The organism is Engelhardtia mirabilis (assembly GCF_007748095.1).
Lineage (GTDB): Bacteria > Planctomycetota > UBA1135 > UBA1135.
Genome location: NZ_CP036287.1, coordinates 3,113,592 through 3,228,264 on the forward strand (window position 1 = coordinate 3,113,592; position 114,673 = coordinate 3,228,264).

The 114,673-nt window shown below is 70.2% G+C and carries 93 protein-coding genes and 4 tRNA genes (1 of these 97 running past the window's edge); 40 read left to right on the top strand and 57 right to left on the bottom strand.

Features of this window, described 5'->3' with window-relative positions:
- The 5 genes from Pla133_RS11355 to Pla133_RS11375 all read right to left on the bottom strand — a co-directional run.
- Positions 1–67 carry the 5' end (the start) of an FG-GAP repeat domain-containing protein gene (locus Pla133_RS11355; RefSeq protein ID WP_145065251.1) on the bottom strand. 1,889 nt of this gene lie to the left of the window's left edge, so 67 of the gene's 1,956 nt are visible here — the first part of the coding sequence; its start codon is at positions 65–67; its stop codon lies beyond the left edge, outside the window.
- Between the two features lie 128 nt (positions 68–195).
- Complete coding sequence (locus tag Pla133_RS11360) at positions 196–1,065, bottom strand: ABC transporter ATP-binding protein (protein ID WP_145065253.1); 870 nt, start codon at positions 1,063–1,065, stop codon at positions 196–198.
- A gap of 8 nt (positions 1,066–1,073) precedes the next feature.
- Positions 1,074–2,540, bottom strand: a complete 1,467-nt coding sequence (locus Pla133_RS11365; RefSeq protein WP_145065255.1) for an ABC transporter permease — start codon at positions 2,538–2,540, stop codon at positions 1,074–1,076.
- Positions 2,541–2,593: 53 nt separating this feature from the next.
- A complete protein-coding gene (gene lysS, locus Pla133_RS11370; protein WP_145065257.1) occupies positions 2,594–4,138 on the bottom strand; it encodes a lysine--tRNA ligase in 1,545 nt (514 codons plus the stop codon).
- A 248-nt stretch (positions 4,139–4,386) separates the two neighbouring features.
- Positions 4,387–4,462: transfer RNA gene (locus Pla133_RS11375), tRNA-Ala, on the bottom strand.
- A gap of 399 nt (positions 4,463–4,861) precedes the next feature.
- On the opposite strand from Pla133_RS11375, the gene leuS reads away from it, so the two are divergent.
- The 3 genes from leuS to fabG all read left to right on the top strand — a co-directional run bounded on the left by leuS (position 4,862) and on the right by fabG (position 9,065).
- Positions 4,862–7,444, top strand: coding sequence for a leucine--tRNA ligase (gene leuS, locus Pla133_RS11380; protein WP_145065259.1), 2,583 nt, complete (start codon positions 4,862–4,864; stop codon positions 7,442–7,444).
- A 170-nt stretch (positions 7,445–7,614) separates the two neighbouring features.
- Positions 7,615–8,199 carry a superoxide dismutase gene (locus Pla133_RS11385; protein WP_145065261.1) on the top strand — a complete coding sequence of 195 codons (585 nt, stop codon included), beginning with the start codon at positions 7,615–7,617 and terminating at the stop codon, positions 8,197–8,199.
- Between the two features lie 131 nt (positions 8,200–8,330).
- Positions 8,331–9,065, top strand: a complete 735-nt coding sequence (gene fabG / locus Pla133_RS11390) for a 3-oxoacyl-ACP reductase FabG (protein WP_145065263.1) — start codon at positions 8,331–8,333, stop codon at positions 9,063–9,065.
- A gap of 45 nt (positions 9,066–9,110) precedes the next feature.
- On the opposite strand, the gene Pla133_RS11395 is transcribed toward fabG, so the two are convergent.
- Positions 9,111–10,811, bottom strand: a complete 1,701-nt coding sequence (locus Pla133_RS11395; RefSeq protein ID WP_145065265.1) for an FG-GAP repeat domain-containing protein — start codon at positions 10,809–10,811, stop codon at positions 9,111–9,113.
- Positions 10,808–11,932, bottom strand: coding sequence for a tetratricopeptide repeat protein (locus tag Pla133_RS11400; protein ID WP_419192386.1), 1,125 nt, complete (start codon positions 11,930–11,932; stop codon positions 10,808–10,810). The genes Pla133_RS11395 and Pla133_RS11400 overlap by 4 nt, the downstream gene beginning before the upstream one ends.
- A gap of 103 nt (positions 11,933–12,035) precedes the next feature.
- Here Pla133_RS11400 and Pla133_RS11405 point away from each other — a divergent pair, with 103 nt between their 5' ends.
- Positions 12,036–15,488: an ATP-binding protein gene (locus tag Pla133_RS11405; RefSeq protein WP_419192387.1), complete on the top strand. Its 3,453-nt coding sequence runs from the start codon at positions 12,036–12,038 to the stop codon at positions 15,486–15,488.
- 27 nt (positions 15,489–15,515) lie between these two features.
- Here the strand turns inward: Pla133_RS11405 and Pla133_RS11410 are convergent, their stop codons facing one another.
- From Pla133_RS11410 to Pla133_RS11425, 4 genes are all read right to left on the bottom strand, one after another.
- Complete coding sequence (locus tag Pla133_RS11410; protein WP_145065271.1) at positions 15,516–17,558, bottom strand: hypothetical protein; 2,043 nt, start codon at positions 17,556–17,558, stop codon at positions 15,516–15,518.
- Between the two features lie 166 nt (positions 17,559–17,724).
- A complete protein-coding gene (locus tag Pla133_RS11415; RefSeq protein ID WP_145065273.1) occupies positions 17,725–18,504 on the bottom strand; it encodes a chalcone isomerase family protein in 780 nt (259 codons plus the stop codon).
- A 48-nt stretch (positions 18,505–18,552) separates the two neighbouring features.
- Complete coding sequence (locus Pla133_RS11420) at positions 18,553–19,260, bottom strand: diacylglycerol/lipid kinase family protein (protein WP_145065275.1); 708 nt, start codon at positions 19,258–19,260, stop codon at positions 18,553–18,555.
- A gap of 61 nt (positions 19,261–19,321) precedes the next feature.
- Complete coding sequence (locus tag Pla133_RS11425; RefSeq protein ID WP_419192388.1) at positions 19,322–19,798, bottom strand: YbaK/EbsC family protein; 477 nt, start codon at positions 19,796–19,798, stop codon at positions 19,322–19,324.
- A 751-nt stretch (positions 19,799–20,549) separates the two neighbouring features.
- On the opposite strand from Pla133_RS11425, the gene Pla133_RS11430 reads away from it, so the two are divergent.
- Positions 20,550–21,047: a hypothetical protein gene (locus Pla133_RS11430; protein WP_145065279.1), complete on the top strand. Its 498-nt coding sequence runs from the start codon at positions 20,550–20,552 to the stop codon at positions 21,045–21,047.
- A gap of 95 nt (positions 21,048–21,142) precedes the next feature.
- Positions 21,143–22,672, top strand: a complete 1,530-nt coding sequence (locus Pla133_RS11435; protein ID WP_145065281.1) for an FkbM family methyltransferase — start codon at positions 21,143–21,145, stop codon at positions 22,670–22,672.
- A gap of 9 nt (positions 22,673–22,681) precedes the next feature.
- On the opposite strand, the gene Pla133_RS11440 is transcribed toward Pla133_RS11435, so the two are convergent.
- Together Pla133_RS11440 and Pla133_RS11445 are read right to left on the bottom strand one after the other, a co-directional pair.
- Positions 22,682–24,475, bottom strand: a complete 1,794-nt coding sequence (locus tag Pla133_RS11440) for a glycosyltransferase family 10 domain-containing protein (protein ID WP_145065283.1) — start codon at positions 24,473–24,475, stop codon at positions 22,682–22,684.
- A complete protein-coding gene (locus tag Pla133_RS11445) occupies positions 24,472–25,533 on the bottom strand; it encodes an NAD-dependent epimerase/dehydratase family protein (protein ID WP_419192389.1) in 1,062 nt (353 codons plus the stop codon). Before Pla133_RS11445 ends, Pla133_RS11440 begins: the two co-directional genes overlap by 4 nt.
- Positions 25,534–25,761: 228 nt before the next feature.
- Here Pla133_RS11445 and Pla133_RS11450 point away from each other — a divergent pair, with 228 nt between their 5' ends.
- From Pla133_RS11450 to Pla133_RS11485, 8 genes are all read left to right on the top strand, one after another.
- The gene (locus Pla133_RS11450; protein WP_145065285.1) at positions 25,762–26,802 is read left to right on the top strand and encodes a threonine aldolase family protein; all 1,041 of its coding nucleotides are present in this window, start codon (positions 25,762–25,764) and stop codon (positions 26,800–26,802) included.
- Positions 26,803–26,854: 52 nt separating this feature from the next.
- On the top strand, positions 26,855–28,213 hold the full coding sequence (locus tag Pla133_RS11455; protein WP_145065287.1) for a phosphomannomutase/phosphoglucomutase: 1,359 nt from the start codon (positions 26,855–26,857) through the stop codon (positions 28,211–28,213).
- Positions 28,214–28,331: 118 nt separating this feature from the next.
- The gene (locus Pla133_RS26200; protein WP_419192390.1) at positions 28,332–30,578 is read left to right on the top strand and encodes a hypothetical protein; all 2,247 of its coding nucleotides are present in this window, start codon (positions 28,332–28,334) and stop codon (positions 30,576–30,578) included.
- Between the two features lie 87 nt (positions 30,579–30,665).
- Complete coding sequence (locus Pla133_RS11465) at positions 30,666–31,472, top strand: SAM hydrolase/SAM-dependent halogenase family protein (protein ID WP_145065289.1); 807 nt, start codon at positions 30,666–30,668, stop codon at positions 31,470–31,472.
- A gap of 61 nt (positions 31,473–31,533) precedes the next feature.
- The gene (gene rocF, locus Pla133_RS11470) at positions 31,534–32,451 is read left to right on the top strand and encodes an arginase (protein ID WP_419192391.1); all 918 of its coding nucleotides are present in this window, start codon (positions 31,534–31,536) and stop codon (positions 32,449–32,451) included.
- Positions 32,452–32,554: 103 nt separating this feature from the next.
- Complete coding sequence (locus Pla133_RS11475) at positions 32,555–33,418, top strand: ABC transporter permease (protein WP_145065291.1); 864 nt, start codon at positions 32,555–32,557, stop codon at positions 33,416–33,418.
- Positions 33,419–33,434: 16 nt separating this feature from the next.
- Entirely contained in the window at positions 33,435–34,766 is a 1,332-nt protein-coding gene (locus Pla133_RS11480) for an ABC transporter ATP-binding protein (protein ID WP_419192392.1), read from the top strand.
- A complete protein-coding gene (locus tag Pla133_RS11485) occupies positions 34,763–36,688 on the top strand; it encodes a class I SAM-dependent methyltransferase (RefSeq protein WP_145065295.1) in 1,926 nt (641 codons plus the stop codon). Before Pla133_RS11480 ends, Pla133_RS11485 begins: the two co-directional genes overlap by 4 nt.
- A gap of 25 nt (positions 36,689–36,713) precedes the next feature.
- Here Pla133_RS11485 and Pla133_RS11490 read toward each other — a convergent pair whose 3' ends face one another.
- Together Pla133_RS11490 and Pla133_RS11495 are read right to left on the bottom strand one after the other, a co-directional pair.
- Positions 36,714–38,207, bottom strand: coding sequence for a hypothetical protein (locus Pla133_RS11490; protein WP_145065297.1), 1,494 nt, complete (start codon positions 38,205–38,207; stop codon positions 36,714–36,716).
- Positions 38,207–40,039 (bottom strand): SLC13 family permease, encoded by a 1,833-nt coding sequence (locus Pla133_RS11495; protein WP_145065299.1) that lies wholly within the window; start codon positions 40,037–40,039, stop codon positions 38,207–38,209. The genes Pla133_RS11490 and Pla133_RS11495 overlap by 1 nt, the downstream gene beginning before the upstream one ends.
- A 216-nt stretch (positions 40,040–40,255) precedes the next feature.
- On the opposite strand from Pla133_RS11495, the gene Pla133_RS11500 reads away from it, so the two are divergent.
- The gene (locus Pla133_RS11500) at positions 40,256–41,401 is read left to right on the top strand and encodes an ATP--guanido phosphotransferase (RefSeq protein ID WP_419192393.1); all 1,146 of its coding nucleotides are present in this window, start codon (positions 40,256–40,258) and stop codon (positions 41,399–41,401) included.
- Positions 41,402–41,489: 88 nt separating this feature from the next.
- A complete protein-coding gene (moaA, locus tag Pla133_RS11505; protein WP_419192394.1) occupies positions 41,490–42,446 on the top strand; it encodes a GTP 3',8-cyclase MoaA in 957 nt (318 codons plus the stop codon).
- 80 nt (positions 42,447–42,526) lie between these two features.
- On the opposite strand, the gene Pla133_RS11510 is transcribed toward moaA, so the two are convergent.
- Together Pla133_RS11510 and Pla133_RS11515 are read right to left on the bottom strand one after the other, a co-directional pair.
- Positions 42,527–43,195 carry a hypothetical protein gene (locus Pla133_RS11510; RefSeq protein WP_145065305.1) on the bottom strand — a complete coding sequence of 223 codons (669 nt, stop codon included), beginning with the start codon at positions 43,193–43,195 and terminating at the stop codon, positions 42,527–42,529.
- Positions 43,196–43,283: 88 nt separating this feature from the next.
- Positions 43,284–43,904 carry an HAD hydrolase-like protein gene (locus tag Pla133_RS11515; RefSeq protein ID WP_145065308.1) on the bottom strand — a complete coding sequence of 207 codons (621 nt, stop codon included), beginning with the start codon at positions 43,902–43,904 and terminating at the stop codon, positions 43,284–43,286.
- Between the two features lie 218 nt (positions 43,905–44,122).
- Here Pla133_RS11515 and Pla133_RS11520 point away from each other — a divergent pair, with 218 nt between their 5' ends.
- Positions 44,123–45,289 (top strand): glycosyltransferase family 4 protein, encoded by a 1,167-nt coding sequence (locus Pla133_RS11520; protein WP_145065310.1) that lies wholly within the window; start codon positions 44,123–44,125, stop codon positions 45,287–45,289.
- Between the two features lie 344 nt (positions 45,290–45,633).
- On the opposite strand, the gene Pla133_RS11525 is transcribed toward Pla133_RS11520, so the two are convergent.
- Complete coding sequence (locus Pla133_RS11525; RefSeq protein ID WP_419192395.1) at positions 45,634–46,455, bottom strand: STAS domain-containing protein; 822 nt, start codon at positions 46,453–46,455, stop codon at positions 45,634–45,636.
- Between the two features lie 175 nt (positions 46,456–46,630).
- Here Pla133_RS11525 and Pla133_RS11530 point away from each other — a divergent pair, with 175 nt between their 5' ends.
- From Pla133_RS11530 to Pla133_RS11540, 3 genes are read left to right on the top strand one after another with little or no spacing between them, the layout of a single operon-like run.
- Complete coding sequence (locus Pla133_RS11530) at positions 46,631–48,031, top strand: PP2C family protein-serine/threonine phosphatase (RefSeq protein WP_145065314.1); 1,401 nt, start codon at positions 46,631–46,633, stop codon at positions 48,029–48,031.
- A complete protein-coding gene (locus tag Pla133_RS11535; protein WP_145065316.1) occupies positions 48,015–48,878 on the top strand; it encodes a DUF58 domain-containing protein in 864 nt (287 codons plus the stop codon). The genes Pla133_RS11530 and Pla133_RS11535 overlap by 17 nt, the downstream gene beginning before the upstream one ends.
- Positions 48,878–50,185, top strand: a complete 1,308-nt coding sequence (locus Pla133_RS11540; RefSeq protein WP_145065318.1) for a hypothetical protein — start codon at positions 48,878–48,880, stop codon at positions 50,183–50,185. The genes Pla133_RS11535 and Pla133_RS11540 overlap by 1 nt, the downstream gene beginning before the upstream one ends.
- On the opposite strand, the gene Pla133_RS11545 is transcribed toward Pla133_RS11540, so the two are convergent.
- Positions 50,131–51,168, bottom strand: coding sequence for a lysylphosphatidylglycerol synthase transmembrane domain-containing protein (locus Pla133_RS11545; protein ID WP_419192396.1), 1,038 nt, complete (start codon positions 51,166–51,168; stop codon positions 50,131–50,133). The two genes, Pla133_RS11540 and Pla133_RS11545, sit on opposite strands and share 55 nt — an antisense overlap.
- A gap of 13 nt (positions 51,169–51,181) precedes the next feature.
- Positions 51,182–53,329 (bottom strand): Na+/H+ antiporter NhaC family protein, encoded by a 2,148-nt coding sequence (locus Pla133_RS11550; RefSeq protein WP_145065322.1) that lies wholly within the window; start codon positions 53,327–53,329, stop codon positions 51,182–51,184.
- A 253-nt stretch (positions 53,330–53,582) separates the two neighbouring features.
- Here Pla133_RS11550 and Pla133_RS11555 point away from each other — a divergent pair, with 253 nt between their 5' ends.
- The 3 genes from Pla133_RS11555 to Pla133_RS11565 all read left to right on the top strand — a co-directional run bounded on the left by Pla133_RS11555 (position 53,583) and on the right by Pla133_RS11565 (position 58,679).
- The gene (locus Pla133_RS11555; RefSeq protein ID WP_145168368.1) at positions 53,583–54,239 is read left to right on the top strand and encodes a hypothetical protein; all 657 of its coding nucleotides are present in this window, start codon (positions 53,583–53,585) and stop codon (positions 54,237–54,239) included.
- A gap of 185 nt (positions 54,240–54,424) precedes the next feature.
- The gene (gene asnS, locus Pla133_RS11560) at positions 54,425–55,723 is read left to right on the top strand and encodes an asparagine--tRNA ligase (protein ID WP_145065326.1); all 1,299 of its coding nucleotides are present in this window, start codon (positions 54,425–54,427) and stop codon (positions 55,721–55,723) included.
- Positions 55,724–55,751: 28 nt separating this feature from the next.
- Entirely contained in the window at positions 55,752–58,679 is a 2,928-nt protein-coding gene (locus tag Pla133_RS11565; RefSeq protein WP_145065328.1) for a PQQ-binding-like beta-propeller repeat protein, read from the top strand.
- 50 nt (positions 58,680–58,729) lie between these two features.
- On the opposite strand, the gene Pla133_RS11570 is transcribed toward Pla133_RS11565, so the two are convergent.
- Entirely contained in the window at positions 58,730–59,500 is a 771-nt protein-coding gene (locus Pla133_RS11570; RefSeq protein WP_145065330.1) for a hypothetical protein, read from the bottom strand.
- Between the two features lie 335 nt (positions 59,501–59,835).
- On the opposite strand from Pla133_RS11570, the gene Pla133_RS11575 reads away from it, so the two are divergent.
- Positions 59,836–61,143 carry a hypothetical protein gene (locus Pla133_RS11575; protein WP_145065332.1) on the top strand — a complete coding sequence of 436 codons (1,308 nt, stop codon included), beginning with the start codon at positions 59,836–59,838 and terminating at the stop codon, positions 61,141–61,143.
- A 120-nt stretch (positions 61,144–61,263) separates the two neighbouring features.
- On the opposite strand, the gene Pla133_RS11580 is transcribed toward Pla133_RS11575, so the two are convergent.
- The 4 genes from Pla133_RS11580 to Pla133_RS11595 all read right to left on the bottom strand — a co-directional run bounded on the left by Pla133_RS11580 (position 61,264) and on the right by Pla133_RS11595 (position 67,733).
- The gene (locus Pla133_RS11580; protein WP_419192397.1) at positions 61,264–64,464 is read right to left on the bottom strand and encodes a DUF4388 domain-containing protein; all 3,201 of its coding nucleotides are present in this window, start codon (positions 64,462–64,464) and stop codon (positions 61,264–61,266) included.
- Positions 64,465–64,996: 532 nt separating this feature from the next.
- A complete protein-coding gene (locus tag Pla133_RS11585) occupies positions 64,997–65,605 on the bottom strand; it encodes a nucleotidyltransferase family protein (RefSeq protein WP_145065335.1) in 609 nt (202 codons plus the stop codon).
- Positions 65,605–66,654: a ThiF family adenylyltransferase gene (locus Pla133_RS11590; protein WP_145065337.1), complete on the bottom strand. Its 1,050-nt coding sequence runs from the start codon at positions 66,652–66,654 to the stop codon at positions 65,605–65,607. Before Pla133_RS11590 ends, Pla133_RS11585 begins: the two co-directional genes overlap by 1 nt.
- Before the next feature lie 266 nt (positions 66,655–66,920).
- Positions 66,921–67,733: a porin family protein gene (locus Pla133_RS11595; RefSeq protein ID WP_145065339.1), complete on the bottom strand. Its 813-nt coding sequence runs from the start codon at positions 67,731–67,733 to the stop codon at positions 66,921–66,923.
- A 499-nt stretch (positions 67,734–68,232) separates the two neighbouring features.
- Between Pla133_RS11595 and Pla133_RS11600 the strand changes: the two genes are divergently transcribed.
- From Pla133_RS11600 to Pla133_RS11610, 4 genes are all read left to right on the top strand, one after another.
- Positions 68,233–68,309, top strand: a tRNA-His gene (locus tag Pla133_RS11600).
- Between the two features lie 881 nt (positions 68,310–69,190).
- Positions 69,191–69,337, top strand: a complete 147-nt coding sequence (locus Pla133_RS26205; protein WP_419192398.1) for a hypothetical protein — start codon at positions 69,191–69,193, stop codon at positions 69,335–69,337.
- A gap of 2 nt (positions 69,338–69,339) precedes the next feature.
- The gene (locus Pla133_RS11605) at positions 69,340–70,173 is read left to right on the top strand and encodes a hypothetical protein (RefSeq protein ID WP_145065341.1); all 834 of its coding nucleotides are present in this window, start codon (positions 69,340–69,342) and stop codon (positions 70,171–70,173) included.
- 145 nt (positions 70,174–70,318) lie between these two features.
- On the top strand, positions 70,319–71,425 hold the full coding sequence (locus Pla133_RS11610) for an IS630 family transposase (protein ID WP_145070866.1): 1,107 nt from the start codon (positions 70,319–70,321) through the stop codon (positions 71,423–71,425).
- Between the two features lie 374 nt (positions 71,426–71,799).
- On the opposite strand, the gene Pla133_RS11615 is transcribed toward Pla133_RS11610, so the two are convergent.
- From Pla133_RS11615 to Pla133_RS11655, 9 genes are all read right to left on the bottom strand, one after another.
- Positions 71,800–73,209 (bottom strand): hypothetical protein, encoded by a 1,410-nt coding sequence (locus Pla133_RS11615; RefSeq protein WP_145065343.1) that lies wholly within the window; start codon positions 73,207–73,209, stop codon positions 71,800–71,802.
- A 16-nt stretch (positions 73,210–73,225) separates the two neighbouring features.
- Positions 73,226–74,479 carry a DUF7305 domain-containing protein gene (locus Pla133_RS11620; RefSeq protein WP_145065345.1) on the bottom strand — a complete coding sequence of 418 codons (1,254 nt, stop codon included), beginning with the start codon at positions 74,477–74,479 and terminating at the stop codon, positions 73,226–73,228.
- Between the two features lie 19 nt (positions 74,480–74,498).
- Positions 74,499–75,158, bottom strand: coding sequence for a prepilin-type N-terminal cleavage/methylation domain-containing protein (locus Pla133_RS11625; RefSeq protein ID WP_145065347.1), 660 nt, complete (start codon positions 75,156–75,158; stop codon positions 74,499–74,501).
- Positions 75,140–75,637, bottom strand: a complete 498-nt coding sequence (locus Pla133_RS11630; protein ID WP_419192399.1) for a hypothetical protein — start codon at positions 75,635–75,637, stop codon at positions 75,140–75,142. Before Pla133_RS11630 ends, Pla133_RS11625 begins: the two co-directional genes overlap by 19 nt.
- A gap of 459 nt (positions 75,638–76,096) precedes the next feature.
- Complete coding sequence (locus tag Pla133_RS11635) at positions 76,097–76,336, bottom strand: hypothetical protein (RefSeq protein WP_145065351.1); 240 nt, start codon at positions 76,334–76,336, stop codon at positions 76,097–76,099.
- Between the two features lie 66 nt (positions 76,337–76,402).
- On the bottom strand, positions 76,403–78,220 hold the full coding sequence (locus Pla133_RS11640) for a hypothetical protein (protein WP_145065353.1): 1,818 nt from the start codon (positions 78,218–78,220) through the stop codon (positions 76,403–76,405).
- 160 nt (positions 78,221–78,380) lie between these two features.
- Entirely contained in the window at positions 78,381–79,826 is a 1,446-nt protein-coding gene (locus tag Pla133_RS11645; protein ID WP_145065355.1) for a hypothetical protein, read from the bottom strand.
- Between the two features lie 462 nt (positions 79,827–80,288).
- On the bottom strand, positions 80,289–81,062 hold the full coding sequence (locus tag Pla133_RS11650; protein WP_145065357.1) for an HTH domain-containing protein: 774 nt from the start codon (positions 81,060–81,062) through the stop codon (positions 80,289–80,291).
- Positions 81,063–81,087: 25 nt separating this feature from the next.
- Positions 81,088–81,164, bottom strand: a tRNA-Arg gene (locus tag Pla133_RS11655).
- Between the two features lie 86 nt (positions 81,165–81,250).
- Here Pla133_RS11655 and Pla133_RS11660 point away from each other — a divergent pair.
- The gene (locus Pla133_RS11660) at positions 81,251–82,420 is read left to right on the top strand and encodes a phospholipase D family protein (RefSeq protein WP_145065359.1); all 1,170 of its coding nucleotides are present in this window, start codon (positions 81,251–81,253) and stop codon (positions 82,418–82,420) included.
- Here Pla133_RS11660 and Pla133_RS11665 read toward each other — a convergent pair.
- Positions 82,417–84,039 carry an Eco57I restriction-modification methylase domain-containing protein gene (locus Pla133_RS11665; protein WP_145065361.1) on the bottom strand — a complete coding sequence of 541 codons (1,623 nt, stop codon included), beginning with the start codon at positions 84,037–84,039 and terminating at the stop codon, positions 82,417–82,419. The genes Pla133_RS11660 and Pla133_RS11665 overlap by 4 nt on opposite strands.
- Positions 84,040–84,101: 62 nt before the next feature.
- Positions 84,102–84,308 carry a hypothetical protein gene (locus Pla133_RS11670; protein ID WP_145065363.1) on the bottom strand — a complete coding sequence of 69 codons (207 nt, stop codon included), beginning with the start codon at positions 84,306–84,308 and terminating at the stop codon, positions 84,102–84,104.
- Positions 84,309–84,706: 398 nt separating this feature from the next.
- On the opposite strand from Pla133_RS11670, the gene Pla133_RS26210 reads away from it, so the two are divergent.
- Together Pla133_RS26210 and Pla133_RS11675 are read left to right on the top strand one after the other, a co-directional pair.
- Positions 84,707–84,856, top strand: coding sequence for a hypothetical protein (locus tag Pla133_RS26210; protein WP_419192400.1), 150 nt, complete (start codon positions 84,707–84,709; stop codon positions 84,854–84,856).
- Positions 84,853–86,028 (top strand): DUF4062 domain-containing protein, encoded by a 1,176-nt coding sequence (locus Pla133_RS11675; protein ID WP_145065365.1) that lies wholly within the window; start codon positions 84,853–84,855, stop codon positions 86,026–86,028. Before Pla133_RS26210 ends, Pla133_RS11675 begins: the two co-directional genes overlap by 4 nt.
- Before the next feature lie 176 nt (positions 86,029–86,204).
- Here Pla133_RS11675 and Pla133_RS11680 read toward each other — a convergent pair whose 3' ends face one another.
- The 15 genes from Pla133_RS11680 to Pla133_RS11745 form a co-directional block, all read right to left on the bottom strand.
- Positions 86,205–86,534, bottom strand: a complete 330-nt coding sequence (locus Pla133_RS11680; RefSeq protein ID WP_145065367.1) for a hypothetical protein — start codon at positions 86,532–86,534, stop codon at positions 86,205–86,207.
- Positions 86,531–86,827 (bottom strand): response regulator, encoded by a 297-nt coding sequence (locus tag Pla133_RS11685; RefSeq protein ID WP_145065369.1) that lies wholly within the window; start codon positions 86,825–86,827, stop codon positions 86,531–86,533. The genes Pla133_RS11680 and Pla133_RS11685 overlap by 4 nt, the downstream gene beginning before the upstream one ends.
- Before the next feature lie 325 nt (positions 86,828–87,152).
- A complete protein-coding gene (locus Pla133_RS11690; RefSeq protein WP_145065371.1) occupies positions 87,153–87,842 on the bottom strand; it encodes a sigma-70 family RNA polymerase sigma factor in 690 nt (229 codons plus the stop codon).
- A 123-nt stretch (positions 87,843–87,965) separates the two neighbouring features.
- On the bottom strand, positions 87,966–88,214 hold the full coding sequence (locus Pla133_RS11695) for a hypothetical protein (RefSeq protein ID WP_145065373.1): 249 nt from the start codon (positions 88,212–88,214) through the stop codon (positions 87,966–87,968).
- On the bottom strand, positions 88,211–88,606 hold the full coding sequence (locus Pla133_RS11700; RefSeq protein ID WP_145065375.1) for a hypothetical protein: 396 nt from the start codon (positions 88,604–88,606) through the stop codon (positions 88,211–88,213). The genes Pla133_RS11695 and Pla133_RS11700 overlap by 4 nt, the downstream gene beginning before the upstream one ends.
- A complete protein-coding gene (locus Pla133_RS26215) occupies positions 88,603–88,776 on the bottom strand; it encodes a hypothetical protein (protein WP_419192401.1) in 174 nt (57 codons plus the stop codon). The genes Pla133_RS11700 and Pla133_RS26215 overlap by 4 nt, the downstream gene beginning before the upstream one ends.
- A gap of 28 nt (positions 88,777–88,804) precedes the next feature.
- Entirely contained in the window at positions 88,805–89,245 is a 441-nt protein-coding gene (locus Pla133_RS11705; protein ID WP_145065377.1) for a hypothetical protein, read from the bottom strand.
- Positions 89,242–89,799, bottom strand: a complete 558-nt coding sequence (locus tag Pla133_RS11710; RefSeq protein ID WP_145065379.1) for a hypothetical protein — start codon at positions 89,797–89,799, stop codon at positions 89,242–89,244. The genes Pla133_RS11705 and Pla133_RS11710 overlap by 4 nt, the downstream gene beginning before the upstream one ends.
- Before the next feature lie 13 nt (positions 89,800–89,812).
- On the bottom strand, positions 89,813–90,799 hold the full coding sequence (locus Pla133_RS11715; protein ID WP_145065381.1) for a GIY-YIG nuclease family protein: 987 nt from the start codon (positions 90,797–90,799) through the stop codon (positions 89,813–89,815).
- 277 nt (positions 90,800–91,076) lie between these two features.
- On the bottom strand, positions 91,077–91,667 hold the full coding sequence (locus Pla133_RS11720; protein WP_145065383.1) for a hypothetical protein: 591 nt from the start codon (positions 91,665–91,667) through the stop codon (positions 91,077–91,079).
- 488 nt (positions 91,668–92,155) lie between these two features.
- A complete protein-coding gene (locus Pla133_RS11725) occupies positions 92,156–94,696 on the bottom strand; it encodes a phage/plasmid primase, P4 family (RefSeq protein WP_145065385.1) in 2,541 nt (846 codons plus the stop codon).
- On the bottom strand, positions 94,696–95,037 hold the full coding sequence (locus Pla133_RS11730) for a helix-turn-helix transcriptional regulator (RefSeq protein ID WP_145065388.1): 342 nt from the start codon (positions 95,035–95,037) through the stop codon (positions 94,696–94,698). Before Pla133_RS11730 ends, Pla133_RS11725 begins: the two co-directional genes overlap by 1 nt.
- Complete coding sequence (locus Pla133_RS11735; protein ID WP_419192402.1) at positions 95,034–95,252, bottom strand: helix-turn-helix domain-containing protein; 219 nt, start codon at positions 95,250–95,252, stop codon at positions 95,034–95,036. Before Pla133_RS11735 ends, Pla133_RS11730 begins: the two co-directional genes overlap by 4 nt.
- A gap of 176 nt (positions 95,253–95,428) precedes the next feature.
- On the bottom strand, positions 95,429–96,787 hold the full coding sequence (locus Pla133_RS11740) for a tyrosine-type recombinase/integrase (protein ID WP_145065390.1): 1,359 nt from the start codon (positions 96,785–96,787) through the stop codon (positions 95,429–95,431).
- A gap of 391 nt (positions 96,788–97,178) precedes the next feature.
- Positions 97,179–97,254: transfer RNA gene (locus Pla133_RS11745), tRNA-Pro, on the bottom strand.
- A 195-nt stretch (positions 97,255–97,449) separates the two neighbouring features.
- Here Pla133_RS11745 and purD point away from each other — a divergent pair.
- Together purD and Pla133_RS11755 are read left to right on the top strand one after the other, a co-directional pair.
- Complete coding sequence (gene purD / locus Pla133_RS11750) at positions 97,450–98,715, top strand: phosphoribosylamine--glycine ligase (protein WP_145065392.1); 1,266 nt, start codon at positions 97,450–97,452, stop codon at positions 98,713–98,715.
- A gap of 126 nt (positions 98,716–98,841) precedes the next feature.
- The gene (locus Pla133_RS11755; RefSeq protein WP_145065394.1) at positions 98,842–99,357 is read left to right on the top strand and encodes a Fur family transcriptional regulator; all 516 of its coding nucleotides are present in this window, start codon (positions 98,842–98,844) and stop codon (positions 99,355–99,357) included.
- 105 nt (positions 99,358–99,462) lie between these two features.
- On the opposite strand, the gene Pla133_RS11760 is transcribed toward Pla133_RS11755, so the two are convergent.
- The 3 genes from Pla133_RS11760 to purL form a co-directional block, all read right to left on the bottom strand.
- On the bottom strand, positions 99,463–99,888 hold the full coding sequence (locus Pla133_RS11760; RefSeq protein WP_145065396.1) for a hypothetical protein: 426 nt from the start codon (positions 99,886–99,888) through the stop codon (positions 99,463–99,465).
- 10 nt (positions 99,889–99,898) lie between these two features.
- On the bottom strand, positions 99,899–100,678 hold the full coding sequence (purQ, locus tag Pla133_RS11765) for a phosphoribosylformylglycinamidine synthase I (protein WP_145065398.1): 780 nt from the start codon (positions 100,676–100,678) through the stop codon (positions 99,899–99,901).
- A 63-nt stretch (positions 100,679–100,741) separates the two neighbouring features.
- Complete coding sequence (purL, locus tag Pla133_RS11770; protein WP_145065400.1) at positions 100,742–103,675, bottom strand: phosphoribosylformylglycinamidine synthase subunit PurL; 2,934 nt, start codon at positions 103,673–103,675, stop codon at positions 100,742–100,744.
- Positions 103,676–103,966: 291 nt separating this feature from the next.
- Between purL and Pla133_RS11775 the strand changes: the two genes are divergently transcribed.
- The 4 genes from Pla133_RS11775 to Pla133_RS11790 all read left to right on the top strand — a co-directional run bounded on the left by Pla133_RS11775 (position 103,967) and on the right by Pla133_RS11790 (position 108,520).
- Entirely contained in the window at positions 103,967–104,926 is a 960-nt protein-coding gene (locus tag Pla133_RS11775; protein ID WP_145070870.1) for an acetyl-CoA carboxylase carboxyltransferase subunit alpha, read from the top strand.
- A gap of 388 nt (positions 104,927–105,314) precedes the next feature.
- Positions 105,315–106,070, top strand: a complete 756-nt coding sequence (locus Pla133_RS11780) for an RNA polymerase sigma factor (RefSeq protein WP_419192403.1) — start codon at positions 105,315–105,317, stop codon at positions 106,068–106,070.
- Between the two features lie 98 nt (positions 106,071–106,168).
- Positions 106,169–107,092 carry a zf-HC2 domain-containing protein gene (locus Pla133_RS11785; RefSeq protein ID WP_145065404.1) on the top strand — a complete coding sequence of 308 codons (924 nt, stop codon included), beginning with the start codon at positions 106,169–106,171 and terminating at the stop codon, positions 107,090–107,092.
- A 543-nt stretch (positions 107,093–107,635) separates the two neighbouring features.
- Positions 107,636–108,520: a PDZ domain-containing protein gene (locus Pla133_RS11790; protein ID WP_145065406.1), complete on the top strand. Its 885-nt coding sequence runs from the start codon at positions 107,636–107,638 to the stop codon at positions 108,518–108,520.
- A gap of 25 nt (positions 108,521–108,545) precedes the next feature.
- Here the strand turns inward: Pla133_RS11790 and Pla133_RS11795 are convergent, their stop codons facing one another.
- The 3 genes from Pla133_RS11795 to ndk all read right to left on the bottom strand — a co-directional run bounded on the left by Pla133_RS11795 (position 108,546) and on the right by ndk (position 111,796).
- Positions 108,546–109,658 carry a tetratricopeptide repeat protein gene (locus Pla133_RS11795; protein ID WP_145065408.1) on the bottom strand — a complete coding sequence of 371 codons (1,113 nt, stop codon included), beginning with the start codon at positions 109,656–109,658 and terminating at the stop codon, positions 108,546–108,548.
- A 64-nt stretch (positions 109,659–109,722) separates the two neighbouring features.
- Complete coding sequence (locus Pla133_RS11800; RefSeq protein ID WP_145065410.1) at positions 109,723–111,303, bottom strand: NFACT family protein; 1,581 nt, start codon at positions 111,301–111,303, stop codon at positions 109,723–109,725.
- A gap of 19 nt (positions 111,304–111,322) precedes the next feature.
- Complete coding sequence (gene ndk, locus Pla133_RS11805; protein WP_145065412.1) at positions 111,323–111,796, bottom strand: nucleoside-diphosphate kinase; 474 nt, start codon at positions 111,794–111,796, stop codon at positions 111,323–111,325.
- Between the two features lie 481 nt (positions 111,797–112,277).
- Here ndk and Pla133_RS11810 point away from each other — a divergent pair, with 481 nt between their 5' ends.
- The 3 genes from Pla133_RS11810 (at position 112,278) to atpB (ending at position 114,605) form a co-directional block, all read left to right on the top strand.
- The gene (locus tag Pla133_RS11810; protein ID WP_419192404.1) at positions 112,278–112,673 is read left to right on the top strand and encodes an AtpZ/AtpI family protein; all 396 of its coding nucleotides are present in this window, start codon (positions 112,278–112,280) and stop codon (positions 112,671–112,673) included.
- A gap of 267 nt (positions 112,674–112,940) precedes the next feature.
- Complete coding sequence (locus Pla133_RS11815; protein WP_145065414.1) at positions 112,941–113,429, top strand: hypothetical protein; 489 nt, start codon at positions 112,941–112,943, stop codon at positions 113,427–113,429.
- 96 nt (positions 113,430–113,525) lie between these two features.
- Positions 113,526–114,605: a F0F1 ATP synthase subunit A gene (gene atpB / locus Pla133_RS11820; RefSeq protein WP_145065416.1), complete on the top strand. Its 1,080-nt coding sequence runs from the start codon at positions 113,526–113,528 to the stop codon at positions 114,603–114,605.
- Positions 114,606–114,673 lie beyond the last annotated feature (68 nt).

Here is a 114,673-nt window from a genome sequence, read left to right on the forward strand (position 1 = left end):
GGGCGGCCGAGGCGGCGACGAGGACGAGCGGGCGGAGCTTGGGAGTGAACGGTCGGGCCGGGAGCATGGGGGGCCGGGGCTGGGGTCGAGGATCGGGGTGGGGCCTGCGCACACCGCGAGCTTAGCCCGACCTGGCGCGCCCGTGGGGGATCGCCCATGGGGGCCTGGCCCCGAACCGCGGGCTCCCCGACCCGCTCAGCGCCTGGTCAGCAGGCGGCCGTCGACCATCTCGAGAGCCCGGCTGCAGCGGCTGGCGACCCGTTCGTCGTGGGTCACCATCAGCAGGCTGAAGCCCAGGCGCCGGTGCTCCGCGAAGAGCAGCTCGAGCACGTCCTCGCCGGTCTGGGTGTCCAGGTTTCCCGTCGGTTCGTCGGCGATGATCAACGGGGGGTCGTTGAACAGGGCCCTGGCGATGGCAACCCTTTGGCGCTCACCGCCGGACAGTTGACCCGGGCGGTGTTTGAGGCGCTGACCCAGGCCGAAGGCCTCGAGCATCTCGGTGGCCCGTTGGCGCAGACCGGCCCGTCGGCGCCTGAACCCTGCCGTGCTGTTGGAGATCATGGCCGGCAGCAGCACGTTCTCGATCGCCGTCAGCTCCGGCAGCAGGTGGTAGAACTGGAACACGAAGCCGATCTGACCGTTGCGCAGGGCCGAGCGCTGGGTCGGCGACAACTTCCAGGTATCGACGCCGCCCAGCTCGACGGTGCCGGCGGAGGGGCGATCGAGCAGGCCGAGCACGTGCAGCAGGGTGGACTTGCCCGCGCCCGAAGCACCGACCAGGGCGACGCTCTCCCCGTGGGCCAGGTCCAGGTCGACGCCGTGCAGGATCTCGATCTTGCGCTCACCGATCGCGTAGGACTTCTGGATGCCGCGCGCCGAGAGCAAGGGCCCGGCTCCCCGGGGCTTCGCCGGCTTCGAACGCGGGTCCGTCTCCAAGGGCAGCGCGAATCCGGCGGAAACGGGGGCTGTGGAACCGAAGGCGCCCTGACCGTAGGGGTCGGACCCAGTGGGGTCCGGGCCCGTGGGGTCCGAACCGGCCGCGCCGTGAGCGGTGGGGTCTTGCATCGCGTCGCTCACTCGTAGCGCAGGGCCACGATGGGATCGAGGCGCGCGGCGCGCCAGGCCGGGATCGCGGCGAACAGGAGGGTCACGCTGAAGGCGCCGGCGACGATCGCGATGATCGCGACGGGGTCGAGCACCGCGGGGATCGTGTCGAAGATGTACACGTTGCGGTTGAAGATCTCGATCCCGAGCAGGCTGGAGAGCTCCGACTCGATCTCGTTGATGTAGGTCGCGCCCAGGATCCCGAACAGGGCCCCGAAGCCGGTGCCGAGCAGGGCGTTCCAGAAGCCGATGGTCAGGAACGTGAACAGCAGACCGCGGGGCGAGGCGCCGACCGCAGTCAGGATGCCGATGTCGCGGCGCTTCTCGGTGACCATCATGGTCAGGATCGCGAAGATCGTGAAGCTGGCCACCACCAGGATCAGGCTGAGCATGATCCCCAGAAGCACGCGCTCGTTCTCGATCGCGCTGAGCATGACCTGGCGGAAGTCCTCCCAGGTTCGCACTTGCGAGGCAGCCGTGTGGGGATCGTGGTCGACGGGCACGATCAATCCGCGTTCGCCGAGTTCGCGAACCAGGTCGTGCTGGACCGCGGAGCCGTCGCGGTCGAAGTCGTTCAAGCGGATGAGGATCTCGCTGTAGGTGTGCTGCCGACCGAGCAGGTCCCACAGCTCGAGTCGATCCATGTAGATGCGGCCGATGTCGACGTCGTTCTCACCGCTGCGGAAGGTCCCCGCCACGATGTAGTCACGGTCGTTGGTGACGAGCTCGCCACTGACCGGATCGGGGACCACCGTCAGCACCTTGAGCTCGCCGCCCTGCTTGAGACCCAGGGTGGTGAAGAGCTGCTCGCCCACGATCACGAAGCCGAGCTGCCGGCCGGCTCGCATGAAGCCCGGCGGCGCTTGGAAGGGCAGGTAGGGATTGGCGACCGGCGCGCCGCGCCGCCAGGGGTGCGGCTCGCGCTGGAGGTCCGCCAGCAGCTCGGTGGTCTCGAACTCGCCCTGCAGGCGCGGCGGAGTCCAGTCGAAGCCCATCAGGGTCAGGAAGTTTCGGACGCCGAATTGGGAAGCCCGCTCGCGGGTCCCGATGTCGACGCCGATCAACTGCACGGCGTTCAGGCCGTCGGCTTGGCTGTCGTTGAGAATGGCCGCCGAGCGGGCCGCGCTGGAGCCGGCGCCGGCCAGAAGGCCCCACCAGGTCAAGCGTGCCGTCGCCGCCTTGACCCTATCGTCGGACCGGATCACCTCGAGCGCCGGGTGGGGGGTGCGCGGCACCCCTTGCCCCGCGAACAGGGCTGGTGTGACGATCACGTCCGACAGGCCCCCGCGCAGCATCGCGCGTGCCTCCACGAGGAACCCGGTCATGATCGAGAGGATCATGATCAGAGCCCCCACGGCCACCGTGATGCCCGTGATGCCGATGAAGTTGGTGCGGCGCGTGACCAGGTAGCGCCAACTCAGGAACCAGCGATACAAGATGTCTTCCTGGGCGATCGGCTTGGTTGCTCGGAGAAGGGCTGGGGCACGGATCAGCTACCCGCGCTTACGTCGACCGCTGAACGGGAGGCGCCAGGCCCGTCAGCTCCCGCGTCGTCACCGCTCGGCTGTCCCTGTTGCGGGCGCATGGTCGGGAACAGCAGTACGTCCCGGATCGAGTCCTGGTTGGTGAGAATCATCACCAGCCGGTCGATACCGATCCCCAGGCCCGCGGTGGGGGGCATGCCGTACTCGAGTGCCTGGACGTAGTCGATGTCCACCTCGGCCGGCGACTCCGGATCCTTGGCGGCGACCTGTTCCTCGAAGCGCCGCTGCTGCTCGGCCGGGTCGTTCAACTCGCTGAAGCCGTTGCCCAGCTCCATGCCGCCCACGAACAGCTCGAGTCGCTCGGCGATCGTCGGGTCGTCGGCGCTGGCCTTGGCCAGGGGGCTGATCTCGATCGGGTAGTCGATGACGAAGACCGGGCCGTCGAGATGGGGGTCGACGAAGTGCTCGTAGACGTCGTTGGCGAGCTTGTAGTAGTCGGCCGCCGAATGCCCCGCGTCGGAGGTGTCGAGCTTGGCCTCGCGGGCCTTGGCGAGGACCGACTCGCGGTCGTGGAAGTCGCAGCCCACGTGCTCGGCGAAGAGGTCCATGTACTTCGCGCGGGGCAGGGGCGCCTTCAGGTCGTAGGTTCGCCCGCGGAACTCGACCTCGGTCGTGCCGTGCAGCGCCAGCGCGAGGCCCTCGAGCAGCTGCTCGAAGATCTCCATCATGCGCCGGTAGTCGGCCTGGGCCTCGTACAGCTCGAGCATCGTGAATTCCGGGTTGTGCCGGACCGAGATGCCCTCGTTGCGAAAATTGCGGCTCCACTCGAAGACCCGCTCCAGGCCGCCGACGATCAGCCGCTTGAGGTACAGCTCCGGCGCGATGCGGAGGTACAGCGTCATGTCGAGGGCGTTGTGGTGGGTGTCGAAGGGCCTGGCCGTGGCCCCGCCGGAGATCGGGTGCAGGGTCGGGGTCTCGACCTCCAGGTAGCCCTGGTCCTCCAGGTAGCGCCGGATGAACGAGGCGATGCGGGCTCGCTGCACGAAGACCTCGCGCACGCCGGCGGAGGCGAACAGGTCGACGTAGCGCCGGCGGTAGCGCTGTTCGACGTCCGCCAGCCCGTGCCACTTCTCGGGCGGGGGCGCGACGCTCTTGGTCAGGATGCGGACCTCGGTGGCCCAGATCGTCGGCTCGCCCTTCTGGGTCAGCCCCAGCTCGCCGGTGATGCCGACCTGGTCGCCGCCGTCGAGCAGTTTGCGGTGGGGCCACCAGTCGGCCAGACGCTGCTTCTGCAGGCCGACCTGGAGCCGACCCGTGCGGTCGTCGACCGGGGCGAAGATCAGCTTGCCGAAGTCCCGCAGGCCCATCAGGCGGCCGGCCACCGTGAAGGTCTGGCCGATGCCCGGTCCCGGCTCTTCGGGGGTCCCGGCCAGGGCGTGCAGTTGCTCGACCGGGGTCGCGACGACGCCGCGGGCCGGGTAGGGCTCGAGGCCCTCGGCGCGCATGCGCTCGAGCTTGGCAAGACGGTCGGGATGGGCGAGGTCGGTCATCGGGATGGGGCGAGTGGGTCCACCGGCTTCGGATGGGCTCGGGCCAGCCCAGCACGATAGCGTTCCACGCCGGGGGGAACGAGGCGGGCGGGGCCGGAGCAGGCTCCGGGGACCCGGTGGAGCGACCGACCGGCCAATCAACGACCGAGGCGACGATCGACGGATCGAACCCCAACCCGGCCGAACGCCCAGTTCCGCCGAACGCCAGACGGCCGCCACCCCGTGGGGGCAGCGGCCGTCCTGTACGGTGGTGGAGGATAGGGGAGTCGAACCCCTGACCTCTACAATGCCATTGTAGCGCTCTACCAACTGAGCTAATCCCCCGTGTTGTCCGCGGTCGCGAGCGTTCCGAGCGGGCTCGGAGCTGCTGCTGATGACCGGAAGAGCAGGCTTCCCGACGGGCGACGTCAGGTTGCGAGCGGTAGAGAATGGGGATCGACCTGGCCCCAGTCAAGGGGGCTGTGGGCCCTCCTTGAGGCTTCGGGCGCCGACGCTCGGATCCACGGCGGCGGCCTTCCTTCGGCCTCCCGAGCGTGCCACCGCGGGCGCTGCTCACTATCCTCGTCGGCTCGCTTCGCGCTCGGTCGGCTCCATACCCGTGCCGAGCTCGGACCAATCGACGGCTGAGGCCTGTCCGAGCGGCTCCGCCCGGTGCCCTGACACGGGGGCATCGCCCGGGCCCCAAGACACAGAGCGCAGCCAAGCGCCCCCGAACACAGACCCGTGACCAACGCCTACGAACCCCGCGCCATCGAGGCGAAGTGGCAGGACCGCTGGGAAGCGCAGGGCACCTTCCGTGCCGCCAACCCCGGTGACCCTGGCTTCGACCCGCAGGCCCCCAAGTACTACGTGCTCGACATGTTCCCGTACCCCTCCGGTGCGGGGCTACACGTCGGTCACCCCATGGGGTACATCGGCTCCGACGTGGTCACCCGGCGCAAGCGTGCGGAGGGCTTCAACGTCCTGCACCCGATGGGCTACGACGCCTTCGGTCTGCCCGCGGAGCAGTACGCGATCCAGACCGGTCAACACCCCGCGCAGACCACGGCCGCCAACATCGCGACCTACCGGCGGCAGTTGAAGCTGGTCGGCCTGTCGTACGACTGGGAGCGGGAGCTGACGACCAGCGACCCCGCCTACTACCGCTGGACCCAGTGGATCTTCGCGCGCCTCTACGACCGCGGCCTGGCCTACCAGGCCGAGGTGCCGGTTTGGTGGTGCGAGGCGCTGAAGACGGTGCTGTCGAACGAAGAGGTCATCAACGGCCGCTCCGAGCGCGGTGACCACCCCTGCGAGCGGCGCCCGCTCAAGCAGTGGATGTTGAAGATCACGGCCTACGCGGATCGCCTTCTGGACGACCTGGACCTGGTGGACTGGCCCGAGTCGGTCAAGACCATGCAGCGCGAATGGATCGGGCGCTCCGAGGGCGCCGAGATCGACTTCGAGGTCGACGGCCTCGAGGACCAGCGCCTGACGGTCTTCACCACGCGGCCCGACACGCTGTTCGGTGCCACCTTCATGGTCGTGGCGCCGGAGCATCCCCTGGTGCGCCAGCTCACGACGGATGCCCAGCGCGCCGCGGTCGAAGGCTACGTGGAAGCGGCCTCGTCGAAGTCCGACCTGGAGCGCACCGATCTCGCCAAGGAGAAGTCCGGTGTCTTTACCGGCAGCTTTGCGGTCAACCCCGCCTTCGAGGCGGGCGACGAGCGGGGCAAGATCCCGATCTGGGTCGCGGACTACGTGCTGATCAGCTACGGCAGTGGCGCGATCATGGCGGTGCCCGGCCAGGACCAGCGCGACTGGGACTTCGCCGAGCAGTACGGTCTGTCGATCGTTCGCACCGTCCAACCCACGCCGAACTTCGAGGGCAAGGCCTTCACCGGCAACGGACCCGCGATCAACTCGGGCTTCCTCGACGGAATGGGCGTTGCCGACGCCAAGGCGGCCATGATCGCCCATCTGGAGCGCTCGGGCCTGGGTCGTTCAAAGGTCAACTACCGCCTGCGCGATTGGCTCTTCAGTCGCCAGCGCTATTGGGGTGAGCCCTTCCCCGTCCTGCACCGCGCCGACGGGTCGCACCTGCGCGTGCCCGATGCGGAGCTGCCGGTCGAGTTGCCCGAGATGGTCGACTTCGCGCCGCCGGACGACGGGTCGCCGCCCCTGTCGAAGGCCGTGGATTGGGTCCGCGCCACGGACCCGGCCACCGGTCAGACGGTGACCCGCGACACTGACACGATGCCCGGCTGGGCGGGGTCGTGCTGGTACTACCTGCGCTTCATGGATCCGCACAACGCCTCGGCGCCCTTCTCGAAAGAGGCGGCGAACTACTGGGGCAACGTCGATCTGTATGTCGGCGGCACCGAGCACGCTGTGCTGCACCTGCTCTACGCGCGCTTCTGGCACAAGGTCCTCTTCGACGAGGGGCTCGTCCCGACCAAGGAGCCCTTCCAGCAACTGTTCAACCAGGGCATGTTGACCGCCTTCGCCTACAAGGACGGCACCGGGCGACTGGTCTCCGGGGACGAGGTCGAGTTCAAGGGTGACGTGGCGGTCCACCGCGAGACCGGCGAGGCCTTGGAACAGGTCGTGGCGAAGATGTCGAAGTCGCTCAAGAACGTCGTCAACCCCGACGACGTCTGCGAGCAGTACGGAGTCGACACCTTCCGGCTGTACGAGATGTTCATGGGGCCCCTGGCGGACTCCAAGCCCTGGAATCCCCGCGATGTCCCCGGTTGCCGGCGCTTCCTGGACAAGCTCTGGCGCCTGCTGATCGACGGGAACACGGACCAGCCTGTGCGTCCGCACCTGGCAGCGGCGGCCGTCGGCGAACCACAGGGCGCCGCCGCGGACCTGGAGCGTTCCCTGGCGCGCGCGCTCAAGCGCGTGGACGACTCCTTCAAGGCGTTCAACTTCAACACCGCGATCGCCGCGTTGATGACCTTCGTCAACGACGCCGGCAAGGCGTCCGACGCCCTGCGACGTGACCAGGCCGAGCGCTTGGTGCAGGCCCTGGCGCCCTTCGCGCCGCACCTGGCCGAGGAGCTGTGGGAGCGGCTGGGCCACACCGAGTCCCTGGCCCGCGCGCCGTGGCCGACCTACGATCCCAAGTGGCTGATCGAGTCCGAAGTGGAGTTCGCGGTGCAGGTGAACGGCAAGCTGCGAGGAACGGTGGTGGCCGCCAAGGACCTCGACCAGGCGGCCCTCGCCGAGCTCGCGGTCGCCGCGGCCGGCAAGCATCTCGAAGGCAAGAACATCGTCAAGACGATCGTCGTGCCCGGCCGCCTGGTGAACTTCGTGGCCAAGTAGGGCGCGCGTCGATCTATCGCACACGGCGGGGCTTGATCGCCCCGCCGGTTCCCTGCATAAGAACTGGACGCAATCGCCCAATCGTCGTCGCCTGAATCGGACCCACAGGTCCGGCGGCGACCCATCGTCCCGGATCCAGGCCCACGCGGCCGCACTGAGAATCGACCCCCATGGCTTTCGAACTTCCCGCCCTGCCCTTCGCTGGCGACGCCCTGTCGGACAAGGGCATGAGCGCCGAGACCTTCGAGTACCACCACGGCAAGCACCACAACGCCTACGTCACCAACCTCAACAAGCTGATCGAGGGCACCGCCCACGCCAAGTCGAGCTTGGACGAGATCATCAAGGCGTCCGACGGTGGCCTGTTCAACAACGCCGCCCAACACTGGAACCACTCGTTCTTCTGGAACTGCATCAGCCCCAACGGCGGTGGTGGTCCGAAGGGCGCCCTGGGCGAGGCGATCAGCGCCAAGTGGGGCGGCTTCGACGAGTTCAAGGCGGAGTTCTCGGCCAAGGCCGCGACGCTCTTCGGCAGCGGCTGGGCCTTCCTGGTCAAGAAGAGCGACGGCTCCCTCGCGATCACCCAGGAGCCCAACGCCGGTTGCCCGGTCAAGAGCGGCGACAAGGCCATCCTGACCCTCGACGTCTGGGAGCACGCCTACTACGTCGACTTCCGCAACGCGCGCCCGAAGTTCATCGAGAACTTCTGGAACATCGCCAACTGGGACTTTGCTTCGCGGAACTTCGGCTCCTGAGCTGAGCGGCCCGGCCTCGCGAGCCGGTTGGCCCACGCCAACCGGCTCGTTGCATTGGCGCCCGATCGCCGGCACCTGAGCCGCCGCGACGACCCCCGATCGATCCGAATCTCCGCCCGAGGTCCACTCCCATGTCCGAATCGAAACGACGCGTACTCGTCACCGGCGCCAGCCGCGGGATCGGCCGTGGGATCGCCGAGCAGCTCGCGGCCGACGGGTTCGATGTGACCGTGCATTTCGGTCGGCGCGCCGAGGCGGCGCAGGAGGTCTGCGCCGCGATCGAGGGTGCCGGTGGCAACGCCCGCGCGCTGGGCTTCGACGTGGGGGACCGCGATGCGACCCAATCCGCCCTGGCCGCCGATCTCGAGCAGCACGGCGCCTACTGGGGTGTCGTCTCCAACGCCGGCATCTCGGACGACGCGCCATTCGCTTCGATGGGGCCGGAGGCCTGGGATCGTGTGGTGCGGACCAACCTGGACGGCTTCTACAACGTCGTGCAACCCCTGGTCATGCCCATGGTGCGCTTGCGCGACGGTGGGCGGATCGTGGTGCTGTCCTCGGTCAGCGGCGTGGGCGGCAACGCTGGACAGGTGAACTACGCTGCGACCAAGGCCGGCTTGATCGGCGCTGCGAAGAGCCTGGCCCAGGAGCTCGCCAAGCGAAAGATCACCGTCAACGCGGTCGCGCCCGGGTTCATTGCCACGGAGATGATCGAGGGCCTGCCGACGGAGGACATCACGGCTCGGATCCCCCTGCGGCGAGTGGGGACCGTCGGCGAGGTGGCGAGTCTGGTGCGCTACTTGTTCTCCGACGGCGCCGCCTACATCACTGCCCAGACGATCTCCGTCAATGGCGGCATGGTCTGAGGACGGTCGGTCACCGCAGTGCGGCGACCTCCGCCGCGCCGACTCTCAGCGCCCGAGGACCCGATGCCCCGGGGCAACCTCGCGCGCAGCATCCAGGCGCAAGACCTCCACGCGCGGGCTCACCAGCTCGAGCTTGGTGATCTGACCCTCGCTCCCCAGTCCGATGAACGCCTCGGGCGCCGTGGCGCAGTAGTAGCTCGGCTGGGGCCCCGCCACCGCCAACCGCTGGCTGCCGTCGTCCAGGGTCGCGCGGAGCACCGCGTGGGGCGGCATTCCGCGCACCAATAGCCCCCGCGCCGAGTCCGCCGCACGGTTGGCGTAGACGTGGGTCGGCCCGCCGCACTCGACCAGCACCAGGTCCGGGTCCCCGTCCCCGTCGAGGTCGCCCTGCAGCAGCCCGCGCCCGACGAAGGGCCCTTGGGCCAGGTCGCCGAGCTCCTCGCTCGCGAGCCGAAAACGTCCGCGCCCGCGCCCCACGTACAGCTGCGCCGGTTGCCGCCAGGTCTTGCCGTCGTGGTAGAGGTCGATGTTGTGGATGATGTGCCCGTTGGCGACGCAGATGTCCGGGTTGCCGTCGGCGTCGAAGTCGCAGATGACCGTGCCGAAGCCCACCGGCAGCCGACTGGGGCCCTCGAGGCCGGCCACCACGGTGCCGTCCTCGAACCACTCGCCGTCGTTGCGATACAGCGTGTTCGACTCGTTGTCGAAGTTGGTGACGTAGAGGTCGAGGTCCAGATCGCCGTCCACATCGGCCACGGCCAGGCCCATCCCGGCCTCGGTCATGCCGTCGCCGTTGACACCCGCGCCGGACAGGGCGGTCTCGTCGTCGAAGTGGCCCTCGCCGCTGTTGCGCCAGAAGCGGTTCTCGACGCTGTCGTTGGCGACGTAGAGGTCCAGGTCGCCGTCCAGGTCGAAGTCTGCGGGGATCACCCCGAGTCCCTTGCCGCCGGTTCCGACCAGGCCTGCGTCGAGGGCGCCATCCACGAAGCGGCCGTCGCCCTCGTTGCGCCAGAAGCGGTCCTCCAAGCCCTCGTAGCGGTCCGGGTGGCAGTAAGAGCGCCAGCCGGGCTCGGTGCGTCCGCACCATTCGGGCTCGTCCACGTCGATCGCCACGTAGCCGGTCACGTACAGATCGAGGTCACCGTCCCGATCGGCGTCGAACAGGCTGGCTCCCGCGGTCCAACGCCCGTCGGCCAGGCCGGCGGCCGCGGTGCCGTCGACGAAGCCGTGCCCGCTTGACCCCAGCAGGAGCGCGTCCGGCCCGAAGTTGGTCACGTAGAGGTCCGTGCGACCGTCGCCATCGACGTCGCCGGCTGCGACACCCTGGCCGTACTCGCGGTTGGCCGCGTCGCCGCTGGCGTCCGTTCCATCGACGAAGCTACCGCGGCCGTCGCCGAGGAAGAGCCGATTGGGGGGCATGGAATCGTCGCGGACGACCGCTGCACCCACGGGCATCGGACCACCCTGGACCAGGTACAGGTCGAGGTCACCGTCCTCGTCCGCGTCGATCAGGGCCGCGCCACCACCCATCGTCTCGGGCAGGTGACGTTCGTCGGAGAAGCCGGCGTCGTGGACGAAGTCGACCCCGCAGCGGTCGCTGATCTCCTCGAACCAACCTGTTGCGGGAGCTGAAGTGGCCTGGGCGGCAACGTCGGCGCCCGGATCCGGGTGGGGCGGTTGCGCGGCTTGCTTGGAACAGCCGAAGAGTGTGAGGAAGGCCAGGACCGCCGTTGCGTGAACCTTCACGGTTGCTCCCGGTCACGGGCCGCGGCCAGGCGACTTTCGATCACGGCGTCGCCGGGTCGCAACTCCAGTCCGCGTTCGAACCACGTGCGAGCGAGGTCCGCGCGGCCGCAGCGCAGGGCGACGTCGCCCGCGCGAACCGCCAGACGGACGTCGCGCACGCGCTCGAAGGCGCGCTGGAGCGCGGCGATCGCATCGACGGGCCGCGTCCGCTGCTCTTCCAGGAAGCGGGCGAGGCGCAGGGCCACCGGCGACGCCTCGTCGTCCGTCGCCAGCTCGGTCGCGCGCAGGTAGCTGGCCTCGGCCGCATCCAGGAGTCCGACCGCCAACTGTGCGTCGCCCAGTGCAGCGTGGTTCGGGGCGTGGAAGGGGGCCAGGTCCAGGCTCTGCCCGGCGAACTCGAGGGCGTCGATCAGGGGCACGAAGAGGCGATGTTCTGCCAGGACCGCCATGCCCTCCTCGCGCTGGCCGAGTTGGAGCAGGGCCCGCCCCAGCCCGAAGCGGGCGCGCTGGTCGATCGGGTTGGAGGCGAGGGCCACTCGGAAGCGCTCTTCGGCCTCGGCGAAGCGTCCCTCGCGGGCCAATCGGCGACCCTCGAAACTGGCCAGGCGGGGGTCCTCGGCGCCGAGGACGGCGCCGGCCCGCTCCAACTCGGCCCCGGCTTCCTCCAGCCGCCCGAGGGCCTCGAAGGCGTCGACCCGCAGTAGGACGTGGTCAGGATCGGCGGGATCGAGATAGCGCAGGGCCTCGTCGTAGCGCGTCAGGGCGTAGAGCGCCTCACCGCGCAGCCGGTCCGCGGCTGCACCCAGGCTCTCGAGGGCCTCCAGGGCGCCGGAATAGCGATGGACCCGCATCAGCCAGGTGCCCAGGCGCTCGGTGGCGGCGGCGGGGTCGGCGACCGCCCCCTCGGACCTCGCGCTCGCCAGGGCCTCGATTGCCGCCAGGCGCTGGCCGGATTCCCACAGGTCGATGGCTGCCCGCTCGGCGGCGGGGAGGGGCCGCTCTTGGCCGGCGACCGCGGCCGGATCCTGGAGAAATCCAGCGTCGTGGGGGGCGCCGAGGGCGACTAGCAGGCCGATGGCGAGGCCGGGGGCGAGGCCGGGGGCGAGTGTGGAGGCTCCCATCAGAGACACGCAGTGTGGCGGGCCAGGTTCCGGTGAACCACCGTCCGCTGGGCTCAGTCTACCCTCGGGTAGCCGCCCGCTCCCCCGGGCGACCGCGCGCGCGATGACCTCTCCTCCCCAAGATCTGGACGCCCCGGCCGTCGGGGGCAGCGCGAGCCGAGAGTGGCTGGTGGCACGCACCATGAGCCAGTTGCCGGCGCTGCTCTGGATCCAACTGGACCAGGACGGGCGCATCCTGGCCTGGAACGCCGCCGCTGCGTCGCTGTTCGACCCGAAGGCCCAACTCGTCCTCGGCCGCGGTTCGGACGTGAGCCTGGAGCAGGTGCTCGAGGACGAGGCCAGCCGACTGAGCTTGGCCGGCGCGATCGCCAACCTGCGCCCCGGCGTTCCACAGCCGCTGGTGCTCGGCGTGGTCCGTCGAGGGACGACCCTGGAAGTCCAATTCGAGTTGGTCCGGACCCCTCGTGCCCTCGGCGGCAGGGGCCTGTCCCTGGTCGGCCGCCTGGGTCGCGACGGCGCGGACTCGCGACTGGGGATGGCCATCGCCGACCAGGCCCTCGACCGCCTGCACCACACGGCCTTGGGGGCGCGGGCGCTCTTGGGGCTGCCCCGCGCCGACCCAGATCGGCGGGTCCGCGACGCCGGACGGTTGCCGATCGACAGCCTGCGACCGGAGCAGCGCGCCCCTTTTGTCACCGATCTGGCCGCGGGGATCATGGCCAGCGTCGACGTCTTCATCGCACCCCTCGGAGACGAGGGCCGCACGCTGCGGATCGACGCGGCGCTGTTGCCAGGCGACGACAGCCATCCGACCGTCAACGTGATCACGATCCGCGACTCGTCGAGCCTGCGCCACGAGGTGCTCGACCTGGAGCTGCGCGAGCGGCGCCTGCGCCGCGTGGTCGAGGCGACCTCGGCGGTCACCGGACGCGGCTTCCTGCGCTCGCTCGTGCGCTCGTTGTCCTTCGCCCTCGGCGTGCGCGTGGCCTACGTCGCGGAGCGACTACCGCGTGAGCCCGATCGGATGCGGATGCTGTGTCTGTGGTCGGGCACCGAGTTCACCGCCGGCTACACCTACGCCGCCCGCGGCACACTCGACGAGCTCGTCATCGCCGATGGGCCCGTGCGCTACTCGGGCGGTCTGGCCGCGCGCGTTGCCGCGGACTCCTGGGTCAACACGGAGGGCCTCGAGAGCTACTTCGGTGTTCCCATCCCCGACTCGGCCGAACAGGTCGTGGGAGTGTTGGGGGTGATGGCCACGGGACCGCTCGACGAGTCCTTGCCGGTGGCCGACATTCTGGGAGTGTTCGCCGCGCGTGTGGGAGTCGAACTCGAGCGTCTGCGGGCCGAGGAGGCCCTGCGGGCGTCCGAGGAGCGCTGGAGATCCCTGCTCGAGAATGCCCCCGACGTGATCCTCTCCGTCGATCGCGAGGGGCAGGTGCGCTTCCACAACCTGGCTGCCTTCGACGCCGCGCCCGACCTGGGAGAGCAGCTCGAGTGGCGCGTCGACGAACGCGACCGTGAGCCGTTCAGTCAGACGCTGCGGCGTGTGTTGACCCGCCGCGAGCCCGAGTCGATCGAGGTGCGCGCGCGCTGGATCGGCGAACAGCACCGCTGGTTCTCGCTGCGCGTGGGGCCGCTGCATCGCGGCGACGGCGGGGCGATCATCGTGGCCACCGACATCGAGGACGCCAAGCGCGAGGAACTGGTGACTCGCCACCGCTCGGCCCTCGAGCACAAGTTGGCGACCCTCTCCACCCGCTTCCTGGCGCTCGATCTGGAGCACACCGAGGAGGAGGTGCAGCGGGCACTCGAGGAGCTGGCGCAGGTGATCGGCGCTGACCGCGCCGTGCTCTACCGCTTCGACGAGGAGCGGCGCGGGCTGCTCTCGACCCAGACCTGGGCGGCGGCCGGCGTGACCCCCTTGCCGCCGGTGATCGCCGACCCCCAGCCCCTGGGCTGGCTGGTGGAGTACGCAGACCAGGGTCGCGAAGCCGTCCTTGGCGTGGGCGGAATCTGCTCGATCAGCGCGCAAGAGCGCAGCGAGCTGGTCGGAATCGGAGCGGCCAGGTTCGCCTGTGTGCCCCTACGTTGTCGCGGCGTCGGGCAGGGCTTGGTCGGCTTCTGCGCTGGCGAAACGGCCGTGCCCTGGGACGGCGAGCTGCTCGCGCTGGTTCGGATCGCCGGCGACCTGCTCGCCAGCACCCTCGACCGTGCGCGGGAGATCGCGCGGCGTCGGGTCCTCGAGCGGGAGCTGCGACACAGCCAGAAGCTCGAAGCCATTGGCACCCTCGCCGGCGGCATCGCCCACGACTTCAACAACCTCCTGACCGGAGTCCTGGGTCACGCGACGTTGATCGGTCGCGCCGCTGGCACCGACGGGCGAATCCTGGCCTCGGCCCAGGCGATCGAGGCCGCCGCCCAGCGTGCCGCGGACTTGACGCGCAAGATTCAGCGCTTCGGGCGCAGGCGAGAGTCCGGCTTCACGGAGGTCGATCTCCACGCGACGGTGGTCGAGGTGACCGAGCTGCTGCACCGTTCGCTCCCCGAGAGCGTCGAGCTGCAGGTCGACCTGGTCGCTCCCAGTGCGACGATCAGCGGCGATGCGAGTTTGCTCAGTCAGGTGATCTTGAACCTGGCCGTCAATGCTCGCGACGCCATGCCGGCCGGCGGCAAGTTGCGGATCGCCACGCGCTCCACCCAGGTCGGGGCCGCCGAGGCCGCGTCGATGCCCGAGGTCTCGCCGGGGCGGTTCGTGGCGCTCGACGTTTCCGACGAGGGGCATGGCATGGCGCCGGAGCTGCTCGATCGAATCTTCGACCCCTTCTTCACGACCAAGGAGCGGGCCGAGGGGCGGGGCATGGGATTGGCGACGGCCTACGGCATCGTGCGCAAGCACGGCGGCGCGATCCGCGTCGAGAGCGAACAGGATGCCGGCTCGACCTTCACGCTGCTGCTGCCCCTGGCCGACGCCGGGCGGGCTGGCGATGGCGACGACGGATCGATCGATGCGCGTTGGATCGCGCTGGCGGGTGTGGACGACGACCTGCCGGGCGGGGAATCCGACGAGCAGCCGGCCGCGATTCCGCCGCTCGTTCCTGCCACGGCCGCCGACACGGCCAAGGCCGGGGACGACGTCCGCAAGACGATCCTGATCGTCGATGACGACGACATCGTACTGATCACGGCGGCGGCCCTGCTCGAGAGCGTCGGCTTCGCAACCTTGAGCGTGAGCTCGGGCGAAGCAGCTGTCGAGCTCTACGCAGAGCGCGGCACCGAGGTCGACCTGGTCCTGCTGGACATGATGATGCCGGGTATGGATGGGCGCGAATGCCTGGCCATGCTGCGCCAGATGGACCCGGGGGTGCGGGTCGTGCTCTCCAGCGGCTGGGGCTTCGAGGGCATCGTCGACGAGTTGCGGCGGGCCGGGATCATCGGCTTCGCCAACAAGCCCTACGGCCTCGGCGAGCTCGAGCAGATCGTCACGGACTGTCTCGAAGGATCGACCCCGCTCCTGGCCGAAGGCGTTCAGCCGTCGGCCGACGGGGTGCTCTGAGCGCGGCACGTCGGCCGCCACAGGTGCTCAGCGGCCCTCGCCGTCGAGCGGGCCCTTCCACGCCAAGCCCACGCGGTAAGGGGCCAGGGCCTTGGCCGGCAGGATCGACTCGAGCGTCAGGTGGACGTCGGGATCGAAGCTGGCCTCGACAAAGCGCGTCCGCACGCCCCAACCGAAGGCCACGAAGTAGCGCTCGTAGAGCTGGGGCGGCAGGCTGTCGCTGCACTCCAGGATCGTGAACAGCAGGCGCTCGTAGGGTGTCGCCCGGCGGCCCAGTTGGCAGCCCATGCCCTCCACGATCGACATCCGCATCGGCGCCGGCAGCTTGGTCACGAACTCGAATCCGGCGCGCGCTGCCAGGGCGGCGTCGAGGTCGGGACGACCGACCTCCAGTCGTTTGAGGTAGGCGCCCTGCTGCTGCGTCAACTGGCGGCCGGCGCCGCGCAGGAACCAGATCGCGTCACGGGGCTCCATCAGCTCGACGCTGCTGACGAGGAAGTCGGAGATGCGCTTGCCGACGTCCTTCATGGCAGCGCTCGGTCCGTTCTCGGCCGCGCCTTGCGTGCCGTAGAACCCGATCACGCACAGCTCGAACTCGGCGACCTCGGGGCTGTGGCGCGCGACGTGCGCCAGGAGCTTGGGCAGGCTCGCCGGCGTGACCCGTTCCGGCGGTGCGAACGTCTCGATATGCATCATCGGTCGCACCTCGGCCCAATCCGGGTCGACGCGATCGACGAGGGCCAGGCGGCGGTCCAGGTCGTCCGGCTCCGAGTAGGCCAGGTGGTCGAGGAAGAGCCCGAATTCGGTGGCCAGGATCGGCGGCTGGGAGCTGCCCACGCCCAGGTGGATCAAGGGCGCCACGCCGGCGATGCCACCGACGCTGAGCACACAGGTCGTGCCGATCGCGGCGGCGCGCGGCAGGGAGCGCACGAGGTTCGCCACCAGGAACAAGAGCGCCGGCAGGATCGGGAAGAAGTAGCGGCTCCCCATGCCGTCCAACCAGGCGTCGATGTTCACCCGGAAGTCGGTGATGGAGTAGGCCCCCAGAAGCGCCGCCACGTGCAGCAGCGAGTACAGGACCAGGGCCTGGTCCGTGCTCGGGTGGGGCCGGCGGGGGAGCAACTTCGACCAGGGGAAGCCGATCAGGGCGTAGAGCCCCGCGGCGGCGCAGGCCAGGGTCAGGAGCCAGCCGGCCCAGCTCGCGCCGAACTGGACGTAGAGCCACGAGCCCGGCAGGTCGACGGTCACAGCCTCGGCCAGCTTGCCTGCCATGGCCAGCGGGCCGCCGTCCTCGAAGCGCGAGGCCATGGGCTTGTTGACCACCGTCGCCGAGCGAGTCACCACGGGGATCAGGGCGATCAGCGGTGCGGCGGTCAGGGCGGCCAAGGCCAGGCGCCAGTTCAGAAGGAAGCGACGATCGCGGCACCACCAGGCGGCGGCCACGGCCGGCGCTGCGACCCAGACCTGCATCGAGAAGAACAGGCCGGCCCCGATGAGCAAACCCAGGGCCAGGTGGGCCTTGGTCGAAAGGGGCGTGCCCGGCCGACCGGCCAGGATCACCGCCAGGGGCGCGAGCACGAAGGGGATCGTGTCGGCGTGGCTGCCCAGGGCCAGCACGTCGACCATCTGGAAAGCCGGGGGGCCGAACGCCAAGAGCAGCGCGGCGGTGATCCCGGCCAAGAGCCCCAGGTGGCGTCCCGATAGATAGGCGACTAGCCCGGCAGAAAGCCCGGAGAAGCCCACCGCCAGGGTCTTGACCATGACCAGAGTCGGACCGCCAACGGCGAGCAGGGGCACCAGCAGGAGGCCGAAGACCACGCTGCCTCTCAGGTGGGCGATGATCGGCAGGCGCTCGGGATTCAGCTCGACCCCGTTCAAGAGGGCCCAGGCGAAAGTCGCGCTGTAGCGCTCGAGTTCGACCTCGTCGAGCCGCGACCAGGCCACCAGGCCGCGCACCACGACCGTCAGCAGTACCGCTCCCGCCGTCAGCCAGAAGATCGGGCGGGAGTCGTCGGGCGAGGCCGGACCCGTTGCTTTCGAGTCGTCGGGGCTGGGGGGCGAGGCGGGCATCGAGGAGGGGGCGGGGCCGAATCCTACGTCGCCGCGGGGGCTCGGGCCACGAGCGACGGGTCGACTCCTCGCGGGCACGGGCCAACCGCGAGGGCCCGGACGGTGGTTCGGGCCATGCTTCGGACCGGGGCTCGGACCAAACAGCGGACCGCGCTGCTGAGCGCCGTCAGCGCCCGGACTCGGCTCCGCCGCCGGGCTCCGCGACCGGCTTCGGCGGGAGCTTCACCGTCAGGATCGACGGGATTCGCGACGCCATCTTCTTGCGACCGGCCTCCTCGATCGGGTCGCTGCCCAGGTACACGTCGAACAGCGCCCAGCACAGCCCCGGCGAGCGCAGTTCCGGCTGCAGCTCGCCGTCGATGGTCGTGCGCAGCACGCCGCCCTTGGTCCAGCTGAAGACCAGCTCGGCCCCCTTGCGAAGCTTGTCGATGTCGAACAGGCCCTTGAACGTCTCCAGCTCGGCGGTGGCGTCGGGCAGTTCCATCTCGTCGCGGGCCTTGGCGATGCGCGGCGCCAGGCTGCCGTCGAAGGCCTCGACCACGTCCTCGGCGTCCACGTTGCGAACGAACACGATCCGCAGGGTCTTCTCGATCTTGTCGGACATCAGCGCGGCGTAGAACTCCTCGTCCTTGCCGAGCTGCTTCGCCGTGCGGTCGGTGAAGGCGCCGAGCTGCTCCTGGACCGCCCACGGATCCACGTACAACCCGTAGGCGTAGACGTTGACGCTGAAGACGGTCTTGTCGCGCACCGCCACGCCGGTGATGTGCTGGACCCCGCCCGGTTGCTCCAGGGTCGGACCCAGGGCCCGGCGGACCACGGGGAAGTCGACCTTGGTGTCGGACTCCCTGATGGTCTCGACCGCGTCCCCCTGGAGACCCGCAGTGGTGACCAGGACGGCGCCCGCGGACGCGAGCAGGAACTTGGCGAACGTGGCCTTCAGGAGCATTGTCGATCTTCCTCGTTGGGCGCCGACCGATTCGACGCGGGCTGCATGCTACCCCCGCGCGCCTCGGGCCAGCAGCCGCGCGGCGCGCGGATCCACCCGCAGGTCGCAGCGGCGGGCCGAGAGCAGCTCGCCGTCGACCACCAGGCCGCCGTTCCCCTCCAGGTCCACGCTGCAGTGGACCAAGCGACGGCTGGCCACCAGGGGGTTCTCCACGTGGCTGCCGTCGAAGACGCCCTGGAGCACCGCCGCCAAGCGCAGCCGCGATCCGCGCCGGATGACGGTCAGGTCCAGCTCGCCGTCGTCGAGCAGGGCCGCGGGGGCGATCCGCATCCCGCGCCCCGCGTGCCGAGTGACGGTGATGCAGGCCAAGAGGTCCGAGTCCACGGACGCGCCGTCGAGGCGAGCGCCAGCCCCAATGAGGCGCGGTCGCAGCAGCTCGGCCACGGCCGCCACCGAGTTGCCCGACCCCGCGGGCACGACCACGATCGGCGGCAGCGGTCCGCGCTCGGCCAGGCCGTTGACCACATCGAACAGCGTTTCGTCGCCGCCCGCCACCGCGACGGCGGATGCGTCGCCCAGATCGAGCTCGCGCGCGAACCGGCGCGTCTCCGCCGCCGACGCGCCGGTGTGGCTCTCGAGGCTCCACCCCGACGCTTGCATGCGCCGGTTCATTCGCGCGCAGGCATCGAGGGCACGACCGCCCCCGGCGAAGGGGTTCGCGATGCAGGGCAAGCGGCGTTCGCTTCGGCCGGTCATCGGCGCAGGCTGTGTGAGGGCCGCCCGACTCCACGCGCGGAGCCGCGAGTGCGAGCAGTCTTCACGGACGAGCGAAGCGCCCCAGTTGCGGCCGGGCGATCCGGAGCCAGTCCTCAGTGTTCATGATGACCGAGTGGTGTAGCGACGCGGCGTTGAAGGCGATGCGGTCGTTGGCCAGGAAGCCCTCGTCGAGGAGCAACGGCAGGGCGAGGATCGGCTCACCGAAGGGCGGCACGCAGCCCGGCACGAGGCCGGTCAGCTCGTGCAACTCCTCGCGGGTGGCGAAGCGCGCCCCGGATTGGCCCAGATGCCTCCGCACCGCGTTGGCATCCACCCGCGCCGAGGCGCTGAGCACGCACAGCGCGAAGTGGGGCCCGACCTTCAACAACAGCGACTTGCCCCCGATCTCGAGCGGCTCGCCCCGCGCCGCGGCCGATTCCTCGGAGGTGCGCGTCGCGTCGTGCTCGACGAAGCGATAGGGGACGCCCGCGCCATCGAGCAGCGCGACGATCTTCTCGGTCAAGGGCGGGAGTTCCACCGCCAGAGGTTAGACGAGGCTGTTGGGGGTGCGGCGCGGGGATCCGTTGGGACGTACGGTGCCGGGACCCCTTGTCCCGCGCGGAGCGGGGAGGGTGGCCGCCAGAGGCGGCCACCCTCCCCGCTCCGCGCGGGACAAGGGGTCCCGGCACCGTACGTCCCAGGCACCGTACGTCCCAACGGATCCCGGCTTGCTAGGCTCGGACCATGCCCCGCAAGCGCGAGACCGGACAGCCCACTCCGAAGAAGCTGCGCGACTTCGGGCTGGTGACCCTCGCGGCTCTCGTCGGCCTGGCTTGGTGGACGACCCAGGTGGTGGGGGGCCAAGCGGTGAACCCCGAGTTGATGGATCAGACGATGCCGACCCCTGTGCCCGAGGGGGTCCACTTGGTCTGCCCCGACCCGACCCTGGTTGCCAGCTCCGTCGCCGTGGCGCCGTTCGTACTGCGCACCGACATCTACAGCCGTGGTCGGCTGCGGGAGCGTCGCTGGTCGATCTGGACACCGGTGTTCGAGCGTGAACTCGGCAGGCGTTTGTGTGTCCCATGGGCCGGGTTCAACCGACGGTCCGCCCGAAGAGGTCTAGTGTCCTGGATCAGAAATTCGGCGTCACTTCCCGGGCTCCGATCGCCGCTGGAGTCGCCAGCGCCTCCTCCGAGTATCGCAGCGGATACGCGTCGTCGGCGCGCCTAGCCAGCATCGATCGGACCTCCGGGCAGTGACGCCGAATTTCTGATCCAGGACACAAGTCCATGAATCCGATAGCGCCGCGCAAGCAAACCCGTTCCATCACGCTGGGGGATCTCGTCCTGGTGACCCTTGCCCTGCTGGTCGCGGTCAGTTGGTGGGTGACCCAGACCGTGGGCGGTCCAGCGGTGGACGGCCGCGCTGCCTTGCCGTGGGAGCTGGCCCTGGTGGATCGCTCGACATCGCCATCGGGCCTGTCCCGCTTGCCGGCGGGTACCGTGGTCGAGCTTCCGGGCTTGAACAGGACCGCGAAGTCGGTCGCCGTGGTGCCGTTCGTCCTGCGCACCGACATCTCCGTGCACGGCAGCCTGAGCGAGCGCCGCTGGTCGCTCTGGACGCCCCTGTTCCAGCGCACGCTCCACAGCGAGCAATACGGGACCGTTGCGACGGGTGGAGACTGGCTCGAGGCCTTGGGCTACGCCGCTGGACCGGGGTCCGCCGCTGGACCGGGGTCCGCCGCTGGACCGGGCGAGGCCGCGGCTGACGGAGGCTCGCCCCCGTAGATCGATCCGCGCCCTGCTGCGGTTGCGGCCCTGTTTTGGCGCAGGCCGTGGGCTGCATCCTCGGACCGGCGCGCCGGCCCTGCTAGCTTGCGCCAATGCCCCAGGACGAGCGTACAGCAGCACCCGATCCGATCCGCGGCGCCCAGCCGGGTGCGGTCGGCTTCCACGGCGACGCCTACCTGCTGCGGCTGGTGGCCTGGCTCGCGGCGCGCAGCGAGGTCTTCGTGGAGACGGGCACCAACCTGGGCACCACCCTCGGCTATGTCGCGCGGACCTTCCCGTCCCTGCGCTGCCTGTCCTGCGAACCCGACCCAGCATCCTTCGAGGTCGCGCGGCACCACGTCGCGGACCAGCCCCAGGTCGCGATCAACAGGCAGACCTCGCAGGAGTTCCTGGGGCATCTGGCCACGATCGGGAGCGAGCTGTTCGAGCGGCCGACGTTGTTCTGGCTCGACGCCCATGGCTACGGCTTCGATTGGCCCCTGCGCGAGGAGCTGGCCTTCATCGGCGAGCGCTTCCAGCAGGGCTTCGTGCTGATCGACGACTTCCTGGTGCCCGGGCACCCCGAGTTCGGCTTCGACCAGTACGAGCAGCACGTGTGCTCCTGGGACTACGTGCGTGAGAGCCTGGCCCCGGGCTGGCGCCATCGCCTCTACTACCCGGCCTACACCGAACGCACCTCGAGCTTCCACCCTCTGCGCGGTTGGGGGCTGATCCAGTTCGGGCGTGGACCCCTGGGGCGGTTGGACCTGGAGCCCGAGTTGGCCGGGGTGCTGGAACTGGCCGAGTCGTCGGGCAAGGCGCGGACGAACGTGCCCGCCGGCGCTGCGCAACCGCAAGCCAGTTCCACGGCGACCCAAACGGTCCGACCCTCGGCCGGGGCAGCTCGCGACGCCGCTGTCGCGAACGCCCCGTCCGGCCGACGCGCGCCCCACGCCCCCGGTCTCGCCGGCTGCGACGTGCATCGCGATCGCTTCGACGACCTGGTCGCCCTGGTCGATCGCGACGACCCCCTCGTGGTCGACGGCGGCGCCAACCGTGGGGCAGTGGTCGACGAAGTCCTCGCGCGCTGGCCCCGCGCGCGGGTGCATGCGGTCGAGGCCCAGCCGACCTTGGCCCGTGAGTTGGCCCGACGCTATGCGGGCGATCGGCGGGTGACGGTCCACGCAGCGGCCCTCGCCGCGCGCACCGGCCAGCTCGAGTTCCACGTCACCGCCAACTCGGTTTCCTCCTCGGCCCTCGCCCCATCGAGCTTCAAGCAGACCCTGCAAGGTGCCAAGGTCGCGACGGTCGAGACGATCAGCGTTCCCGCGCGGCGCCTGGACGAGCTGGTGCCCCAGGCGATCGACCTGCTCAAGCTCGACCTGCAGGGCTTCGAGATCGAAGCACTGACCGGTCTGGGTGAGCGCCTGTCCCAGGTGGGTGTGGTCCTGGCCGAGGTGCAGTTCGCGCCGCTCTACGAGGGCACGCCCCTGTTCGGCGACGTGGATCGCTTCCTGCGCGAGGCCGGGTTCGGCCTGTTCAACCTCTACGAGCTGTGGACCAGTTCCGCCGGGCAACTCACGGCCGGAGACGGAATCTGGCTCAACGGGCGCCAGTTCGAGCTCCCCGACGGACGCGCCTGAGGTGAGGCGTCAGCCGGCGCGGCGATTCACGCGGCCGTCGAGACGCTCGGACAACTCGTCCGGGCCGACGACTGCGTGTCCCAGGGCCGTGAGGAAGCGCATACGGTCCGAGTGGGTCTCCGGCCCCGCCATCACCGCCGCCGTGCGCGCGCCCAGGTCGAAGGGGCACAGGTCGTCGATGGGGTCACTGAGCACCACCAGGTCGATGGCCGCGGCGGTCCGGATCGACCTCAGGGCCAGCTCGAGCCGATCGACGCAGGCCTCGAGCGGTCCGTCGAGGGCCGGGTCGTAGCGCAGGGCCAAGCGTAGACCCTCGGTGGAGCAGGCCGCGAAGGCCGCCAGGGTCGGAACCAGCTCGCGCTGGTCGAAGCGAGGCCAGGCGATGACGAGGTCGACCGCCGTCGGCGGGTCGACCAGGCAACCGGGCCGCCCGGCCGCGCGGGCCCGCAGGTGGCGGCCGAACGGACGCACGTCGCGGTGCTCGAAGCCTGCCCCCGCGAGGGCGGCGTTCAACTCGTCCGCGGTCCAGCCCCAGCGCGGCGCGCGGCGCGAGCCGTGGGCGAAGAGCGTCGAGAAGGCCTCGCGCGGAGCCCAGTCCGCGAGCTTGCGGCAGACGTCCCAGTCGCCGACGGCGAGCTCCAGGCGCCCGCCCGGCGCGATCTTCTCGCGCCAACGGGAGAGGGCCGCGACGGCCTCGTCGGGGCTCCACTGGAGCACCAGGCCAGGCACCCGCAAGCGATCGATCGAGCCCTCGGCGAGGGGCACCAGGGCCACCTCGTCCGCGACCACATCGGGCTGGTCGAGGGGGTCGGACGAGACGTGGAACTCGTCGGGCTCCAGGTGTACGCGGGGGCCGAGTGCCAACTGCAAGCTGTCGCCGACCGGGGCGCCGTCGGGACGGCTGCCCATCCAGGACCAGCGTTGACCACGCGCAGCGGCGCCCATCACTCGGTCGAAGAACTCGAGCTGGCGCTCCGGATCGACCCAGGGACTCATGCGGTCCTGGGCGTAGGCCGGCGCGCGCAGCATCTGCGCGTAGGCCTCGTCGTCCTCGTTCAAACGCAGGATCTCCTCGATCAACGCGTCCTCGTCCGGAAACGAGTCGAGGTTCAGGAAGCACCCGGGGTCGAAGTCCTCGGCCACGGTCGGGTCGCCGGCGTAGATCGGGACCACGTCGGTCAAGAGGGCATCGTTGATCTTCTCGGTGACGTAACCGCGCGACCGCTCGTTCTCGAAGGTGATCGCGAACTTGTAGCGGCGGTACAGGCCGTACTTGTCCTTGCGGCTGATCGTGAAGCCGGTGTTGTTCAGCACCGGCCCGGCGCAATCGACCCGCATCGCTTCGGACAGCTTCTTCACGAATGCCTCACGCCAGGGCACATGGTTGCCCTGGACGAAGATGCAGGCTCCCTGCTTGAGGGCCATGGCCGCTTCCAGGTCGCGGTCGGCCCGCCCGACCAGGGCGTCGGGCATGAAGCCGATCTGCGACTGGGTGCCGACGTAGTTGGGCAGCCGCAGGAAGCGCGGATCGGTCAGGTCGCGATCGAAGCCGATGGCGAAGTCGCAGCGCGACAGGTCGGGCGCGACGTTCTCGGCGGTGTAGTACAGCCGCACGGCATCGTCGTCGATGGCGTGCTGGGTCATCAGCTTCTCGCCGCCCGGGAAGCTGGAGTAGATCACCAGGTCCGGCCGGTCGGAGAGCTCGTAGCGCCAGTGGCGCAGCACTTCCGGATGGCGCTGGAAGAAGTGGTCCGGCTCGAAGCCGGCCCAGAAGTCGCGGAAGGCGACGCGGATGGTCCTCATGCGGCCCGACTCCTCTCGCCGGCCTGGTCGACCATCTCGGCGAGGATCTCGGGCAGTCGCCGCGAGAGTGTCCAGTGGGGGTAGTGGGAGCGAAAGCGACGGGTGTCGCTGATGTAGCAGACGTGGTCGCCGACCCTGGCGCGCCGCTCGAAGCGGTGGGGGACCTCGCGCCCCAGCAGGTCCGCGAGCAGGTCCAGGCATTCGAGCACTGATCCGTTGCTCTCGCGGCCGCCGCCGAGGTTGTAGACCTCGGCGCTGCGCGGCGCCTCGATGAAGGCCTCGATCGCGGTGCAGACGTCGTGGCTGTGGATCTGGTCGCGGACCTGCTTGCCGCCGTGGCCGATCACGGTGTAGGTGCGACCCGAGACCGCGGTGTCGACCAGCCACGAGAGGAATCCGTGCAGCTCGACGCCGCTGTGGGCGGGACCGGTCAAGCAGCCGCCGCGGAAGCACACGGTCGGCATCCCGAAGTAGCGGCCGTACTCCTGGACCAACAGGTCGGCCGAGGCCTTGGAGGCCCCGAACAGGCTGTGGGTCGAGCGGTCGATGCGGCAGGTCTCGTCGATGCCCTGGAAGTCCTCGGCCCGGGCGAACTCGAAGCGGCGCGGCTGCTCGACCAGCGGGTACTCGTTGGGGGCGTCGCCGTAGACCTTGTTGGTCGAGAGGAACACGAAGGGACTGCCCGGCGCCCCGGCGCGGGCAGCCTCGAGCAGATTGAGGGTCCCGAGGGCGTTGACCTCGAAGTCGTCGAAGGGGCGGCTCGCCGCCAAATCGTGAGAGGGCTGTGCGGCGCAGTGGACGATCGCAGCGGGCTTCAGCTCGCGGACCAGGTCGGCCAGGCCCCGTCGGTCGCGCACGTCGAGCTCGCGGTGGTCGAAGTCCGGCACCTCGGTCACCAGGCGCTCCAGATTCCAGCGCGGGTCGCCGCCGCTGCCGAAGAACTGGGCGCGCATGTGGTTGTCCACGCCGACCGTCCGCCAGCCGCGGGCGGCGAAGTGCCGCACGGCCTGGGAACCGATCAGCCCACTGGATCCGGTCACGAGCAGGGTTCGAGCCACTGGCGGCTCTTCGTCGCCCCGTCGAAGGGACTTGAGCGGGCGGCTGGCCCCGCCGCGCCGAGCCGTATCCCCCCCGGGATTGAGGCCGAGATCGCGGCGGCTGCCCCGCGTTCGGCGCCAACCCGGAGCCGGGACCCTCTCCGGCCGAGCCCCGGATCGTTCGCGCCCGGTCACGAGGGGGGCCCCGCCGTTGGCCCGGTCCGGGGCGTGGCGTACCCTGACGCCCCTATGGCGGCCGAACTATCCGACTTCCGCTCCGACACCGTCACCCGCCCCTCCGATGCCATGCGCGCTGCCATGGCCAAGGCGGAGGTGGGCGACGACGTGCTCGACGGCGACCCGACGGTCCGCCGGCTCGAGGAAGCCGGGGCGCAGTTCCTGGGCAAGGCCCACGCCCTCTTCGTGCCCTCGGGGACGATGGCCAACCAGATCGCCGTGGGCGTCTGGACCCGGCCCGGGGACGAAGTGATCCTCGAGAGCGAGGCCCACATCCTGCGCTGGGAGGCTGGGGGACTGGGCGCGAACCACGGGGTCCAGGCCGTGACGCCGATCGGTGACGACCACGGCTCCCTGGCCCGCACCGCTGTCGAGGCCCTGATCCGGCCCGACTTCGTGCACTGTCCGCGCACCGGACTCTTGTGCCTTGAGCAGACCCACATGGGCACCGGCGGCCGGGTCCAGCCCCTCGAGGCCCTCGAGGGCGCGGCCCTCGGCGCCCGCGACAAGGGTGTGCGGGTGCACTTGGACGGGGCGCGCCTGGCCAACGCGGTGGTGGCTTCGGGGATCTCGGCCGCGCGCTGGGCCCAGACCTTCGATTCGGTCTCGATCTGCCTCTCCAAGGGCTTGGGCGCACCGGTCGGGTCCCTCGTGGCCGGCGACGAAGACTTCATCGAGGGCGCGCGCTGGCAACGCAAGCGCCTGGGCGGCTGGATGCGCCAGGCCGGAATCATCGCCGCGGCGGGGCTCATGGCCCTCGAGCAGAACGTGGAGCGTCTGGCCGAGGACCACGCCCTGGCGGCCCAGCTGGCCGCGGGCTTCGACGCCATCGACGGCCTCAGCTCGCCGGTCTCCGAGGTCGAGACCAACATCGTGCTCGTGCGCGTGGATCACCCCGAGCTCTCCGCAGTCGAGGTGGCCGACCGGTTCGGCTCCCACGGCGTGCGCGTGATGGCACTGGGCGCCGGGACCCTGCGCTTCGTGACCCACATGGACCTCGCCAGCGCCGACGTCGAGCGCGCGATCCGAGCCGCGCAGTCGATCTTCGGCTGATCTGCGCGCCCCTCTCCCACCGACCCTCTCCCCGATCCGAGTTCGATTCACGATGGGTATCTTCAAGGCCTACGACATCCGCGGCGTCTACGGCTCCGAGCTGGACGCAGACATGGGCCGCAAGATCGGCCACGCCTTCGTCCGTCTACGCGGAGCGAAGCGACTGGTCGTCGGCCAGGACATGCGGACCCACTCGCCCGAGCTGGCCGACGCCGTCTCCGAGGGCATGCGCGACGCCGGCTGCGACGTGCTGCGCCTGGGGCTCGCGTCGACGCCGATGACCTACTTCGGGATCGGCTCCTTGGACTGCGACGGGGGCCTGGTCGTGACCGCCAGCCACAACCCGGGCCAGTACAACGGCATGAAGCTGTGCGGTCCGGGCGCCGTGCCGATCTCCGGCGACACAGGCATCATGGAACTCGAGCGCATGTGCGCCGAGCCCTACCCCGGGCCGCTGGGGGAGCGCGGCACCGAGGAGCACATCGAGCTGCTGGATGCCTACGCCGACCACGTAGCGAGCTTCGCTCACTTGCAGACGAAGGTCGTCCTGGCCATCGACGCGGCCAACGGCATGGCCGGGCACACCCTGCCGAAGATCCTCGAGCGCCTGCCCCTGGTGGAGGCCCACTCGATCCTGATGGAGCCGGACGGCAACTTCCCGGTGCACGAGGCCAACCCGCTGATCGAGGAGAACCTCGAGTACGTGGCCAAGGTGGTGCGCGAGCACGGGGCGCGGCTGGGTGTGTCCTTCGACGGCGACGCGGACCGCTGCTGCTTCGTGGACGAGGCGGGTCGCACCATCAGCGCCGACCTGATGACGGCCCTGATCGCCCGGCACTTCCTGAAGCAGCGCGGCCCCGCGCCGATCCTCTACGACCTGCGTTCGTCCTGGGTCGTCAAGGAGGAGATCGCGGCGGCGGGCGGCGAGCCCATTCGCGAGCGCGTGGGGCATTCGTTCATCAAGGCCACGATGCGGGCGAAAGGCGCGGTCTTCGGCGGCGAGCTCTCCGGGCACTTCTACTTCGCGGACAACTTCACCACCGACTCGGGCGTGATCGCGATGGTCACCGCGCTGACCGTGCTCGATGCGCCGGAGAACCGCGATCGGCCCATGAGCGAGCTGGTGGCCGACCTGCGGCGCTACCACTCGACGGGCGAGATCAACTTCCGCGTGCCGGACAAGGACGAGGCCATCGCTCAGATCAAGCAGCGCTACGCGAGCGGGCGCCAGGACGAGTTGGACGGGATCACCGTCGAGTTCGGCGACCTGGCCGACGCCGACTGGTGGTGGTTCAACGTGCGCGCATCGAACACCGAGCCGCTCTTGCGCCTGAACCTCGAGGCCCGCACCGCCGAGCTGCGCGACGCGAAGCGCGACGAGCTGGTCGGCCTGTTGGGGGAGCCCGTCTGAGGCCGGAGCCGACCGTGATCCTTTGCGCCGCACCGACGATCCCACGGGCCGAGCGGCCCCTGTGCCCGAGCGAGGCCCCGTGCCGCGTCATCGGGCCCGCGCGACAGGACCGAGAGCAATGATCCGCATCCACACCATCCAGCGCTCGGTCGTCGTCATCGCCCTGGCCGCCTGGGCCAGCGTCGCTGTCGCCGTTGTTCCGGCGAGAGCGGTCCAGCCGGTCAGCACGGTTCTGGGGGCAGGAGCCGTCACACAAGCGGGCCAGACGCAACAGAACTCGCAGCCGCAGGGTCAGACGCCGCAGGCCGGCCCCGCCGGTGAGAAGCCGCCCCGGGCGGGCGGTCGCCCGCGACCCCAGAATCCGCCGGGGACCGGCGCCGAGCCAGCTGGCGGCGCGGAGCCCGAGCAGGGCGGAGCCCAACAGGATGGCGCGGGAGAAGAGCCTACGCCCCAAATCGACGCGCAAGCCCAGGCCGCGGCAGCCAAGGCAGAGGCCCGAGCGACCGCAGCGGCGCAAGCACGGGCTGCAGCGGAAGCCCAGGCAGCGGCGGACGCGGCGGCCGTCGCCGCGGAGCTCGAGGCGCGCGCCGCGGCGATGGCACGGCAGCAGCAAGCGGCCGCGGAGCGCATGGCCGAGGCCGAGGCGGCCTGGGAAGTGGCCATCGCCCGTGACCGAACCCTGGCCTTCACCCGCTCGACGGCCCGCAAGGCCATCGAGGAGCTCCAGGCCGGCTTCGGCGACGAGTTCGAGCGTTCCGCGGCGCTCTACGCCCTGGGTGCTACCGACGCCGTGGATCAACTCGGCCTCCTCGAGGGCACGGCCCAGGCGGGCTCGGGTTTCGAGCAGTTGGCCGCGATCCTGGCCCTGGGCGAGCTGAGCCTGCCGCCGGTCGACCTGCTGTTGCGACTGCTGGCCGATCCGCGCAACGAAGTCCGCGGGGCCGTGGTGCTGGCCTTGATGCGGACCGACGACGACCGCGCCAACGCCCAGATCGAGCCGATCGCCCTCGGGCGCGGCCCGCTCGGAAGGTTGGTCAGCGACCTGATCGTCTTCGTCCGCAAGCCGGAAGAGAGCGTTCCGTCGGCGCCGGCGAGCCTGCTCCTGTCGCTGCGCTGGGAGGCGGCGAAGCGTTACGGCCTGGTCGACGGGCGCACCTGGCGCGCGGCACGCATCGCTGCGCTCGAAGAGGACAAGGTCTTCCTCGACAGCGTGCTGCTGCCGGCCGCTGCGTCGGGCCGCTGGCCGTCGATCCGCGACCACCTCGTGGCGATGTTGATCGAGGAACCGAGCCTGGCGGTCTACGAGGCCTGCTTGGAGGCGCTTCCGGCCGAGTTCAACCTGCTCGTGCGCAACGGCATCTGGACGCCGTCGAGCCCCGAACAGTGGCAAGAGCTGGTGCTCGCCCTCGAGCGCCGCGGCGGTTCGCCCGAGCTGATCGACATCTACGACCGGGCCACCGGCGTGACCTCCCTGCGCGTGCGGGCGGCGGCATTGCTCTTGGTCGCCGGCGATCCGCGGGGCTGGGACACTCTCGCGCCCCTCTTGGCCTCGGACGTGCCGGCCCGTCGGCAGTTGGTGGCCGTGGCCATGGGGCGCTCGGGCGACCGGAGCTGGATCAGCGAGTTGGTGCGCCTCGAACGCGACAAGGACCCCGACGTGCGCGCGACGGCTCTGGCGGCGCGCATCGCCCTGGGCGAGCTCTTGGCCCTCGACATCGCCGAATCGATCATCGCCGACCAGACCAACGAGGATCGGCCCTTCCTGGCCCGGGCCCTGGTCGAGGTCGCCGAGGACGGGCGCGTGCAACGGCTGCTCGAGCAGGCTTTGGTCTTCGCCGAGTCGCCCCTCTCGATCGAGGTCGCCGTCGCCTTGGCGGAGCAGGGGCGGCTCTCGGCGCGCCCGATTCTGCGCGAGGCCCTGGAGCGGCGCGAGGCTCCCAGCCTCCAGCCGCGCATCGTTCGGGCGCTGGCCGGCTACGCGGATCAGGGCGACTTGATCCGGCTGCGCGAGATGTTCCCCAGCGACGGGAACGCGGCCCTGGACCTCGAACTGGCGCGGGCCCTGGTCCTCGGTCGAGACGGCCTTGGCCTGCGGCTGGTGCGGGCCGGGGTCTGGACCCGCGACTTCCATCGCAGCGTCCTCGCCGGCCACCTGCTGGCGGACTTCCAAGGCATTCAGGCCCTATACGAAGAGCTGAAGTCTCCGCCGCCGCGGGTCAGCGCCGCCGACCTGCGTCGCATCGGCTTCGTCTTGGGCGAGTTGGGCGGCGTCGGCGAGGTGGAGAACCTGGCCCGGCGTCGAACCTCGGCGGACCCCGTCCTGCAAGGCGCGTACCTGGGTGCCCTCGCGGCGCGCACCTATTGAGCACGGGCCGTCCCCCGTTCCGTTCGGGCACGGCGGTCCGATCCAGCATTCCGGGGCTCGGCCCCGACATCCCGACACTGCCCAACGATGACCACCGCCCGCTCAGGAATCGTGACCATGCTGACCGACTTCGGTCAGGTGGACACCTACGTGGGCGTCATGCACGGCGTCCTGTGGACCTACGCCAAGCGGCTGCGGGCCGTGGTGGACCTGACCCACGAGGTTCCGGCCCAGGAGGTCACGATCGCCTCGTTCCACCTGGACGCAGCCTTCCGCTGGTTCCCGCCGGGGACCGTGCACGTGGCGGTGGTCGACCCAGGCGTGGGCTCCGGACGAGCGATCCTGGCTGCGCGCATCGGAGAGCACTTCTTCCTGGCGCCGGACAACGGCCTCCTGGCCAGGCTCCTGGACGGCGCAGCGGACCGGGAGGTGGTCGCCGTGGACGTGGAGCGGGTCGGCCTCGCGACCTGCAGCGCCACCTTCCACGGCCGCGACGTCTTCAGCCCCGCGGCGGCCCTGCTGGTCGACGGCCAGGCGGTCAGCGACTTGGGTCGACCCGTCCTGGACTGGTCCCGGGCAGCGGCGCCGAGTCCCGAGCGGGTCTCCGACAAGCCCGAGTCCTACAGGGGCGAGGTGGTCTCGGTCGATCGCTTCGGGAACCTCATCACCAACCTTCCCGGCAGTCTGCTGGGCGACGAACACCGCGAGTGGGAGCTCGAGATCGCCGGGCAATGCCTGCCGGTCGCCGGGACCTACGCCGACGTGGCGCGGGGCCAGGCCCTCGCTCTGGTAGATTCCTACGGCCTGCTGGAGGCTGCCGTACGCAACGGCGACGCGGCGCGGGCCCTCGGTGCCGGTCGTGGCGTCCCCGCTCTGCTGCGGCGTCGCACCTGAGCCGCCTGCGCCGGGTCCGACCCCTGGCCCGTCCTCCTCAAACAGCCCCCCCGAACCTCACGTGATCCTCGACCGCAAGGTGAGCCTGATCGGCGCCCCCCTGGATCTGGGGGGGGCCGTCCAGGGTGCTTCCCTGGGCCCGACCGCCGTCCGCATGGCAGGCTTGGAGCGACGTATCCGGGCCCTCGACCTGGACTTCGAAGACCTCGGTGACGTGCCCGTCGCCGTCCCCGCCAGCGGCGATCCGCCGGAGCCCAGCGCGCGCTTCATCCGGGAGATCGCCCTGCACTGCGAGGCCCTGCGCGACCGCGTCGACGAGACCTTGACCCGCGGGCGCTTCCCGCTGGTGATCGGCGGCGACCACGCCGTGGCCTGCGGGACGATCTCCGGGGTCGCGCGCAATTTCCGCCGCCGGGGCCAGAAGGTCGGACTGATCTGGTTCGACGCCCACGGCGACATGAACACTCCCGAGACCTCGCCCTCGGGCAACGTGCACGGCATGCCCCTGGCGGCGTGCCTGGGCTTCGGCCACCGCAGCCTGACCGAGCTGGCCGGCGCCGCGCCGATGCTGGACGTGTCCAACTGCGTGCTGATCGGCGTGCACGAGTTGGATGCGCGGGAGAAGGAGATGATCCGCAAGGTCGGGATCCGCATCTACACCATGCGTGAGATCGACATGATGGGCATGCAGCGCGTGATGGAGGAGGCCCTCGAGATCGCCAACGACGGCACCGACGGCTTCCACGTCTCCTTCGACGTGGATGGTTGCGACGTCTCGATCGCGCCGGGCACCGGGACGCGCGTGCCCGGTGGCACGAACTTCCGCGAGTCGCACCTGGTGCTCGAGAACGTCGCCGACAGCGGGCGACTGGTCTCGCTCGAGCTGACCGAAGTCAATCCGATCCTCGACCACGCCAACCGGACCGCCGAGCTCGCGGTCGGGTTGGTCGAATCGGCCCTCGGGAAGCTGGTTCTCTGAGGTTGCGGCGGCCGCAGCTCTCGCTCCGCAAGCGTCCGTTGTTCCGTCAGACTCCGACCAGCCGTCAGTCTCCGACAACCCCCCAGCGTCCCCTCGAACCGTGTTGAGCCTCCTCCGATCCGTCCTGCGCAACCGAGCGTTGCTGCGCGACTTCGTCGTGCGCGACCTCAAGTCGCGCTACGTGGGCTCGGCCATGGGGTTCTTCTGGTCGGTGATCTTTCCGGTGGTGAACCTGTTCGTCTACATGTTCGTCTTCCGGCTGGTGCTCAAGGCCCGCTGGGGCGATCCGGGGTCGGACCCGACCTATCCCGGCGACGGCAGCCCGGGCGAGACCGCACTGGTGATGCTGGCCGGGATCCTGGCCTGGGCGGCCTTCGCCGAGACCATGAGCCGCGGGACGAACTCGCTGGTGGAGAACGCCAACCTGATCAAGAAGGTCGTCTTCCCTTCCGAGATCCTGCCGCCGTACCTGACGATTTCGTCGATCGTCAACATGCTGATCGGCATGCCGATCGTGCTCTTCGGCGTGATCGTCTTCAGCGATCGCCGCCCCGGGCTCGAGCTGCTCGCGGTGCCGCTGCTGCTGGTTCTCCAGGCGGCCTTCACGATCGGCCTGACCTACCTTCTGTCGGCCCTCAACGCGATGGTGCGCGACGTCTACCACATCATCGGTGTGGCCACGACGGTCTGGATGTTCGCCACGCCGATCTTCTACCCGGCCAAGATGGTCAGGGACTCCTACCAGAGCTTGGGAGGCGGATTCGGGAGCTTCATGCTGCCCCTGGGCTGGATCCTCGAGATCAACCCGATGCATTGGTTGATCGACTCCTGGCAGCGCGTGCTGGTCTTCCAGTTGTGGCCGCAGTGGGACCTGGTGTTCCGTTTCGTCCTGGCGACGGTGCTCATGCTGGTGGTCGGCGGCGCGGTCTTCCGCGACAACCGGAAGTCCTTCCCGGACCTTTTGTAGTCGGAGCGCCATGGCCATGAGTGAAACCAGCAGCGCCGTCCCGGCCAACGCCTCGTCCGCCGCGGCGGCATCCCGCTCGGGCAGCGAGCAAGCGATCGTCGCCGACGGGGTCTCCAAGTGCTATCGCCTCTACCAGAAGCCGATGCACCGGTTGCTGGACTCGCTGCACATCGGCGGGCCTCGCTACCGCGAATTCTGGGCCCTGCGCGAGGTCTATCTGGACGTTCGCAAGGGCGCCACCGTCGGCGTGATCGGCGAGAACGGCGCAGGTAAGAGCACCCTGCTCAAGCTGCTCTCGGGGGTCAGCTCGCCGACCACCGGCAGTGTCCAGGTCAACGGCCGTGTGACCTCACTGATCGAGCTCGGCGCCGGCTTCCATCCGGAGTTCTCAGGGATCGAGAACATCGGCCTGGCCTGCTCGATCCTCGGCATGCTGCCCGACGAGATCGCCGAGAAGACGCCCCAGATCGTCGAGTTCTCGGAGCTCGGCGACTTCATCCACCGCCCGGTCAAGGACTACAGCTCGGGCATGTACGTGCGCCTGGGTTTCGCCGTGGCGACCTGTGTCGAGCCCGACATCCTGCTGGTGGACGAGGCCCTGTCGGTGGGCGACGAACACTTCCGCGGCAAGTGCATGCGGCGCCTGAACGAGTTCGCCGAGGGTGGCGGGACCACCCTGTTCGTTTCGCACGACCTCGGCGCGGTCAAGCAGATGTGCGAGCACGTGGTCCTCGTGCACGAGGGACGCGTCGTCGAGCAGGGGCCTGCCGAGCGCGTGGCCGACGCCTACTTGAAGCGCGTGAAGATGCGCGGCAACGACGGCCTGTCCTTCGCAGCCCGCGCCGGCGGCGACTATCCCCAGTGGGGCAGCGGCGAGATCGCCGTCGAATCGGTCGAGCTGATCGGGCCGGGCGGACAGGCCGCGCGGGTCTTCTCGTCGGGTGAGCAGTTCACCGTCCAGACCCGCTACCGGGTGCAGGGCGCGGTGCGTGAGCCGGTTTTCGGGGTCGGGATCTACCGCTCCGACGGGACCTACGTGAACGGCTCGAACCACGAGTGGCGCGCCCAGCCGATCCAACTCACGGGCCTCGAGCCGGGCGAGACGGGGACAGTCGAGATGATCGTCGGCTCGCTGCCGCTCTTGCAGGGCGAGTACTACATCAGCACCTTCCTCTACGACCACGGGCACCCCACGCCGGTGGCCATCGACCACCGCGAGCGCGTGGTCGTGTTCCAGGTCGTCGACGAGCTGCACCGCCAGCACGGCATGGTGACGCTCGAGTCGGACTGGCGCGTGCGGCGCGAGCTGGCGGGTGGGGAGGTTTGCGAACTGGAGTCTCAGTCGTGACCTCGCTCAAGCGCCTGCCGATCGACCAGTACCAGCGCTACCGCTTGGTAGCGGACCTGGCGGAGCGCATGCGCGCCGAAGGACGCCCCTTGCGGGTGCTCGACGTCGGAGGCCGCACCGGCCTGCTGCGGCGCTTCCTGCCCACCGACCGGGTCTTCGCGGTGGACCGCGAGGGCATCGACGGCGCCCGCGACCTGGTGCTGGGCAGCGGCGCCCAGCTGCCCTTCGCCTCCGGGAGCTTCGACCTGGTGTGCGCCTTCGACACCCTGGAGCACGTCCCGCCCGCCGAGCGTGAGGCCTTCGTCGCGGAGTGTCTGCGAACCAGCCGCGCCCACGTGGTGCTGATCGGGCCCTGGGCCGGGAGCCGGATCGCCCAGGCCGAGCGCGACCTGGGCACGTTCCTCGAGGACAAGCTCGATCTAGTCCATCGCTACCTGGAAGAACACCATCAGCACGGGCTCCCCAGCCGGCGCAGGGCGACGCAGTGGATGACCGAGCGCGGGGCCGAAGTGCTCACCATCGGTCAGGGCAACCTCCAGCGTTGGCTGTCGCTGATGTGCCTCGAGATCTACATGGAGGCCGATCCGGACCTTCAGCGCTTCGCCCCGCGCCTGTACGAGTTCTACAACGCACACCTCTACAGCACCGACAACCGCGCGCCCGTCTACCGCCATGCGCTGGTGGCGGCCGTCGACGGAGCCGGCCTGCCCGATGTCGAGGGCATCTTCGGCCCCGAGCAGGAGTCGCCGGCGCTGTTCGAGGCTCTCAACCGCTTCCTCCCGGACCTGCTCGGCTTCGACCGCGCCAAGGGCCGCTGGCGCGAGGAGCGCCGGCGCTTCACGGAGATGGTGGAGGAGCTGCGCGGCGAGCTCGACGCACACCGCGAGTTGGTCTCGCGCCTGCGAAGCGACTACGAGAGCCAACTCGAGGTGACGCGCGAGGTCTCGAGCCTGCGCGAGGAGGAGCTCAGTGACCGCAAGGCCGTGGCGGCCCACGTGGAGCACCTGGAGTCCGAGCTCGCGAAGATGGACGACACGGCCCAGCGACTCGAACGCAACCGCCTGTCGACCCAGACGGAGCTCGAGGCCGTGATCGCCGACCGCGAAGCGATTCGCGCCAGTCTCGAAGAGGTCTCGGGCGACCGCGAGCGCGTGCTGCAAGACCGCGATGCGGTCTTGCGCGACCGGGACGCGGTGCTCGCCCATCGGGATGAGCTCCTGGAGGAGCGCGATCGGATCCTGGCCGACCTGCACGCCGCGCGCGTCGAACGGGACGAGATCCTCGCCGACCGTGATGCCGTAAGGACCCACCGGGACCAGATCGAGGCCGATCTCGGTCGCATGGTCGCAGACCTTGATCGCGCGCTGGACGAGCGCAATCGGGTGGTCGCCGAACACGAGGGCGCGGCCGTGCGCTTTGGCGTGCGCTTGGCCGAGATCGATCGCGACCGCGATGCCCTGCGCGAGCGGGCCGAGCACCTGGAGACGGTCATCGCGGCCCAGCGCGAGCAGTCAGAGACCTTCGACCACCGTCGCCTGGCAGCCGTGGAGCAGCAGCTGCGATCTCAGGTCGAGGCTCACGCGGCCCTGCGCCAAGAACGAGACCTACTCGCCGCCGAACTCGGTCTGGCCAACCGCGAGCGTGAGTCCCTGCGGCCGCGGGTCGCATGGATCGAGCAGCAAGTCGATCGCGAGCGCCGGGCCTCGGCCGAGGCGCGTGCGGCCCTCGCTGGTCTGCGACGGGATCTGACCGAGAGACTCGGCGCGCGCCTCGACGAGGATGATCGACGCCACCTGGGCTTCCCGGCTATCGATTCGGTCGACGGTGGCGCCCCTGCGGCACCGCTCCGCAGTCGCGGCGCCGACATCCGCAGGACTCGCGCCCGCAACCGCCGCCGCGGTCGCGCGGGTCGGCGGCGTTAGTCACGCCGCACGCGTCGCCTGATCGTCATGGATTCGATCGGTCGACGCTGCTCGCCACCAGGCCCCCGGCGGTCTCGGACCGAGCCCGCCGCGTGCCGTCGGGGCGCAGCTCGGCGAAGGGGCCGCGGACTTCGAGCTCACCACCGGCGGCGACGAAGGCGCGCAGACGATCCAGCTCTGCGTCGCTGACGACCGTCAGATCGACGGCGACCAAGCGACCGAAGCGCGCGACCAACGCCCCGTCCACCGCGTCCAACGGGATCGAGCCCGGGTGCTCGCCCGCCTGACGCAGTTGTTCGAGGGCTTCGCGCCGGCGGACCTCGTGGTGGCCTTCACGTTCCTGGAGACCGGCCAGCCGCCGCGTCCAGCCGAGGCGATCGCCGCGGGCCTCGCGCAGAAAGGCGTGGGCGAGGCTGTCGTCGGAGTGCAGTAGCGCCACGCCGCGCGGGTCGCGGTCGCGCTCGGGCTGGGCTGCGCGCGCACGCCGCAGGCTGGTCAGCTCCTGCTCGAGCACCACCCGCAGTTCGGGTGCGCTGGTGAGGTCTCGGTCGCACCAGACCACGACTCCGTCCACCGGTGCACCGACCAGGCCGCGCAGGTGGGCGCGCAGGGAGTCGGGGTCTTGCTGGTCCAGGAAGATCGTCTCCAGGATCGTCGCCGGCCCGCGGCCCAGGGCGCGCAGGCTCGCGCAGCGCTCGACGGCATCGGCGACGCGGTAGGGTTCGAGGACCTCCAGTGCCGCAGCGACCGCCTCGAGGTCGACCCCGCCGAAGGCCGTTTCACCCACCAGTCCCAGCACTCCGACGGCGAGGCCTGGTCGCAGCGCACGCGAGTGCTCGGCGAGCTCCAGCAGCAGGTCCGACAGCACCGCCCTCTGGAAGGCCCGTCCCCCGAGCCAGGCCCCCAGCTTCCGGGGCGTCGGCGACGACAGCAGCGCGTCAGTCGAACAGCGTCGCGCGCCGGGGCTGAGTCCGTAGCGCTCGCCCCCGCCCCCGGCGATCCAGCGCTGGAACGCCGCGTCGCAGTGGGCCGAGTGGCAGAAGTCGATCGGGTCGCCATAGGGCGTGATCGACACCTCGTCGCCCAGCGACACGAAGTCCGCGGCGACGCGGTCATCGGGGGCCAGGGAAGCGGCCAGGGCCGCGCGCAGGTCGGCGCGGGTCTGCGGGTCGCTCAAGCAGGGCGTGCGTACCAGCTCGCCCTCGTCGCGCGTCGCGCCGAAGCGAGCCAGGGGAAAACGGACCTCGAGGGAGTCGCGCTCAGGATGCAGGGTGTTGCGACCGGGTCCGTGGCCGACGTAGAAGGGCGCCCCGCGCTCCACGAGCCAGGCGGCGGTCCCCGCGCGCTCGACGTGGCTCCCTCCGGTCGCGTTCAGCAGCTGCTGCGGGAGGGGCTCGTCCCGGTGGTCCAGTCGCCACAGGTAGGCGGGGAAGGCGTCGACGGGCGGCGGCACCTCGATCGGGGACGTCTGGAGCCCGAGTGGCGCGAGGACCATGAGGGCCCCGATCGCAGGCCTCATCACTGCACCGCCGCGCGCAGTGGCCACAGCCAGGGGAGGATCACGATCAGCACCGTGCACACGATCGCGGTCAGGGGCGTTCCGACCTTGAGGAAGTCCTTGAAGCGGTAGTCGCCCGGCCCGACGACCATCGTGTTGGCCTGGTGGGCCACCGGCGACATGAAGGCCATGCTCGCGCCGGCAATCACCGCCAGCAGCAGCGCCCGCGGGTCGTAGGACAGCTCGCGCGCGACCTCGATCGCCACCTGGGCCATGATGATCCCGGCGGTGACGTTGGTGGTGAGCTGCGTCAGGGCCACGGTCGCCAACAGCAACAGGGCGATGATCGCGCGCGGCTCGGTGAAGCCCGAACCCAAGCTGAGCAGCAGGTTGGCCACGCGATCGTCGAGGCCCGAGCTGTGGAAGGCCGTGCCCAGGGCCAGCATCCCGCCGACCAGGAACAGCACCGAGAGGTCCACGGCCTCGCGCGCCTCGTCAGGTCGTACACAACCGCTGAGCACCAGAGCCAAGGCCCCGGCCAGGGCAGCCACGGAGAGGGGCATCCAACCGACGGCGGAGACGGCCAATACCAGGGCCAGGATCCCGACGGTGATCAGGGCACCCGAGCCGATGCTCGGCGGCTCGAGCTCGCCCAGCAGCAGCAATCGTCGGCTGCGTCGCATGCGTTCGATGTCGCGTTGGTGACCCTGCATCAGCAGCGTGTCGCCGACTTCCAGGCGCGCCTCGCGCAACTTGCTGGGCAGCAGCATCGCGTGTTGCGAGATGGCGAGGACGTTGAGCCCGGTCGAGGCACGGAATTCGGACTCCGCCAGGGAGCGGCCCACCAGGTCGGAGCCGGCGGGCACCACGCCCTCGACCAGTTGCACGTCGCCGGAGTCCAGGTGCAACCCGTCCACGTCGATGCTCGGCCGCTCGCGCAGGCCCAGCTCCTGGCGCAGACCCAGGATGGCGTCGGGGTCCCCCTGCACGATCAGCACGTCGTCGCTGTGGATGCGCCGGTTGGGCCCCGGGGCGAGCAGCGGCCCGGCCTGGGGTCCATCGCCGTCCTTGCGCACGATGCCGATCACCGCGATGCCGTGCCGGGCCACCGCGTCGATCTCGGCCACGGTCAGTCCGGCCAAAGAACTCGAGGCCTCGACCAAGACCTCACTGACGAACTTCGGCACCTGGTAGTGCTCGCTGAGGGTCTCGTCCACCCGGCGACGGGGCAGCAGGTTGCGCCCTGGCCACACGAAGTAGAGGGTTCCGACGGCCAGCAGGATCAGGCCCAAGTGGGAGAACTCGAACAGGCCGAAGGGCTCGATGCCCTCGCGCTCGATGACGCGGTTGATGGCCAGGTTGGTGGAGGTGCCGATCAGGGTGATCAGGCCTCCCAGGAGCGAGCCGAAGCTGAGCGGCATCAAGAGGCGTGAGACCGGCACGTCCAGCCGGCGCCCCAAGCTCGAAAGCACCGGGATCAGGGTCGCGACCACTCCCGTGTTCGAGAGAACCGACGAGAGCAGACCGGAGACTGCCGTGACCTTGGCCGCCAGGGGGGCCTCGGCGGCGGGGCCGCGGCGCCCGTCCTTGCTCGCCAGCAGGCGGTGGGCGATGGCCGTCGCGATGCCCCAGCGGTTGACCGCCCGGCCGAAGACGTACATCGATCCGATCAGCACCACCGCCGGGTCCGCGAAGCCCGCGAAGGCCTGCTCGGGGCTCAGCACGCGCGTGGCCGCCAGCACCACCACCACCAGTCCCGCGATCACGTCGTAGCGCAGGGCGTCCGTGATGAACAGCACCAGGCTCGCCGCGAGCGTAGCGAGAACGATCCACTCGTGGCTCGGGACGGGCATGGTGGGGAGGGGGCGGTCGGGCTCCGGCCGGAGCGATCCGAGCGGCCAGGCGGGACCCAGCTTGACCCGCGGGCACACCACGCCGCAAGCGGAGCCCCGCGCCAGGCTCCCGATCCCACCCCCGGCGACGTATCCTTGTCGCGGGAGACCCCGCCCCGGGCCTTGAACGAGACCTCAGGTCTGCCCATACCTGCCCGTGCCTTCCCCGACCGACCCTTGACCCTCCAACCGATCCGCATCGACGAGTTCGCCCACCACGTGGGGAGCTGGCTGGTTTCGCCCGGCCCCGAGTCCGACGTGGTCGTTTCGTGCCGGGTCCGATTGGCCAGAAACCTCTCCGCCTTCCCCTTCGTCACCCGGCTCGCGGATGACAAGGCGGCGCTCCTGGCCAAGGAGCTGCGCGCAGCCCTGACGGACCTGTCCGAGGGTGGTCCGGCCGGCGAGGCGGCCAGCACCGGCGACGGCACCTGGGTCGACATCCCCAAGGCCTCGAGCGTGGCGCGCCTGCTCCTGCGGGAGCGGCACCTGGTCAGCCGCGACCTGGCGCCGATCGAGGAGCAGCGCCGCGTGCCCGCGGGGCGCGCTGTGTTCTTCGCCCAGGCCGAGACCGTCTCGGCCATGGTCAACGAGGAGGACCACCTGCGCCTGCAGGGCTTCGCGGGAGGTTTCGACCTGGGTCTGGCCTGGCAGCGTGTGCGCGAGCTGGACCAGGGCCTCGAAGGGCGCGTCGACTTCGCCGTGTCGGAGCGCCTGGGCTACCTGACCGCCTGCCCGACCAACGTCGGGACCGGCATGCGCGCCTCGGTCATGCTGCACCTGCCGGCCCTGGGCCTGGTGCGCGCGGAACTCGAGAAGGTCTTCGCCGCGGCCCAGCGCACCGGGCTCGCCGTGCGCGGTATGTACGGCGAGGGCACCCGCGCGGCGGGGGACCTGTATCAGATCTCCAACCAGGTCACCCTCGGTCGCTCCGAGCCGGACCTGATCGGCGATCTCGAGTCCCTCGTGCCTTGCATCGTGGACTTCGAGCGTCGCGTGCGGAAGTCACTCATGGACGAGCGCCGCAGCTCGCTGGAGGAACGCGTGGAGCGCTCGTTGGGCATGCTCTGCAATGCCAAGACCATGCCCACCGACGTGGCCCTGATGCACCTCTCCAACCTGCGACTCGGTTCGTGTCTGGGGCTCTTCGATCGCGTGCAGGTGCAGGAGCTCAACGGCCTCGCAGTGCAGATTCAACGCGGGCACATCCAAGTGCGTAGCGTGCCCACGGCCAGCGCCGCCCTGTTGGACGCTCGAGAGCGGGATCAACTGCGCGCGACCTTCCTGCGCGAGCGCTTCGCAGACGGTGGAGGATCAGCCCAATGATCTTCAGCCTCGTGATTCTGTTCGGAGTGATCGTGGTGGTGGTGGTGGTGGTCGCCGTGATCGTGGGTGTGGGGGGAGGGTCCAAGCAGTGATCGACCAGTACGGGCGCCGCGTGACCTACCTGCGGGTCTCCCTGACCAACCGCTGCCAACTGAGCTGCACCTACTGCACGCTGCAGGACGAGCCGGCCGAGGTCATGACCCCCGATGAGATCGAGACGATCCTGCGCGTGGCGTCGGATCGATTGGGCTTCCGCAAGGTGCGCCTGACCGGGGGCGAGCCGACCCTGCGCCGCGACCTGCCGGACATCGTGCGACGCATCGACGCGATCCCCGGGATCCGCGAGGTCGCTCTGACGACCAACGCGATGCTGCTCGAGCGGCGTGCGGCCGAGCTGCACGCAGCGGGGCTGCGGACCGTCAACGTCAGCCTCGACACCCTGCGCCCGGAGCGCTTCAAGGAGCTGACCGGCAGCGATGGTCTGGCCGACGTGCTGGCCGGCCTGCGCGCGGCCCGCGACATCGGGATCCCCAACGTCAAGGTCAACGCGGTTCTGATGGGCGGCGTGAACGACGACGAGGTGGCGGACTTCGTGCGCTTCGCGGCGACGGAGCGCATCGAGGTGCGCTTCATCGAGCACATGCCAATGGACTCCGAGCGCGTGGAGCGCTGGAAGGTGGAGCCCCGGGAGGTCCTGGCGGCCCTGGCTGGCGAGGCCGGCGTCCAGCCGTTGCCTGCCCGCCAAGACGGCGGCCCGGCTGAACGCTTCCGCGTGGGCGAGGCCACGATCGGCTTCATCCACGCCATGTCGAATCCCTTCTGCGACCGCTGCAACCGGCTGCGGATCACGGCCGAGGGCACGATCCGCTCCTGCCTCTTGACCGGCGGCGAGGTCGACCTCAAGTCGGCCATCCGTGCCGGCGGCAGTGCCGCGGAAGTCGAGCGGCGAGTCGAGCAGCTCTTCCGCCAGGCCGCCGACATGAAGCCCCCGATCTACGACCTCCAGCGCGAGGGCGGGATCGCCATGCGCGCCATCGGCGGCTGAGGCTCAGAAGGCGCCGAGCTCGTGCGGCGGCAAGCCGCCGGCAGCCCGCGTTGGCCGTGGATCGCGGTGACCGATGTGGCCTAACGCCGCGGACCGCGCGTCGTCGGCGGGATCGCGAGCACGGGCGCGATGCACTCGGGCAGTCGCCGCCGGGTACCGACGGGCAGCGGGAAGGTGTAGCGCGCGCCCACGTCGAGCTCGAGCGGATCACCCGCGCGGTGGAACAGGTCCACCAGGCCGCCGGGGTGGCCTTCGAGGCGGAAGGAGCTGCCGTGGGGCAGGAGGCGCTGGCCGCGGGGCAGGCTGACGGCCAGGGCGCCCCGGCGCACCTCGATCTCGGCCGAGGCCAGGCGCCGGAAGCCCACTGCGCGCCCTCCGAGTGGGCCGCTGACCGGATCCACGAAGACACCGGCAGGGCCCGTCAGGCGTAGGGACGCGCTCCCGGACCAGGCCAGCTCGACCACCGACTCGACCCCCAGCTCCAGGTAGAAGCTGCGGTGGTGGAGTCGGGGGCCCGCCTGGCGGGTGAGCCACTGGAGCTCGTCACCGATCCGCAGATGGCCCCAGCCGGCGATGACCTCGACCCGTACCGGATCGCCCGCCGCGGGTCGCTGGACCCCCGAGGGGCCGGTCTGGGCGCCCTCCGGCGTGATCTGACGGCCCATCTGGGCCTGGGCGCCGCCCACGAGCAGGCACAGGCCGAGCAGAGCTCGGACCCCGCGCCCCAGGGATGTGCCCGGTCGATCCATCTCGACTGGGATCGGCCGTATGGCGCCGCCAGTTGAGGGACGCTGGCCAAATGGCCCGTCGGAGGGCCCCCAGCGGCCTTTCCCGGCCTCAGTGCAGGAGGTCGGCGGCCCGGTCGCACAGGTGCGCCAGCACCTCGTTCAGGTCCGCCAGGTGCAGATCCGGGTCGACGTCGTAGGCCTCGTCGCTGAGGGCCAGACCGGTCTCGACGGCCGCGATCTTGAGCCCCGCGCGCCACCCCGCGACCAGCTCCAGGGTGCTGTCGCCGACGACCCAGCTCTTGCCGATGTCGACGCCGTCGGTGTGGGCCGCGTGGTAGAAGGCGCCGGTGTTGGGCAGCAGGAAGACCGAGTCCTGGCGGTGGCGCCCCCGCCCGCGGGGGTGATCCAGGCAGACGTAGTTGCGCCGGATCGTGATGCCGTAGTTGGCCAGGGTCTCGAGCAGCACCGCCTCGGTCTCGGCCCAGTCGTCGTCGGAGACGTCGCCGAAGGCCACCGACTCCTCGTTGCCGACCAGGTAGAGGTTCCAGCCGCACTGGGAGGCGCGGAACATCGCGTCGAGCACGCCCGGGCGGAAGCGCAGGTCCTGTGGCCCGCGGGCGAAGCCGGCCGGCGGCAGGTCCAAGAGCGTCCCCCAGCGATCGATGAAGAGGCCGCGCGGGGCGTGTTCGGTGCCGGGGAGGGGAGCGAGGTTGATTCCCTGATCGGGCATGGTCGGAGAGCGGAGCGGCGTGGGCGCGAGCAATGACGAGAGGGCTGGCCTGGTTCTCGGCCGCCGCCGGGTCCGCTTGAGCGACCGGGGGCGATTCGTGACGGGTTGCAAGTCCGGTCCCTGCGCCACGCCGCGACGGGTCCGGGTGGCGCCGCTTGACTGGGCCGCTTCGGCGGGATTCTCTTGCACGGGCGCAATCCACCTGCCGCCCGCTCCCCATGGCCACCACCCGCATCGCTGTCCTCGTCGACGCCCTGAATCCCAGGGCACTGCGCAGCGAGCACCCGCCCAACCTGGTCGCCGCCCTCGAGGCCCTGGGCTACCGCGTCGAGTTGCACTGGGTCAGCGCCGGGCTCTTCGCGCGGGTCGACGGACGCTCCCCCCGCGGACCCGAGGTGGCCCAGCTCGAGGGGGCGTCGACCCAGGTTCTGGGCAGCCGTCCCGATCTCGTTCTGGCCTACGACCCCGCCTGTCCGGCGGCCTGGCTCGGCGCGCGGGTGGCGGGGCGACTGGACGTGCCCCTGGTTCTGATCGAACCCGCCTGGTTCCCCCTGAGGCGACTCCACGAGCGCATTCTCGAGGGCATCGGCCGGCGGCTGTGGGGCCATCGAATCCGCACCGAGACGGCGGCCGTGATCGCGGTCGACCCCTACGCCCGTGGGCGCGCCCTGTCCCGGGGCTTCGCCCTCGAGCGCGTGACGATGATTCCGAGCGGGGTCGACGCCGACCTCTATCGCCCGGGTCGCACGTCCGTCGCCATCGCGCGCCATCGACTGCGGGGACGCCTCTTGCTGCACGTGGGCCCGCTCGAGCCCGGCCGTGGACACGAAGTCCTGATTCAAGCCTTCGCGCGCACCGTGGGGCAGCGCGGGGACTGGACCCTGGTCTTCGTTGGCCAGGGCTCACTGCGCCGGCGACTGGAGACCACGGCGGCGCGACTGGGCGTGCGCGGCGGCGTGCGCTTCATCCCCAAGGTCGAGCCTGACGAGCTTGCCGGTCTCTACTGTGCCGCGACCCTGCTGGCCGTACCCGCCGAGGACGAGCGCGTGCGCGGACGGCAGATAGTGCGGGCGATGGCCGCCTGCCTGCCGGTGATGGCCTCCGACCTGCCCCGACTGGCCTTTCGGATCGAGCACGAGGTGACCGGCTATCTAGTTCCCCCGGGGGACCTGCGGGCCTGGACCGCGGCCCTGGAACGGGTGGCGTCCTCACCCGTCGCCCGTGAAGCCTGGGCCGACCGCGCCCGCGAGCGGGTGCTCGCGGACTACAGCTGGCCCCAGATCGCCGCCCGCTACCAGGCTCTCCTGGAGCGCGTGCTCGAGGGCAACGGCAAGCGCGTCAGCGCCGAGCGTGAATTGACGAGCCCGCGGGCTGTCGCCGAATAGCCGTCGGACACGTCGCGACATCGCGAAGGGCGAGGCGTGCCAGTCGTGGCCCGGAACGCCGGGCCTGCAAGGGACAGCTCGTCAGGCCCCGCGATGCCCGTTCGACCCGGCGACGCCGCGCGGTACGGCGACCCGCCAGCCGTCGGATCCGTAAGCCGTCGGATCCGAATGCCGCCGGATCCGAATGCCGTCGGATCCGAATGCCGCCGGATCCGAATGCCGTCGGATCCGAATGCCGCCGGATCCGAATGCCGTCGGATCCGAATGCCGCCGGATCCGAATGCCGCCGGATCCGAATGCCGCCGGATCCGAATGCCGTCGGATCCGAATGCCGCCGCGACCCGTCAGCCGTTGCGACCCGGCAGTTCCTTCTTGAGGAAGGCCATGTCTTCGGCGTACTGCCGGACCGCCGCCTGGGTCTGGTCGTCGAGCCCGTGGAAGCGACCGGCGACCTTGACGCCGTCGGGGCGTTCTTCAATCTCGGTGACCGCTGCGAGGCCGTCCACGTGACCCTTGCGGAGCAGGGGCAGGCGGAACTTGACCTTGAGTTCCGTACCAAGGGCGAGCAGCTGACCCAGCTCGAAGGGGGTCATGCCCGTGTTGCCGCCGTCCCAGGTGAAGCGCAGGCCCTCGGCGTCGACCGACGACATGCGGCCCACGCCGCGCCAGTTCTTGCCGAACTCGTGGCCGTGCACCGGGTTGGTGCCGCTGCCGGACGAGGCGGGCAGGAAGTGCTTGAGGCGTTCGGCATCGACGGGACTGAAGAGCACCGAGCCCGCGTCCTCCTTCTCGAGGATCGTCGCGTCGTCGAGGACCGGTTCCTCCTGGCCCCCGGCGACCGAGTCGCCCGCCGCCTCGTCGGAGTCGAAGACCGGGACGACCCGATCCAGGCCGACCTTCTCGAGGATGTCGCGCACGAAACTCGAGGGGCGCGAGATGGCCAGGGCACCGCCCTGGGAAGTCAGCGCCTTCGAGGCCTTGATGATCGCGCCCAGGGCGGTCGAGTTGATGAACTTGACCAGCCGCATGTTCAGGACCGCCCGATTCACCCCGGCGGCGACCAGGCCATCGATCTCCTGCTGCAGCATCGGGCAGTAGTAGGTGTCGAACTCGCCGCGGAGGTGGAGGACTGTGTAGCGCTCGCGCGGATCGGCCTGGATATGCATCGCGAATCGGGGATGACGTCTGCGGTGGTCGGGGACGGGCGGGGCATGATCGGCCGGGGCCCCGCGCCCTGGCAAGCAATTTCGTAGCCCACGGGTCCCCCGGGGGCCGCTCCCAGCGGCGTGGCTCCGGACACTCCGGGGACGGCTCGGGGGCCGCTGCGGGTAGACTGCGCCCATGTTCTTCCGGCGCAAGAAGACGGTTCCGCTGGAGGGGGCCGACGGGGACTCGAAGGGTCGCGGGGCGGCCTCCGAGCCCGCCGTTTCGGCCGACTCGGCGACGACGCAATTCCTCACTGGGGATCAGGAGGCCGATCGTCGCAGCGTGCAGGTCCTGCTGGAGGCGATCGCTCGGGTCTCCGAGGCCCGCGACGTCGACGCCCTGCTGCTCGAGATGGTCGACCGCTCGATCGAGGTCACCGGCGCGGAGCGGGGCATCTTGATCCTCGAGCACGAGGGTGAGTTGCTCGCGCGGGTCGCGCGGGCCAAGGACGGCATCGATCTCGACCAGGACGTGCGCTTCTCGACCTCGATCGCCAAGCGTGTGCTCGACGAGGTCCAGGCGCTCAAGGCGACGGTGCAGTCGGACTCGGAGGCGCTGGAGCTGGGCAAGTCGGTCTTCGACTTGAAGCTGCGCGCGGTGATGTGCGTGCCCCTGGCTCCGCCGCCGTCGGCCGACGGACGCTTCCGTCCGCGTCCGAAGGGCGTCTTGTACGTCGATTCGCGCGCCGCGACCCGACAGTTCAAGCAGCGCGACCTGGCCCTCTTCGCCGCCCTGGCCCAGCAGATCACGATCGCCATGGCCAACGCGGAGCTGCACCTGGACTCGCTGGAGAAGGTGCGCCTCGAGCAGTCCCTGGAGCTCGCCAGCGCGATCCAGAGCGATCTCATGCCCGCCGTGCCCACCTGGGACGGCGGTTTCGACGTGCACGGCTGGTACCGACCCGCCGAGCGCGCGGCGGGCGACTTCTACGACTTCGTCAAGGCGCGCGGCGGCGCCTTGGCCGCGGTGGTGGGGGACGTCACCGGGCACGGCATCGGACCGGCGCTGATCACGGCCTCCGCCCAATCGGGGCTGAAGAGCTACCTGCGCGTGATCGACGACCTGGGCGAGGTCCTGACGATGCTCAACCAGGACCTCTCCGAGCGCATCGACGACGGCCGCTTCCTGACCCTGTTCGTGGGACTCTTGTCCCCCGACGGCACGGTGCAGGTGGTCAACGCCGGTCACCAGCCGCCGCTCTTGTGGCGCGCCGGAGCCGAGCGCTGCATCGAACTCGGGCGGCACGGCCCGGCGATCGGGATGATCGACGACGAGCAGTACAAGGTCGGCGAAGTGATCACGATGGAGTCGGGCGACGCGCTCTTGGCCTACACGGACGGCGCCACCGAAGTGCGCGACGCGTCGCGGCCCGACGGCTACCTCGGGCGTGAGGGCCTCGGCGAGCTGTTCGTCGAATGCATGGTGGCCGGCCGCGACGCCCAGTCGACGGTCCTGCACCTGGCCGAGCGCACGCTCGAGATGAACGGCGGAGGAAACGACGACGACGTCACGCTCCTCGTTGTCCGCCGACTCTGAGCGCTCGCGCCGGGTCGTCTTCGACGTCGACCTGCGCCGTCGATTCGAGGCCTTCAGCCTGCGCATGGACGGTGCGCGACGTCGGCGCGAGGGGCCCGGCCGCTCGAGCCACTTCGGCGCTGGTGAGGAGTGGGCCGGCTTCCGCCCCTACCGGCCCGGGGACGACCCGCGCCAGCTGGATTGGAACCTGCTCGCGCGGCTCGACCGGCCCTTCACCCGCATCACCAGGCGCGAGGTCAGCGAACAGTGGGTGCTGCTCGTCGATCGCAGCGCCTCGATGGGCGTCGGCGAGCCCGGCAAGTTGCAGGCCTCTGCCGAGCTGGCGGCGGCCCTGGTCGGGCTCGGGCTGCGGCGCGGCGCCCGGGTGACCCTGTTGGCGTCCGGGAGACCTGAGCGGCGCCTGTCGCGCCGCACCGATCTGGCCGACGGCCTGGCCTGGCTCGAGGCCCTGACGGCGGGCGGCGATGAGGGCTTCGGTCCGGGGCTGCGCTCCGAGCCGGTGCGGCGGGCCGGACGGGTGGTCGCCATCGGCGACCTGGCGGACGCATCCGCCCGCGCCCTGATGGAGCTCTCGCGGGGCGGGCGCGAGGTGCTGTTGGCGCAGGTGCTCGCGCCCCACGAACTCGACCCGCCCCTCGGTCCCGTGCGCTGGGTCTGCCCCGAGACCGGCGAGGCCCTGGAGCTGGCGGTCGATTCGAACCTGCGCGCCGAGTACGAGCGCGAGCTCAATCGCGAGCTGGAGGGCTGGCGCGCGCGCTGCGCGGTGCACGGGGTGCGCTACCTGGCCACGTCGAGCGCTCGGCCCTTCGAGGACGTGGCCCTCGAGCTCTTCGGGGGTGCGCCGTGATGGGGCTCGCACTCGACCGACCGGGGTTCCTGTGGCTGCTGCTGGTACCGCTCGGGTTGCTACTCGTCGCGAGTCTGCCGACCCGGGCTCCGGACCTCGGCGTCGGCACGCTCGAGGTCTGGCGTCGGGTGGCCCGGGAAGTGGGCGTGCGCGGTGAGCGCCGGCGTCGGCGCGTGCCCCTGTGGTTGGCGCTCCTGTGTGGTGGCCTCGCGGCGGCGGTCCTCGGTCTGGCCGAGCCGCAGCAGGCCCGCGCCACGACTCCGCCCACCATCGACGTGGTGATCGAGCCGGGGCCGGCCCTGACCGTCGCCTTCGTGGGCCCTGGGGGTGCGCAGGGCGGGACGCGCTTCGAGCGCGGTTGCGCCCAGGTGTTGGACCTCGTGGGCCGCAGCGAGGGCCGCGCGCGCCTGCGTTGGCACGCGGGCCGAGAGGTGATCGAGACGAGTCAGGCAGAGCCCCCGCCGCTCACGAGCAGGGCTCTGATCGAAGCGCCAGCGGTCGACTGGGAGCGTTGGGATCGACCGGGTGTGGTCTGGCTCCTCTCGGCGCCGCCCGAGCGAGCTCCGAACGCCGCCTCCTGGGTCGCGACCGGCGGCGCCGCGGCGCCCGGGCCCATCGACGTGCGCGGGGGACGGGTGGCCGTCTGGGATTCGGGCACGGTCACGGAGCGGCCCTTCGACGGCGCCCCGCCAGTGCTGGAGCTCGACCCGCACACTCCCGAGCCCTGGCGCACCCTCGCGGAGCTGTGGGCCCGAGCGCGGGGACTCGCGACGACCCAGGTGCCCGGCGGCGACGAGGTCGACGTGGTGCTGTCCGTGTCCGTGGTCGGCGCGGTCGCGGAAGGTCCGCCGCGTCGTTGCGGGCGAGACGGCTGGTCGATCCCCGTGGTGATCGCCCAGGGTGGAGCCGTGTCGACGGAAGACGCACCTTGGCTCGAGTGGAGGGGGGAAGTGGTCGCCTGGGAAAGCCCGGGACGGTTGACCCTGGTCGCGGGACCCTGGGGCGAGCCCGAGGGGGACCCCGCAGCCTTCGCCCTGTCGGTCGGACGACTCTTGGACCGCTTGCAACTTCCGCCCCGCGGCACGGCGCCGATCGCCGCCCGCTGGAGCCGCGGGTCTCCTGCGAGTCACCGGGGAGCCAGCGCCCAGCGCGGGTCCGAGCGCGATCGATCCCTGGCCCATTGGCCGCTGCTCGTGGCCGCGGTCGCCCTGACCGCGGCTGCTGCGGCCAGCGGGACCACTCGTCGCCGCGTTCAGGCGGCGTCCGAGGCCGCGTCTTCGACTTCGCTGGGACCCACGTCGCCGTAGCGCTTGCGGAACGCCGCCAGGGCCACGAGCCCGACCACGACGCCGAACCACAGGGTGCACAGGCGAGCCAGGATCACCGCGGCAGCGGCCTGCGAGCGCGCCACCTCGATGGCGATCGCCGGTGCCATGGAGGCCTCGAGGCCGGGCTGTACCTGGCGCCGCAGGAGGGTCCCCAGCAGGCCTTCGGTGACCCCCAGTCCGCCCGGCACCAGCACGGCCACCGCGCCGCCGACGGCGCTGATCGAGTAGGCGAAGACGCAGAACAGGAACGGCACTTCGGTGTCGGCGACGGCGCTCGCGATCAGCCAGAAGCCCACGCACTCCAGGCCCCAGGAGACCATCGAAAGCAGGGTCGGGCCGATGACCTCGCGCGGGGAGAGCAGCAGGCGCGTGCTCTCGAAGGCGCCCTCGACCTTACCGGCCAGGCGCCAGAAGTAGGGCGTGCGCGAGACCGTCTTCGCCACCAGTCGAGCGAAGGTGCGCGATCCGGCCAGGCCGATGCCGAAGACGCACAGGGCCAGGGTGGCCCAGAAGATCAGTTGGTACTCGGGGCTGGTGGCGATGCCACCGACCGCGACCAGCAGCAGGTAGCCGAGCAGGTCGGTCACCCGCTCGGCGACCACGATCGGTGCGCTCTTGTGGACCGGCGTGCCGCTGGTGCGCCGCAGCAACCAGGACTTGAGCACCTCACCCATCTTCCCGGGCGTGATGCCCATGGAGAAGCCGGCCAGGTACACGGTCCACGAGTCGCGCAGGGAGATCTCGATGCCCAAGAGACGCCGATAGCGCTCCCACTTGAGGAAGCGCAGGGCGTAGTTGGTGAACGAGAGGGCGCAGGCCGCGGGCACGATCCAGAGCGGGAAGTCGGCCAGGGCCTCGGCCAGGCTGTCGGTGCCGCGCCAGAAGACCATCGCGCTGTAGAGCGCGATGCCCAGCCCCAGGCCGACGGCCATGCGTCTGCCGATGTTGCCACCGTTCGCCATCGCAGGGGCCCGCTCAGGTGGCGGGGGCGGGCTCCGCGGGCGTGGGGGCCTCGTCGACCTTCTTGCCGAGCAGGCGCATGATCGCATACAGGGCCGTCGCGGACAGCACCAGCGAGATCCAGGGCGACATGCCGAAGTAGGCACAGGGCAGGTAGCCGCAGGTGATCGAGACGCCCATGACCGTCAAGGCATAGGGCGCTTGGGTGCGGACATGGTCGATGTGGTCCGACGCGCTGGCGATCGAGGACAGCACCGTGGTGTCCGAGATGGGCGAGCAGTGGTCACCGAAGATGGCGCCTTCGAGCACCGCACCGATGGACAGGAACATCAGGCCCATGGAGCCGATCGGCAGGTCCGCGCCCAGGCGGTAGGAGAGCCCGACGACCAGGGGCAGCAGGATCCCCATGGTCGACCAGGACGAACCCGTGGCGAAGGCCGTGAAGCCGGCCAGCAGGAGCAACGCCACTGGCAGCAGCCAGGCAGGCATCGCGCTCTCGACCAGTGCCGTCAGGTAGGGCTGGGTACCGAGCGCGCCGCAGACGTCGCCGATCATCCAAGCCGAATAGAGGATGCCGAGGGCCACACCCATGGACTTGAAGGTGTTCCAGGCGGCTCGCAGGACCTCGCCGATGCCCAGGTTCGCCGTGACGGTGCCCAGTGCAGCGAGGCCGAACCCGACCGCCGAGCCGATCGCCAGGGGCTTGTTGCCGCTGCCGTCGTAGAGCACCTGGGTAATGCCCGTGAGCGTGAAGAACTCCCCTGCGCTCATCTCGAACGCACCGCCGAAGGACGCGATCACGTACAGCGTCGTGCCCACGAAACCCAGCAGCGGCAGGACCGCGCGCCAGGCGGCCGGCACCACACCCGCCGCCGGCTCGAGGTTGGTGGCCGAGTCGCTGACCATGGGCGTGCCCCCTTCGCGGATGACGCGGCCGGTGGTGCGCGCGCGGACTTCGGCGGCGAGCATCGGCCCGAAGTCGCGCCCGGTGAAGACGATCACCGCAACCATGATCAGGGTCAGGATGCAGTAGAAGCGGTAGGGCAGGGTCTGCAGGAAGACCTGGTACCCGTCCGTGGTCAGGAGGCCGGCCGCAGGGAGCTGGGCCGCGAAGGTGCCCACCTCGAACGCGATCCAGGTGGAGAAGATCGAGAGGCCCGCAACCGGCGCGGCCGTGGAGTCGACGATGTAGGCCAGCTTCTCCCGCGCGACGCGGAAGCGGTCGGTCAGCGGCCGCATGGTCGAGCCGACCAGCACCGTGTTCGCGTAGTCGTCGAAGAACACGGCCAGTCCCATCAACCACGTGGCGATCTGGGTCGTGCGCGCGTCCTTGGCCAAGCGGCGCAGGGAGTTCATCAACCCGCGGATGCCTCCGTTGCGCGTGAGGTTGCCGACCATCGCCAACATCAGGACCACGAAGATCACGATGTAGAGATCGTTGGCAGAGACCAACCGATCCCAGAGGTAGACGGTTGGGACGTCGATAGCGCCCTGACCGAGGGCCGGGAGCAGGTTGGCCCCTCGGTGCAGCTGGACCAGGATCGACCCGCCGAGGATCCCGACGCCGAGTGAGAGCAGAGGGCGGCGGGTGACGATCGCCAAGAGGATCGCAAGCACCGGCGGGAGCAGCGAACGCGAACCCGGCGGCGTCCAGGGTCGGAAGGCGTCGAGACTCGAGTCCTCGGAGGGCGACGGCCGGTAGCTCAGTTCGAGGCCGCCATCGACGCGGCGCAGGCTCAGCGCGGCCCCGCCCGGCACCGCCTCTTGCTCACCGTCCACGGACAGAGAGAGGTGTCGTTCGGCCTCCGCGAAGGATCGCAGGCCCATCACGATCGAGCGCCGGGCCAGGGGTTCCAGCTCACGGTCGCTGGCCTCGCCGCCGCCCAGGGCGAGTTGGATCGTTCCGAGCCTGAGGGTGGCCTGGCCCTCAGCGGTGGCGGTCACATGGGGGCCATCCAGCAGGGCCGGTGCGAGGAGCAGCTCCGATTCCGCTCCGGAAGACTCGGCCGCTGAGTTCGTCCAGGAGCCCTCACTCACCAGCAAGTTGGCCTCGAGGGCCGCCAGGCGCGCGGCGCGGGCGGGGTCGGGCCCGCCCGAGAAGAGCAGCGCGGCGACGATCGCAAGGGCCGCGAGCGTCAACGCGGCAGGTCCGGGGCGGAGCATGGGCGCACTCTAGCGGCCATCGGTCGTCGGGATCCACGTCCAGCACGCCCATCCGGCGGGCCGCGGCCGACCCCCGCGCGCAGTTGGCGTCGAGCGAGCCGGACCTTGCTGGTCGGGGTGAGTCGCTCCGGCTGGCAGAACCCGGCGCCGGGAGCCTTCGATCGATTGGGCGGCAGTGGTTCGGAGGGAGCGGCGGAAGGCAGCTCGGGGCCCGTGGATCGACCTCCGGGCGCCGCGTATCCTGGGCGGGGTGATGAGTCCCCGTTCCCGAGCTTCCCGTCGCACCGTCCCGGCTGCGACCGCCGACCTCGCCTCGATCGCGTTCCTGGCCATTGCAGGCCCGGCACTTGCGGTCGAGAGTGGCTGGGTGGGGCTCTCTCCCTGGCTGCTGATCGTCGGCATCGGGCTGCTGGGCGGCTGCCTGGCCTGTCTGTGGCAGATGCTCCAACGGATGGGGGAGCTGCTCGCCGAGTCACGCCGTCAGGGCGACGAGTTGGCCCAGTTGCGCGAGCGCGTGGCCGGCTGGGTGGGGGACCGCGAGTCCCTCGACCTGCGGCGCATCGAGCACGTCCTGGTGGATGTCCGCGACGGTCAGCAGCGGGTCGAGGACGTGCTGCTGCGCACGGTCGAGCTCGCCACCCGTCCCCAGCGCGACGAGGTTCCCACCACGGCGGGCATCGACGCGGACGCCCTGGTCGAGCGCATCACCAACCGGGTCCTGGCCCTGGGCTACGACCGCGTGCAGGTGGTCTCGGGGCGTGACGAGATCGCGGCGCTGCCCGCCGACGGGCGCGGCGAGATCCTGGTCGAGGCCCGGCGCGCGGGCGTGGCTCACAAGGGCCGCGTGCTGATCAAGGGCGGTCGCATCGCCGACATCGACATGCAGCCGCCCTACGCGATGTTTCCCTAGGTCGCGCCTACCCACCTAGCCCCGTCCTGCAGCTGCCGCCGCGCGCGGTAGGACACCGCCTCGACCAGCCGACGCGAGCCCTTCTCAGCGCACGCGTCAGCCACCTCGTCCCTTGAATCACGTCGACGGCCGCCCGTCGTCGACGCCCCGCAACTCGTTCCGCGCGCCCGAACCCCGACCCTCCGATGGCCACCATCACCACCGTCTCCCAGCTCGCGAACCACGTCGGCGAATCCGTCACGCTGCAGGGCTGGATCGCCAACAAGAGTTCCAAGGGCAAGCTGCACTTCGTCCAGTTCCGCGACGGCAGCGGGTTCTGCCAGTGCGTGCTTTTCGTCAAGAACGTGAGCCCCGAGCTGTTCGAGGAGGTCGGCCGCGCCGGTCAGGAGAGCTCGATCGTGCTCACCGGCGAGGTCAAGGCCGACGAACGCGCCCCCGGCGGTTTCGAGGTCTCGGTGACCGACGGCCGCGTACTGCAGAACGCCGTCGACTACCCGATCACGCCCAAGGAACACGGCGCGGACTTCCTGCTCTCCAACCGGCACCTGTGGCTGCGCTCGAAGCGGCAGTGGGCGATCATTCGTGTGCGCGACGCGGTGGCCATGGCGATCCGTCGCTTCTTCGACGGGCGCGGCTTCATCAACCTCGACGCGCCGATGTTCACGCCCAACGCCTGCGAGGGGACGTCGAACCTGTTCGAGCTCGACTACTTCGAGCGCAAGGCCTACCTGACCCAGTCCGGTCAGCTCTACGGCGAGGCCGGTGCCATGGCCCACGGGCGCATCTACACCTTCGGTCCGACCTTCCGCGCCGAGAAGAGCAAGACCCGTCGACACCTGACCGAGTTCTGGATGATGGAACCCGAGGTCGCCTTCGCGGACCTGGGCGACGTCATGGAGCTGGCCGAGGACATGCTCTGCTTCGTCGTGCAGGAGGTGCTGGAGCGCCGCCGCACGGAACTTGAAGTGCTCGAACGCGACCTGTCCAAGCTGGAGTGCATCCAGAAGCCCTTCCCGCGCCTGAAGTACGCCGAGGCGGCCAAGATCCTGCTCGAGCATCCGGACTCGGAGTTCGTCGACGGCGACGACCTGGGCGCGCCGGACGAGACGATCCTGTCGAACATGTACGACCGGCCGCTGATGATCACCCACTACCCGGCCGAGGTGAAGTCGTTCTACATGAAGCGCGACCCCGAGGACCCGAGCAAGGCCCTGTGCGTGGACGTGCTCGGCACCGAGGGCGTCGGCGAGATGATCGGCGGCAGCCAGCGGGAGGACGACCTCGACACGCTGCTCGAGCGCATCCGCGAGCACGACCTGCCGGAGCAATACTTCCAGTGGTACCTGGACCTGCGTCGATACGGATCCGTGCCCCACTCGGGCTTCGGCCTCGGACTCGAGCGCACCGTCGCCTGGATCTGCGGCATCGAGCACGTGCGCGAGGCGATTCCCTTCCCGCGCATGATGTACCGCATCGAACCCTGAAGCCGTAGCCGCTCAAGGAGGCCCGCCGATGACCCTTCCTCGCCTGGGTCGAAGCGCGATCCGCCGCTCGCTGACTCTACTCGCGCTGCTGCTGCCCACCGGGGTGGCCGCGGCCCAGGACCGAGAGCTGCCCCCGGCCCAGCCCGTGTCCCCGGCGCCCGCCGGGGCCTGGACGGTCGAGGGCGGCAACCCCGCCCGCAGTCGCGGCTCCACCGCCGTCGCGCCCTCGCGCCCGCCCACCCTGACCTGGTCCTTCGAGGCCAAGGGGGAGATGGTGGGCGAGCCCCTGGTCTGGGGCGATCGCGTCGTGGTGGTGGACCGCACCGGCCCCGACCGCCAGTCCTTCTCGGTCCTCGATCGACAGACGGGCGAGAGGCTCGGCGCCGAGGTGCAACTGCGGTCGGTCAAGGACGCGGCCCCGACTCTTTGGGGCGATCGCCTGGTGGTGCGCGAGGGCGACAGCCTTTTGGGCTTCTCGATCGGACCGCGCGGACCCCGCCGCACCTGGCGCGTGTCCGTGGAGGGCGAGCTCGGGCGGCCGCTGCTGGTGGACGAGACGATCTACTTCGTCGTCGGCGGCGCCCTGGTGGCCCAGACGTTCGGCCGCCGCGACCCCGAGTGGACCTCGGGGCGTGACTTCACGGGTCCCCTGGCCCTGCGCGACGGGGAGCTGGCGGGACTGCAGCAGCGCCAGAACGGTCTGTGGTACTCGGCTCGCGTCGATCCGCGCTCGGGCGATGCGCGCAACTGGCGCATCCTGATCGACCCGGGCGACTCGATCGGGGAGGCCGACGACGCGATGATCATCCCGCTCGACGGCGGTGAGTGCGTCATGACCGCGGGGCCGATCGGACTGGGGTCGACGCCCACACGCTCGGTCGTGGTCATCGGGGGCGACCAGCAGGCGACGGGCACGGTGCAATACTCCGGCGTGGATCAGCAGTCGGCGCCGGCCCTGTGCGGCGACGGCTGGCTGACCCTGGAAGGGGAGCAGGGAAAGAGCCGCTGGATTCTGATGACCAGCCTGGAGAGTGGAGTGCGGCTCACGACGGGCGCAGTCCACGCGAGTCTGCTCGAGCGCAGCTCATCGGCGGCAGTGACGCCGAGTCTTCTGTACTTCGCCGGTCTGGCCGTCGACCCCACGACCCTGGAGGTGCTCTGGGGCATCCCCACCCACGGCGCGATGATCCCGATGGACCGCGGCCTGCTCGTGGCGCGGGAGGACCGCTCGGGTGTGGAGGCGTGGTTGGAGCAGCGCGATCTGGCGGCCCGGCCGATCGATCCGCGGGGCCTCGCGCAGGGGAACTGGTCGGCGCAGGACGCCGTCGCGGTGACGGGCGATGGGGAGGTGGTTCGCGGCGACTTCGAGTTGCAGACGGGCGCGGATGGTCCGGTGCTGGCGCAGACGGACGGGCGGCGCAAGGAGTCCTGGCCCCTGGCGAGCGTGCTGCTGATCGGCACCGATGACGAGTTGGTCTACGCCTCCGGCAGGCGGAGCCTGTTCGATGCCTGCGCGCTGCTGGCCCTCGAGGCGCAGCGGGAGGCCTTGGAGGACATCGCCGACCGCATTCCGCGCAGCCGCGACCCCGAGTTGATCGAGCAGGCCCTGACCCTGGCCGCGAGCCTCGGAGCGGACGAGAAGCTGCTCGAGCGGTTGCAGCGTGCTGCGGACAAGGCCGCGGCGCAGACGCGCAAGCCGAAGCCGGAGGATTCGGCCGAGTTGAGTGCCGAGCTGTCGGCCCTGGGCCGGGTGCCCGCGCGCGTCCTGTGGGACTGGAGCGAGCGCGTACCGGCTGACTTCGACGGGCGCGATGCAGTCCAGTGGGGCCTGGTGAGGGAGCTTCTGAAGGCGGACCCCGCGGACGATCGGGCGCGGCAGTGGCTCGCGCAGCGTCTGCCCGAGGGCGCCGAGTTGGTGGGGGAGGGCGAGATCCTGCTGGACTGGATGGACTACCTCGCGGCCACGCGACGGATCCCGGTCGAGCTGATCGATTCACCACGTTCCGAGAGCGCCGACCTGACCCTCGACCAACGTCGAGTGGGGCGGGCGGGAACGGGTTGGCGCAACGACCTGGTTGGCGTGCGCAGTCCCGAGCTGCTCGTGGTGACGCCCCTGGATGCTCCGGGTTCCCTTTCGACGATCCTGGCGCAGGGCGAGTTGATGGTGGAGACCCTCGACTCCTGGTTCGCCGGGTTCGAGCCCGTGCGCACGGCCAGGCCGTCGTTGGAGCTGCACGTCTACTCCAGCCGCGCCGAGTACCTGCGGGTCTCCCAACAGGGCGGTCACGCCGGCTTGTCGTGGACTGCGGGGCACTTCGATCCGGGCGCGAACCTCTCGCGACTGTTCGTGCCCACGGGTGAGGGGGGCTTCGAACGCGCCCTGGCGACGTTCCTGCACGAGCTGACCCACCATTGGCTCGACTCCCGCTGCCCGGCCTTCTCCGGGGACCAGGCGCGCGTCGTGGATGCCGATCAGAGCGGCTACTGGATCGTCGAGGGCTTCGCCTGCATCGCCGAGGGCTTGGTGCTCGACGTCGATCGGTGGGAGGCGCAGGTCGGTGCGCGGTTGGGCGAGCGCCTGGCCTTGGCTGCCAGTTGTGGGCCCGAGCAGCTGATCCCGTGGGAGCAGCTCTTCAGCCAGACGCAAGTGGGTATGGGCACCCTGGTCGGGCAGGAGCCCCAGCCGATCGCCGTCCCACTGCAATTGGGTTGGTTGCGAACAGCCGATCGGGTGGCGCTCTTCTACGCGCAATCGGCTGCCGCCGCCCGCTACCTCTTCGAGGCCGAGGACGGACGCCATCGGCGCGCGCTGCTCGAGTACGTGGTGGCCTTCTACACCGGCGACAGGGCCCGGCTCGACGTCCAGAAGGCGTTCGGCCTATCGCCGCAGGAGCTGGGCGCCAGGGTCCTGGCCTGGTCGAGGGAGCAGGTGGCGCTGCGTATGGGACAGCGTTGAGTCTGGGGCGTCAGTCCTGAGTCGATATCCGGGCGCCGGGCGCGGCGGCTCTACTTCAGTAGGAGCGTTTCCAGCTCGAGCGCATGGCGCTCCCGCTCGGGCAGGGAAGCATCGGTCCAGACCCGGTGCTCGATGCCGGCGATGTCGCACAGGGCCTGGGCCGCGCGCCCCCGGGCCCACGCCGTGTTCGGCGAATCGGTCAAGTGCTCGCCCCGCTCGAGGGCGTCGTCGGTGTCGATGCGAAGCACCGCCAGGAGGTAGGGCACGACTTCCTCGCGACCCAGCGCGAGGGCCGCGGTGGCGCACTCGGTACGCACTTCCAGGTCCGGGTGGGCCTTTGGTCCGACAGCCAATTGCGCCAAGCGCTCGGCGGTCTCCGCGGCGATAGGGCCGCGGGCGAGGGCCGCCGCGGAGGTGCAGTCGCCGGCGTCCGAGGCGCGCAGCGGCCCGAGGACTCGTTGTTCGAGGCGTTCCAAGAGGCGTCGATGGGCAGCAGGGTGGGACGTCCGCGCCAGGAGCAGGGCCGCACGGGTAGCGGCGCCGGGGTCCTCGCCCAAGGCCGCGGCGAGTCGGTCGAGGGCGGCGGCGCCGGGCGGCGTCACCACGTCCGGGGGCAACTCCGTCGCGAGCAGGTGCTCGAACTCGATGGTCGAGAGGGTCCGCCAATTGCTCGGCGGGGCCCAGCCGTCCCTTGCCGTCAACACGCCCGCGGGCGGTTCTGGAGAGCCCTCGACGCCGAGCAGGGGCCCGGTCGTGCCGGGACGCGCACAGGAGGCGATGGTCAGGAGCGCGGTCAGGAGGAGCGGTCGTCGGCGCTGCATCGGAGCAGTCTAGCCGCTTCCAGCACAGCGCTCGCGCGAACACACACCAGGCGGCCGACGCCGCCGGCCCTGCGGCCAGGGGCGGCTCCCGAGCCGACCGTGCCGGGCCGCGAGTGCAGGGCATCGTCCAGGCATCGAGCCTCCTTGATCCCACCGGCCGCCTAGTTGGCTGCGCGGCCCGCGCAGCGTGCGGGCGGAGCCGCGGGCTGGCCTCGGGGAATCGAGACCGATTGGGGTGTAACCGGCGCGCTGCCCATTCGTCCGTTCGGCAGAGCCGTTGACGGACGTGCCGACGACGGCCCTCTCGAACCCACACTTGAAGGAACCCGAACCCCATGAACGAAATCGAAATGCGCCTGTCCAGCGGGCGGTCGACGGGCAGTGAAGTGCTGCGAGCGAACTCGGTCGATCGACGTCGTCGCGCCCATCCGCGAAGCGACTCGATCGCCGGGCCGGCCACTCGGGCGAGGCGAATCGCGTCGAGTCTCGCGGTGCCGATGGCGGTTCCGTTGGCGATGCTGACAGCGGTTCCGCTGGCCGCTGCGGCGCAGGAGCCGCCGACGCTGCTGGCGAGCACCACCGGGGATGCCGGTGCGGTGGTCGCGGGTCTCCCCGACCTGGATGACTCGAGTATCCTGCGTCTGCGCGAGAACGCGGAGCCCCTGCCGTTCCTGCTCGAGGGCAGTTGGCGCGGCATGGCGAACTTCGCGCCCGGGGACGTGGATGGGCTCGCCCTGCGCCCGGGCTATCCGAGCTACTCGGCGGGGGCCCTGGCGTTCAGCCTGCTGTCCAACGAGCAGGGCTTCCTCGACGGCGACGTGCTCGGCCTCGCGCCCGGCGGCGGGGTCGAGATCCTGATCACGGAGGAGTCGATCGCGGCGGCCTTGGGTCTCCCTGGTGTCGGGATCGACCTGGACGCCATCGCGTTCGACGAGGCCGGGCAGCTCGTGTTCTCCCTGCAGAGCGATCAATCGGCGAGCGTCCTGGGTGACCTGAGCAACGGCGACGTGTTGCGCCTGGACGCGGGTGGTGGCGTGACGCGACTGGCGACCGAGGCCGACGTGGACGCGGCCTTGGAGCAGGCCACGGCCCTGTCGGTCGGCGTCGGCGACGTCCAGGGAGTTGCGGTCGTTGCGGGCGAGCTGTGGGTCGTGGTCCAGGGTCCCGGCTCCATGGACGGTGGCGTGCTGGCCCTCGGCGCCAACGCCCGAGTGGTTGCCGACGAGGTCACCCTCGGTCTGGCCGGTGAGGAGCTGGACGCCCTCGCTGTGGTTTCCGATGGCACCGAGCCCCTCAGTCTGTGGGTCGATGCGCCCGGGGCCGAGGGCATGGGCTCATGCCGCGCGGGAACGCCCTTCGGTCCTGGCGTCGTTGTCGCGTCCGGTGCGGCCGGATGGGAGTCGGCCTCTTACGCGGCTGGCGTGGGCGCTTGGTACGTGGATCCGCTGGATCCCGTCCTCTCGGCGCTGTTGGGCACCGGCGGGGGCTACGTGGTCTTCGGCGCCGATGGCAGCTTCGACTCGCCGTTCAGCCTGCCGACCTCAGGCGCAGGACTCGGTTGGGACGGGGCGAGCGGTTGGACCTTCCAGGTGCTGGACCTGACGAGCCTGCGGCTCTCGGCACCCTATCGCCGCGATCTGTGATCAGGGCTTAGGCAGCGTCGATCGACCCACCCGAGTCGGTGATCGACTCCGAGAGTCAGCATCTGCCTGCTGGGAACTTCGATCAGGACGGCGTGATGAGTGGACTCGGGCCTGTGCTCTTCATTCGTCCTCCGCGGGCTGAATCTGAATGGTCGGCGCGGGGCTGGCCTCGGGCATGAACGCCCGCAGGCCGGCTCCGTCGCTGACCCACAGGCGGCCACCCGGCATGAAGATGTTCGGTGACTCCCAGGCGAGGAAGGCCCACTCGCCGTCGCGGCGGATGGTGAACTGGACGCCATCGTCGCCACCCCGTCGGACCAGGTAATGCTTCTCGCGAATCTCCACCCGCCAGGTGCTCCAGGGGCTGTCGAGCTCCGGATCCAGACCACGTCCCGAGCGCAGCACGACGACGTTGCTCGTACCCTCGCCGTAGGGAGAAGAACGCGGAACCTCCGCCTGGGAGCGGGACGACAGGGGATAGATCGACGGCTCGAGGCCATCTTCCCAGACGGCGTAGGTGCCGTTGTCGAAGACCGCGGCCAGCTTGCCGAGCACCGGGTAGGGACCCTCCAAGACCGGCGCGCCGATCGAGACCGGGCCTTCGAGGTCCCCGTTCTCCGCGTTGCAGAGCCAGGCGTCGCCGTCCTCGGTCAGGATCAGCAGGTGGCCCGGAAGTTGGTCCAGGAACTGCGGCGTGCGTCCGATTCCGCCCAGGGTCTTGAGATCGACCTCCCAGCGGGCAACGCCGTCCGCACCGAGGCGCACGAGGCGACCGCCGCGATCGGCGACCACGTGGTCTTCGCCCACGGCCACCGGCACGGCCTCGATCCGATGGGCTCCGGACCACTGGCGCTCGGGGGCCCGGTGCATCGCCATGGTGACGTCGCCCGGACGGTCGACTCCGAGCGAGCGGTCCTCGCAGCCGGCCAGGGCGAAGTGCAGTTGGAGCTGCTGGCCGACCGGAGTCTCGAGGACGAAGGGGGTTGTGTGGGTGGAGCCATCGTCCATGGTCACCGTCGCACCAGTCGGGACGGAGTCGATGCGCCAGGGCAGCTTGGTGCGCTGCGAGTCGAGCCCGACCTTGTCCAGGGTGTCGATGGCTTCCTGGTGCCGACCGGCCTGGGCGTGGGCCAGGGCAGCGATACGACCCTCGAGTTGCTCGCGGGCCTCGTCGACCTCGCGGGCGAGAAGGTCCTCGAGTTCGCCGCTCTCGTCGCCGGCCAGGAGTTCTTCGTAGGTGGCGACCGCGTCCTCGAGCTGGGCCGATTCCTTGAAAAAGCGCGCCGACGCCAAGAGCTGGTCCTGGCGAGCCTGCTTGTCGCGCTCGACGGAAGCCGCCTGGGCGATTTCGCGGGCCTGGCGTCGCTTGGTCAGGGACGCGTGAAGCGCCGCAACGTCCTTGGCGAAGGTCTCGAAGGCCGGACCCTTCTCACCGGCGACCTCGACCTTCAGCTCGCCGGCGGCCTGGATCAGCCGAGCCTCGGCTTGCATCTGCTCCGCGGTGGCCTCGATGCCAGCCGGGATCGCGTCGCGGTCCTTCTCCAGCCGGATCCGCAATCCGGCCAGCAGTTCGGCGGGGTCGCCCCAAGGCACGACCAACCCACTCTCCATCACCGGCGGCTGGGGGAGCGAAGTCAGCAGGGCATAGGCTTCGAGCGGATCGCCCTTGGCGCATTCGCGCGCGATCGCGTCGAACTTGGACTCCCAAGCGTCACGACGGACCCGATCGAGGTCCTTCTGTCGCTGCTCCAGGGCCGAGCGGAGCGCCACGATCCGGTCCGACGAGTCGTGCTCGAAGTGTTCGGTCAGAAGTGCCAGGGCGTGGGTCGGATTCTCGATCGAGTCCGTCACCTCTTGGAACCGTCGGTCGCGCTCCTGCTTCGCGTGGAACTGCACGAACGCAACCATCGAGATGGCCAGGGCTGCGGAGAGGCCGACGAGTCCGTGGCGCTTGCGCTTCTTCGCGCGCGCCAGAACGCCCCGCGTCTGGGTCAGGAGCTGCTGGGCCTCGCGGTGTTCGGGGACTCCCTTGAGGAGCAGGCCGAGGACTTGAGAAGCGCGATCGAGGTCCTGGTCCGCTACAAGGGCCTTGGCGGCCTCGAGCATCCATGCAGCGCCTTCGGCGCGGAGTCCGTGCTCGATCATCCGCGCGCCGAGTTCGACCCGCACCTGGTGTGCCTCGGGCTGGGTCGAGGCCGCCACCCTCAGGATCGAACGCGCCCGCGAGCCGGTCTGCTTCTCGGCGAAGCCGCGAGCGATACGCAGGCACTCCATGACGAGGTCGTGGGCGCCGCCCTCGACCTCGATCCCACTAGTCACCGCCGCAGCGCGCAAGATGCCCCGTCGGAAGCGAGTGATCGTGTCGCCAGTGTGGTAGCGGGCCAGATCCTCCCAACGGTCCAGCTGATGCTCCAGCTCCGGATCGACGATGTCGAGTTTGCGGACCAGTTGGCGTGCGGTGGACGGCTGGAGACTCTGCAGCACGTTCCCCAGCTGCCCGCTCTCCCAAAGGGTCAGAAGGCGGTCGCCGTCGGAGGCTGTGGGCGGGCCGGGCGGAGTCTTGCGAAGCCATCCGCGCGTACGGTTGGCGGCTCGCTCGAAGCGGACCTGGTCCAGCTCGAGCTTGGTCAGCGTCAGCAGCTCGCCCGGTGTCGCGAGGCGCAGGGCCCCGACCTTCATCAGTCCGGAGACGGTACCGAGGCACTGGCGGGCGGGGCAGGCGAGGCGGTCGGCGATCTCGCCAATGGTCGAGTGACCGTCGCACTGGGCGAGGAATCCGTGGAGTTCGCGGGCCGTGTCGACGCCTTCGACGATGATCGGCACGTCGATGCGTTGGCAGGTATCGGCGCCTCCAGCTTCGTCCGAGATGCGGGCGTGCTCGAGCAGCACCGACTCGACGCCCATGCCGACGCCCCAGGGGCTGTTCTCGTTGCTGTGGCCGTCGAGGGAGTAGACCGCTCCCCGACGCAGCCGCGCATTGCGAGGCAGCGGCAGTGGACCCGGCTCGAAGCGGAAGTGGAGGTTCGGCGCCTCCAGCATCTGGTAGACGGACTCCATCCGCTCCGCGCGCGCGATCGCGGTCCGCCGTGCCAGGTCCAGATCGGGGTCCGGAGCATTGGCCCAGGCACAGTCCGTCCGCCGACGCCATTCGTCGTCGGACTCCTCCGGAGACTCGAGGAGGTACAGCAGGCCTTCTTTGAGGCCGATGGCCGACGCGAGGTTGTCGCCGTACAGCGTCAACACACCGTCCTTGCCACCTCGGGCAAGGCCCTGAAGTAGTTCGCCGAGACCGATTCCGGCGACGTCGCCCTGGAAACTCATGGGGGTTGGGACTCCTGGTCCACAGGTGGCGCCGACCCTCCGCGTGCTGCCGACTGCCCACGGACGGACCGACCCCATGCCGATGGGACCGCGGGAGGTATCGGCGGTCCCGCGCAGGGCGCTGGAGCCCAAGCAGCCAATCGGGCCCCTGGCGGCCCGCGCCGGGTCCCAACCCGCAACGGTCACCAGGATCCGTGCCCTGCACGCCCGAACGGCGGTCTTCGGCCACCTCTCGCCCGCTGACGGCACCTTGCGAGCCGACCGATCCTGGGCGGGGGGGGGAGTCCCACCTGCGCAGGCTCGCTCCAGAGGGCGCCGTCAGCCGACGGGTTGGAAAAGCTGTCCCCGAATCCTGGTGGCAGCTTCGGGCCAGTGTCCTGGATCAGAAATTCGGCGTCACTCCCCGGGCTCCGATCGCCGCTGGCGTCACCAGCGCCTCCTCCGAGTACCGCAGCGGATACGCGTCGTCGGCGCGCCTAGCCAGCATCGATCGGACCTCCGGGAAGTGACGCCGAACTCCTGATCCAGGACACTAGAGACGACTCCTGAGGCGCGCCCGCAAGGCTGCGAGGTCCTCTGGGGTGTCGAGGTCGTCGTGGATCTCGGCGCAGCCGGTATCGACCATCCAGAGCGGCTGTGCCAGGTCTCGCAGGTTCCGCAACGGCGCGCTTGGCGGAAACCCACCGAGTTTGGCGGCGAGCTCCCGGCCGACGACGATGGGGTGCCCCGGCCGGCCCGGCGCGGCGCCGGTGCTCGGAGCGAGCCAGCCTCGGGGTGGGCGCTGCGCCCTGTGCCATTCGGCCCGCAGCGCGACGAAGACCTCGGAGGGAACCATGGGCACGTCGATCGGGGCGATCAGCAGATCCCGGCCGGGAAGGTGTGCGGCCGCCAGGGACAACCCTCCGGTACGACCGTCGGCCCAGGCGGGATTCTCGAGCAGCTCCAGACCCGGAAGACCCGCGGCTGCGATCTCGCGGTGGTGGGCGCCGGTCACCAGCAAGGCCGGTTCGTTCCCGCCGGCGGCGGCCACCAGCCGCCGGAGTGCGCAGCGCCCTCCCAGGTCGACCAGAGCCTTGGGTTCGCCGAGACGGGTTGACGCCCCCGCGGCGAGGATCACTACTCGCGGGTCGACCGCCGTCATCAGGCCCCCAAGAACCTGTCGTAGATGGCCTGGGCGCGGGCCGGCTCCTCGGTGCCTTCGATCAGGGCACGGCCATCGCCGAACAGGGTCACTTCGCACTCCTCGGCGCCAAAGCGCAGCAGGGGGCCGGCGCGGCGGACGCTGCGAGCTCCCGCCCGCTCCAGCCGCTGTTCGAGGGCCGTCAGGTCCGGACGTACCGCTGAGGCCGGGAGCTGCACTGTGTTGCGGCCGCACAAGACCGTCGGCTCCTGTAGCTCGGCCGATTCGAGAAACTCGTACTGCCCGTCGCCGCAGCAGGGGCAGTCAGTCTGGCGATTTACCTCGATCCGATGGGTCTCGCCGCGCCAGACGTCGATCTGGACGAGTGCGGGCTTGAAGCTCGCGCGCCCCTGCTCGTCGGCGCCCAGCAGTCTCAGAGCCAGGCCTGCCTGCAGCGCTGCGATGGCAGCGACCGCCGGCAAGATCACCCCAGCGGTGTCACAGGTCTCCAGGCTCCCCGGTGGCGCCGGCTGCGGGAAGAGGCAACGCAAGCACGGCCCGTGTCCCGGAACGATTGGCATCACCATCCCCCCCGCGCCGACCACGCCGCCATAGATCCAAGGAATCCGGTCGCGCACGGCGAAGTCGTTGACCAGGTAGCGCGTGGCCAGGTTGTCGGTTCCGTCCAGGATCAGGTCCACGTCTCTGCCGAGCTCGTCGAGCAGACGGGCATCCAAGTGGCGGGCGTGGGGGACGACGCGGGTCGGACCACCGCCGCGGGCCAGTGTCTCGGCCGCGGCCTCGACCTTCGGCACCCGCTCACTCGCATGCCGCTCGTCGAAGAGCACCTGACGAGGCAGGTTGGTGGGCTCGACCACGTCCCGGTCCACCAGCCGCAACTCGCCCACGCCGGCGCGATGCAAGTAGAGCGCCAGGGACCCCCCGAGTGCACCGCAGCCAACCATGAGCACCCGCGCTTGCGCCAGCCGCGTCTGGCCCTCGATGCCAAGACCGGCGAAGCGGACCTGGCGGTCGAAGCGCTGGGGAAACGGGTCGAGTCGCGATTCCATGGCCTCCCAGCCTAGCCGCCAGCGGTGGCCCGGATCTGCGGCCAGTGCGTCCAACTCGTCGGACGGCCGTGCGCCGTGGACCGACCGCCCCAGCAGACGAGGTTTCGGGCCCACTGATGACGGGTCGGATTGGGGGGAGCCGTGAGCGGGGGAGTGGCGGCCCCTGGCCACAGATGAAGCCCCGAGGTGCTTGCATCTTGGCGACCGATGGGGGCCAGGACCGCCCCCCGACCGAACCCGTCAGGCGGCGTCGGCCGCCCAGGTCATCAAAGGGTCAGCGAGATGCCGACGTAGGGGCCTGAGAAGTCGAACTGGGCGTCGACCACGTCGGCCCCGTCGTCGAAGCTGGCGGCGACGTCAATCAGGCGGTAGCCCACGACCAGGCGTGCGCCGACTCCGGCCTGATCGATGAATTGCCAGTAGGCGTTGGCGTCGAGGTCGAAGTAGGTGGCGTCGACGTCTTCAACGCTCACGTCCATGTAAGCCGCGAGGGCCTCGAGGCCCACCGGACCCAGCTCGACGCCGCCGCGCAGGGCGACAAAGGGCAGGGGCACCGTTTCTTCGGCGCTCGCTTGGCTCGCATCCCCGACGTCGGGGTTGGGGTCGACCAAGAGCACGCTGACATCGGCGACCGCCACACCGAAGCCGATGCCCAACTCGACCGCCTCGCCCGGGAAGAGGTCCCAGGTCCAGATCGAGCGCAGCAGGGACATCTCGATCTCGGAGGCGACTTCACCATTGGCTTCGATCTCGACCCCGTCGATGGTGATCGCGGCGGTCGCAGTGCCCAATCCCGTGAAGGCCAGCGAGCCGTAGTCCAGGGTCCAGATCAGCGGTCCGAACTCGAGGTCGGCTCGCGGAATGAACTCGGTCTCTTCCTCGTTCAAGCCCAGGCTGTCGACCGTCGTGGGGGTCTCGGTACCGCCCACCGACGCGCCGAAGTCGCCGCCGAGACCGATCTGGGCGACGCGAGGCGTCAACCTCAGGCTCGGCGCGGAGCAGCCGACGGCGGATCCGACCACGGCGAGGACGACGAGTGAGGTTGCCAGGCGACGGAGGCGGGGATTGCGATCGAGCATGGGGAATCGGCCGGGGGGGGCGGTGGCACGTCGGCGACCGGACCCGGAGTCCGGTTCTCACCCGCGCCGCCGGAGGCTAGCCGCTATCGGTAGCCGGGTTCCACGTCCCGTAGGTCCGAGCGGCCGGCAGGGGCCTGTCCCGCCCGCAATCGGCACCGGGCACGCCGCGGCACCCGCTCCGGACGCCGGGTCCCTTGGCCCAGGTGCCCATCGCCGGGTGCGGCCGATCGGCGCCTCGCTGGGGTCGACCGCCGACGTCGCCGACCGGACTCCGCGCGCCGACACGGCGACGCCCCGGCGCCACCCCGGCGCCACCCCGGCCCGCTCGAGCACCCCATCCTCGCGGCCGGAGGCCGGCTCCAGCCGCTCCAGGAGGTCTTGACACAGCCTCTGGGGATCCGGATGCTCTGCCGCCTCGATCGCCGGCCCTAGCGGCCGCGTGGTCGACGAGATTCCGAGTCCGAATGCCCCATGGCAGCGTCGGGATCCTGTGAGTTTGGTGGGTGTAGCTCAGTCGGTTAGAGCGCCGGATTGTGGTTCCGGAGGTCGGGGGTTCGATTCCCCTCACTCACCCCACACTCGCTTCGAGGTGGACATCCACCGATCTCCCCTGGGAGCCCGGTCGGGTAGGTCCTGACCGCCCCCCCCCGCGGCTACCTGCGAGCTTCGGCCGGGACTGGCCCCGTCAGCGCAATGCGAGTGGTCGGGGCACTTGGTTCGCGCTGGGATGTATCTACACCAAAGCCAGTGGATTGGGATTCGACTTCGCGGCGGAGGCTGCCCCGAGCGTCCCGCAGAATCCAATCGGGCGCAGATCGCGAAGAAATGCAACGGGTCGAGCGGGTTGGTGCCGATGTCATTGAACGGTTATGGGTGGCCTCGACTTACATCTCTGGGACCGTAGCCAATGGTTGACGGGTTCGCGGCTCAATCGAGGTTCGAACTTGGTGCGACACCCTCCGACCTTGCGATGATCGGGGAGCGGGGGTTAGCCTGATTCCCAGGACGAGTCCGGAGCCCGACCTTGCCGCTTGGGCTGCTGTCTTGTTGTGATCGCTCACTAGGTCCAGAGGGAGGAGCTTGGAAAGATGCTGGGTCGAATAGACAAGGGGATTGCGGGCTGGGGAGCTGTCGTCGGAGGAATCTTGTTGTGCTCCGGAGTCTCCGCGAGTGCCGAGCCGCTCCAACCCGTGGCCACTGGTGCTCGATTGGACTGTGGCGGTTGCGTTGGCAATCTCGGAAGTCAGATCTGGGCTCCTGGTGGAGGGCTCAACGTCTACGGCACATTGGAGATCACCGGAGGCGGATGCAGTGACACCTGCCGTCCAATCGGGTTCTGTGGATTGGGCGGCACGCTGACGGTCACCGGGATCACAGGCCCCACTGCCGTGCAGCAATGCGAGCAACTCTGGTTGGAGGGCCCTCCTCCGTCCGAGTCGAACGAGGTCTGCAGAGACGTGGCCACTCAGATCGAGGACGGCGCGCTCGGGTGGGTTCCACCCGACCTCTCGTGCGGGACCAACTTGAACTTCGAGATCAACGTTGGTGGCGCTTCGCTCTTCGTCATCGCCTATTGCGCGGGCTGCGAGACAGCTGAGGAATAGCAATGGGACTGATTTCGAAGGCTCTTGCGGTAATCGGGATGTTGCTCTTCGTCTGCTGGAGCGGACTGGATCGGAGCGAACCGTCTCCGGCCACATCGACTGCCGCTTTTTCGACCGCCGCGAGATCGCGCGTCGAAATACTGACGAGCCCATCGAGCTTGAAGGAGGGATCCGTGCGCAATCCACCGGCGAGCTGGGTCGATTCGAGCCTTCGCGCGGATCAAGAGGCGCCGACCTTCGTGTCCATGCGGCAGTACCTCGCAAAGGTCTATCCAGGCGTCGATCTCGACGGCGTTGCAAAGCCGGCTTTCTTGGACGGTCCAATGGAGACCCAGTTGCCCTGGGACGAGGTGAAGCCGAGAGCAGAGGCGTGCATGCTCGAGCACTTCGCCCTCGCATCGGGCGCTACCCATGAGAACCTAGCGAAGAAGGCCATTTCAGGGGCGAGTTCGCAGAGCTTGCGAGACCGGTTGACGGTGGTCTTCCTTCAGCGCGACCCGGCGCTCACTTCGGACGAGATCGAGGCCTTGTTGAAGCGGGCCAGGAGCACGATGGGCCATGTTGCGGATGCCCAGCGTCAGATTGAGCTGGCCAAGTACCGGGCGCTCGACCGCAAGCTGGCGAGCGGGCGCTACGACGTCTTCGAGTACGTCACGATTCCGGAGCTGCGCGTGCATTCGGCAGCCACGAACAACACCATCGCGAACTCGTTCTATGCGGGCGATGGGTGGGTTGCCCAGGCCTGTCTTGATCGCGAGGAGGTCGTCGATCTGGAGTCGCTCCAATCCGCGTGCGCCGCGGAAGTCGATCTCTGGATCGAAGGTCTGATCCCCTAGTGTCCTGGATCGGAAGATCCGGCGTCACTCCCCGGAGGCCCGATCGATGCTGGCTAGTGGGGCGAGTCAAAGATTCGACTAATAAGTTGCAAGTTTCGGGCAAGTCGGGCTCGGCCGCGCCGATGGTTGCATCATGACGACCAAGATGGGACGGCCGAAGGCGAAGCTCGTGTTGTCCGAGCAGGAGCGCGCGGAGTTGAATCGGCTGGTTCGGCGTCGCTCGACGCCTGCGGCAGTGGCGGTGCGGGCGCGCGCCATCCTTCGCTGTGCGAAGGGGCTGGACAATACCGATGTCGCCGACGAGTTGGGGCTGCACTTTCAGACCGTTGGTCGCTGGCGTCGCCGATTCGTGAAGGAGCGTCTGGACGCGCTGTACGACGAGCCTCGGATTGGACGGCCGAGGAGCGTCTCAGATGACGATGTCGCCCGCGTCGTGGACATGACGCTCCACCGTAAGCCGAAAACCGGGACCCACTGGAGCTCCCGCCAAGTCGCGAACGAGCTCGGATTGTCTCAGAGCGCTGTGGCGCGGATCTGGAAGGCCTTCAGCCTTCGTCCAGATCGCAGCGAGTCCTTCTCCTTGTCCCGCGACCCTCAGTTCGTCGAGAAGGTCCGGGACATCGTGGGCCTGTACATGAGCCCTCCGGACAATGCGCTCGTGCTCTGCGTCGACGAGAAGTCCCAGATGCAGGCACTGGATCGCACTCAGCCCCTGCTGCCGATGACGCCGACGCACCCGGAGCGACGCTCGAATACCTACGTGCGCCACGGGACGACGTCGCTGTTCGCAGCGCTCGACATCGCCACGGGGCGAGTCATCGGCAAGTGCTTCCGTCGACACAGGTCGAAGGAGTTCCTGAAGTTCCTGGGCGAGATCGAGCAGTCCGTGCCCAAGGAGCTGGACGTCCACCTCGTGATGGACAACTACGCCACGCACAAGACGCCAGCCGTGAAGCGGTGGCTGCTACGCCGACCCCGATTTCACGTGCACTTCACGCCGACGACGTCGTCCTGGCTCAACCTCGTCGAGAGCTGGTTCTCGATCGTCTCCCGGCGAGTGACTGAGCGCGGCGTCCATCGAAGTACGGCTGCGCTCGAGAAGGACGTGAGGGCGTTCATCGATGCCCACAACGACGAGCCGAAGCCGTACGTCTGGACCAAGACCGCAGACCAGATCTTCGCCAGCCTCCGCCGCTACTGCGACACAGCGAACGCCATTCGTTCACGGCAAACAAATGAGTCGAAGCTTTGACTCACCCCACTAGTGTCCTGGATCAGAAATTCGGCGTCACTTCCCGGGCTCCGATCGCCGCTGGCGTCGCCAGTGCCTCCTCCGAGTATCGCAGCGGATACGCGTCGTCGGCGCTCCTAGCCAGCATCGATCGGACCTCCGGGCAGTGACGCCGAATTTCTGTTCCAGGACACTAGCTCGGTGCAGTCACCAGGATTCGGGTCCAGCGCGTCCAACTCGGTCGCTGGCGGTACCTTGCGGAGCGAGCCCCCGCGGCTGAGGCTTCATGCCCCGCCCGCGACGGGGTCGGTTCGCAAGGTGCCGTCAGCGGGCGAGAGGCGGCCGTAGGCCGCCGTTTGGGCGTGCTGGGCGCGGATCCTGGTAACCGAACCGGGTTAGCGCTGAGGCGCCTGTTCGCTGAGCCAGTCGAGCCAATCGCCGGCGGTTGGGCCGAGGTCGGTCCCCGCGATTGAGATCAGTGCATCGCGGGCCTGCCCGGCCAAGTCGTTGTCGACTCCCGTGGACTCGTCGAGTAGCGCCGCTAGCGGCTTCAAGCCCTGGACCGAGCCTGTTCGACCGAGGGACACGCAGGCGGCGCGGCGCACAAGGACTTCGTCGCGAAGGAGCAGCAACGAGAGTTGCTCGGCGATCGCGTCGCGGGCCATGAAGTGCCCATCGAGCGCCCGCAGGTGGGCGGCCAGGTCGCCGATCGAAGCATCCTGGAGGGCATGCAGGTGACTGTTCAAGCCGCGCTTCTCGAAGTTGCGCTCGACTTCGAGTCGCTCGCGCCACAGGTCGGCGTTGGCCGGGAGTGACGATCCGCTGATCTGGACCAGGGCGCGGTGCGCTTGCTCCGCGAGATCGCCGTCGCTGGTCAGGAGCTGCACCAGGTCGTCCACGGCGTCCAGGGAACGCAGGGCCCCCAGGGCGCGGATCGCGGCGGTGCTGAGGTGGGGGTCCTGCGGGTCGAGCAGACGCAGCACGGCGCGGGCTACCTCGTCGTCGAGGCGTCGGTCCACCGACGGCGCGCAGCGTGCGATCTCGTTGAGCACCGCGGTCTGAACGCTCGAGCGCTGGGCGAGCTGTCGAGACAGCAGGGGGAGGGCCGCGCCCGATCCGACATCGCCAAGTCCGGCCAGGACCGAGAGGGCCAGGTGGTCGCTCAGGCCAGCGAGTTCGGCCTCGAGGCGATCCAGATGACCCAGCCCTCGCCCGAGCACCTGGCCAATCGCGGCGCGCAGGGCGTCGCGCGTCGCCCGGCTGACGTCCTCGACCGCGATCCCAGCAGGCTCGAGGGACTCCGGTTTCGCGGCGCGCACCACGTCGCCGATGGTCTCCGGCTGGCTACATGCACCCAGGATCCGCACGAGCCTGGGCTGCAGCGCCTCGGTCCATTGGGCGGCCGGGGGCAGGGCGGATCGCACACGACCCCGGTCGCTGGCGGCCAGGGCTGCAAGGGCCATGGACTCTTGGTAGCGATTGATCGCCTGGGGCTGGGGATCGACCTCGGTCGCCGGCAAGTTGCCGTCGAGGAGTACGCGCACCGCGGCGCGCGGGTCGTCAGCACAGAGGGTCGTCAACTCCAGCGCGAGCCCCGCGTCGATCGAGTGCCCCGCCTCCCGCTGCGCCCGCAGCACCCGCAGGACCTCGAGGTCGTGGGGCGTGAGGGCCGCCTGGGCCGTCCGCGTGTCGACGGCGGACGATGTGCTCGAGTCGGCGGCGCCGACTTGTGCGACGGTCGACCAGCAGCCGGCGACCAGCAGGGTGGCGACGAGACGACGGGACAGTGCGCTGGGGGACGTCATGGGGCTGCTAGGCGGATCAAAGGGCGCCACGCACGCGGTAGCCGACGGTGGTCCAGGTGTTCTCGGAAGAGTTGCTCATGTCGGCCAGGCTCTCGTCGTAGTGGATCTTGCAGTTGCTGTCGAGGTGCAGTTGCTTGGCCGCGATGGCCCCGAACAGTTCGAAGTTGCTGTTGATCGAGATGGCAGCGTTGGGCGCGAGGATGGTCCCGTAGATCTTCGCGTTGGAGTCGAAGTCGACCTCGTCCAGGTCCACCTCGACCACGTCAGGCGCGATGATGTTGTCGGACTCCAGCAGGAACGAGAGATCCGCCGGCTCGAAGTCCAGGGACGCGATCAGCGTGTTGCTGTTGACGATGAAGTCGCCGCGGACATAGATCTCGACCGGTCCACCGGTGTCGTCGATCAGCACGCTGGAACCCGAGTTGACCTCGAAGCTGTCGACCACCAGGGTCGCCGGGCCAATGATGGTCAGGATCGCGTTCTTACCCACCGAGAAGGCGGAGTATCCGTGGTCGCCGGACGTGATCGTGGTGGACGTGTTCGTGCCCGTGGCGATCGTGCCGTCGTCGGGCACGATCGGGACGTCGATCGAGGGCATGGTGACCGTCGCGCTGGCGGGCAACGTGCTGCCATTGACCTCGGCGTTGCCCAGGACCGTGGTCGTCGCCGTGGGCCCGCACTGGGCGTCGCCGAAGACGGTCGAGTTCTGGTCCAGATCCACGTCGCCGTTGGAGCCGATGTTGCCCTCGGTATTGGCGTAGGCGTCACCGCCGGTTCCGTTGAGGGCGAGGTAGGCCCCGGCGGACGCGTCGTAGCTGTCCACGAAAGCGTTGCTGTCGAGGGTCATCGACTCGTCGCCGAAGGCGGCGAATTGGAAGACGCTCTGGGCCTGTTGGGTCAGCACGACCTCGAGCCCCATGTCCGCGAGCCCCTGGGCCCCCGATGCGACGACGTTGCGTTGCCCGGAGCTCACCGCGGTGACCTGGACGAAAGCGGTAGCCCCGCCCAGGCTCAAGGGGGAGTTCGATGTGAAGACGTTGCCGTCGCCACCGCCGTTCAAGTCCGCCATGGACGCAGCCAGCGCTGCCTCCGCGGCGTACTGGGCGTTCACCCGGGCCAGGTGACCGCGTTGCTCGCTGCGGGCCGAGAGCCCGAGTTGGGCCACGGCGAGCGAGACGCTGGCCAGCCCAGCCATGACCACGACCACACCGACGAGGGCCGAGCCCTCCTGTTTGCGCGCCGCTTGCGGCGCTTTGATTTCGAGTTGCATGACGATGACCCCCCGGTCGTCAGTTGCGAAGTTCGACCCTCGACTCCAGCGCCACGCTGAGCGTTGGCGCGCCGTCCACCGAACCGATGGTCCGGAGTTGGACGAAGAGCACGTCACCGACACGCTGGATGCAGAACCCAGGCTCGTCGGTCACACCGTCTCCGTCGTCGTCGGCGAGGTTGAGCGCCTCACCCTCTCCAAGCTCGGCGACCCCGTCGATCAGGATCGTCATGCGCTGATTGGCCTCGCCCTCGTCGGTGATCAACACCAGGCGCATCTCGTCGACCAGGCCGTCGCCATCCTCGTCCGTGCCGTCGTCGCTCTCCTGGGGCTCGTACTCGAGGCGCAGCCGCGAGGGCGCGCTCCAAGTGATGCCCGTGGCGTCGATGGCGGTGGGCGTGCGGAAACTGAGGTCCGAGGTACCCAGATTGCCGGTGGCGGTCGGAGTGAAGGTGGACGAGGCGGCCCCTGTCAGCGCAGCCAAGGCTCGCTCGAGGGCGCGCTGGGTGTCCTGTTCGCGCTGGGTGCGGACCGCGGAGCTGTCGTAGGCGGCGCCACCGCGCTTGCCCACACTGGTCGCGGCCATCAGCACCACAGCCAGCATCGAGATCGCGAACAGCATTTCGATCATGCTGAACCCGGAAGCCGCGCCTGCGCGAATCAATCGGCGGAGAGCCATGCTCGCACCTCCAGACTCTCGTTGGTCGAGGGGCCGCGCCACTCCAGCCGCACACAGACGGGCAGGAGGCGGTAGTCCGCCGCCACGTTGTCACCATTGACCAGCCCGTCGCCGTTGAGGTCGAAGGGCAGTCCGAAGCCACCTGTGGTCAGGTCCTCGCGCAGGCCGTCAACTCCGAGTCCCACTGGACCTTCGGGGAAGAGGATCTCGCCCGCGACGCCGTCGGCATCTCCAGGGATCGGATCCAGGCCGGGAACCGCGAAGCCCGAACCGGGTGCTGTGCCGGCCCCGCCCGGGTCATCGGCCGCATCCGAGTTGTAGAGGGCGTAGACGTCGGCGAAGTCCTCGATTCGCAGCGCCTCGACCTGGGCCCTCGCAGCCGCCAGGGCACGGGAACTCTGTTCGAGACCCCTGTTGCTCCCGATGCCACTGGTGATCGCCTGGCTGTAGACGACTACCGCGAGCATCATGACGCTCAATGCGATGGTGACCTCGAGCAGTGTGTGACCACACTGCCCTCGACCCCTCCGCGTGACCGTCGCTTGCTCGCAACGATTCTTTTCGTTGCCAACGCCCCGCATGTGATTGTCTTCCCCGTCGGGTCGAAGCCCGATCGAACCCATTCCTCGGCGGCCACCGAGAGGGTTCTTGAACCCGGTTCCGATTGCTCGTGGACTGGGCCCACCGTGCGGGCCGCCCGATGGGCCCGCGAGGGCCCTGGAACCGCTGTGGAGGACTCGTGCAGATCGGGCGGGCAGCTCCTTTTCGGTCTCTTCGAGATCCGAGGCAGGGGGGCGACGGGGTCTCAGCCGATCCGGCGATCCGCTCGGTGAGGTTCGCCACGCTCGGACCGATCAGTGCGGACAGATCAGTGCGGACCGATCAGTGCGGACCGACCGGCGCCGGCCGACGAGTGCGAATCGATCGCGCCCGCGGCCTCAACGGCCCGACCTGCGCCGCCCCTGCTTGGGCACGCTGACCAGGGGATCCTCGTACTCGGCGTACTTCTGCTCCAGCTCGCGCAGTCGCTCGCCGGTCGGCTCGCGACCGAAGAGCCCGCCTTCACGCCACAGGGCCGCCTCGACGTCCTGGTACAGGGTCTTGAGCACCGGCAGCCAGAGCGGCGACAGCAGCACGATCGCGAGGATCTTTACGGCGGTCTGGAAGGGGTTGTCCACGTGGAGGGGAGGCGCAGGGGCCTTCGGGGTCAGGATCGGCAACCGGGCACGGTCGGGTCAAGCTCGCTAGCGACCACTGCCGATCAGCGGCACGTTGCGGGAGGGCGTCCTGGGTGAGGAGCGCTCGTGCTGGCCCCCTCGTTCGCGGAACAGGTGCAGGATCCGTGCCCGGGCCAGCTCATCGTGGTCCGTGTCCGGGAACCCCCGCGGTAGCCAGCGCGGCTCGCCGGGCTGCTCGTGGATCAGGATCTGCGCGCCCGGGATGCCGCGGAAGTGCCGCTCCTCGGCCCGGGTGCTGCCGCCGAACAGGTCGTCGAGCTCGAACAGCATCTCGACCGTGCGGATCAGCGAATCCACGGACACGCCGCGCTCGACGAAGATGTGGTCCACCTCGAGGCGACGGCAGACCTGAGCCATGTAGGCCCGCGAGCGCCAGTCCAGGACCGTGGCGTAGGTCGGACCGAGGTCGCTGTCGAAGCAGCGCGCGGTGCCCTCCTCCTCGCCCCCGGACGACCAAACCGCGCGCTCGAACCAGTGCCAGGGACCGACCCAGAAGCCGTCGACTCGCGGGGTGGCCTGGGCGCGGGCGGCGCTGAAGGCGCGCCGAAGTCCGAACAGCAGGCTGCGGCGGTGCAGCCGGGCCGATCGTCGGCGAGGGGCGTGTCCGGGCTCGTCCGGCCCGGCCCCGGCGGTCATCCGCTCGCGCGGGTGCGGTGCGAGGGCCAGCTCCTGGGCCTCTCCGAGGTTGACGCGCACGTCACCGGCGCGGCGGCGCCGCCGTCCCCACTGGAGGCCGAAGTCGACCTGTCGCAAGCGATTCGCCAGGCGCCCGGATTGGGGCGGACGCATCGCGGCGCGCAGGGTGACCGGAGCGCGGCGGGCCCGCGAGAAGCTCCAGCGAGCGGCAGTGACCTGCGCCGTCAGCGACAGGGCCGCCAGCGCCGCGGCCGCCCCCCAACCGGCCAGAAGGGCTCCCATTCCGCCGGTGAAGGTGAGCGGTGGGATGGCGATCGTGCCCAGGGTGGCGGGTTCGCCGCGGGCCGCCAGTACCACGGCCAGGGCACAGCCGATCCCGCCCAGGGTCCGCAGGCGCAGAGCGGTCAGGAACGAGCAGGTTCGCAGCCTGGCCTCGGCTGCCGTGTTCCAGGCCACCTGCAGATCGACCCCGATTGGCAGACTCAAGAGGCCCAGGGCGAGGGCCGCCGCACACAGTCCGAGCAGCACCATCCACGGCGTCGGGCTGAAGAGCGCGAGGGCGCTCCAACCCAGGACCAACCCGCCTTGGAGGGCGTGCTCCTGCTCGGGCCTCAGGCTTCCGCGGCGGCGCAAGGGCTCGTAGAGGCCGTCGTGGATGGTGCCCAGGGTCAGCACGGCGAAGCCGCAAGTGAGCGCCGCGGCGGCGATCCAGACGCCACCCACGAGCAGCGCGTGCAGCAGGAAGACGCGGGTGTGTAGATCGGCCGCGAAGCGTTGCGGGAGGTCCGAAGCCAGCAGGAAGGAGGCCGCCACGACCCAGGGCGCCACCGCTGTCGCGATCAAGAGCCCCGGCACCGCCCGCGGCAACTCGGGCACTCCGCGCAGGTCGGCACCGCCCTGGAACGATGCTGACCTGAGGCGACTGAGGGTGCGCTGTCCCGCAATGCCGAGGCGCGCCGTCAGGCTCCGCGGCCAGCGCAAGAGCCGGCCCAGGGCCGGCCCCTGAAGCGCGCGGAAGAGGGCGATGAACGCCACCCAGGCCGGAACCAGGGACCACTCGGCGGGCAGCCGGCGGCCGATCAGCTCGATCGCGACCAGACCCAGGACGACCCCGGCGGCGGCCAGGCCCTCCGAGCTGCGGATCCAATGGGCGGTGCGTGAGGCTCGGGTGCGAAGGGTCTCGGTCAAGGCGCTCTCCGACTCCATTGTCGGCTGAAGGCGCCGATCGGGCCAGACCCTACGAGGAACGCAGTGGCACCTTCACCGCTGCATTCCTCTTGCGAGCACCCGATCCCCGAACGGTCCCGGATCGCCCCGCCTCGCCCCCTTGACCGGGGGGCGCTCCATCTCAGTGCAGGACGACCGTCAGGGCCGAGCTCGTTTCCGGCGTCTGGATCAGCGCCGCCGAGGCCGAGTCCTGTTGCAGCAGCACCGCGTGGATGCCGATGCGGGTGCCGCTGAGTCCGGGGATCGGCGCGCTGACCACCTTGAAGGGCCCACCCTGCAGGGTCGTGCCCCCGTGGGTGCGCACCTTGTCGCCGTAGTCGAAGACGTCGTTGAAGCCGACGTCGGCGATCTTGAACGGCTCGAACAGGCCGAAGTCGGCCCCCAGGAAGGCGAGGGTGCAGGCGTCGATGTTCACGTGCAGCTGCTGCAGGCCGGCGCGCACGGTGTCGATCGGCGGCGCGGTCGAGGTGCCCGGCATCGGCGTGCCGGTCTGGTCGTCCCACGAGAAGGGCGTCTGCAGCATCGTCTGGGCCGGCGTGCAACTGATCATGGCCAGGGCCGAGTTCAGGGTCAGGCCCGGGTTGAAGGCGCTCGACGACGGGTTCGACTCAGCGCCGCTGAGGCGATCCATCAGGCGCAGGTCGACCTTGCTGATGGGCTCCGATGCCACGCGCCAGTCGGCTCCGCCGGCGCCGACGCCGCCGTCCTTCACGCCCTGCAACACGGGCTGATCGATGGCGATGCCCGAGATGAACTCGGAGCCGGGCTGCAACGCGGTCCCGAACAGGGCCCCGCTGCTAGCGAAGGTCAAGCGCGTGTGGTTGACCATTCCGGTCACCTCCGGCGGAGCGCCGAACAGGGCCGTGCCGAACTGGCTGTTGCCGTTGGTCACCCCACCCGGCGCACCGGGCGTGGTGCTGGTCGTCTCGTTGTTCGAGAACATCCAGTACTGCTTGTTGGTCGTGCCGTAGTTCATCGGCGCCTGGACCTCGAAGATCATGTGCGCGAGCAGCGGCGTGGTCTGTGACCCCGAGCTGGCCACCGGGTCGACCCCGAGGCGGTTCTGCACCCCGACCGAACCGAGGAATTGGAAGGCGACGGTCCAGGTGAAGCCCTGGTTGAGGGAGCCGGCCGTGGTGGCGCTGATCAGGCCTGGCACGATCGTCGCCGCGGTCGAGGTGTAGAGGTTGCCGGTCGTGCCGATGAACGGGCTGAAGCAGGCGTCGTCGGCCAGGGAGTCGGAGACCTGGGACCCGACGGAGACCATGCCGATGTCGAGGCCCGGGACGGTGTTCGCGCCGCCCCAGGCCTGGGTCACGCGGAACCATGTGACTTCGGTGGTCCCGTCTTCGCTGCGACCGCCCTGGCTGCGGTCGATCGAGTAGCAGTGACGCACCGAGGCCGAGGTCACCGGGCCGCCAGACAGGGTGGAGAGGAAGGCGGGACCGACGACCAGCTCGGCCTGACCGTCGGTGAGGTTCAGCCAGTTGATGTCTGGGGCCGATTGCGCGACCGCGGGCGAGGCCAGCGCGGGCAAGGAGGCGAGTGCGAAGGGGAGCAGTCTCATGGAGTCAGCCAAGGGATCCGAGGTGGAAGTGGGGCCCGCAAGAGGGCCGGGCGGTAGGTCCCATGGAGTAGGGCGACGGACGCCCAACGTTTCGTCGATCTCTGAGAAAGCAAAGTCCTGGCCAGCGCGCAGGCGGCGATCCGACGCGGTCCGGACACCCCTCTCGCGCGCCGAGCCCGAGCCGAGTCATCGCGGCTCGTTCCGCTGCACGTCGGCGATCGCCCCGGTATCGCCCCGGCAATCCACACGGGCGGCACTAGCCACTTCACCGGCGCGCTCCAAACGGGAGGTCGCGCAGGCCAGGGGGTGCGACGGCCAGCGGCGGTTTGGCGCGCCCGCCAGGATTCGAACCTGGGACCGTCCGATTAGAAGGGAGCGGAGCTGCGGCCGTAAGTCGTGGCGGGGCCACCGCTCCGGCCGGTCGGCTTCGGCGCGCGGAAGGTCGGCGTAAGGGATGGAGGGCTACTTCTTGCTCAGCAGCTCGACCATCATCGCCTTCCGCTGGCGCTCCTCGATCTCCGGGTCCACGACCTGGATGAACTCGACCGCGCTGAACCCGTCGCCACGCTTCCGATTCTGCGGTGGCTCCAGGCCCTCGATGAGCAGGGCCTCCATCGTGGCGATGAGGTTCTCGATGTTGAACGTCTCGCTCGGGCTGTCCGCCAGCGTCCCATCCGACGTTACGGGCAGAATCCCGAACCACGAGAAGCGATCCCACCGCCCGCCGAGGCGGTCGGTCGTGTGCTGCCGGAGCCGCTGGCCCATCGCTTGGTCCGTGGTCCGACCCACGTATACGACCTCCCGGCGGTCGTGGAGGAGGTACACCCCGCGCTGCCCCATGAAGTCCACGCTGCTGCTCCCGGGCTGCTGCTGCCCGAGGAGCCTGGGCTTCTCCCACAGGACCCGCTCCCGGAGCCAGTACATGCCGAAGGCGTTGATCAGGCCGGTCTCCGGCTCGTCCTCATCCTCGCTCGGGGACACGGCCTCCGACGGCACCTTGGGCACCTGCCCGCGAAGGCGGTAGACGCCCCGGCTGACCCTCTCGAAGGGCGATTGGTCCCCGTCGTTCTTGAGAGAGATGGAGAGTTGGGCCGCGACGGTGGAGGCCGGGGTCGCACCGAGGTTCTCCCGGAGCCCCTGCTGGGCGACCTCCTGGGCGATCTGGTTGTAGTGGAGGGGCTCCGTAGCCCCTTCGAGCACCTTGACGATCGCTTCGTGCCAGCTGAGTTCGGTCATGTCGGGGATCGGCTGCGGACTGCGGTGGTACCCCCGGCTGGACTCGAACCAGCAACCTTCGCATTAGAAGTGCGGTGCACTATCCAATTGTGCTACGGGGGCGCGACCCTAGGGTACCTGGCGGCCGGAGGGGGTCCTAGCCTGCGACCGGCTGGCATCGGGCGCGTGGGGTCCCTACGTTGGCGCCGATGGCGGAGTACCTCGACTCCAGCGGCGGCGCCCCCGAGCAGGCCCTTGGGCACTGGCTCGCAGCCGCCCTTGTGCCCGGTGTGCGCGCGCTGCGACTCCAGACGGGGTTCTTCTCGATCGGGTCGCTTCGCGATCACCTGGAGACGCTCCGGGATGTCGAGGTCGTCCGGCTCGTCCTCGGATCGAACGCTCCCGAGCAGCCGACGGTCGAGGACATCCGCGCGCTCCTCCCGCTGCTGACCGATCCTGCGAGCCGATCCCTGACGATCGTCAGCTGCGCCGGACCCGCTCTGTTCCACCCAAAGACCATTCACTTGGTCGCGCCCGATGGCACTGCCCGGGGATACGCGGGATCCGCGAACATGACCGAGGCAGGCCTCGGCTTGAACATCGAAGCGGGCGTGGTTCTCGGGCCGGAGAGCGCGGATGCCCTTGCGGCGATGGCCGCCGCGATCGACTCATGGGCGGCGAGGAACGACGAGGGGGTGTTCCACGTTCGCAACGGCGACGACCTCGATGCCCTGCTGGACCAGGGAGTGCTCCAGACGGCCGCGCATCGCCGGGCCTCCAGGACCGCGAGCCGAGCAGCTGGCGAAGCCCGTCGCCGAGTGCCCGGGCTCCGCCGCGATCGACTCTGGCGCCCGGCAACGCGCATCGCTGCCGACGGGACTGGAGAGGAAGCGGCCGAGGCCGTAGCGGAAGGAACCCCCGGGCCGACGCGGGGCAGGGTCGAGCACCTCCGATGGTGCAAGCGGTTGAAGCGCTCCGATGCCCAGCAAGTCCCGGCGGGGACGAACCCCACGGGTAAGCTGCGCCTCGCGCAGGCACGCTTCCCGATCGACCAACAGAGGTACTTCCGGGAGGAGTTCTTCGGCGACGCGACCTGGGCTGAGGTCGAGCGCAGGGGGACTCTCTACGAGGAGTGCAGCGTGCCCTTCTCCGTCTCGATCCACGGGGTGGACCTCGGCGAGCAGGTCCTGCGCGTAGACCACGCCTCGCACCGCGTCGCGGACCAGAACAACGTGCCCACCGTGCTCGGGTGGGGGCCGGTGCTCGGCCGCCACCTGCGAGAGCACTCGGAGGTCGACAACTGGGTTGTGATCGAGCGGCACGAGGACGGCACCTACTCGCTCGCGATCACGGACCAGCGCCCCGGTTGGGCACCCTAGGTCCGCATGCGCCGCGCTAGCAGTCGGGCCCGAGCGCCTTCGAGGATCGGGAGCAGGTCGGCAAACCCGGGCACGCGCTTGCAGAGGCGCTCGTCCACGGCACTGCGCACCACCTCGCCGCCGTCGCGCTGCCCACCCGCCGCACGGCTCTCCTCGTCGAGGGCGGCAAGGTCGCCCGCCATGTCCGCGACGGGCACGAGCAAGCGGGCGATCTCCGAGGGGATGAGTTCCAAGACGCCGCCGCCGTAGGTTCGGCCCTCCAACTCGGTCGAGAGAAGGGTCAGAGTGTTCTGGAAGCCAGCCGCGAGGTCCCGCGCCCTCCCCGCGAACTTGGGCAGCATCTCGCCCCGGTAGATCGTGTCCGTGGTCAGGACGCCTGCCTCGTTCAGCAGCAGGCGGTGGTAGAGGTGCGCGCGCTTGGTCATCATCAGCGCGCCCGACTTGATGTGCGGAACGCGGTACCACGGCTCGCGGATGCGGCACTTGTACCGGGTGGGCAGGCCCTCGGCCTCGCCGCGCGAGAGGTAGGCCACCGCACCGTTGATGGGCGCCGGGCGATCGGCTGAGAAGTCGAGGAGCCACGCGCGACTCCCGGCCCGCCTCGCGGCGGCGTGGTCGCCCTTGCGGAAGACGATGCCGGGGCAGTCTGACGTGCGGGCGACGAACGGCCGAGCCCAGGCGTCGAGGTCATGCTCGCGTCGCGTCATGTCGTCCACCGTGAAGAAGCCGTTGGCTCCGGTGACGATGGAGACCTCGATTCGGGCCACCTTGCCCAGTGCGTGGATCCCGGGGAGGTCGCGCGCGGCTTGGAACGCCGCCGCCTCGTCCTCGGTCAAGTAGTACCGCGTCCAGGACGGCGCGTGGTCCGGCACGGTGTGCTTCCATCGCGTCTCGTGTCCGGGTTGGTGTTCGCAGAAGGTCACGCTCCGCGCGGTCGCCCCGCGTTGGGCGCGCCTGCCGCTCAACACCACCACGTCCTGCAGCAGCTCCGCGAAGGTGTCCCTTGGGAAGAGGTCCACCTGGAGCGATGCAAAGTGCCGGACGAGGTACGACCGGAACGCACCGGCCGAGACCGTCGAGACGAACTCGCTGGGGAGCACTAGCGCGAACGCCCCGCCGGGCCGGAGCCTTGACAGCGAGACGATCGCGAAGGGAATCCAAAGGTTCGACACACCGCGCAGCTCGATGCCCAGCCGCGCTGCTTGGCGCTCGAACAGCTCACGCTGGCGGGGTTCGACGAACTGGTAGCGGACGAAGGGCGGGTTGCCGACGACGGCATCGAAGGCGGCAGAGCTTCGCTCTGACCAGTCGAAGAAGCACCTCTCTTCAACGGTGCCGCCAAGGCGGTGCCGTCGAAGGGTTGCCGCGCACTTCGATGCCTCGGCATCGTTCAGCTCGACGGCCGTTACCTTGGGTGGCGGGATGACCCCGCCGTCGCGCGCCTCGGCGAGCCCACGGAGGAACGCCCCGTCACCGGCCGAGGGTTCGAGCCAGGTCACGGCGCCGCCCGCGTCGCGCGTCAGGGAGCGGACCCGACGAATGCAGAAGTCCACGACGGGGCCTGCGGTGTAGTAGCCGCCGCGCAGCTTGTCGGCTGTGACTTCGTTGATGAGCTTCAATGTGCCCCCGTCATGCAGAACGCGGTGTGCCGGATCAAGTGCGAGCTGAGCAACCCGCGCGGCTACTTCTTGCGCCGGTTGTAGGGGCTCTGGTTGACCGGCTTGAGCGACACGCCCAGCTCGCTCGCGTGCGAGTAGACGGCCGCCTTCGACCGCCCCAGCTCGTGGGCGATGAGTCCGGTCGGGGTGTTGCCCTTCGCCAGCTTGCGAAGCTGCGCGTCGGTGGGCGGGGTCCAGGGCTTGCCGCTGTTCTTCGGGGTCTTGGCCATCTCGGGCTCCTTGGGTTCGGGTCGATGGCCGGACCCTAACAAGTACCGAACAGCGAATCGAGCGCCGAGTCTGCGAATCTCGGCGGTGGGCCGCGCCCCGGGCAGGCGCCCCTCCAGGCCGCACAGAGCGACTTCCTAGGGGTCCGTGGACCCGAGGTGCCCGATCCAGCGCGGCGGCCACGGGCGGGCTCCTGGGGCCTCCTGCGCGGTCGGCGGGCGGAAGGCGCAGCTGCCGATCTGACAGCGGAGGCCCGGACGCGGGCGGAGAGCTGCCAGTCTGGCAGCCGCCGGACTGCCCAAGGCCCCTTGGTGGATTGGTACGGCTTTTGTTTGGGTGTCGGGATCGAACCGGCGGGGCTCGCTCGCCGTGAGCAACACCGCGAGGGGGAGGCCCCAACATGAAGGTCGTACTTGTCATCTGCCACCGCTGCCGCCACCAGGAGAAGGTCGAGATCCTGACCGAGGAGGAGAAGCGCGACCCGAGGGTGCCCCGCTCCCCGGTCCGTTGCCGGCGCTGCGGCAACCCCGACGTGGAGGTGCGCTCGTGACCGAGCGGCCCCGCGTGTTCGTCAGCTCCGTGATGGATGGCTTCGGCGAGTACCGGGCCGCTGCCCGCGCCGGGATCGAGGCGGCGGGGTGCGAGCCCGTGCTCGTCGAGGACAACCCCTCGCTCGACGCGAGCCCGCGCAACGCCTGCCTCGATGGCGTCGAGAGCTGCGATGCCGTCGTGGTCGTCGTCGGCGACCGGGGAGGCTACACCGCGCCGTCGGGCAAGCTCGTGGTCGAGGAGGAGTACGAGCACGCGGTGGGGCGCAGCATCCCGACCCTCGTGTTCATCCAGGATGGCGTCGAGCGCGACGAGGACGCCGACGGGCTCGCCGCGCGGTTGTCCGAGTACGTGGACGGCCGGTTCCGCCGGTCGTTCAATGGCCCCGACGACCTGGCGCGCGAGGTCGAGGCGGCCGTACGCACGGTCGCGGGAGCGCGGAGGAGTGCTGGCATGGACAGGCAGAGGATGGACGGGCTCCTCGCGGAACCGCCCGACTTCGGGCACGAGGTCGTGCTGCGCGTCGTAGTCGCGCCGGGACGGCAGGACGAGACAGTGGTGCCGGTCGAGCAGCTCGACGGTGACGACTTCCGGTACGACTTCGTTCGCATCGGCACGGAGCGCGGCGTGGGCCTGTTCGACCAGAATGCCGCGCGTGAGAGCGAGCGCGGCCCGGGGTCGCTGGTCGTGACCCAGCGCGGCTCCGGTGCACCGGGGCAGACGGTCCGCGTCGAGATGACCGAGGACGGCTGGCTCACGATCGACGCGAACATGACCGGCGCGGACGAGCGCTCCCGGCGCGACCCGATGGCAGGCTTCGGCCTCTACCCGGTCGAGGTCGAGGAGATCGCGGCGCGCGCCGCGTTCGCCCTCCGCTTCGCGCGGGGCGTGTACGAGCACCTCGACCCGCATGGGCGGCACGCCGGGCTCCTCGTGAACGCCAGCCTCGGCTCGCTGAACGGGAAGCTCATCGCGCACCGCCGCGACCGCGAGCGCCTCAAGGGCCAGATGGGCGGCATGTTTGGCCAGCGGGACGGCGAGGTCCCCGTCAGCTTCGACCGGCCCGAGCGGGTCAGCCGCGCGGACGCTGGCTGGGTCGATGACCTCGCCCACCGGGTCGCCGGACGGCTGGAGCGGCGCGTCAACACGAGCGACCCCGCCCGCCGCTTCTAGCTGGCCTCCTGCTCGCGCGGGCGGCGGCGATGGCCCGATGCCCAGGACGGGCGGCCGCGCGCAGAGAGCGCCAGAGCGGCAGCGCCCTGTGGAGACGAAGGAGCCCCGACCCCGCGCGGTGGCGGAGCCGAGGCTCGTGAACGCCCGACCGATGGTGGCCGGGCCAGGGGCGCCCGTTAGGCGGCAGCCTGCTCGTCGCCCGCAGGGGCGATGTCGAAGCACCAGGCCGACTCGTCCGAGGTGCGGTCCTCGAAGTCGATGCAGACCGAGACGCGACCGCCGAACGGGATGCCGTCCCCGTCGCTGGCCATGAAGCCCTCGATGTCGGCGAGGTGGTTCTCGGTGCCGTGCAGGAGGAAGTGCAGGATCCGCCTGTACGTCTCCGCCGTGATCCACACCCAGGAGTCGTGCTCGCCCTCGAAGCCCCGGAGGTAGTGGTCGTGCCCGCCGTCGGGGCGGCGCTGCGCGAGGAGCTGGTCGAGGGCGCCTTGAATCGGGTACTTCATGCCGCCTGGACCTCCCACGCCGGGACGATCATCGTCGTGTCGTCCATGTGGACCGCGAGGCGCCCGCCCTCGGCGACGATCCGAAGGACGGGGATGTGGCCCTCGCACTCCATCCGCTCCGTGACCCAGTTGATGACGGCATCGAAGTCGCTGCTGCGCACCTTGTGCCAGCGGCCGTCGTCGGCGAGGAGGAAGTTGGCGCGTGCCCCCTGCTCCGCGTCGTCCACGTGGCTGTAGAAGCGACCGTGGGGAGTGGGCAGGTGCGGGACGCGCAGTTTCACTTGCTCGTTCATGTGAGGGGCCTCCTTGAGCCCCGAAGCCCGGCGTGATCCGCTTGCCGCCTCCACCGTGGAGGGCGCGCGAGTGGCTCGGTCGCCGGTCACATGTAGGCTCCCTCGCTCACTGGGCCCGTGACGGGGCGTTCTGGCGCGCCGACCGGGCGCCCGTGCAGGTCCGCCCGAAAGGCGCCCAGGTACGCCCGGGCGCACGCGCAGATTCCTCGCAAGAATCCAGAGCGCCTCCCCCTCGGTCCTCGGAGCCGTGCGCGCGGAGTGTGCCCTCCGGTGCCGCGCGTGGATCGGTCAGCGGCGCGCGGAAGGCCCGCGCGCGGGCCGTGGCCTACTCGGCCAGCGCGGCGCGCAGCTCGGCCAGGGCCCGGAGCTCAAGTTGCCGGGCGCGCTCGATGCCCACCCCGAGTACGTCGCCGATCTCGCGCAGGGTCATCGGCATGCCGCCGTCGAGCCCGTACCGGAGCCGGACCACGCGGCCGTCGCGGGGATTCCGAAGGCGGCCCAGGGCGGCGCGGAGGCGCTCGCGGTCCTCTGCGCGGCAGGCGACCTCGTAGGGGTCGGTCGCGGTGCTCCCGTCCTCGGGCTCGGGCGCGCCATCGGCGTCGTCCAGCGATGCGACCACCGGGCGCGGGAACGCGGGCCGCTTCGGCGCACGGATGGGCCCACCCATGAGGGTCGGGAGGTCGTCCCGGATCGCGCCATTCAGCCCGTGGAAGGCCCACGTGGAGAAGGCCGCGCCCGAGGCGTGGAAGGGGTCGAACAGCTCGGCCGCCCGGCGCAGGCCGAGGAAGGCAACCTGATGCAGGTCCTCGTAGGGGACGGCCGGGAGCCGCTTGTGCCAGTACCCCGCCGCGTGTTCGAGCAGGTGGAGGTTGTCCTCGACCAGGCGATCCACCCGGCGGCGCTCGGCGGCGACGAGCTGCCCAGCAAGGAGGCGGGCGCGGCCGAGGGGGTCGCGCCACTGGCGACGAGCGGCGAGCTGGCGGCGCTCGCGGGTGGTATCGAGGGTGGCGATCAAGACCGAGGGCCTACCGCGCCGCGCACACGGGTTGGAGCGGAGCTGGCGCGCCGTGGTGCTCGCTGGGGCGCGTGGCCTCCCGGCCGGGAAGGTCGCCCAGCGCGGCGAGGATCGTGCGCAGGGTCACGCGCGCCGCGTCGAGGCGCGCCACTCCCGCGCGGCCTTGAGCTCAGGGTCGCGCGCGTCGTCGGCGCCAGTGTCCCGCCCGGTGACGAGCAGGACGCACGCGGGCACGGACGCGCCCTCCTCCTTCGCCAGGGCGCGGACGGTCGCCTCGACCATCGGAGCGCCGATGGCGCGCTCGAACACGAAGGCCGCCGCCAGCACGTGGCGCGTCTCCGGGCTCAGCCGGGATAGGAGGCTGTGGCTCATCCTCCGTACACGATGCCGTAGAGGGAGCGGATGTCGTCGTCCTCGTGGAGCAGGCGGCTCGCTGCTTGCTCGACCGATTCCCCGGCGCGCTTGCGCAGTCGCGCGTGATCCATGAGCAAGCGGTCGAAGCGGGGATCGCCGGACACCCCCTTCGCCAGCGCCGCGCTCGACTCGGCAACGTCGGCGGCTTGGCCGAGGTCGTACAGCTTCTGCATGCGCGCGTCGTCCTCGCACAGGCGAGCGAACGACACGGCGACCGACTCGCCCGGCCGGGCCTCGCGCTTGGCGAGGTCGAGCATGGCGGACTCGGCCTGGTCACGGGTCACCCTCGGGCTCGCGCCCTTCGACACGCGATCGGCCTCGGACAGCATCTTGGACAGGTTGTCGCTCACGACGCCACCTCGATCTTGCCGGTGTCGATCAGCTCGCGGATGACGCGGGGGCCGATGGCGAGGTGACGGCGGTTGAGCACGTCGCCGGGGTTGTAGGTGCGTCCGCCGAGGCGGAAGGTGGCAAGGACGTTGAACGTCCACTGCTGAACATCGGGCTTGGGGTAGCTCATTGCTTGGGCTCTTTCTCGGTCTGGTGGGTCAACGGGGCTCGGCGATGGCGAAGATGAATGCGCAGCGCGCCGCGCTGTTCGATTCGACGAGGCGGCGAAGCGCCGCGCCGACGGGCTCGCCTTCTCGGCGGTGGGGCGCAGCCAGCGACACGAGGTCGGCCCACGTGTAGAGGCGCATGCTGTACTCGTCGCTCCCGGAAACGAGGCCCAGCGCGTCGAGAAGCGGCCGAGGGTCGCAGTCGCGCTCGAACATGCGCGCGATGCCGCCCGCAACGCGGAGGGCCCGAAGGACCGGGCAGCGCTCGCGCGCGAGGCGCTCGAACACCTCGTGTGGCAGCTCGCCGGGGCGGATGTCGTCGCTGCCCTCGCTGGTCCACCACAGGACCTCGCGGGCGTAGGCTGCGCTCGACCCGGCCGGGGAGAGCGTCCCGTTGCAGACCCCTTGGATGTTGGAGAGGAGCGTGGTCACTCGCCCTCGACCTCGGCGAACTCGGTGATGAGACCGCGCTCGCTCTCGACGAGCGGGCGGCGGTGCATGGCCGGGATGACCGGGACCTCCAGCACGCGCGAGAGGGCCGGGGCGAAGTGGGCGAAGGCTCCCCGCGCCGAGTAGCGCGCGCGGCGGATGACGCGGCCCGCGTCCGAGCCCGTGCCGCCGGTGTCGAGCGCGAGGAGCTTCTCGTACTCGGCCCCGAGCTTTCGCATGGCGTCGTCCACGCGCTTGGCCTGGGCCAGGCGGGCCTTGCGGTTGCGATTCTGGGCACGCTCGCGCTCGCGGCGCGCCTTCTCGGCCTCGGCCTGGGCAGCCTCGCGCTCTCTTCGGAGAGCGATAGGCCGAGCCGCTTCGAGTTCCTCGATGAGGGAGCGGAGGCGCGCCACGTCAGCGCGTGCGCCCTCAGCTCCGGCCTCATCACCATCGGTGATCGCCTCACCCAGCCGGGATTGGCTCTCCTCCAACTCCGCAGTCGCGGTGGCAAGGGCGGCGGTCAGTTCCTGGGATCGGGTCTTGGTCTTGGTCTGCATGGTGGGTCCTTGGTCAGGCGGCGTACTTGTTGAGGAGAAGGGCCGCGAGGATCCACTGGACCTCGCGTTGAACTCTGGCGCGCTCGGCCTTGGCGCGTTGCCGGCCCTCGCTAATTGCTTGGCGGCGAGCCGCCTTCTGGTCGGGCGTCTCGTTCGCGTAGCGCTTGAGCTGGCGCGCGCTGCGCCGCTCCCGCTCGGCCGGGTCCTCGCAGAGCTTCCGCTCCGATGCACTGAGCTTCGCCCTCGTCTCGGGACGGCGCACCGCAGCCGCGTTCTTCTCCAACCACGCGGGATCCTGGGCCAGCGCGCGGTTCCTCTCGGTGGCCTTCTCGATGCGGGCGGCGCGTTGCTTGGGCGTCTCGTTCGCGTAGCGCTTGAGGTTGCCAGCGCTGTTCCTAGCGCGGCCCTCGCGGGACCTGTTCACGTTCGAGACTGACTCGGCATGCCGAGTCTTGTAGTCGGGGTCGGCATAGCGCTCCTTGAGCATGGCCCGATGTCGCTTGCGCTCGGCCGGGTCCTGGTAGCGCCTTCGATTGGTTGCTCCACGCTTGACCCCGATCGCCTCTCGTTCCTCGGGCGAGAGCGAGGCCCAGACCGAGCGGGACGCGGCGCCGGTCTTCTCGCGCTCGGCGGGGTCCTCGAAGCGGCGGAGATTGGCCGCACTGATGCGCGCCTTCGTCTCCTCGCTCGCCAGGCCGGAATCCTCGCCGCCCGTCACGAGGTTGTAGGACCACTTGGAGTTGGCAGTCTCCAGCCCGACGAGCGCGCGCTCCATTGCCCTCGCCTCCTCGCGGGTGTCGAACACGTCGAGGATGGTCTTGGAGAACGCCCCGGGGTGCGCCTTGACGGCGCGCCGGATCGCGCGCCCGGAGCCCATGTACGCCGAGTCGCTCTCCGGGGTCCTGTACTTCGGAGCCGTCCTGATACCCACGTAGTAGCGGCAGCCGCCCTCGGGGAGGGTGCGCGTCAGGAGGTAGCAGTAGTGGATGCGCTTCGTCATTGGGCTAGGTGGGGTCGCCGCCCAGGCAGCACGACGACCCCGGGTTGACGCGCAACCGAACCCCGGAGACCCGGGGGTGTGAGGTGGGACTCGCCGCCGGGCGGTGCTTCGGCGACGAGTCCCGAGGAGAGTCCATGACCAAGCAAGCAGGTCGGACCCATGCGCTTCGCTGACCGGGACGCCGGACCAAGACCCCTGGCCCTGCGGAGCGCGTCTTCGACGATCCGGCGCTCTGTGCGCACGGATCCTGTGTTCGGTGTGGCGGGCGTGGCGACCTTCAACGCTCGCGCTCCGTCAAGGGAAGGTGAGGGGAAGGCGCGTGGCCGTTCCGGGGGGCGTCGGTGCCGTCGCGGATGGCCTTCTCGCGCTCCAGGATGCGCAGCAGATCCTCGCGGCTCTCGGGCGAGAGCTGCTCAAGCGGGATGCCCTTGGCGGGCTTCTTGGTCACGGTCTGCTCGACCGTCGCCTCGGTCTGCATGCGCGGCGTGAATGCGGGCACATGCGCGCGCACGGCTTCGAGCAGGAGCTTGTCGGACCGGATCGAACGCCAGCCGATCACCTCGCCCTTCGCGTTCTGGATGGGAACCTGGTCGCCCGTCATCGCGCGGCGATACAGCTCCGCCAAGAGGTCGCCGTGGTGCGCCTCGATCGCGTCGTCCCAGGCGGCGTCGAACTCGGGGTCACGTGCGCGCGCGTCTCGGAACGTGGAGATGGCACTCGTGCCCTTCGCGTTCGGGCTCGCCTCGCGTGCGGCGCGCGTCGCAACGCCGTGGATGCGCAGCGCTTCGAGGAAGGCAGTCTTGCGCGCTTCGGTGAGGCGCTGTCGGTTGGCCCGCGAGAGGCTGTCGTTGGTCCGTCGATTGGTCACGGCCCGTACTCGTCGTACGGGTCCACAGGCGGTTTCTACCCCGCTCTGGAGGAATCTACCCCCTGTGCGACGCGGCGCAGCTCGGCCGGTCGGCGTTGGTGTGCGCCGGTTTCGCGCTCGACGACACCGAGTGCGCGACGCTGCTGCGAGCGACGCCCAACGCGGTGCCGGTCCGGGGTCCGGTCTGGGGTCGAGCCCACCCGGTCCGGGGTCGCGGTCTGGGGTATTTCCCACCGCGCGACACCGAGGGCAGCCCGGTCCGACCGGTCCGGGGTCTTCTCAAGCTCTTAGCGCGCGAGGCAGGTAGTAGCTCCTCCGGCCCCCCTTGGGCTATCCGTCCGAGCGCTCGCGGGCCGCGCGCGGCGGAGGGGCGGGGAAGACCCCAGCCCGGTCGGACCGCCCCGCCCGCGCCATGTTCCCGGTGTCGAGAGTGGTGGTTTCCGGCCCCGCCGACCCCAGACCGACCCCGGACCGGACCCCGGACCGGCCTACCCGAGCACGTCGTGATCGGGGTCGTCGCGGGCCTCGGCAGCGTCGCGCTGCCGGATCCCGACGTAGGCGGGCAGTCTCGCGGGCCTGGGCATCTTCCCCGCCCGCACGCGCCCGGCCGTGGCCGCGTACAGGTCGCGCGAGAACACCGCCTCCTCGGCGATCGGCTCGCCGCGCGCGAGGCACCACTCCCGCCAGACGGCGTAGAGCTGGCCCTTCTCGACGCGCGCCTCGGGGTCGAGCACGCACACGTCGCGCACGAAGGCCGAGACCGGAGAGGCCATGTCGAGGAGGTCCTGCACGGCGTCCCGCGACGAGCCCGGCAGCACGAAGTGCCCACGGTCCCGGAGCCGACGCCAGCCCTCGACGGCCCAGTTGAGGATGCCCGGCAGCTCGCTGAGCAGCCGCGCCGTCAGCCCGTGGTCCTCGCGGCCCAGGAAGCTCTCGGTCATGACGAGCGGCACGAACCGATTGGCGAGCGCGCCGCTCGCGTCGGAGAACCTCGGCAGCTCGTTGGTCATGATGACGAAGCGCACGGCCAGCGTGCCCGTCCAGGCGGTCTTGTTCTTCCTGTCCGCCGTGACCAGGTCCTCGCCGCTGATGCGCAGCAGGTTCTCCGCGATCGTGGCAGGGTCGCTGCGCTTGCCGAGTCGCATGTCGGCGACGATCGCCAGCTGCTTCCCGATCAGGGGTTGCAGGCCAAAGTTGCCGCCGAGCGTGCGCATGTCGCTGCCCACCGCGTTGGCCTCGCCGACGAGCCGCGTGAGCACCCGTCCGATGGTGCCCTTCCCCGACCGCGCGGGGCCGACGAGCAGAAACACCTTCTGCTGCGACGTGTCGGGCACGAGCAGGTAGCCGAACACCTCTTGGAGCACGCCGATGCTGTCCGGGTCCTTCGGCCAGAGCTGGCCGAGGAACGCGAGCCAGCCCTCGGGCGGCAGCGCGTCCGGGTCGTAGGCGATCTCCAGCGCGTTCCGCGTGAAGAAGCTCGGCGTGGCCTGGAGCAGCCGCCCCGTCGGCAGGTGCAGCAGCCCGTTCGCGCACGAGATGATCTCGCGCGGCGGCGGCCCGGGCTCCGCGATCCAGCACGGCGGCGCGTACAGGTCGCGCGCCCGGATCGTGACGGACTCCAACGCCCCGAGCACCTCGGTCACGTTCGAGCGCATGGGCTTGAACGGCCCCGGCACCTGCTTCAACCCCCACAGCCGACGTGCGCGCTCCAGGAAGGCGAACACGCCCGCCGAGACGATCCCCGACTCCACCTCGAAGTACGCGCCTCGGCCGTAGTCGAGCCAGTCGCCGTTGTGGAAGAACAGGTGCGGTGCCTCGCGCTCGACGTACAGCCGCGCCGACGGCCTCGGGTCGCCCGGGTCGAGCAGCGGGCTTGCGTCGTCCGTCGCCGCCTCGACCTCGCCCACCTCGTTCCGCGCGCGCTCGATCTGCCGGTCGGCGCAGGCCTCGGGGTTCTTCTGGTCGAGGACGTGGGCGCTGATGCCCCAGCCCTCGTCCAGCAGCAGCGCGCGGATCGTGTCGTCGTCCGCGCCCGCGCGCACAAGCTCGCAGGCGACGTACCACACGGCCGCCGAGCGGTCCCCGGTCCAGTCCGACCCGCGCCTGAGCCCGAACATCGACGGCGCGCCGCCGAAGCGGCCCGGGTCGTCGTCGGGGTCGCACCCCTGCGCGATGACGACCTTGCACAGGTCGGAGACACCCTCGGGCTGGTGGTCGAGCGTGTCGAGCCGCTCTACGCCGGACGGCGCGGGGGCGGCCCGCCCGTTGCCGCTCGCCTTCGAGCCCTGGCCCGCCGACCGTACCGGCTCGGCCTTCTCGAAGCCGCCGAGGTCGTGCAGCTCGTCGCAGAACTCGACGACGGCCGCGAGCGCTTCCGTGCGGCCCTTGGCGCGCTTCTTCGCGTCCGGCCGGTTGATCGTGCCGGGGAGCCGCATGACGCGATCGACGTTATGCGTGTGGTCGCCGCCGAGCAGCTCCTCCAGCTTGCGGTTGTACCGCTCGGCCTCGGCCGCCGCCTCGTCCGTCCCGTCGAGCGAGGCCGGGATCTTGAGCCGCCAGAACGCCTGGTAGCCACCGCCCGAGTCGGTGATGCAGGTCGGCCTAGGCAGCCCCGACGGCGGATCCTGGAGCAGGGCGAGGATCCGCTGGCGCTCGCCCCCGTTGTGCGCGGCCTTGTCCACGTCCTCCGGCGGCGCCGACGGGTCGAGGTCCACATGCAGCACGTACATCGCGGCGATGTCCGCCTTCGTGGGCTTCTTCTTGACCGTCTGCTTCCGGCAGCCGTTCGGCGTGAAGTAGATGTTGCGCTGCCGCTTCGTCCCGTGCTCTTCGAGCCACGCCAGCAGCCGCCCGCTGCCCACGTCGTGCTGCCCGAAGGTGTCGGTGAACGTCGCCGCGCCCTTCTTGGGCTTGTCGGGGACGATCGCCGTCAACACCCACGGGCCGCGCGGCATCCACTTGGACAGGAACTCGATCGACGCAGCGTAGTCCGGCTCGGGGGTCGGCGTTTGGTCCGGCTGGGAAGACATCAGAACGGCCCTCCCCGCTGCGCGCGCTTCGCCTTCTTGCGCTCCATGAAGTCGAGGACTTCATGGAGGTCCCAGCGGTGGATACGCTTGGTGACCTCGATGGGGCGCGGGAACTCGATCCCGTCCTCGGCCTCCTTCTTGTCGCTGATCCAGTCCTCGACGACGCGCTCCGAGTCCAGGCCGAGCAGGACCGCGACGCCGTACTTCGTCAGGTAGCGCGGCTGGACGGTCTCCAGCGCGACGAGCGCGCCCTTCGTCAGGCGCTTGCGGGCCCCGAGGTCGAGCTGCTCGGCGAGGGCCTTGAGGAGCGCGAGGGCGCTCGCGGGGGACTCGGCGCTCATCGCGACCCCCCTTTCTCCCGGAACGCCCAGGCGATGACCTCGGCGCGGTTGTAGAGGGCCCGCCCGCCCCGCCCCGTCGGGCAGTAGCGGCGCGGCCCGACACCCTGGGCGTGCCACCGCAGGAGCGTCTTGATGTGTACTTTGAGGAAGTCGGCGACTTCCCGAGCCGTCATGGGCTCGACCGCCTCGAGGTCGAGGGTCTGGTGCTGATCCACGTCAGCCTCCGTGTGATGGAGGTCGATCTCGGGATCAGCGTCCTTGCCCGGCTAGGGTCTCCCAGGGGACCCCGATAGGGACGACTGAAGTACAAGCCCCGGGCCGTTGTTTCCGGGGCGGCTCCGAAGGGCGCCGTGAGATCAGGCTGCGCCCAGCAGTGCCTTCGATTCCTAGGCTACCCCACGCTCCGATTCGAGGTCGGGCGCGCCTCCGATTCTCCCGGCAGCGCCTTGCTGAGGAGGAAGTCGGCGACGCGCTGAACGGGCTCCCTGAACATCTCGGGGGTGAAGCCGATGTAGCCCTCGGTCACGTCGCCCCTGGGGAGGACGTGGTTCATGAGCACTTTGATGGCGGTCCGCTCCAGGCCCGCCTCGTAGGCGGCCGTCGCGAACGTGTCGCGGAGGCGATGGGGAGAGGGGAGGAAGTTGTACTTGCGGCCGTCGCCGTCGTAGCGCTGCTCGCCGACGCGGTGGACGTGGGAGACGGCACCCTGGGCGTCCGTCGAGGGGAACGCCCACCCCCGGTCGTCGGGGTAGATCATGCGGTTCTGCTCGCGGCGGCGCCGGAGGATCTCCAGGGCGAAGCTCGACAGCGGTGCCGTGAACGCGCGGTCCTCGCCGCCCTTTGGTTTTGGCCGGTGGATGCAGCCGGGCGGGATCGAGACCGTGCCAAGGAGCCTGGGCTCGTCGGTCAGGTTGACATGCTCCCAACGGACCGTCTTCGCGTCCGTCGAGCGCAGCCCGGTGAACAGGATGAACAGTTGCAGGTCGCGGCGGATCGGGTTTTGGATCGAGTCCACCTTTGCCCACCACGCCGGGAGCGCGCCCCAGGTGATCGGCTCGCGACGGCGGCGCTCCTTGTTCATCGTGACCGCGACCACGGGGCACTGCGGCAGCGCCTCGTTCGCCCGCGAGGCAGTGTTCCAGACGGCGCGGAAGATCCGCATGGCCCGGTTCGCAACGTACTTGCCGCGCTCCGTGAGCTGGGCGTGCCGCTCCATGCACTCGGCCCGGGTGATCGAGGCGATGGGACGCGGGAGCCAGTCGGGCATGTAGCGCTCGGTGTCGCGGTGCACGTCGAGGATCGACTTCTCGGCGCACTCCCGGGCCCGCATCGAGCGGACGTGGAGCCCGATCGCGACGGCGAGCGTCATGCCCTCGACCTCCTGCCGACGCTCCTCCTCGGCGGGGTCGAGGCCCTTGAGCATGTAGTTGAGCAGCTCGACCGCGCGGGCGCGGGCCTTCTTGACGGTGTACAGGTCCTCGCGCGCCTCGTCGTGCCCGTGGCGGCCGATCGTGAAGCGGCGCGTCCGGCCGCGCACGTCGCGCTGGAAGATGAAGGTCCGCACCGGCAGCGCGGGCTTGCCGGTCTCGGGGTCGGTGCGAGGGCGACCGACGCGGACGCCGAAGCCCGGCACGTCCTTGTCCCAGTAGATCGTGTCCTTGACGGGCTTCCCGCTCGCGGTCGTCGCGTCGGGCTCGGGCGGGAGCGCCTCCTTGCGGATGCGGTCCTCGGTGAAGACGAAGCGCTGCATGCTCGACTCTACCCCGAGGTCACCTTCCGCGCGGGCTCGAATCGCAAACGCGGAAGGTCGGCGGACGGTCCACCGCCCGTACGCTTCTCGGGCGCCTTCCGGGCGCTAAGGCGTGTCCCAGCGCGCGCTTGCGCGGAGCGTTCGGGCGCTTTCCGGGAGCCTCTCGGATGAGCCGCGCGCGGTTAGAAGTCGGGTGCTCTATCCAGCTGAGCTACGGGCGCTCGGCCGGGCAGGATACCCCTGGACCGTGGGACCTCCTAGATCGGGCGGCGCCGGCGGTACTGCGGACCTCACCGCAGGAACATCCGGTTCTGCAGCCTCGCTCGGACAGGACTGCTGCGGGTCGCCGCGCGAGACGTCCGGAGGTCGACCTCGTCCCTTCGGGCAGGAGTGGTCGGGGAGATGGGACTCGAACCCACGACTCGTAGCTCCCAAAGCTACGCCTCTACCAACTGAGGTACTCCCCGGGCCGCCGGGATCGTACCGCTCCAGGGCACGCGGGGACCACTGGGCCCTGGATGAGTCGGGTGGCGGCCCGGAAGGCCGGGCTCGGGATCGTGACCTGGGTGGGGGAGCCTGTTAGTTTCCTCCGCTCGATTGCGGCCGCGGGCCGCCGTCCCCAGCCCCCCTGACTACGAAGTCCCCTTGAAGGTCCTGGCCCCATGAAGGTCCTGGTCGTCGGCGGCGGCGGTCGCGAGCACGCCTTGTGCTGGAAGATCGCGTCCTCGCCCCTCGTGGAGGAAGTCCTCTGCGCCCCCGGGAACGCCGGCACCGAGTCGGTCGCCCGCAACGTCGCGGTCTCGACCAGCGACATCGACGGCCTGGTGCGCCTGGCCAAGTCGGAGGAGATCGGTCTGGTCGTGGTCGGTCCCGAGGACCCGCTCGTGGCCGGACTCGCCGATCGCCTGCGCGAGGCGGGGATCACGACCTTCGGCCCCGGCGCCGCCGGCGCGCGGCTAGAGGGCTCGAAGGTCTTCACCAAGGAGCTGCTCGACCGGCACCGGATCCCCACCGGGACCTGGCGCCGCTTCGACCGCGCCGGGCAGGCCAAGGCCTACCTGGAGGCCGTCACGACCTGGCCCCAGGTGATCAAGGCCGACGGCCTGGCCTCGGGCAAGGGCGTGTTCGTGGTCTCCGACGCCGCCGAGGGCAGCACGGTGGTCGACCGGATCATGGAGGAGCGCACCCTCGGCTCGGCCGGGAACGAGGTCGTGATCGAGGAGTTCCTCGAGGGCCAGGAGCTCTCGATCCAAGCCATCACCGACGGTCGCACCCTGTTGGTGCTCGACCCGGCGGTGGACCACAAGCAAGTGGGCGAGGGCGACACCGGCCCGAACACCGGTGGCATGGGCGTGGTCGCGCCGGTGCCGTGGGTCAGCCGGCGCCTGATGCGCCAGGTGGAGCAGCGCGTGCTGCTGCCCGCCCTGCACGCCCTGCAGATCGAGGACGTGCCCTTCCGGGGCGTGCTCTACGCCGGCCTGATGGTGGGCGACCAGGGCCCGCGCGTGCTCGAGTTCAACGTGCGCTTCGGCGACCCGGAGACCCAGGTGGTCATGCGCCGCATGAAGAGCGACCTGGTGCCCTACCTGGTGGCCGCGGCCGAGGGGCGCCTGGAGGACTGTGAGTCGCCCGAATGGAACGAGGGCGGCTGCGTGGGCGTGATCGGCGCCGCCGCCGGCTATCCCGGCGAAGTTCGCACGGGGGACGTGGTGACCGGGATCGCCGCCGCGAACGCCGAGGAGGGCGTGGTTGTGTTTCACGGCGGAACCAAGCGCCATGGCGACCACGTGGTCACCAGCGGCGGACGCGTGCTGTGCGCCACGGCCGTGGGCAGCGACGTCGAGGAGGCCCGCCGGCGCAGCTACGCGGGTCTGGAGCGGATCTTCTGGGAAGGCAAGTTCTGCCGCCGCGACATCGGCCAGCGCTGAGCGCGACCGGTCGTCCAGCCGGTCGGCCGTGCTCCGTGGGGGGAGGTCGATTCCCGACCGGCCACCCACGCCCTCGAATCGATCTCGGACCCAACCTAAGCTGACCCCAGCGCCGGGGAGGCCAACGTGAAGCACGCCCAGATTCGCAAGCAGTTCGAGTCCTTCCTGCGGGGTCAGTCCCTCAAGCTGACCTCCCAGCGGGCGCGGATCTTCGAGCGCGCCTTCGCGACCCACGAGCACTTCTCCGCAGAGATCCTCTACCGCTGGCTGCAGGACGAGGACGGCCCGCGCGTCTCGCGCGCCACCGTCTACCGCACCTTGGGTCTTCTGGTCGACGGCGGCTTCCTCGAGTCCCTCGACGTGGGCCAGGGCGAGCTGCGCTACGAGCACGTCACCGGGCACAAGCACCACGACCACATGGTCTGCATGGACTGTGGTCGCATCGACGAGTTCGTCGACGAGCGCATCGAGGCCCTGCAGAAGGAGGCCGCGGACGCCGCGGGCTTCGTGATGGTCAACCACGACCTGCGCCTGTTGGGCTACTGCCGGGCCTGCGCCCGAGCCCGCCAGAAGAAGCGCGAAGGCGGTGCTGAGGAAGGCCGCGCTGACGGGCAGCACGCGGCGACCGAGCATGCCCACTGACGCGCGGGGCAACTGACGCGCGGGGCAACTGTCTCGCCGGGCCAGTGCGGCCACCAGCGAGTCGCTCCGCAATCCGGCGCGACGTTGGCCCGAGCGCCGCCGACTTCAGCGCCCTGGATTGCGCTCTGCGAGGCGGGCGAGCAGCGCGTCCAGCAAGTCTCCGGCCAGCTCGGCGTCCGCGCGGGCCAGGACCCGTTGGGCCAGGATGCTGACCGAAGTCTGCTCGGGCCCCACGCGCTCGACCGTGACCTCGACCGTGGCGCCGTCGATTCGTCCGACGAGCCGGCGCGGTGACTCCAGCACGTCCACGCTGGCTTCGGCGCGCTCGTCCATCAGCAGCTCCGCGACGAACCAGACTTCCTCGAGCTCTTCACGCACCAGGGCTCGTTGGCTGCGATCGGGGCCCAGCTCGCGCGCAACCAGATAACCCGCGCCGGCTACGGTCGCCGCGCCCAGGCATCCCGTGCCCATCGACCCAATGGCGGCCAGGGCCAGACCTGCGGCAAGCCGGCGAAAGCGCAAGGTCGTCATGCCGGCCGCCTCAGCTCGCTGCGCTGACCAGGCCTCGGAACAGCGCCAGGCCCTCGCCTTCGTCGCGCTCGGGCAGGCGCGTCCAGAAGGGGTGGTGGAAGGGCGTGATGTTGCGTTCGGGGTGGGGCATCAGGCCCAGCACCCGTCCGGAGGGATCGCACAGCCCGGCGATCTGACCGGCCGACCCGTTGGGACAGTCGGGGTAGCCGGCTTCGCCGCCGTCGGCGGTCACGTAGCGCAGGGCCACCTGTCCCGCGTCGGTCAGGGCCTCGAGGTCACCGGCCGAGCGCAGGGCCACGCGACCCTCGCCGTGGGCCACCGGGACGGGCCAGACCGTGCCCCGCTCCAGCCACTCGCAGGCACTGCGCTCGTTGCGCAGGTGCACCCAGCGGGACTCGAAGCGGTTGGAGCTGTTGGCCGTGAGCGCCATGCGCCGCTGGGAGGGCTCCGCGCGCGGGCCCTCGATCAAGCCCAGCTCGACCAGTACCTGGAACCCGTTGCAGATGCCGAGCACGAAACCACCGCCCTCGACGAAGGTGGCGATCTCTTCGCCCAGCCGGTGGCGCAGCTCGTGTCCGAGGATGCGGCCCGCGGCCACGTAGTCGCCGTAGGAGAAGCCGCCGGGTATCACCAGGATCTGCGCGGCCGCCAGCCTGCGGGGCTCGGCCGAGAGGGCATTGAGGTGCAGCAGCTCGGTCCGAGCGCCGGCCATCTCGAGGGCCTGGACCGTCTCGCGGTCGCAGTTGGTGCCGGCGGTGCGCAGGACCAGGGCGGTGGGCTGGGAGGTCATGGGCGAGGAATCCGGGTGGGGGGCGCAGGGGGGTGGACCGCAGCGGAGTAGCGCGGGATCGGTTCAGCCGCGGAAGCCGCCGGTGTGGGCCTGACGCAGTTGCTCGACGTCCAGGTCCACCAGCGTCGCGCCGTCGCGTCCGAGCAGCTCGAGGCGCCCGTCGTCGGTCACTTCGCCGACGCTCGCACAGGGGAAGCCGGCCAGGGCCTGCTCGAAGCCCGCCGCGTGGTCGGGCTCGACCTCGACCAGGAAGCGGGTGCAGGACTCGCTGAACAGTGCCACCGCGTCGCCGTCGGCGGCGCCGGGCAGGTCGGCCGCGAGCGGCACGCTGCCGAGGGCGACGCGGGCGCCACAGCGCCCCGCGAAGGCCATCTCGGCGGCGGCCACGGCCAAGCCACCCTCGGACAGGTCGTGGCAAGCCCGCACGCGGCCCGCGGCGATGGCGCCGTGCAGGGCGCGCATCTGGGCCGGCGCGCGCTCCAGGTCGGGACGGGGCACGCGGCCGCCGTCGAGCCCGAGCACGTCGAACCAGTGCGACCCGCCCAGGTCCGCCGCGGTCTCGCCGACCAGGTACAGCCGGTTGCCCGCGCGCTTGAGATCCATCGTCACCGCGCGCCGCAGGTCGGGGACCGGCGCCATGGCGGTGATCAGGAGCGTGGGGGGGATCGACAGGGTGCGATCGCCCACGCGGTACTCGTTGTTCAGGCTGTCCTTGCCCGACACGAAGGGCGCGCGGAAGGCCAGGGCCACGTCGTGGCAGGCGCGGGCGGCGAGCACCAGCGAACCGAGTCGATCGGGCTCGTTGCAGTTGCCCCAGGAGAAGTTGTCCAGGAGCACCGCGCGCTCCGGATCGGCACCGACGGAGACGACGTTGCGGAGGGCCTCGTCGATGCCCGCGGCCGCCATGGCCCACGGATCGAGCCGCCCCTGCAAGGGGTTCGCGCCCACCGCCAGGGCCAGGCCCCGGGTGGACTCGGCCAGGGGTTGGATCACCGCCGCGTCGCCCGGGCCGTCGCCGGCCGGACCGACCATCGGCTTGATCGCCGAGCGCCCCTGCACCTCGTGGTCGTACTGGCGCACGATCCACTCGCGACTGCAGAGGTTAGGGTGGGCGAGCAGCGCCAAGAGCTCCGCCTGGGGGTCCGTCGAGGTCGGAACGCCCGGATCGGCGACGTCCGGCGCGACCCAGGCCGCCTGGCGCACGGTGCGCGGGTTGCCCTTGTGGAGGAACTGCATGTCGAGCTCGCCGACGACCTCGTCGCCGTCGCGCACGACCAGCTTGCCCGTGTCCGTGAAGTGACCGATCACGACGGCCTCCACGTCCTCGGCGGCGAAGACCGCCAGGCAGGCCTCGAGCTTCTCGGGCGGCACCGAGAGCACCATCCGCTCCTGGGCCTCGCTGATCCAGACCTCGTGGCTCGACAGGCCCGGGTACTTGAGCGGCACCCGGTCGAGCTCGACGTCGGCGCCACAGTGCTCGCCCATCTCGCCCACGGCCGAGGAGAAGCCGCCCGCGCCGCAGTCGGTGATGCCGCGGTAGAGGCCCGCGTCGCGGGCCCGCAGCAGGGTGTCGAGCACGCCCTTCTCCGTGATCGGATCGCCGATCTGCACCGCGTGGCTGCTCTCGGTCTCGGAGTGCTCCGACAGCTCGATCGACGAGAAGGTCGCGCCGTGGATCCCGTCGCGTCCGGTGCGCCCGCCCACGGCCACAATGGCGTCGCCGGCCGCGACCTGCTTGTGGGCCATGGAGGACGGCATCAGGCCCACCGTGCCCGCGTAGACCAAAGGGTTCGCCGTGTAGCCCTTGTGGTGCCACAGGCCGCCGGTGACGGTCGGGATGCCCATGCAGTTGCCGTACTGGCGCACGCCGTCGACGACGCCGCGCAGGATCCGGCGCGGGTGCATGGTGCCCTTCGGGACTTCGTCCGCGGGCAGGTCCAGGGGCCCCACGAAGAAGGCGTCGATGTTGGCGATCGGCTCCGCGCCCAGGCCCGCGCCGAGCACGTCGCGGATCACGCCGCCGATGCCGGTGCCCGCGCCACCGAAGGGATCGATCGCGCTGGGGTGGTTGTGGGTCTCGACCTTGATGCAGACCGCCTGGTCACCCTCGAACTCGACGATGCCGGCGTTGTCCTCGAACACGCTCAGGCACCAGGGCGCGTCGATGGTGCGCGTGGCCGCGCCGATCGTGGAGCGCAAGAGGTTGTCGATGCGCTCACCCTCGAAGTCGATCAGACCGCAGAGGGTTTTGTGCTTGCAGTGCTCGCTCCAGGTCTGGGCGATCGTCTCCAGCTCCAGGGCGCTCGGCTCGCGACCCAGCGCCGCGTAGTGGTCGCGTACCGTTTGCATCTCCGCCAGGTCGAGGCTGAGCTGACCCTCGCGGCTGAGGGCGAGCAGCGCGTCGTCGTCCAGGGCGCGCAGGGGGACCTCGACCGAGCCCCGGTGGCCGCTGCCGCCGGGCTGCACGTAGGGCAGGTCCTCGGAGTCGAAGCGCAGGGTGTCGATGGTCTCGTTGGCCAAGAGGCGCCGGCCCAGGGTCTCGAGCCCGGCCCGGTCGACCGCGCCCGTGAGCTCCCAGGCGCGGAAGGTGGCGACGGTCCCGGTGGAGTACTCGGCCAGGTGCCCGTCGCGCACCAGAGCGCGGCCCACGGCCGTGGCCACGGGGTCCATGACCCCGGGCTGGGGAGCGACCAGGACCCTGTGGACCCCGGCGGGGACCTCCGGGTGACCGCCCGGCGCGGTGATCCGCGGGGTGTCGACCACGGGATCGGCCAGGAGCTCGCGGGCGATGGTCTCGACCGCGGCCTGGGAGAGCTCGGGAGGCAGGAGGTAGCCGCGGCCCAGCCGCAGTCCTTCGATCGGCTCGAGGCCGAGTTCCAGGCCGAGTTCGAGGGCAGCAGCGAGGGTCTGCTCGCCGTCGGGATCGGGGCGATCCTGGCTGCGGAAGACCTCCACGCGCCAGGCGTCGGGGAGGGCGGCGGGGGCGGGGTGGCTCATCGCGAATCGAGGGGGACGCGTAGAAGCGCAAAGAGTATCGAGGCCGGGGGCGCGGATCGCGCCGGAACCCGGGGCTTTGGCCCAATCACCGGAACTGTTGCCGGCAGCCGCCCGCGGAGCGAAGATCGGACGCGGCCCCGGACTCTCCACCGGGCGCGACCACGCGAGAGATCGATGAGCGATAAGTTCCGCAAGTCCAAGTCCGACAAGTCCTCCAGCGCGGCCAAAACCGGTGCGAAGCCGGCCTCCGGCCCCGCCGCCGGCAAGCGGCGCTCCAGTGAGGGGCCGGCGATGCCCTTCGAGCACAAGATCCTCGAGATCGAGGACAAGATCCAGGAGCTCAAGGAGCTGGCCGATTCGACCAGCTTCGACGTCTCCGGCGAGATCGTGTCGCTCGAGGAACAACTGCGCGAGGTCATCTCCAAGACCTACAACGACCTGACACCCTGGGAGCGCGTGAACGTCGCGCGGCACCCCAAGCGGCCGGTCACGTCGGACTACATCCAGATGCTCGACGACTTCGTCGAGTTGCACGGCGACCGGACCTTCGGCGACGACCCGGCGATGGTCACGGGCATGGCGACCATGGGTGATCGGCGCTTCGTGCTGATCGGCCATCGCAAGGGCCGCACGGTCAAGGAGCGCTTGGAGTGCAACTTCGGCTGCGCCCATCCGGAGGGCTACCGCAAGGCCTGGCGCAAGATGAAGCTGGCCGAGAAGCTCGGCCTGCCGATCGTCTGCCTGATCAACACCCCCGGCGCCTACCCGGGTATCGGGGCCGAGGAACGCGGGCAGGCCATGGCCATCGCGGAGAACATCATCGGCATGTTCTCCCTGAAGGTGCCGATCGTCGTGTTGGTCATCGGCGAGGGGGGCTCCGGCGGTGCCCTGGGCATCGGCGTGGGCGACCGCGTGCTGATGATGGAGCACGCCTACTACTCCGTGATCAGCCCCGAGGGCTGCGCGGCGATCCTTTGGAAGAACGGCGAGCGCTCGCCCGAGGCCGCCGAGGCGCTCAAGTTGACCTCCGAGGACCTGACCGCCTTGGGCGTGGTCGACGAGATCATCCCCGAGCCCCTGGGGGGCGCCCACCGCGCGCCGGCCGAGGCCATCGCCACGGTCAAGGAAACCCTGCTGCGCCACCTGGAGGAGCTGGACGGGATCCCCGCCGACGAGCTCATCCGGGCGCGGAGGCTGAAATTCCGCAACATCGCCTCGATCGAAGGGCGCTTCCCGGTCGTCTCGGGCTGAGCCGCGGCGACCAGCGAGCCCCCCCGCATCCAGGGCGGCGCCGGAGTGGTCCGGCGCCGCCCTGGGTGGTTCCCAGGGCCAATCGGGCCTGTTGCGGGCCAGCGGCCGTCCGTGGAGAGGGGGCGGAGGGGCGGAGGGGGCCTCTGGTTGCACCCTCCGGTTGGGCCCTCCCTGGGGCCGAAGAGTGCCCCGCGGCGTGGATCACCACCAACGCCCGGTCTGGGGCGCCGTAGACGAGGGTCCTATGATCCTCCGTCGTCCCGCAGGCCCGTCCGGGCGCACTCCTTCGAGGCGCTCGACCCGCCCCGAGGCGGATGGAACCACAACCTGCGGTGGTGCGACGCAAACGCAGCGGAAGCACCTGCGGCGGGCTGAAGACGACAGGCAGATGACCGACGGCGGACCGATGGGATCGGACGGCAGCGGCTCGGTAGGACCGACCGCAGGCTCCTCCGTCGCCGGAGTTCGAGATGCCGCCGGATCGGAGCCCTCGGACCACGACCTGATCCGGGCCGCCCAGCGCGGCGAGGAAGACGCCTTCGCCCTGCTCGTCCAGCGTCACCAGGGCCGCGCCTACAGGCTGGCGCGCCAGATGGTGCCCAGCTCGGACGATGCCCAGGACCTGGCCCAGGAAGCGTTCCTGCGGGTCTTCCGCAGCCTCGAGCGCTTCAACTTCGACCACGACTTCACGACCTGGCTCTACCGGATCGTGACCAACCTGGCCATCGACCACCTCCGCAAGCGCCGGCCGACGGTGCGTACGGGCGGGGGCGAGGACGGCGAGGAACTCGGGCTCGAGCTGGTTGACGAGGAGGGCGAGCGGCCCTCGGACCGCCTGGAGGTCGAGGAGACCGGCGAGCGCGTGCGCGCTTGCATCGAGGCCCTGCCGTCGCACTTCAGTGCGGTGTTGGCCCTGCGCGAACTCGAGGGACTGCCCTGCACCGAGATTGCGCGCATCGTCGACGCCACCCACGTAACGGTGCGCTGGCGGCTGCACCGAGCCCGCAAGCTCTTCCAGGAGGAGTGGGAACGGCGCGAGCGGAGCGCCCTGGCGCGCGCCAGTGCCCGCCGCAGCGGCGCTGCTGGGCACGGGGCAGGCGCACACGATCACGACGAACACGACGAGACGGACAAGAGCGATTGAACGCAAGCCCCTTCGACGACGACGCTGCGGCCCGAGGAAGGCCGAATCGACCCCACGACGCGAATCGACCCCACGACGCGAATCGACCCCACGACGCAATGGATACTGAGACCTACGACTGCGAGCGCGCCAGCGACTTGGTGCACCTGTATGTCGGCGGCGACCTCGAACCCGCCGAGGAGCGCGCCGTCGATGCGCACTTGGCCCGTTGCGAGCCCTGCCGCGACGCGGAGGCCGAAGCTCGGCGCCTGCGTCAGATCTACTTCGAGGCCTCCGCCGCCAGCGGGACCGTGGCGGATCTGTGGCCGGGCATTCGCCGGGCGCTGTTGGCCGAGGGCAGGCTGGCTGATCGTGCGGCGGCCGAGCGAGCCGGGGCCAGCAGGTCCGAGGCGGGGCACTCGGACCCTGCGCATTTGCAAGCTGCGCCGTCGGAGCCTGAACAACCCATTACGGAGCCTGAACAACCCACTACCGGGCGCAAGACCGCGCGCATCCACCGCGGCTCGCCGCTCCATGGTGACGACCGTCGGGCGCCGCGTAGCGCTTCCAAGTCCCGCTCGGATGGGGCGGAGGATCTCGTCGCGGCCGCCTTCACGGGCGATGTGGCTGGTTCGACCTCGATCGGCATCGGCGGGCGCGTCCTGGGCGGCCGATTTGGTGGCGGCGCGGCGGCCATCGCTGCCGTGTTGGTGGCGGTGATCGGGGTGCAGCTGCTGTTCGGGTCGGGCGACGCCTCTCTCGGTGTCCAGGATGGCTCCACTGGGGTCGGGGACGTGGCCGAGCTGCAGGGTAGCGTGGACGTCGGAAGCGGCGGCGGCAATGGGGCGATCGGCGGTCCGGCTGTCGGCGACCACACGGGTTCGGCGCTGGCCGATCTGGACCGAGGCGCGAACGCCGGGCTGCGTCCGATCAATCGCGACGAGCGTCTGCTCGAGTCCTCGTCGGAGATCTTGGTGCCGGTGCGTGGTTACCCGACCCATCTGGTCCCGACCGGCCCCGAGTCCCTCGCCAGCTATCGCTGAGCCGGGGGCTGGCTGAGTCTGTTGCTGGCTGATTGGTTCACCGACTCGAGGGTTGCCCGCGGCTACAGCGCAGGCCCTGGGTGAACGAGCGATCGCCCTGCGCGATCCAGCCCTCACCGTCTCGGGGCGTCGCTTGTCCACCTGGGGGACGTATGGCTCCGACCCTCGGCGAGATCGCAGATCTCGCCCTCACGTTCGTGCTGCGGCCGTAGAGCAGGTGTGTGCCAATCGGCCCATTCTCAACCGACAACCTCCATCGAGGAGGATGTGATGCGAGTACCAAGCCAACGAATCCGCCCCGTCCGAGGACCTCTGGTCCTCATGTCTTCGATCGCTGCTGTCACCCTCACGAGTGCGACGGCCCTTTCGAGTGCTGGCCAACCTGCAAGTGCTGCGGTCGCAGGTGCTGTGGCCCAAGAGGGTCTCCGACCGATCCATCCTGTGGATCCCAGCGGCACGAGAGTTCCCGCGCCACTCGAGAACACGAGCGGTGGAGCGACCCGAGGGGACTTCGATGCTCAGCACTGGACCGACGGCCTCGCGGTGCAGGACCTCGATCAACGTGAGGCCAACCTCGACGCCACCATCGCGCGGGCCCAGGTCGATCCGCGGGTGCGAGGCCTGATCGAGGAGCTTGCCGCCGGCGAGGGCGAACTGGCCTGGACGGCGCGGATGGCGCGCCGCGAATTGGGCCTGCGTGCCGATCGGGGCATCGACGCGCTCTGGAGCGGGCCCTTCGGCGCTGCGCCCTTCGGAACCGGTGGCGGCAGCGGCGGCATCTTTTCGCCCTTCTCCGGCAACTTCGCCCCATTGGGTGGGGGAGGCGCTTCGCGCTCACCCTTCGGCGCGTTGGAGGAGCTGCAATCGCAGTTGGATGCTCTCTTCGCGCCGGGCGTCGTGCCTCCGGGCGGCAGCTCCACGAGCGAGAGCTTCTCGATGCGACTGGGGCCCGATGGGGTCGAGCTGGAGCTTCGCACCAACGAGAACGGTGAGGAGTCGATCAAGACCTACCGCGGCGACGACCTCGAAGAGTTGCTCGAGCAGCAGCCCGAGTTGCGCGCGTGGGTCGGGAACGGTTCAGCGGGCATCGGGTCCCTTCAGCAGCGAGCCCTGCGCGAGCTGCGTCCCCCGGTGCAGGCCCAGCCCCTGAGAACGGACATTCTCGGAGTGCTCGTCACCGACTCACCCGCCACCGGCACTCGCCCGGCCGGGCTCGTGGTCCACGATACGGTGCCGGGGACCATCGCCCACCTGCTGGGTGTGACGAGCGGTGACCTGCTGCTCGAGATCAACTCGATGAACCTCTCCGAAGTCACCGACATCTCTCGCGCCATGGCCTCCAGGGGCGATCACGGTGAGGTGCGCGTGCGATTGATCGGAACCGACGGCGTCGAACGCACTCGAGTCTGGCGGCCCGAGGGCTCCTGACCCCCAAGGGGCCGGCGGCAACCGTTCAGCCCTGCAAGGGGTTCTTCGGGGCCGCCGGCTCATTGAGCTGGCGAAGCTCCGCGGCCAGATCGAGGCCCGGGTCCTCGCGCTCGGAGAACTCCAGCAGCGCGAAGGCGGCCTTCATCTGCGGGTCCTTGATCGGCATGGTCGAGCTGGCGATGAAGACCGTGATGTCGTCGACCGCCTCTTCGTACCTGCCGAGTGCGTAGCGCAGCTGGGCGCGGCGGCTGTACAGGTCGGTGTAGCTGGGTTCCAGCTCGAGGGCGGCGTCGAGGTGGGGCAGGGCTAACGACAACTCCTCGCGGTTCACGTGAATGGACGCGGCGATCAAGTGGGTGTCGATCAGCAGGCGCCGCACGTCGCGTTCGCTCTGACGCATGCGCGCCTCCTCACGCACGTCGAGTTCGCGCTCTCGCAGGGCCCGCTGGTACCAGTCACGCTCAGCGGCGGCGGTGTCGAGCAGCTTCTGTGACCAGTCCAGGGCGGCGTCGTATTCCTCCAAGCGCGCCGCGATGCGTTGTTCGCCGTCCAGGGCGCGCAGGCTGCCGCTCTGGTCGACGAGTGTGCGGTCGTAGAGGTCGCGGGCCTCGAGCCAGGACTCCTTCGCCATCTTGGCCAGCTCGGCCGAGCGCTTGGCCGGCGAGCCGCGGTCCGGAAGGCGGTCGCCCGAGGCGATCTCCTCGGACAACTTGTCGTAGGCCACACCGAGGCGCTCGAGCGCCGCCGCCAGGCCGAGCCAGGCGCGGGCCTCGCCGCCGTTGTCCTCGATGTACTGGTCGAAGACCCACTGGGCGCGCTCGAGACTCTCGATGTTCCCGCGACGCAGCAGGATCCAACCCAGCATCAGGCGCAGGCTGCGATCTTCGTCGTCGAGCTCCAAACCCTTCAGTGCCTGTCCCTCGGCGGCGTTGAGGTCGCCCAACTCGTAGTGCCCCAGGGCCGTCAGGCGATACATCTCGAGCTGCTTCTCGGGATCGACCTTGGCCTGGGGCCCACTCTGGCAGCCGGCGACCAGGGCCGCGGCGGCGACGGCTCCCAGCAGCAGGGTGCGGGAGCGGTGGAGCAGGGGGCGGGGCCGGTAGGCGGCTCGGAGGTCGGCGCTGAGGTGGGTCTGCATGGTGCTCGAGGGGCGGACGGCTGGACCGTCGGGTGCAACACGATACCCCGCGGCGGCGGCGCGACTACCGACCGGAGCCCGGGCCCGGCCCGCCCGCGGGCGCTCCGGGGTCATCGCCCCCGCGGTCGGTGCTCAGGAGGCGCTCGAGCCGGTCCGGCTCGATGCGGATCTGGCGGATCTTCCCGCCGCCCACCTGGACCATGCCGGGGGGGGCGCCCTTGGGCTTGCGGATCTGCTTGCGGAGGGCGAGGTGCACCGCCACCCGCCCGGCGTCCCTCAGGGGCGAGAAGTGGGCCGCCAGGTGGGCGGCGTCCAGCACGTCCTCCTGGTTGGGCTCACGGTCCTTGGCCACCCGCAGGATCACGTGGCTGCCCGGCGAGTCGGCCGTATGCAGCCACAGGTCGTTGCCGCGGGCGATGCGGAGGCTGAGCTGGTCGTTGTCCCGCGCGTTGCGACCGACCAGGATCTCGCCACCGGCCCGGCCGGTGAAGGTCCGGTAGGGCAGTCGCGCGGCCTGGACCTGGACGCGCTTGGCGCGGTCCTGACCCAGGGGTTCGAGGAACTTGGCGGCCACGGCGCGCTGCTCGATCTCCTCGGGCGCCGCGCCTTCGGCCAGATCCTCGAGGAGGCCCTCGATCGCGGCGATGCGCTTCGCGGCCAGGCCGGCCTCGCGCTCGATCTCGCCCGCGCTGCGTTCCAGCTTGTGGTAGCGGTCGAACTGGCGCTGGACGTTGGCCTGGGGCGAGAGCTTGGGGTCCAGAGCGATCACGCGCGTGGCGCCGTCGTCGTACCAGTCCTGGAGTTCGATCGACTCGAGCCCGCGGTGCAGTTGACCCATGGCGGCCTTGAGCAGCTCGGCGTCCTGCAAGACCCGCTCGGCGCCGGCGGCGGCCTCGCGACGCCGCTCGAGTCCGTCCGCCAGGGACCGTGCCCGGGACAGCTTGCGCTCGAGGCGCTGACGCACGCCCTTGCTCTCGCGCGCGGTGCGCGCGCCGTCGGCCGCGCCGCCGATGTGCCACTCGACGCGCCAGGACAGGGGCCCGTCGATCCTGCGCGGCCGCGCGTCCTCGTCGTCGACCTCGGGTTCCGGCAAGGCGATCGCGAGGGGCTCGTCGTCGGCGGCGGTTCCCGGCTTGCCCGGTGGGGGAGTCCAGGGCTGGCCAACGATCAGCCGTGGGGTCGCTCCCGCCTTGCTCGGCGGGGGCACGAGGATCGCCTGCACCAGCTCGCGGCCGTCGAGCAGCACCAGGTTGGCGTGCCGCCCGGTCAGCTCGGCCACCAGGGCCGGGCGCGGGACCTCGCCCGTGGCGTCGCGGAAGCGCAGCAGGGCGATGCGGTCGCCGCGTGGCTGCTCGATCGCCGCCAGGGTGCTGCCGACCAAGAGCGCGGCAGCCCGGTCGAAGAAGGAGCCGACCGAGCCCCTGTGCTTGAAGGCGCGGCCCTGCTGCAGGTGGACGCGCGGTCCTTCGGGGTCAGCGGACAGGCGGATGCGCCGCACCGCCGGTCCGCCCTCCTCGAGCGGCTCCAGCACCACCAACAGATCGCGGGGCGGCAGCGGCTGGATCTCGCGCACGCGCGCGCCCTCGCACAGGGGGCGAAGCTCAGCCAGGAGCTCCCCCAAGTGCGAGGCGCGCAGCGCGTGCATGGTGGGACCCAGGTGAACCTCAGCCCTTCAGCTCTTCGCCGACGCTGTAGGACCACTCCAGGGTGCAGGGGGTCCAGTCGACGAGCTCGTCGGCGCCGGGGAAGAAGAGTGCCAGTTCCTTGGCCGCGGACTCAGCGCTGTCGGAGCCGTGCACGAGGTTGTTGGAGAAGGACATCCCCAGGTCGCCGCGGATGGTGCCGGGAGCGGCTTCGCGGGCGTTGGTCTTGCCCATCAGACCGCGCACGACGGCGATCGCGTCGATGCCCTCGAGGGCCATGGCGACCACCGGTCCGGAGCCCATGAAGCCGACCAGGCTCGGGAAGAAGGGGCGCTCCTTGTGGTCGGAATAGTGCTGCTCGAGCAGTTCCTTGGGGAACTGGCGCAGCTTCATGCCGACCAGCTTCAAGCCCTTCTGCTCGAAGCGGGTGAGGATCTGGCCGACGAGGCCACGCTGGACGGCGTCGGGCTTGCAGAGGACGAGGGTGCGTTCCATTGCGGATCGTGGGCGTTGCCCGATGGGGCGGTGGTGGGGCGTCGTCCTGCGGATGGGGCGCGGGACGTGGAGGAGACAGCTGTGTGGACAGCACAGAGGACAGCGGTGCCGGACTGCCCGCGAAGCCGTGTTGGCTCCAAGGCGGGGCAGACAGGTCGAATCCGGCCGCTGCGGCGCGAATTTCGAGCGCAGGAGTCTACTGGGGCCGCCTGCCCGCGCAAGGCGCGGGGCCGCCGGGTCGGCTGCCGAGGGATGGACTGCGCGAGAGTGCGACAAAGTGTCGCAGTCTTCCCCAGGGTCGTCGGCCGGCCCGTGCACGGGCGGGGCGGCGCCGCCTGGATTTGAGTCGAAACCCGCGTCCCGCTGTTGACCCGGCGACCGCCAGCTCTAGATTGGCTCGCCGAAAGCGCGATTCGGAACGCTCCGAGTCGCGTCAGCTCTCTCTCACCGGTCAATCTCACCGGCCTTCGATGACGCGCTCGTGAGCGATACAAGACGATCGACCAGCGGCAGTCGACCCGACGAGACTCGCTCGCGCGGGGCCGACGACCAAGAACAGGCAGGCCGAGACGAGGCAAGCCGAGACGAGGCAAGTCGAGACGAGGCAAGTCGAGGCCAAGCGCAAGCACACAGTCCTCTCCCGGGCGGCAGCGACGCGCTGTCGTACGGGCAGGGAGCTGCCGGGCTCGGCCTGACCTTCGCGGCTTTCGTCGCTGCCTCGGCGGGCCTCGGATTCTGGATCGACGGTCGCTTCGGTTGGAGCCCCTGGGGCACGCTGGTCCTGTCGTTGTTCGGCGTCTTCAGTGGCATGGCCTGGATGATCGTGAAGGCCGGCGGCGTCGGCTCGAAGCGACGGCGTGGCAAGGGCGATGCCTGAGCGACGCGGTGCCGCTACGACGCGAAGGCCTGGGCCCGCGAGCTACCTGGCAGGGCCCGGCCTGGCGAAGTGAAGACTGACGCGACTGAGTGACTGGACTCGACCGACTGGACTCGACCGACTGGACTCGACCGACTGGACTCGACCGACTGGACTCGACCGACAGCGACAGCACCTGCCTGAAGCCGACCAGCTCGGCCTCGACAACACACCTCCCCCCACTGACCGACCCGAGACGCCCCAGTCGGCGAATCGGTGCCGATCGCGATGACTCTCACCAACATCTGCCTAATCCTGCTCAGCGCCGTCGCCGGCGTGGTTGCGTGGATTCTCGGTGGACGCGAGGGCACCGGCGTGCTGCTCGGATCCTTGCTCGCGGCGGGCCTCACCGGGTTGGGGATGGCCTACCAGCGACAGGTCCTGGCGACGCGCCCCAACCTCGCGGTGGGCGTGCTCGGCCTGTTCATGGTGGTCAAGATGTTCTGCCTCTTGATCGGCGCAGCGATCCTGCGCTACGTACCCTTCGCCGCCGAGCGCGCGGACTGGCGCGCTTTCGTCGTTGCCTTCGCACCGGTCGCAGTCTTGGCCTTGATCGTCGGCGCCGGTGACACCATGCGTCGGTTGAAGGCGCAGTCCCGCACTGGAACCGGGGCTACCGAAGCTGGAGCGGCCGGATCGAGCGCGCCCCGCTCGAACGACGCACTCGCCACCAACGACTCGATTCAATCGGCGGTCCGCGCTTCGCTCGAAGCCTGACCCCACCGATTCAACTCCGCCTCCCCCGGCACGTCCCCCTCTCACCCTCCCCAACGTCGGCTCCGCCAACCCGCTCCCCGCAGTAGCTGCATCCGGATGGGAAACCTGCTCAACCTCCGCGCCCTGGCGATGATCGCTGTGATCGTCGGTGCCATCGCATTGAACATCAAGTTCGTGCCGCACCACGATGACCCCGACGTCTTCCAGCAGCTCTTCGCGCACGTCCTGCCCGCGCAGTTGATGACCGGCGGTCACGGCGATCACGGTGCCGATGAGGCGCACGGTGCCGATGAAGCGACTGACGCCGCTCACGGCTCGGTCGAGCAAGCCGCTCAGGACCATGGCGCCGACGGACATGCGGCCGATTCGCACACGGAAGCCGGTGCCGATTCACACGGTGCCGGAAGCCGAGTTCTGACCGCGCCCCTGCCTGGCTTCCTGGCGGGTTTCGACATGACCGGGGACGCGGACTCTCCGGCTCTGGTCCTGACCAACCTGCAGATCTTCCAGATCGCCGCGGTGCTGCTGATCCTGATCGGCTTCTGGGGCGTGCCGAACTACCTGCGGACCGGCCACGGCGACGTGATCTCGCGCTTCTTCGCGGGCTTCGCCACCTGGCTGCGCGACGACGTCGTGAACCCCGCGATGGGGCGCGAGTTGGGGGGCAAGTTCCTGCCCTTCTTCCTCGCGATCTTCTTCTTCATCCTGTTCATGAACCTGATGGGGCTCTTGCCGTGGTCGGCGACGCCCACCGCCAGCGTCTTCGTCACCGGCGCCCTGGCGATGATGACCCTCGGGATCATGATCGTCGGCGGGATGATCGCCCAGGGTCCGCTGACCTTCTGGAAGACCCTGATCCCGCACGTGCCCGCGCCCCTGCTGATCATCATGATCCCCGTCGAGCTGATGGGTCTGGTGGTGAAGCCGGTCGCGTTGATGATCCGACTCTTCGCGACCATGATGGGTGGGCACCTGGTGGTGCTCTCCTTCCTGGGCCTGATCTTCTACATGGCCCAGTCGATGGGCACTGGCGTCGGCATCGCGACCACGCCCCTGTGGATCGGCTTCGCGGTCTTCATCATGATCATCGAGGCCTTCGTGGCGCTGCTGCAGGCCTACATCTTCACCCAACTGTCCGTGCTCTTCATCAGCGGGGCGCTGCACCCCGAGCACTGATCGACGGCATCGATCGAACACTGGGCTCCGCGTCGCAGACGCGACTGGAGTCCAGTCCCGTCCGGCGG

What these genes read in the sequence shown, in the direction of transcription:
- Pla133_RS11430 (WP_145065279.1), top strand. Translation starts at nt 20,550, where the DNA reads ATGAATCCGATAGCGCCGCGCAAGCAAACCCGTTCCATCACGCTGGGG.
- Pla133_RS11795 (WP_145065408.1), bottom strand. Translation starts at nt 109,658, where the DNA reads ATGCAGACCCACCTCAGCGCCGACCTCCGAGCCGCCTACCGGCCCCGC.
- Pla133_RS26200 (WP_419192390.1), top strand. Translation starts at nt 28,332, where the DNA reads ATGATCCGCATCCACACCATCCAGCGCTCGGTCGTCGTCATCGCCCTG.
- Pla133_RS11435 (WP_145065281.1), top strand. Translation starts at nt 21,143, where the DNA reads ATGCCCCAGGACGAGCGTACAGCAGCACCCGATCCGATCCGCGGCGCC.
- Pla133_RS11515 (WP_145065308.1), bottom strand. Translation starts at nt 43,904, where the DNA reads ATGCCCGATCAGGGAATCAACCTCGCTCCCCTCCCCGGCACCGAACAC.
- purL (WP_145065400.1), bottom strand. Translation starts at nt 103,675, where the DNA reads ATGAGCCACCCCGCCCCCGCCGCCCTCCCCGACGCCTGGCGCGTGGAG.
- Pla133_RS11510 (WP_145065305.1), bottom strand. Translation starts at nt 43,195, where the DNA reads ATGGATCGACCGGGCACATCCCTGGGGCGCGGGGTCCGAGCTCTGCTC.
- Pla133_RS11595 (WP_145065339.1), bottom strand. Translation starts at nt 67,733, where the DNA reads ATGCTCGATCGCAATCCCCGCCTCCGTCGCCTGGCAACCTCACTCGTC.
- Pla133_RS11815 (WP_145065414.1), top strand. Translation starts at nt 112,941, where the DNA reads ATGACTCTCACCAACATCTGCCTAATCCTGCTCAGCGCCGTCGCCGGC.
- Pla133_RS11650 (WP_145065357.1), bottom strand. Translation starts at nt 81,062, where the DNA reads ATGACCGAACTCAGCTGGCACGAAGCGATCGTCAAGGTGCTCGAAGGG.
- Pla133_RS11740 (WP_145065390.1), bottom strand. Translation starts at nt 96,787, where the DNA reads ATGCAGCGCTTCGTCTTCACCGAGGACCGCATCCGCAAGGAGGCGCTC.
- Pla133_RS11590 (WP_145065337.1), bottom strand. Translation starts at nt 66,654, where the DNA reads ATGGAATCGCGACTCGACCCGTTTCCCCAGCGCTTCGACCGCCAGGTC.
- Pla133_RS11450 (WP_145065285.1), top strand. Translation starts at nt 25,762, where the DNA reads ATGGCGGCCGAACTATCCGACTTCCGCTCCGACACCGTCACCCGCCCC.
- Pla133_RS11360 (WP_145065253.1), bottom strand. Translation starts at nt 1,065, where the DNA reads ATGCAAGACCCCACCGCTCACGGCGCGGCCGGTTCGGACCCCACGGGC.
- atpB (WP_145065416.1), top strand. Translation starts at nt 113,526, where the DNA reads ATGGGAAACCTGCTCAACCTCCGCGCCCTGGCGATGATCGCTGTGATC.
- Pla133_RS11730 (WP_145065388.1), bottom strand. Translation starts at nt 95,037, where the DNA reads ATGAGCGCCGAGTCCCCCGCGAGCGCCCTCGCGCTCCTCAAGGCCCTC.
- Pla133_RS11800 (WP_145065410.1), bottom strand. Translation starts at nt 111,303, where the DNA reads ATGCACGCGCTGCGCGCCTCGCACTTGGGGGAGCTCCTGGCTGAGCTT.
- Pla133_RS11760 (WP_145065396.1), bottom strand. Translation starts at nt 99,888, where the DNA reads ATGACGACCTTGCGCTTTCGCCGGCTTGCCGCAGGTCTGGCCCTGGCC.
- Pla133_RS11775 (WP_145070870.1), top strand. Translation starts at nt 103,967, where the DNA reads ATGCCCTTCGAGCACAAGATCCTCGAGATCGAGGACAAGATCCAGGAG.
- Pla133_RS26215 (WP_419192401.1), bottom strand. Translation starts at nt 88,776, where the DNA reads ATGAGCTACCCCAAGCCCGATGTTCAGCAGTGGACGTTCAACGTCCTT.
- Pla133_RS11660 (WP_145065359.1), top strand. Translation starts at nt 81,251, where the DNA reads ATGGCGGAGTACCTCGACTCCAGCGGCGGCGCCCCCGAGCAGGCCCTT.
- Pla133_RS11605 (WP_145065341.1), top strand. Translation starts at nt 69,340, where the DNA reads ATGGGACTGATTTCGAAGGCTCTTGCGGTAATCGGGATGTTGCTCTTC.
- Pla133_RS11480 (WP_419192392.1), top strand. Translation starts at nt 33,435, where the DNA reads ATGAGTGAAACCAGCAGCGCCGTCCCGGCCAACGCCTCGTCCGCCGCG.
- Pla133_RS11615 (WP_145065343.1), bottom strand. Translation starts at nt 73,209, where the DNA reads ATGACGTCCCCCAGCGCACTGTCCCGTCGTCTCGTCGCCACCCTGCTG.
- Pla133_RS11520 (WP_145065310.1), top strand. Translation starts at nt 44,123, where the DNA reads ATGGCCACCACCCGCATCGCTGTCCTCGTCGACGCCCTGAATCCCAGG.
- lysS (WP_145065257.1), bottom strand. Translation starts at nt 4,138, where the DNA reads ATGACCGACCTCGCCCATCCCGACCGTCTTGCCAAGCTCGAGCGCATG.
- Pla133_RS11400 (WP_419192386.1), bottom strand. Translation starts at nt 11,932, where the DNA reads ATGGGAGCCTCCACACTCGCCCCCGGCCTCGCCCCCGGCCTCGCCATC.
- Pla133_RS11710 (WP_145065379.1), bottom strand. Translation starts at nt 89,799, where the DNA reads ATGCAGACCAAGACCAAGACCCGATCCCAGGAACTGACCGCCGCCCTT.
- Pla133_RS11550 (WP_145065322.1), bottom strand. Translation starts at nt 53,329, where the DNA reads ATGCTCCGCCCCGGACCTGCCGCGTTGACGCTCGCGGCCCTTGCGATC.
- Pla133_RS11715 (WP_145065381.1), bottom strand. Translation starts at nt 90,799, where the DNA reads ATGACGAAGCGCATCCACTACTGCTACCTCCTGACGCGCACCCTCCCC.
- Pla133_RS11620 (WP_145065345.1), bottom strand. Translation starts at nt 74,479, where the DNA reads ATGCAACTCGAAATCAAAGCGCCGCAAGCGGCGCGCAAACAGGAGGGC.
- purD (WP_145065392.1), top strand. Translation starts at nt 97,450, where the DNA reads ATGAAGGTCCTGGTCGTCGGCGGCGGCGGTCGCGAGCACGCCTTGTGC.
- Pla133_RS11780 (WP_419192403.1), top strand. Translation starts at nt 105,315, where the DNA reads ATGACCGACGGCGGACCGATGGGATCGGACGGCAGCGGCTCGGTAGGA.
- Pla133_RS11385 (WP_145065261.1), top strand. Translation starts at nt 7,615, where the DNA reads ATGGCTTTCGAACTTCCCGCCCTGCCCTTCGCTGGCGACGCCCTGTCG.
- purQ (WP_145065398.1), bottom strand. Translation starts at nt 100,678, where the DNA reads ATGACCTCCCAGCCCACCGCCCTGGTCCTGCGCACCGCCGGCACCAAC.
- Pla133_RS11570 (WP_145065330.1), bottom strand. Translation starts at nt 59,500, where the DNA reads ATGCAGCGCCGACGACCGCTCCTCCTGACCGCGCTCCTGACCATCGCC.
- Pla133_RS11645 (WP_145065355.1), bottom strand. Translation starts at nt 79,826, where the DNA reads ATGAGACTGCTCCCCTTCGCACTCGCCTCCTTGCCCGCGCTGGCCTCG.
- Pla133_RS11680 (WP_145065367.1), bottom strand. Translation starts at nt 86,534, where the DNA reads ATGAAGTACCCGATTCAAGGCGCCCTCGACCAGCTCCTCGCGCAGCGC.
- Pla133_RS11415 (WP_145065273.1), bottom strand. Translation starts at nt 18,504, where the DNA reads ATGCTCCTGAAGGCCACGTTCGCCAAGTTCCTGCTCGCGTCCGCGGGC.
- ndk (WP_145065412.1), bottom strand. Translation starts at nt 111,796, where the DNA reads ATGGAACGCACCCTCGTCCTCTGCAAGCCCGACGCCGTCCAGCGTGGC.
- Pla133_RS11585 (WP_145065335.1), bottom strand. Translation starts at nt 65,605, where the DNA reads ATGACGGCGGTCGACCCGCGAGTAGTGATCCTCGCCGCGGGGGCGTCA.
- Pla133_RS11490 (WP_145065297.1), bottom strand. Translation starts at nt 38,207, where the DNA reads ATGAGGCCTGCGATCGGGGCCCTCATGGTCCTCGCGCCACTCGGGCTC.
- Pla133_RS11545 (WP_419192396.1), bottom strand. Translation starts at nt 51,168, where the DNA reads ATGGCGAACGGTGGCAACATCGGCAGACGCATGGCCGTCGGCCTGGGG.
- Pla133_RS11785 (WP_145065404.1), top strand. Translation starts at nt 106,169, where the DNA reads ATGGATACTGAGACCTACGACTGCGAGCGCGCCAGCGACTTGGTGCAC.
- Pla133_RS11410 (WP_145065271.1), bottom strand. Translation starts at nt 17,558, where the DNA reads ATGCCCGCCTCGCCCCCCAGCCCCGACGACTCGAAAGCAACGGGTCCG.
- Pla133_RS11525 (WP_419192395.1), bottom strand. Translation starts at nt 46,455, where the DNA reads ATGCATATCCAGGCCGATCCGCGCGAGCGCTACACAGTCCTCCACCTC.
- Pla133_RS11465 (WP_145065289.1), top strand. Translation starts at nt 30,666, where the DNA reads ATGACCACCGCCCGCTCAGGAATCGTGACCATGCTGACCGACTTCGGT.
- fabG (WP_145065263.1), top strand. Translation starts at nt 8,331, where the DNA reads ATGTCCGAATCGAAACGACGCGTACTCGTCACCGGCGCCAGCCGCGGG.
- Pla133_RS11440 (WP_145065283.1), bottom strand. Translation starts at nt 24,475, where the DNA reads ATGAGGACCATCCGCGTCGCCTTCCGCGACTTCTGGGCCGGCTTCGAG.
- Pla133_RS11580 (WP_419192397.1), bottom strand. Translation starts at nt 64,464, where the DNA reads ATGAGTTTCCAGGGCGACGTCGCCGGAATCGGTCTCGGCGAACTACTT.
- Pla133_RS11625 (WP_145065347.1), bottom strand. Translation starts at nt 75,158, where the DNA reads ATGGCTCTCCGCCGATTGATTCGCGCAGGCGCGGCTTCCGGGTTCAGC.
- Pla133_RS11405 (WP_419192387.1), top strand. Translation starts at nt 12,036, where the DNA reads ATGACCTCTCCTCCCCAAGATCTGGACGCCCCGGCCGTCGGGGGCAGC.
- Pla133_RS11575 (WP_145065332.1), top strand. Translation starts at nt 59,836, where the DNA reads ATGAACGAAATCGAAATGCGCCTGTCCAGCGGGCGGTCGACGGGCAGT.
- Pla133_RS11420 (WP_145065275.1), bottom strand. Translation starts at nt 19,260, where the DNA reads ATGACCGGCCGAAGCGAACGCCGCTTGCCCTGCATCGCGAACCCCTTC.
- Pla133_RS11495 (WP_145065299.1), bottom strand. Translation starts at nt 40,039, where the DNA reads ATGCCCGTCCCGAGCCACGAGTGGATCGTTCTCGCTACGCTCGCGGCG.
- Pla133_RS11555 (WP_145168368.1), top strand. Translation starts at nt 53,583, where the DNA reads ATGAGTCCCCGTTCCCGAGCTTCCCGTCGCACCGTCCCGGCTGCGACC.
- Pla133_RS11610 (WP_145070866.1), top strand. Translation starts at nt 70,319, where the DNA reads ATGGGACGGCCGAAGGCGAAGCTCGTGTTGTCCGAGCAGGAGCGCGCG.
- Pla133_RS11455 (WP_145065287.1), top strand. Translation starts at nt 26,855, where the DNA reads ATGGGTATCTTCAAGGCCTACGACATCCGCGGCGTCTACGGCTCCGAG.
- Pla133_RS11725 (WP_145065385.1), bottom strand. Translation starts at nt 94,696, where the DNA reads ATGTCTTCCCAGCCGGACCAAACGCCGACCCCCGAGCCGGACTACGCT.
- Pla133_RS11670 (WP_145065363.1), bottom strand. Translation starts at nt 84,308, where the DNA reads ATGGCCAAGACCCCGAAGAACAGCGGCAAGCCCTGGACCCCGCCCACC.
- Pla133_RS11565 (WP_145065328.1), top strand. Translation starts at nt 55,752, where the DNA reads ATGACCCTTCCTCGCCTGGGTCGAAGCGCGATCCGCCGCTCGCTGACT.
- Pla133_RS26210 (WP_419192400.1), top strand. Translation starts at nt 84,707, where the DNA reads ATGAAGGTCGTACTTGTCATCTGCCACCGCTGCCGCCACCAGGAGAAG.
- Pla133_RS11530 (WP_145065314.1), top strand. Translation starts at nt 46,631, where the DNA reads ATGTTCTTCCGGCGCAAGAAGACGGTTCCGCTGGAGGGGGCCGACGGG.
- Pla133_RS11540 (WP_145065318.1), top strand. Translation starts at nt 48,878, where the DNA reads ATGGGGCTCGCACTCGACCGACCGGGGTTCCTGTGGCTGCTGCTGGTA.
- Pla133_RS11685 (WP_145065369.1), bottom strand. Translation starts at nt 86,827, where the DNA reads ATGAACGAGCAAGTGAAACTGCGCGTCCCGCACCTGCCCACTCCCCAC.
- asnS (WP_145065326.1), top strand. Translation starts at nt 54,425, where the DNA reads ATGGCCACCATCACCACCGTCTCCCAGCTCGCGAACCACGTCGGCGAA.
- Pla133_RS11695 (WP_145065373.1), bottom strand. Translation starts at nt 88,214, where the DNA reads ATGAGCCACAGCCTCCTATCCCGGCTGAGCCCGGAGACGCGCCACGTG.